This window comes from Cardiobacterium hominis (assembly GCF_900637305.1).
Taxonomy (GTDB): domain Bacteria; phylum Pseudomonadota; class Gammaproteobacteria; order Cardiobacteriales; family Cardiobacteriaceae; genus Cardiobacterium; species Cardiobacterium hominis.
In genome coordinates, this window is the sequence record NZ_LR134365.1 from 2339851 (window position 1) to 2453661 (window position 113811).

The 113811-nt window shown below is 60.6% G+C and carries 108 protein-coding genes, 2 tRNA genes, 1 other RNA gene and 3 pseudogenes (2 of these 114 cut by a window edge); 35 read left to right on the forward strand and 79 right to left on the reverse strand.

Annotation, left to right across the window (positions count from 1 at the left end; genetic code table 11):
* From EL199_RS11260 to EL199_RS11340, 17 genes are all read right to left on the reverse strand, one after another.
* Nucleotides 1-1702 carry the 5' portion of an ATP-binding protein gene (locus EL199_RS11260; RefSeq protein ID WP_004143279.1) on the reverse strand. It extends 638 nt beyond the left edge of the window, so 1702 of the gene's 2340 nt are visible here — the first part of the coding sequence; its start codon is at nt 1700-1702; the stop codon falls past the left edge of the window.
* Nucleotides 1699-2367, reverse strand: coding sequence for an HAD-IB family phosphatase (locus EL199_RS11265; protein WP_004143278.1), 669 nt, complete (start codon nt 2365-2367; stop codon nt 1699-1701). Before EL199_RS11265 ends, EL199_RS11260 begins: the two co-directional genes overlap by 4 nt.
* Nucleotides 2368-2482: 115 nt before the next feature.
* Nucleotides 2483-2953, reverse strand: a complete 471-nt coding sequence (locus tag EL199_RS11270; RefSeq protein ID WP_004143277.1) for an invasion associated locus B family protein — start codon at nt 2951-2953, stop codon at nt 2483-2485.
* Between the two features lie 78 nt (nt 2954-3031).
* Nucleotides 3032-4219, reverse strand: a complete 1188-nt coding sequence (gene ubiM, locus EL199_RS11275) for a 5-demethoxyubiquinol-8 5-hydroxylase UbiM (RefSeq protein WP_004143276.1) — start codon at nt 4217-4219, stop codon at nt 3032-3034.
* 170 nt (nt 4220-4389) lie between these two features.
* Nucleotides 4390-4698 carry an RNA recognition motif domain-containing protein gene (locus EL199_RS11280; protein ID WP_004143274.1) on the reverse strand — a complete coding sequence of 103 codons (309 nt, stop codon included), beginning with the start codon at nt 4696-4698 and terminating at the stop codon, nt 4390-4392.
* 156 nt (nt 4699-4854) lie between these two features.
* Nucleotides 4855-6006 carry a MalY/PatB family protein gene (locus EL199_RS11285; protein WP_004143273.1) on the reverse strand — a complete coding sequence of 384 codons (1152 nt, stop codon included), beginning with the start codon at nt 6004-6006 and terminating at the stop codon, nt 4855-4857.
* 110 nt (nt 6007-6116) lie between these two features.
* A complete protein-coding gene (gene ubiB, locus EL199_RS11290; protein ID WP_004143271.1) occupies nt 6117-7718 on the reverse strand; it encodes a ubiquinone biosynthesis regulatory protein kinase UbiB in 1602 nt (533 codons plus the stop codon).
* Nucleotides 7719-7724: 6 nt separating this feature from the next.
* The gene (locus tag EL199_RS11295) at nt 7725-8318 is read right to left on the reverse strand and encodes a ubiquinone biosynthesis accessory factor UbiJ (protein ID WP_004143270.1); all 594 of its coding nucleotides are present in this window, start codon (nt 8316-8318) and stop codon (nt 7725-7727) included.
* On the reverse strand, nt 8311-9093 hold the full coding sequence (ubiE, locus tag EL199_RS11300) for a bifunctional demethylmenaquinone methyltransferase/2-methoxy-6-polyprenyl-1,4-benzoquinol methylase UbiE (RefSeq protein ID WP_004143269.1): 783 nt from the start codon (nt 9091-9093) through the stop codon (nt 8311-8313). Before ubiE ends, EL199_RS11295 begins: the two co-directional genes overlap by 8 nt.
* Nucleotides 9090-9443: a gamma-butyrobetaine hydroxylase-like domain-containing protein gene (locus EL199_RS11305; RefSeq protein WP_004143268.1), complete on the reverse strand. Its 354-nt coding sequence runs from the start codon at nt 9441-9443 to the stop codon at nt 9090-9092. The genes ubiE and EL199_RS11305 overlap by 4 nt, the downstream gene beginning before the upstream one ends.
* Nucleotides 9427-10101: an HAD family hydrolase gene (locus EL199_RS11310; RefSeq protein ID WP_004143267.1), complete on the reverse strand. Its 675-nt coding sequence runs from the start codon at nt 10099-10101 to the stop codon at nt 9427-9429. Before EL199_RS11310 ends, EL199_RS11305 begins: the two co-directional genes overlap by 17 nt.
* The gene (locus tag EL199_RS11315; protein ID WP_004143266.1) at nt 10098-10766 is read right to left on the reverse strand and encodes an HAD family hydrolase; all 669 of its coding nucleotides are present in this window, start codon (nt 10764-10766) and stop codon (nt 10098-10100) included. The genes EL199_RS11310 and EL199_RS11315 overlap by 4 nt, the downstream gene beginning before the upstream one ends.
* A 76-nt stretch (nt 10767-10842) precedes the next feature.
* A complete protein-coding gene (gene murB, locus EL199_RS11320; RefSeq protein ID WP_004143264.1) occupies nt 10843-11874 on the reverse strand; it encodes a UDP-N-acetylmuramate dehydrogenase in 1032 nt (343 codons plus the stop codon).
* A complete protein-coding gene (locus EL199_RS11325) occupies nt 11840-12658 on the reverse strand; it encodes a DUF4261 domain-containing protein (protein WP_004143261.1) in 819 nt (272 codons plus the stop codon). Before EL199_RS11325 ends, murB begins: the two co-directional genes overlap by 35 nt.
* A complete protein-coding gene (locus EL199_RS11330) occupies nt 12655-12951 on the reverse strand; it encodes a helix-hairpin-helix domain-containing protein (RefSeq protein WP_004143260.1) in 297 nt (98 codons plus the stop codon). The genes EL199_RS11325 and EL199_RS11330 overlap by 4 nt, the downstream gene beginning before the upstream one ends.
* A gap of 46 nt (nt 12952-12997) precedes the next feature.
* The gene (locus EL199_RS11335; protein WP_126316086.1) at nt 12998-14518 is read right to left on the reverse strand and encodes a sigma-54-dependent transcriptional regulator; all 1521 of its coding nucleotides are present in this window, start codon (nt 14516-14518) and stop codon (nt 12998-13000) included.
* 28 nt (nt 14519-14546) lie between these two features.
* Complete coding sequence (locus tag EL199_RS11340) at nt 14547-16001, reverse strand: sensor histidine kinase (protein ID WP_004143257.1); 1455 nt, start codon at nt 15999-16001, stop codon at nt 14547-14549.
* Between the two features lie 23 nt (nt 16002-16024).
* Here EL199_RS11340 and EL199_RS11345 point away from each other — a divergent pair, with 23 nt between their 5' ends.
* Complete coding sequence (locus EL199_RS11345) at nt 16025-16222, forward strand: hypothetical protein (RefSeq protein WP_126316087.1); 198 nt, start codon at nt 16025-16027, stop codon at nt 16220-16222.
* 70 nt (nt 16223-16292) lie between these two features.
* On the opposite strand, the gene EL199_RS11350 is transcribed toward EL199_RS11345, so the two are convergent.
* Nucleotides 16293-17063 carry a 16S rRNA (uracil(1498)-N(3))-methyltransferase gene (locus EL199_RS11350; RefSeq protein WP_126316088.1) on the reverse strand — a complete coding sequence of 257 codons (771 nt, stop codon included), beginning with the start codon at nt 17061-17063 and terminating at the stop codon, nt 16293-16295.
* 58 nt (nt 17064-17121) lie between these two features.
* Here EL199_RS11350 and xth point away from each other — a divergent pair, with 58 nt between their 5' ends.
* The 6 genes from xth (at nt 17122) to EL199_RS12870 (ending at nt 23010) form a co-directional block, all read left to right on the forward strand.
* Complete coding sequence (gene xth, locus EL199_RS11355) at nt 17122-17883, forward strand: exodeoxyribonuclease III (protein WP_004143254.1); 762 nt, start codon at nt 17122-17124, stop codon at nt 17881-17883.
* 156 nt (nt 17884-18039) lie between these two features.
* Entirely contained in the window at nt 18040-19503 is a 1464-nt protein-coding gene (gene zwf, locus EL199_RS11360; RefSeq protein ID WP_004143253.1) for a glucose-6-phosphate dehydrogenase, read from the forward strand.
* A 243-nt stretch (nt 19504-19746) separates the two neighbouring features.
* A complete protein-coding gene (pgl, locus tag EL199_RS11365; protein WP_004143251.1) occupies nt 19747-20436 on the forward strand; it encodes a 6-phosphogluconolactonase in 690 nt (229 codons plus the stop codon).
* A gap of 14 nt (nt 20437-20450) precedes the next feature.
* Entirely contained in the window at nt 20451-21902 is a 1452-nt protein-coding gene (gene gnd, locus EL199_RS11370) for a decarboxylating NADP(+)-dependent phosphogluconate dehydrogenase (protein WP_004143249.1), read from the forward strand.
* A 172-nt stretch (nt 21903-22074) separates the two neighbouring features.
* Nucleotides 22075-22782, forward strand: coding sequence for a zeta toxin family protein (locus tag EL199_RS11375; RefSeq protein ID WP_004143247.1), 708 nt, complete (start codon nt 22075-22077; stop codon nt 22780-22782).
* Between the two features lie 51 nt (nt 22783-22833).
* Entirely contained in the window at nt 22834-23010 is a 177-nt protein-coding gene (locus EL199_RS12870) for a hypothetical protein (RefSeq protein WP_004143245.1), read from the forward strand.
* A gap of 55 nt (nt 23011-23065) precedes the next feature.
* Here the strand turns inward: EL199_RS12870 and EL199_RS11380 are convergent.
* Nucleotides 23066-23142 (reverse strand) — tRNA-Arg (locus tag EL199_RS11380).
* An 11-nt stretch (nt 23143-23153) separates the two neighbouring features.
* An RNA gene (gene rnpB / locus EL199_RS11385) (RNase P RNA component class A) lies at nt 23154-23489 on the reverse strand.
* 94 nt (nt 23490-23583) lie between these two features.
* On the opposite strand from rnpB, the gene EL199_RS11390 reads away from it, so the two are divergent.
* Together EL199_RS11390 and EL199_RS11395 are read left to right on the forward strand one after the other, a co-directional pair.
* A complete protein-coding gene (locus EL199_RS11390; RefSeq protein ID WP_004143243.1) occupies nt 23584-24171 on the forward strand; it encodes a LemA family protein in 588 nt (195 codons plus the stop codon).
* Between the two features lie 99 nt (nt 24172-24270).
* Entirely contained in the window at nt 24271-26115 is a 1845-nt protein-coding gene (locus EL199_RS11395) for a M48 family metalloprotease (RefSeq protein WP_004143242.1), read from the forward strand.
* A 343-nt stretch (nt 26116-26458) separates the two neighbouring features.
* Here EL199_RS11395 and EL199_RS11400 read toward each other — a convergent pair whose 3' ends face one another.
* The 8 genes from EL199_RS11400 to deoC all read right to left on the reverse strand — a co-directional run bounded on the left by EL199_RS11400 (nt 26459) and on the right by deoC (nt 34326).
* A complete protein-coding gene (locus EL199_RS11400) occupies nt 26459-27214 on the reverse strand; it encodes an ABC transporter ATP-binding protein (RefSeq protein WP_004143240.1) in 756 nt (251 codons plus the stop codon).
* Complete coding sequence (locus EL199_RS11405; protein WP_004143238.1) at nt 27211-28389, reverse strand: FecCD family ABC transporter permease; 1179 nt, start codon at nt 28387-28389, stop codon at nt 27211-27213. Before EL199_RS11405 ends, EL199_RS11400 begins: the two co-directional genes overlap by 4 nt.
* 61 nt (nt 28390-28450) lie before the next feature.
* A complete protein-coding gene (locus EL199_RS11410) occupies nt 28451-29548 on the reverse strand; it encodes an ABC transporter substrate-binding protein (protein ID WP_004143236.1) in 1098 nt (365 codons plus the stop codon).
* A gap of 194 nt (nt 29549-29742) precedes the next feature.
* Nucleotides 29743-30243: a hypothetical protein gene (locus EL199_RS11415; RefSeq protein ID WP_004143235.1), complete on the reverse strand. Its 501-nt coding sequence runs from the start codon at nt 30241-30243 to the stop codon at nt 29743-29745.
* Nucleotides 30244-30385: 142 nt separating this feature from the next.
* Complete coding sequence (gene rbsK / locus EL199_RS11420) at nt 30386-31318, reverse strand: ribokinase (RefSeq protein WP_004143233.1); 933 nt, start codon at nt 31316-31318, stop codon at nt 30386-30388.
* A gap of 3 nt (nt 31319-31321) precedes the next feature.
* Entirely contained in the window at nt 31322-32344 is a 1023-nt protein-coding gene (locus EL199_RS11425) for an aldose 1-epimerase family protein (RefSeq protein ID WP_004143231.1), read from the reverse strand.
* 11 nt (nt 32345-32355) lie between these two features.
* Nucleotides 32356-33666 carry an L-fucose:H+ symporter permease gene (gene fucP, locus EL199_RS11430; protein WP_004143229.1) on the reverse strand — a complete coding sequence of 437 codons (1311 nt, stop codon included), beginning with the start codon at nt 33664-33666 and terminating at the stop codon, nt 32356-32358.
* A gap of 18 nt (nt 33667-33684) precedes the next feature.
* The gene (deoC, locus tag EL199_RS11435) at nt 33685-34326 is read right to left on the reverse strand and encodes a deoxyribose-phosphate aldolase (protein ID WP_040356108.1); all 642 of its coding nucleotides are present in this window, start codon (nt 34324-34326) and stop codon (nt 33685-33687) included.
* Nucleotides 34327-34553: 227 nt separating this feature from the next.
* Here deoC and EL199_RS11440 point away from each other — a divergent pair, with 227 nt between their 5' ends.
* Nucleotides 34554-35588, forward strand: a complete 1035-nt coding sequence (locus EL199_RS11440) for an oxidoreductase (protein ID WP_040356105.1) — start codon at nt 34554-34556, stop codon at nt 35586-35588.
* 56 nt (nt 35589-35644) lie between these two features.
* On the opposite strand, the gene EL199_RS11445 is transcribed toward EL199_RS11440, so the two are convergent.
* Both EL199_RS11445 and EL199_RS11450 read right to left on the reverse strand, forming a co-directional pair.
* Nucleotides 35645-35983: an arsenate reductase family protein gene (locus EL199_RS11445; RefSeq protein ID WP_004143225.1), complete on the reverse strand. Its 339-nt coding sequence runs from the start codon at nt 35981-35983 to the stop codon at nt 35645-35647.
* Between the two features lie 58 nt (nt 35984-36041).
* Complete coding sequence (locus EL199_RS11450; protein WP_004143223.1) at nt 36042-37229, reverse strand: saccharopine dehydrogenase family protein; 1188 nt, start codon at nt 37227-37229, stop codon at nt 36042-36044.
* Between the two features lie 235 nt (nt 37230-37464).
* On the opposite strand from EL199_RS11450, the gene EL199_RS11455 reads away from it, so the two are divergent.
* The 4 genes from EL199_RS11455 to EL199_RS11470 all read left to right on the forward strand — a co-directional run bounded on the left by EL199_RS11455 (nt 37465) and on the right by EL199_RS11470 (nt 40424).
* Nucleotides 37465-38463, forward strand: coding sequence for a bifunctional nicotinamide-nucleotide adenylyltransferase/Nudix hydroxylase (locus tag EL199_RS11455; RefSeq protein ID WP_004143221.1), 999 nt, complete (start codon nt 37465-37467; stop codon nt 38461-38463).
* 27 nt (nt 38464-38490) lie between these two features.
* Complete coding sequence (locus EL199_RS11460; RefSeq protein WP_004143219.1) at nt 38491-38910, forward strand: hypothetical protein; 420 nt, start codon at nt 38491-38493, stop codon at nt 38908-38910.
* A 72-nt stretch (nt 38911-38982) separates the two neighbouring features.
* Nucleotides 38983-39459 carry a signal peptidase II gene (gene lspA, locus EL199_RS11465; protein WP_004143216.1) on the forward strand — a complete coding sequence of 159 codons (477 nt, stop codon included), beginning with the start codon at nt 38983-38985 and terminating at the stop codon, nt 39457-39459.
* The gene (locus EL199_RS11470; RefSeq protein ID WP_126316089.1) at nt 39456-40424 is read left to right on the forward strand and encodes an asparaginase; all 969 of its coding nucleotides are present in this window, start codon (nt 39456-39458) and stop codon (nt 40422-40424) included. Before lspA ends, EL199_RS11470 begins: the two co-directional genes overlap by 4 nt.
* A 43-nt stretch (nt 40425-40467) precedes the next feature.
* Here EL199_RS11470 and EL199_RS11475 read toward each other — a convergent pair.
* Nucleotides 40468-40544 (reverse strand) — tRNA-Pro (locus EL199_RS11475).
* Between the two features lie 36 nt (nt 40545-40580).
* Here EL199_RS11475 and pgeF point away from each other — a divergent pair.
* The 6 genes from pgeF to ggt all read left to right on the forward strand — a co-directional run bounded on the left by pgeF (nt 40581) and on the right by ggt (nt 48357).
* Nucleotides 40581-41330 carry a peptidoglycan editing factor PgeF gene (gene pgeF, locus EL199_RS11480; RefSeq protein WP_004143212.1) on the forward strand — a complete coding sequence of 250 codons (750 nt, stop codon included), beginning with the start codon at nt 40581-40583 and terminating at the stop codon, nt 41328-41330.
* Nucleotides 41331-41376: 46 nt separating this feature from the next.
* Nucleotides 41377-42591: a phosphoglycerate dehydrogenase gene (gene serA / locus EL199_RS11485; protein ID WP_004143209.1), complete on the forward strand. Its 1215-nt coding sequence runs from the start codon at nt 41377-41379 to the stop codon at nt 42589-42591.
* A gap of 68 nt (nt 42592-42659) precedes the next feature.
* The gene (locus EL199_RS11490) at nt 42660-44738 is read left to right on the forward strand and encodes an EAL domain-containing protein (protein ID WP_004143207.1); all 2079 of its coding nucleotides are present in this window, start codon (nt 42660-42662) and stop codon (nt 44736-44738) included.
* A gap of 300 nt (nt 44739-45038) precedes the next feature.
* Nucleotides 45039-45446, forward strand: a complete 408-nt coding sequence (locus tag EL199_RS11495) for a hypothetical protein (RefSeq protein ID WP_126316090.1) — start codon at nt 45039-45041, stop codon at nt 45444-45446.
* Nucleotides 45447-45573: 127 nt separating this feature from the next.
* Nucleotides 45574-46542, forward strand: a complete 969-nt coding sequence (locus tag EL199_RS11500) for a porin (protein WP_040356099.1) — start codon at nt 45574-45576, stop codon at nt 46540-46542.
* A 54-nt stretch (nt 46543-46596) separates the two neighbouring features.
* Nucleotides 46597-48357 (forward strand): gamma-glutamyltransferase, encoded by a 1761-nt coding sequence (gene ggt / locus EL199_RS11505; RefSeq protein WP_004143203.1) that lies wholly within the window; start codon nt 46597-46599, stop codon nt 48355-48357.
* Nucleotides 48358-48583: 226 nt separating this feature from the next.
* Here ggt and EL199_RS13690 read toward each other — a convergent pair.
* Nucleotides 48584-49311: pseudogene (locus EL199_RS13690) on the reverse strand (type III restriction endonuclease subunit R); the annotation flags it as partial.
* Between the two features lie 331 nt (nt 49312-49642).
* On the opposite strand from EL199_RS13690, the gene dsr1 reads away from it, so the two are divergent.
* Nucleotides 49643-53479: an anti-phage defense-associated sirtuin Dsr1 gene (gene dsr1, locus EL199_RS11515; RefSeq protein WP_126316091.1), complete on the forward strand. Its 3837-nt coding sequence runs from the start codon at nt 49643-49645 to the stop codon at nt 53477-53479.
* Between the two features lie 64 nt (nt 53480-53543).
* Here the strand turns inward: dsr1 and EL199_RS11520 are convergent.
* Nucleotides 53544-54701: pseudogene (locus EL199_RS11520) on the reverse strand (DEAD/DEAH box helicase); the annotation flags it as partial.
* A gap of 102 nt (nt 54702-54803) precedes the next feature.
* Nucleotides 54804-55703 carry a helix-turn-helix transcriptional regulator gene (locus EL199_RS11525; RefSeq protein ID WP_004143198.1) on the reverse strand — a complete coding sequence of 300 codons (900 nt, stop codon included), beginning with the start codon at nt 55701-55703 and terminating at the stop codon, nt 54804-54806.
* 69 nt (nt 55704-55772) lie between these two features.
* Here EL199_RS11525 and EL199_RS11530 point away from each other — a divergent pair, with 69 nt between their 5' ends.
* From EL199_RS11530 to rnhB, 5 genes are all read left to right on the forward strand, one after another.
* Entirely contained in the window at nt 55773-56696 is a 924-nt protein-coding gene (locus EL199_RS11530) for a putative molybdenum carrier protein (RefSeq protein ID WP_004143197.1), read from the forward strand.
* Nucleotides 56697-56776: 80 nt separating this feature from the next.
* Nucleotides 56777-57637 (forward strand): SAM-dependent methyltransferase TehB, encoded by an 861-nt coding sequence (gene tehB / locus EL199_RS11535; protein WP_004143195.1) that lies wholly within the window; start codon nt 56777-56779, stop codon nt 57635-57637.
* Between the two features lie 71 nt (nt 57638-57708).
* The gene (lpxB, locus tag EL199_RS11540; RefSeq protein WP_004143193.1) at nt 57709-58869 is read left to right on the forward strand and encodes a lipid-A-disaccharide synthase; all 1161 of its coding nucleotides are present in this window, start codon (nt 57709-57711) and stop codon (nt 58867-58869) included.
* A 43-nt stretch (nt 58870-58912) separates the two neighbouring features.
* Nucleotides 58913-59710: a CPBP family intramembrane glutamic endopeptidase gene (locus EL199_RS11545; RefSeq protein WP_004143191.1), complete on the forward strand. Its 798-nt coding sequence runs from the start codon at nt 58913-58915 to the stop codon at nt 59708-59710.
* The gene (gene rnhB / locus EL199_RS11550; RefSeq protein ID WP_004143189.1) at nt 59707-60279 is read left to right on the forward strand and encodes a ribonuclease HII; all 573 of its coding nucleotides are present in this window, start codon (nt 59707-59709) and stop codon (nt 60277-60279) included. The genes EL199_RS11545 and rnhB overlap by 4 nt, the downstream gene beginning before the upstream one ends.
* 312 nt (nt 60280-60591) lie before the next feature.
* Here rnhB and EL199_RS11555 read toward each other — a convergent pair whose 3' ends face one another.
* Both EL199_RS11555 and dnaE read right to left on the reverse strand, forming a co-directional pair.
* Complete coding sequence (locus EL199_RS11555; RefSeq protein WP_004143188.1) at nt 60592-61500, reverse strand: DMT family transporter; 909 nt, start codon at nt 61498-61500, stop codon at nt 60592-60594.
* Nucleotides 61500-65033, reverse strand: coding sequence for a DNA polymerase III subunit alpha (gene dnaE / locus EL199_RS11560; protein ID WP_004143186.1), 3534 nt, complete (start codon nt 65031-65033; stop codon nt 61500-61502). The genes EL199_RS11555 and dnaE overlap by 1 nt, the downstream gene beginning before the upstream one ends.
* Before the next feature lie 127 nt (nt 65034-65160).
* Between dnaE and EL199_RS11565 the strand changes: the two genes are divergently transcribed.
* Both EL199_RS11565 and aspA read left to right on the forward strand, forming a co-directional pair.
* Entirely contained in the window at nt 65161-65928 is a 768-nt protein-coding gene (locus EL199_RS11565) for a class I SAM-dependent methyltransferase (RefSeq protein WP_004143183.1), read from the forward strand.
* A gap of 220 nt (nt 65929-66148) precedes the next feature.
* On the forward strand, nt 66149-67546 hold the full coding sequence (aspA, locus tag EL199_RS11570) for an aspartate ammonia-lyase (protein ID WP_040356091.1): 1398 nt from the start codon (nt 66149-66151) through the stop codon (nt 67544-67546).
* A 140-nt stretch (nt 67547-67686) separates the two neighbouring features.
* Here the strand turns inward: aspA and rnhA are convergent, their stop codons facing one another.
* The 7 genes from rnhA to EL199_RS11605 form a co-directional block, all read right to left on the reverse strand.
* A complete protein-coding gene (gene rnhA, locus EL199_RS11575; RefSeq protein ID WP_004143179.1) occupies nt 67687-68133 on the reverse strand; it encodes a ribonuclease HI in 447 nt (148 codons plus the stop codon).
* Nucleotides 68130-68963, reverse strand: a complete 834-nt coding sequence (asd, locus tag EL199_RS11580; protein WP_004143177.1) for an archaetidylserine decarboxylase — start codon at nt 68961-68963, stop codon at nt 68130-68132. Before asd ends, rnhA begins: the two co-directional genes overlap by 4 nt.
* A 142-nt stretch (nt 68964-69105) precedes the next feature.
* On the reverse strand, nt 69106-70272 hold the full coding sequence (locus EL199_RS11585; protein ID WP_004143176.1) for a phosphoglycerate kinase: 1167 nt from the start codon (nt 70270-70272) through the stop codon (nt 69106-69108).
* 107 nt (nt 70273-70379) lie between these two features.
* Nucleotides 70380-72368, reverse strand: a complete 1989-nt coding sequence (gene tkt / locus EL199_RS11590; RefSeq protein ID WP_004143169.1) for a transketolase — start codon at nt 72366-72368, stop codon at nt 70380-70382.
* Between the two features lie 34 nt (nt 72369-72402).
* Nucleotides 72403-74529 carry a carboxy terminal-processing peptidase gene (locus tag EL199_RS11595; protein ID WP_126316092.1) on the reverse strand — a complete coding sequence of 709 codons (2127 nt, stop codon included), beginning with the start codon at nt 74527-74529 and terminating at the stop codon, nt 72403-72405.
* A 37-nt stretch (nt 74530-74566) separates the two neighbouring features.
* Nucleotides 74567-75274 (reverse strand): NAD-dependent deacylase, encoded by a 708-nt coding sequence (locus tag EL199_RS11600; protein WP_004143166.1) that lies wholly within the window; start codon nt 75272-75274, stop codon nt 74567-74569.
* The gene (locus EL199_RS11605; protein ID WP_004143165.1) at nt 75264-75749 is read right to left on the reverse strand and encodes a DUF423 domain-containing protein; all 486 of its coding nucleotides are present in this window, start codon (nt 75747-75749) and stop codon (nt 75264-75266) included. Before EL199_RS11605 ends, EL199_RS11600 begins: the two co-directional genes overlap by 11 nt.
* A 163-nt stretch (nt 75750-75912) precedes the next feature.
* Here EL199_RS11605 and ftsY point away from each other — a divergent pair, with 163 nt between their 5' ends.
* From ftsY to fur, 3 genes are all read left to right on the forward strand, one after another.
* Complete coding sequence (ftsY, locus tag EL199_RS11610) at nt 75913-77199, forward strand: signal recognition particle-docking protein FtsY (protein ID WP_004143164.1); 1287 nt, start codon at nt 75913-75915, stop codon at nt 77197-77199.
* A gap of 49 nt (nt 77200-77248) precedes the next feature.
* Complete coding sequence (gene rpoH, locus EL199_RS11615) at nt 77249-78112, forward strand: RNA polymerase sigma factor RpoH (protein ID WP_004143161.1); 864 nt, start codon at nt 77249-77251, stop codon at nt 78110-78112.
* Nucleotides 78113-78256: 144 nt separating this feature from the next.
* Nucleotides 78257-78691, forward strand: a complete 435-nt coding sequence (fur, locus tag EL199_RS11620; RefSeq protein ID WP_004143160.1) for a ferric iron uptake transcriptional regulator — start codon at nt 78257-78259, stop codon at nt 78689-78691.
* Nucleotides 78692-78752: 61 nt separating this feature from the next.
* Here the strand turns inward: fur and aroB are convergent, their stop codons facing one another.
* Both aroB and EL199_RS11630 read right to left on the reverse strand, forming a co-directional pair.
* Nucleotides 78753-79856, reverse strand: a complete 1104-nt coding sequence (gene aroB / locus EL199_RS11625; protein ID WP_004143159.1) for a 3-dehydroquinate synthase — start codon at nt 79854-79856, stop codon at nt 78753-78755.
* Between the two features lie 36 nt (nt 79857-79892).
* Nucleotides 79893-81194 carry a lytic murein transglycosylase gene (locus EL199_RS11630; RefSeq protein ID WP_269471350.1) on the reverse strand — a complete coding sequence of 434 codons (1302 nt, stop codon included), beginning with the start codon at nt 81192-81194 and terminating at the stop codon, nt 79893-79895.
* A gap of 92 nt (nt 81195-81286) precedes the next feature.
* Here EL199_RS11630 and EL199_RS11635 point away from each other — a divergent pair, with 92 nt between their 5' ends.
* The 3 genes from EL199_RS11635 to EL199_RS11645 all read left to right on the forward strand — a co-directional run bounded on the left by EL199_RS11635 (nt 81287) and on the right by EL199_RS11645 (nt 83173).
* Nucleotides 81287-82156 (forward strand): alpha/beta hydrolase, encoded by an 870-nt coding sequence (locus EL199_RS11635; RefSeq protein WP_004143156.1) that lies wholly within the window; start codon nt 81287-81289, stop codon nt 82154-82156.
* A gap of 88 nt (nt 82157-82244) precedes the next feature.
* Nucleotides 82245-82817 carry an RBBP9/YdeN family alpha/beta hydrolase gene (locus EL199_RS11640; RefSeq protein ID WP_004143153.1) on the forward strand — a complete coding sequence of 191 codons (573 nt, stop codon included), beginning with the start codon at nt 82245-82247 and terminating at the stop codon, nt 82815-82817.
* Entirely contained in the window at nt 82817-83173 is a 357-nt protein-coding gene (locus tag EL199_RS11645) for an EthD domain-containing protein (RefSeq protein ID WP_004143151.1), read from the forward strand. Before EL199_RS11640 ends, EL199_RS11645 begins: the two co-directional genes overlap by 1 nt.
* 27 nt (nt 83174-83200) lie before the next feature.
* Here EL199_RS11645 and EL199_RS11650 read toward each other — a convergent pair whose 3' ends face one another.
* The 21 genes and pseudogenes from EL199_RS11650 to EL199_RS11750 form a co-directional block, all read right to left on the reverse strand.
* Nucleotides 83201-83803, reverse strand: a complete 603-nt coding sequence (locus EL199_RS11650; RefSeq protein WP_004143149.1) for a class I SAM-dependent methyltransferase — start codon at nt 83801-83803, stop codon at nt 83201-83203.
* A gap of 20 nt (nt 83804-83823) precedes the next feature.
* Complete coding sequence (locus EL199_RS11655) at nt 83824-84561, reverse strand: DUF4261 domain-containing protein (protein ID WP_004143148.1); 738 nt, start codon at nt 84559-84561, stop codon at nt 83824-83826.
* 21 nt (nt 84562-84582) lie between these two features.
* Nucleotides 84583-85293, reverse strand: a complete 711-nt coding sequence (locus EL199_RS11660) for a glutamine amidotransferase (RefSeq protein ID WP_004143146.1) — start codon at nt 85291-85293, stop codon at nt 84583-84585.
* A gap of 108 nt (nt 85294-85401) precedes the next feature.
* Entirely contained in the window at nt 85402-86325 is a 924-nt protein-coding gene (gene lpxC / locus EL199_RS11665; protein ID WP_004143145.1) for a UDP-3-O-acyl-N-acetylglucosamine deacetylase, read from the reverse strand.
* A 9-nt stretch (nt 86326-86334) separates the two neighbouring features.
* Complete coding sequence (gene ftsZ, locus EL199_RS11670) at nt 86335-87513, reverse strand: cell division protein FtsZ (RefSeq protein ID WP_004143144.1); 1179 nt, start codon at nt 87511-87513, stop codon at nt 86335-86337.
* A gap of 19 nt (nt 87514-87532) precedes the next feature.
* Nucleotides 87533-88756, reverse strand: a complete 1224-nt coding sequence (ftsA, locus tag EL199_RS11675; protein WP_004143142.1) for a cell division protein FtsA — start codon at nt 88754-88756, stop codon at nt 87533-87535.
* Nucleotides 88753-90123, reverse strand: a complete 1371-nt coding sequence (locus EL199_RS11680; RefSeq protein WP_004143141.1) for a cell division protein FtsQ/DivIB — start codon at nt 90121-90123, stop codon at nt 88753-88755. The genes ftsA and EL199_RS11680 overlap by 4 nt, the downstream gene beginning before the upstream one ends.
* 6 nt (nt 90124-90129) lie before the next feature.
* Nucleotides 90130-91050: a D-alanine--D-alanine ligase gene (locus tag EL199_RS11685; RefSeq protein WP_004143140.1), complete on the reverse strand. Its 921-nt coding sequence runs from the start codon at nt 91048-91050 to the stop codon at nt 90130-90132.
* Nucleotides 91043-92482, reverse strand: a complete 1440-nt coding sequence (gene murC, locus EL199_RS11690) for a UDP-N-acetylmuramate--L-alanine ligase (protein ID WP_004143133.1) — start codon at nt 92480-92482, stop codon at nt 91043-91045. The genes EL199_RS11685 and murC overlap by 8 nt, the downstream gene beginning before the upstream one ends.
* Entirely contained in the window at nt 92479-93573 is a 1095-nt protein-coding gene (gene murG, locus EL199_RS11695) for an undecaprenyldiphospho-muramoylpentapeptide beta-N-acetylglucosaminyltransferase (RefSeq protein WP_004143131.1), read from the reverse strand. Before murG ends, murC begins: the two co-directional genes overlap by 4 nt.
* Nucleotides 93574-93820: 247 nt before the next feature.
* Nucleotides 93821-94177, reverse strand: a pseudogene (locus EL199_RS11700) (endonuclease domain-containing protein).
* On the reverse strand, nt 94174-95406 hold the full coding sequence (gene ftsW / locus EL199_RS11705; protein ID WP_004143128.1) for a putative lipid II flippase FtsW: 1233 nt from the start codon (nt 95404-95406) through the stop codon (nt 94174-94176). The pseudogene EL199_RS11700 and the gene ftsW overlap by 4 nt, the downstream one beginning before the upstream one ends.
* The gene (gene murD, locus EL199_RS11710; protein WP_004143127.1) at nt 95397-96707 is read right to left on the reverse strand and encodes a UDP-N-acetylmuramoyl-L-alanine--D-glutamate ligase; all 1311 of its coding nucleotides are present in this window, start codon (nt 96705-96707) and stop codon (nt 95397-95399) included. The genes ftsW and murD overlap by 10 nt, the downstream gene beginning before the upstream one ends.
* A gap of 10 nt (nt 96708-96717) precedes the next feature.
* Complete coding sequence (mraY, locus tag EL199_RS11715; protein WP_004143126.1) at nt 96718-97800, reverse strand: phospho-N-acetylmuramoyl-pentapeptide-transferase; 1083 nt, start codon at nt 97798-97800, stop codon at nt 96718-96720.
* A gap of 131 nt (nt 97801-97931) precedes the next feature.
* On the reverse strand, nt 97932-99287 hold the full coding sequence (locus tag EL199_RS11720) for a UDP-N-acetylmuramoyl-tripeptide--D-alanyl-D-alanine ligase (protein WP_004143125.1): 1356 nt from the start codon (nt 99285-99287) through the stop codon (nt 97932-97934).
* On the reverse strand, nt 99269-100720 hold the full coding sequence (locus tag EL199_RS11725; protein ID WP_004143124.1) for a UDP-N-acetylmuramoyl-L-alanyl-D-glutamate--2,6-diaminopimelate ligase: 1452 nt from the start codon (nt 100718-100720) through the stop codon (nt 99269-99271). Before EL199_RS11725 ends, EL199_RS11720 begins: the two co-directional genes overlap by 19 nt.
* Nucleotides 100695-102578, reverse strand: a complete 1884-nt coding sequence (locus tag EL199_RS11730) for a peptidoglycan D,D-transpeptidase FtsI family protein (protein ID WP_232008301.1) — start codon at nt 102576-102578, stop codon at nt 100695-100697. Before EL199_RS11730 ends, EL199_RS11725 begins: the two co-directional genes overlap by 26 nt.
* A 3-nt stretch (nt 102579-102581) precedes the next feature.
* Nucleotides 102582-102839 carry a cell division protein FtsL gene (gene ftsL / locus EL199_RS11735; RefSeq protein WP_232008302.1) on the reverse strand — a complete coding sequence of 86 codons (258 nt, stop codon included), beginning with the start codon at nt 102837-102839 and terminating at the stop codon, nt 102582-102584.
* A gap of 5 nt (nt 102840-102844) precedes the next feature.
* The gene (gene rsmH, locus EL199_RS11740) at nt 102845-103762 is read right to left on the reverse strand and encodes a 16S rRNA (cytosine(1402)-N(4))-methyltransferase RsmH (RefSeq protein ID WP_004143120.1); all 918 of its coding nucleotides are present in this window, start codon (nt 103760-103762) and stop codon (nt 102845-102847) included.
* Complete coding sequence (gene mraZ / locus EL199_RS11745) at nt 103759-104214, reverse strand: division/cell wall cluster transcriptional repressor MraZ (RefSeq protein WP_004143118.1); 456 nt, start codon at nt 104212-104214, stop codon at nt 103759-103761. Before mraZ ends, rsmH begins: the two co-directional genes overlap by 4 nt.
* Nucleotides 104215-104544: 330 nt before the next feature.
* Complete coding sequence (locus EL199_RS11750) at nt 104545-104904, reverse strand: MerR family transcriptional regulator (protein WP_004143116.1); 360 nt, start codon at nt 104902-104904, stop codon at nt 104545-104547.
* A 71-nt stretch (nt 104905-104975) separates the two neighbouring features.
* Here EL199_RS11750 and EL199_RS11755 point away from each other — a divergent pair, with 71 nt between their 5' ends.
* Nucleotides 104976-105356 (forward strand): carboxymuconolactone decarboxylase family protein, encoded by a 381-nt coding sequence (locus EL199_RS11755; RefSeq protein WP_004143114.1) that lies wholly within the window; start codon nt 104976-104978, stop codon nt 105354-105356.
* A 323-nt stretch (nt 105357-105679) separates the two neighbouring features.
* Here the strand turns inward: EL199_RS11755 and EL199_RS11760 are convergent, their stop codons facing one another.
* From EL199_RS11760 to mlaE, 13 genes are all read right to left on the reverse strand, one after another.
* Nucleotides 105680-106108, reverse strand: coding sequence for a stringent starvation protein B (locus tag EL199_RS11760; protein WP_004143112.1), 429 nt, complete (start codon nt 106106-106108; stop codon nt 105680-105682).
* Entirely contained in the window at nt 106108-106452 is a 345-nt protein-coding gene (locus EL199_RS13380; protein WP_315861905.1) for a glutathione binding-like protein, read from the reverse strand. Before EL199_RS13380 ends, EL199_RS11760 begins: the two co-directional genes overlap by 1 nt.
* Nucleotides 106453-106470: 18 nt before the next feature.
* Nucleotides 106471-106746, reverse strand: coding sequence for a glutathione S-transferase N-terminal domain-containing protein (locus EL199_RS13385; RefSeq protein WP_232008304.1), 276 nt, complete (start codon nt 106744-106746; stop codon nt 106471-106473).
* A 13-nt stretch (nt 106747-106759) separates the two neighbouring features.
* Complete coding sequence (locus EL199_RS11770) at nt 106760-107530, reverse strand: cytochrome c1 (protein WP_004143110.1); 771 nt, start codon at nt 107528-107530, stop codon at nt 106760-106762.
* Nucleotides 107527-108780: a cytochrome b gene (locus tag EL199_RS11775; RefSeq protein WP_004143102.1), complete on the reverse strand. Its 1254-nt coding sequence runs from the start codon at nt 108778-108780 to the stop codon at nt 107527-107529. The genes EL199_RS11770 and EL199_RS11775 overlap by 4 nt, the downstream gene beginning before the upstream one ends.
* Nucleotides 108773-109417 (reverse strand): ubiquinol-cytochrome c reductase iron-sulfur subunit, encoded by a 645-nt coding sequence (gene petA, locus EL199_RS11780; protein WP_004143099.1) that lies wholly within the window; start codon nt 109415-109417, stop codon nt 108773-108775. The genes EL199_RS11775 and petA overlap by 8 nt, the downstream gene beginning before the upstream one ends.
* A 121-nt stretch (nt 109418-109538) precedes the next feature.
* Nucleotides 109539-110285 (reverse strand): Nif3-like dinuclear metal center hexameric protein, encoded by a 747-nt coding sequence (locus tag EL199_RS11785; RefSeq protein WP_004143098.1) that lies wholly within the window; start codon nt 110283-110285, stop codon nt 109539-109541.
* Between the two features lie 134 nt (nt 110286-110419).
* Nucleotides 110420-111688: a UDP-N-acetylglucosamine 1-carboxyvinyltransferase gene (gene murA / locus EL199_RS11790; protein ID WP_004143096.1), complete on the reverse strand. Its 1269-nt coding sequence runs from the start codon at nt 111686-111688 to the stop codon at nt 110420-110422.
* A 2-nt stretch (nt 111689-111690) separates the two neighbouring features.
* Entirely contained in the window at nt 111691-111915 is a 225-nt protein-coding gene (locus EL199_RS11795) for a BolA/IbaG family iron-sulfur metabolism protein (protein ID WP_004143094.1), read from the reverse strand.
* Nucleotides 111900-112205 (reverse strand): STAS domain-containing protein, encoded by a 306-nt coding sequence (locus EL199_RS11800; protein WP_004143092.1) that lies wholly within the window; start codon nt 112203-112205, stop codon nt 111900-111902. Before EL199_RS11800 ends, EL199_RS11795 begins: the two co-directional genes overlap by 16 nt.
* The gene (locus tag EL199_RS11805) at nt 112202-112819 is read right to left on the reverse strand and encodes an MlaC/ttg2D family ABC transporter substrate-binding protein (protein WP_004143090.1); all 618 of its coding nucleotides are present in this window, start codon (nt 112817-112819) and stop codon (nt 112202-112204) included. Before EL199_RS11805 ends, EL199_RS11800 begins: the two co-directional genes overlap by 4 nt.
* A complete protein-coding gene (mlaD, locus tag EL199_RS11810) occupies nt 112816-113316 on the reverse strand; it encodes an outer membrane lipid asymmetry maintenance protein MlaD (protein WP_040356080.1) in 501 nt (166 codons plus the stop codon). The genes EL199_RS11805 and mlaD overlap by 4 nt, the downstream gene beginning before the upstream one ends.
* Before the next feature lies 1 nt (nt 113317).
* Nucleotides 113318-113811: the 3' portion of a lipid asymmetry maintenance ABC transporter permease subunit MlaE gene (mlaE, locus tag EL199_RS11815; RefSeq protein ID WP_040356178.1), read on the reverse strand. It continues 289 nt past the right edge of the window; the window shows 494 of its 783 coding nt (coding positions 290-783); its start codon lies beyond the right edge, outside the window; the stop codon is at nt 113318-113320.

Consider the following 113811-nt stretch of genomic DNA (forward strand, 5'->3'; position numbering starts at 1 on the left):
GGTGGTGCTGGCAGGGTTGGTGCGGTGCGCTTTGTAGTTGTTCGGTGCTGACCGGCGCGGGTTGGTTTTGCGTCCAGTCGGGGGCGCTGTCGCCAAAGGGCGCTTGTAGGAGCAGGGTTTGTTCGTGGCGGGTGTTGCTTTTGGCGTCGCGGTAGTAGAGGCGGACGCTCGCCAGCGCGATGGGGTAGTAGTGGGTCATGCCGCCGCTGTTTTCGTTTGGCAGGTAGTAGCGGTTGATGCCGGCAGGCAAGGCGGGCGGCGGGCTGTCGTGGCCGTTATTTTCGGCGGCAATGCTCGCGGTGGCGCGGCGCGGGTCGGCGGCGGTGATGGCGCGGATGTGTTCGCGCGAGAGGGGGCCTGCGAGGTAGCTCATGGCGTGGCGGCTTTGCAGGATGCAGGGCTGGGCTTCGTGGATGTTGTGCAGGAGGAAGCGGCGTTTGTCGATGTGGTCGAACCAGGTTTCGAGGGTGGCGCGGTCTAAGCCTTGGGCGCTGGCACTGGTGAGGCCGTCGGCGACGCGGGCGCGGTCTTGTGCGGTTTGCATGCGGCCGATGAACCAGGTGCCGGCGTTGGCGAGCGCTTTGTAGTCGAGATCGACCGGGTTTTGGGTGGAGAGGACGAGGCCGAGGCCGTAGGCGCGCGCTTGTTTGAGGAGGGTGAGCAGCGGTTTTTTGCTGGGCGGGTTGGCGCTGGGCGGCAGGTAGCCGTAGAGTTCGTCCATGTAGAGGATGGCACGCAGGGTGCTGCTGCCGCTTTGGCGGCGCATCCAGGCGATGAGGTTGCCGAGCAGCAGGGTGACGAGGGTCATGCGTTCGGCGTCGTTTAGGTGGGCGATGTTGATGATGCTGGTTTGCGCGCGGTTTTGTGCGTCGTAGAGGAGTTGTTGGCTGTCCAGCGGCGCGCCTTGCAGCCAGGCGCTGAAGCCGGGCGCGGCGAGCAGGTTGTTGAAGGCGAGCGCCAGTTTGTCGCGCGCTTTGGCGGGATAGACTTGGGCGACGGGCAGGACGCCGATTTGTGCCATCGGCGGGTTCTGGATTTCGCTGATGAGTTGGGCGAGGTCGAGGTCACGTCCGGCGTCCCAATGGTGTTTCAGGATGTGGGCGAGGTAGAGTTGCGCCGGGCTGGTGCTGTCGCCCGCTTCGCCAACGAGGGCGAGCAGGGCGGCGGCGGTGCTGTCGAGGTAGTCGGCGTAGGCTTCGCGTTCGCCTTGGATGGCGGGGTCGGGCGCGCCGAGGTGGGCAAGGAGCGAGAGCGGCAGGCCGTGTTCGCCGCCGGGGGTGTAGATGTGGACGGGATTGGCGGCAGCGAGCGCTTCTTGTCGCGCGGCACTTTGCTGGCTGGCGTCGATGCCCTCGCCCCATTTTTGTGCGGTGGCGGCCGCCCATGCGTCGGCGGTCTGGCCGCTTTGGGCGAGGCTCGCGGCGTCGGCGTAGGGGGCAAAGTCGGCGGCGCGGCGCGCGGGGAAGTTGAGGGCGAGGTTGCCGAGGTCGCCTTTGGGGTCGATGGCGATGACGGGGATGCCGTCCAGCGCGGCTTCTTCGAGCAGGGTGATGCCGAGGCCGGTTTTGCCGGAGCCGGTCATGCCGATGATGACGGCGTGGGTGGTGAGGTCGGCAGCGTCGTAGAGGACGGGCGTGCCGGCGTCGGGCAGGGTTTCGGTGCCGAGGTAGAACTGGCCGATGTTTTCAGGGATGGCGGTCATGGGATCTCCGGGGTGAGCAGGGGCAGGAGGTCGCGCAGGTCGGCGGCGGTGCTGTAGTGGTCGGCAGCCTGGCGCACGGCTTCGCGCGCCACCACGCCACCGTAGCCGATGATTACGTCGGCCGCGCCAGGCGCACGCGCGGCGACGTCGCTCATGCCGTCGCCCACCATGGCGACGCGCTGCAAGTGGTTAGCGGTTTTCCAGGCGGCGACGATGGCGGCTTTGCCCGCGGCGGTGGTGAGCGGGCTGGGTTCAAAGCCGCGGTAGTCGCCGTTTTCGTCGAATTGCAGGCGGACGGCGAAGGTGTCGGCGGGGGCGATGCCGAGTGTGGCGGCAAGCGGCAGGATGGCATCCAGGATGCCGCCGCTGACGATGGCGACTTTTACGCCGCGCCCTTGCAGGGCAGCGATGGTTTCTTTGGCGCCGGATACGGTGCGGTCGAGGTATTGTTGGGCGATGTTGGCAAGGTCGCGCTGACGCGGACGGATGAGGGCAAGGCGTTCGCCATAGACGGCTTCGAGCGGCACTTCGCCGTTCATCGCACGGTGGGTAAGCGCGCTGACTTGTGCGGCAACGCCGGCGAGTGCGGCCAGTTGGTCGATGCCTTCGAGGGCGGAGAGGGTGGCATCGCAGTCAAAGACGACGCCGTCGTAGGGCTTGGGCATGGGCGGTTCCTTTTGGGTTTTTATGGGGTTTGCAGGCTAGCCCCGCCTGCAGGCGCGAGGGAAATGCGGTTATAAAAAAACCGGACGCGAGTCCGGCTTTTACATGGGCCTGGGTTTACAGGTTTTTGAGAACGTCAGAAACGCCTTTCAGGGAGAAGCCCATGGTTTGTTGTTTGTCGCCGACGAAGGCCGCCACTTGCAGGGTGTTGCCTTTTTTGAAGCTGTCGAGGATTTTGCCTTCGACCGGAATCGCCGCGTTGCAGCCGCCCTGGTCGCAGAAGTCAAACGGGGTGACGACCAGCTCTTTGCCGTCTGCCGCCAATGCCATGCCCGCACGCAGGTTCACGCCGAGCGGCACGGTGATGAAGGCGATGACGTTGTTTTGTGCTTCCGGGATGCGGCGCAGCAGGATGCGGCCGACCGGTTCGCCTTTGTCGTTATTGACGATTTGGATGGCGCCGCATTCGCTGCCTTGGCAGGTGCCTTTCCAGTCGCCGTAGGCTTTGCCTTCGGAAAGTTTGGCGGCAGCGGTAAGGCTGATGGTAGCGAGCGCCGCGACGGCAGCGATTTTCAGCGTGGTTTTCATGGAATCTCCTGTGTTGGGAAAAAAACGCGGCGAGTGTATCACGGCGGCCGCAGCGGGTCTATGACGCCTAACGGTTCTTTAACCCGTAAGCTGGCGCGTTATCAGGTGTTTCAGCGGCGGCAGTGCTTGCGAGAGGCGGAGCACGCCGTGGCGCAGGATTTTCGCCGATGGGGTTTCGCGGGTGAACAGTTTGACGATGGCGTTGGTACCGTGGTAGAGCGGACGGGTGTTCAGCTGGTGACGGCGGTCGTAGGCGGCAAGCAGCGCCGGGTCGCCGATGTCCCTGCCCTGCCCTGCCTGACGCAGGATGAGGCGCGAGAGGATTTCCTGGCTTTGCAGGCCGAGGTTGTAGCCGTGTGCGGTAACCGGGTGCATGCCGCAGGCGGCGTCGCCGATGAGCGCGCAGCGGTTGGTATAGAAGCGGCGGGCATGGACGCCGACCAGCGGGTAGTCGTGCACGCTGCTCACCAGTTTCATCGCGCCGTAGCGGTGGCCGACTTGCGCGGCGATGTGGTTGGCGAGTGTTTCGCCGTCCATCGCCAAGAGTTCCGGCGCCTTGCGGCTGTCGAGGGTGACGACGCAGTTGGTGAGGTGGTCGGTCAGCGGCAGGAGCGCCAGCGTGCTGCCGTAGAAGAAGCATTCGCTCGCGGTGTGGTCGTTGGAAAGTTCGTGTTCGAGGCGGAAGACGAGGACGTTGCGCCCGAATTCGTGGGTGTCGGCGGCGATGCCCATCGTGCGGCGGATGAAGGAGAAGCGGCTGTCGGCGGCGACCAGCAGTTTGCCGCTGATGGTGTCGCCGTTATCGAGCGTGACTTGCGCGCTGGCGGCGTCGCTCTGGCAGGCGACAACGCGGCGGCCGGTGTGCCAGCGCAGGTTTTCCTGCCCCTGCACTGCTTCATAGGCGGCGCGGCGGATGATGTGGTTCGGCACGAGGTAGCCGAGGGTGTCAATCGCCTGTCGGTGGCTGTTTTGTGTCGGCACCGGGAAATGCAGGCGGAAGGGCGAGTCGCCATTGAGTACCGAGGCGGCGCGCAGGTAATGGACTTCGTCGGCAGGGAATCGTTGCCAGATGCCGAGGTTTTCGAGGATGGCTTTGGAGGGGTGGGTGAGCGCGATTTCGCGGCCGTCGTAGGGCGGGTCGGCAAGCACTTCCGGCGGGTGCACTTCAACGACGCTGATGTTGAGCGGGCTGCCCGCGAGCGCACGGCAGAAGGCGAGGCCGGCGGGGCCGGCGCCAACGACGATGATATCGGTTTGTTCTTGCATGGTTTTCTCCGGGATGGGAAGGCGATGAGGGCGCGATTATAGCATGATGATTGGTTCTGACCGGCACGCTCGATTGGATTTTGTGAAGAATCAGGCAGGACGCGGATGGAACACGTTTTTTGCGCTTGCAACACGCCTAAAAAAACCCGCTTGCGCGGGCTTTTTGCGGTTTACCAGTTTCCGCCGCCACCGAAGCTGCGGCCACCGCCAAAGCGGTCACGGCGCGGGCGCTCTTCGCGCGGGCGTGCTTCGTTGATTTTCAGCGGGCGTCCGCCGAGGTCTTTGCCGTTTAGCGCGTCAATGGCGCGCAGTCCGGCGCTGTTGTCATTCATCTCGACAAAGCCGAAGCCTTTGCTGCGGCCGCTGTCGCGGTCTTTGATGATGGTGACGTTGCCGACTTCTCCGTGCGAAGCGAACATTTCGCGCAGTTCCTGTTCCGTAGCCTGATAGGACAGGTTGCCGACGTAGATGTTGATCATGTTTTTTCCTTTTCATTACATGCGTTATTACACTCAAACTCCCGAAACCCAACGCATGATTACGACAGTGTTTTGCCCGATGGCAAAAGGTTTGGCGGCGACCGCCGCCGGAAAGGCGCTTACATTCGGCTTTTATTACAAGAATGTCAAGCAGATTTATGGCTTTTGTCCTGCTGCCGCTTCCACCGCACGGCTGATGCGCTCCAGCGCTTCTTCCAGCATGTCGCGCGGGCAGCCGAAGTTGAGGCGGACGTAGCCCGGCGCGCCGAAGTCCGCGCCGTCGTTCATGCCGACGCCGTGTTGTTCGAAGTATTTTTGCGGGTTTTCGACGCCAAGGTCGCGCGCGTCTATCCAGGCGAGGTAGGTCGCCTCGACGGGGGTCATGTGCAGTTTGCCGGTGGCGTTGATGCGTGCCTCGGTTAGTTCGGCGTTTTCGCGCAGGTATTTGAGCATTTCTTGTCGCCACGGCTCGCCGTGTTCGAGGGCGGCGATGGTCGCGGTCATGCCAAGCACGTTCACATCGCCGGTCATGCCCGCGCTGACGCGCTGGAAGTCGCGGCGCAGTTCGGCATCGGCGATGATGGCAAAGGCGCAGGAGAGTCCGGCGATGTTCCAGGTTTTGCTCGCCGCCATCAGGGTGATGGTGCGGGCGCGCGCATCGTCGCTCAAGTCGGCAAAGGGGCGGTGGCGGCTGCCGTTTAGGATGAGGTCGCAGTGGATTTCGTCCGAGCAGACGATGAGGTCGTGTTTTTGGGCGATTTCCGCGTAGCGCGCCAGTTCGTCGTCGCTGTAGACGCGGCCGATGGGGTTGTGCGGGTGGCAGAGGAGCAGGAGGCCGGTGTCGGCGCTGATGTTGGCTTCCAGGGCGGCGAAGTCCGGTACCCAGCGGCCGTTTTCCAGTTTGCAAGGTGAGCCGCGGTCGGTAAAGCCGGGCAACAGCGCCGGGTGTTTGCGCAGGTGCGGGTACACGGGTTCGACCATGACTGCCTGGTTTTTGCCGCGCAGTTGGGCGACGGCGCGGCTGAAGTTCAGTCCGGGCACGACGCCGGTGAGCGGCTGTATCCAGTCGTCTTCGATGTGCCAGCCGTATTGGTCGTGGCAGTGTTTTTTGATGGCATCGAGGAAGCGCTGGCGGCGGTGGCCGTAGCCGAAGACGCCGTGCTCAAGCCGCTCTTGCAGTGCGTCCAGGATGGCGGGGGCGGCGAGGAATTCGGTGTCGGCTATCCACATCGGCAGGATGTTGCGGCCGCTGTATTTGTGCCATTTGTCGGAATCGCTTTGGGCGCGGGTGTCGCTGCTGCGTAGCATGGTTTTCTCTCCGATTCGGTTTTTTTCGTCGTTTCGTAGGTTGGGTTAGCGCATTCCTCGCTAACCCAACCTACTGTAATTCGCGGTGGGGCAAGCCCCACCCTACTGTTTTATGTTTTGCCGGGTTTGCACCACTGCCAGATGCCAACGGCGGCCATGGCGGCGAGCGCGCTGTGTTGCCAGAATCCTTGCGGGTGGGCGGTAAGCCAGAGGGCGACGGCGGCGATGAGCAGCAGGGTGCCGGCGAGCAGGCGCGGGTTTTGTTTGGCTCGCGCCGGGCGCGGTGGCGGCTGGTCGATTTGTTGCAGGATGCGTGTAGCGAGCAGCGGCAGTTGCGGCAGGGTTTTCGCGTATTCGTGCGCGTGGTAGCGCATTTGTTTGAGCACCGCGCGCGGCCCGATTTGGGTTTTCATCCACGCTTCGAGCACGGGTTTGGCGGTCGTCCACAGGTCGAGTTCGGGGTAGAGGCGGCGCCCCAGGCCTTCGACGTTGAAGAAGGTTTTTTGTAGCAGCACGAGCTGCGGCTGGATGTGCATGTTGAAGCGGCGCGCGGTCTGGAAGAGGCTGACGAGGAAGGCGCCGAAGGAGATTTCTTTGATGGGTTTGCCGAAGATGGGTTCGGAGACTTTGCGGATGGCGGCTTCGAAGTCGGTGACGCGGGTGTCGCGCGGGACCCAGCCGGATTCGACGTGCAGTTCGGCGACGCGGCGGTAGTCGCGGTTGAAGAAGGCGAGGAAGTTTTCGGCGAGGTAGTGCTGGTCTTCCGGGGTGAGCGAGCCCATGATGCCGAAGTCGATGGCGCAGTAGCGCGGGGTTTCCGGCTGGTCGGTGTAAACGAAGATGTTGCCGGGGTGCATGTCAGCGTGGAAGAAGCTGTCGCGGAAGACTTGGGTGAAGAAGATTTCGACGCCGCGCTCGGCCAGCACTTTGAGGTTGGTGCCGGCGGCATGGATGGCGGTTTCGTCGGCGATGTTGGTGGCGCGGATGCGCTCCATCACCATGATGTTTTTGCGGCAGTAGCGCCAGTGCACTTCGGGAACGTAGAGGAGCGGCGAGTTTTTGAAGTTGGCGCGCAGTTGGCTGGCGTTCGCCGCTTCAAACATTAAATCAAGTTCGTTGGCGAGGGTGTTTTCGAATTCGCGCACGACTTCGACCGGGCGCAGGCGGCGGCCGTCGCTGGTGCAATTCGCCAGCCGCGCCAGTTGGTACATCAGCGCGATGTCGGCGGCAACGGCCTTTTCAACACCGGGGCGCAAGACTTTGACGACGACGTCTTCGCCGCTTTGTAGTGTCGCCGCGTGGACTTGGGCGACGGAGGCGGATGCCAAGGCGGTTTCATCAAATGCGGCAAAGACGGCGTCTATCGGCTCGCCCAAGGCTGCTTCTATCAGCGCGCGCGCCTCGCTACCGGGGAACGGCGGCACTTTGTCCTGCAACTGGCTGAGCTCTGCGAGCAGGTCGGGCGAGAGCAGGTCGGGGCGGGTGGAGAGGGTCTGCCCCAGTTTGACGAAGATGGGGCCGAGGTCTTGTAGTGCCAGGCGCAGGCGTTTGCCGAGGCTGGCGGCTTCGCCGTCGTCCTGGTAGTAGGCGGGGTGCAGGCGGGCGGCAAGACGCAGCCAGCGGAAGGCGCCTTCGTCCGGCAGGTATTCGTGCAGGCGGTAGCGGATGAGGACGCGCGCGATGTGGTACATGCGCCGGGTGGAGGCGAGCATCGGCAATCAGTTCTCCGTGGCTAGGCGGGTTTCGAGGCGGGCAAGGCGGGCGGTGAGCGCTTGCAGGCGGCGGGCGAAGTCGGCGGCTTCACTGCGGGTGGCGCAACCGTTTTCGCTGATATACGCGCGCAGTTTGGCTTCGATGGCCGCTTTGCCCGCTTCGCCGTGGGCTTGCAGGCGACGCGCGGCGTCGGCGAGGTATGCGCCCAAGCGGTCGCCGAAGCGCTCGCGGAAGACGGCATCGAAGTCGGGCGCGAGTTCGCCCATGACGCGCTGGAATTGTTGCGCGGCGTGCAGGTCGCCTTCGATGTAGAGTTTGCCGCGCGGTGGCGTGCTGCTGTTTGTCGGTTTTTTGAAGAGCTGGAGGAAGCCGCTCAGGTTGCCGGAAAGACGCACGTCGCAGAGGGTGGCGTGGTCGTCGGAGAAGTGCAGTTCGCCGCCGTGGATTTCGATAAGCCACGGGCGCTCGCCCCAGCCGAGGTCAAGGCTGATGCGGCGGCCGTTCAAGGCGGCAAGTTTGTCGCGCGCCGCCGGGTCAAGGCGCAGGGCGCTGTTGATGAGGCGCGCCAGCACGCTGCCGCTCAGAAAGGTTTCAAGCATGGGGTTTGACTCCTTTGTGGATGGCGACGATGCCGTTGCTGAGGTTCTGGTATTCGCAGTCCACCAGCCCGGCGGCGGCGAACATGGCTTTCAGTTTTTCTTGCGGCGGGTGCATGCGGATGGATTCGGCGAGGTATTGGTAGCTGTCGGCGTCTTTGGCGATGAACGCGCCCATTTTCGGCAGGAAGGTGAAGCTGTACCAGTCGTAAAAGCGGTTGATGACGGCGTTTTTCGGGCGCGAGAATTCGAGTACCAGCACGCGCCCGCCGGGCTTCAGCACGCGCGCCATTTCGGCGAGCGCTTTGTCCTGGTGGGTGACGTTGCGCAGGCCGAACGCCATGGTGATGAGGTCAAAGCTGTTGTCTTCAAACGGCAGTGCTTCGGCGTTGGCGATGACGAATTCGAGGTTTTTCAGCCAGCCTTTGTTGGTCAGGCGCTCTTCGCCGATTTTCAGCATCGCCGCGTTGATGTCGGACGAGACCAGCCGCCCTTCGATGTCCGCGCCCGCGCCCTTGCCGCGCATCCGCTTGGCCAGCCGCAGGGTGATGTCGCCCGTGCCTGCCGCCAAGTCCAGCACCGCTTCGCCCGGCTTGACGCCGGTCTGCCAGACGTACCAGTTTTTCCAGGCGCGGTGGATGCCCGCGCTCATGACGTCGTTCATTAGGTCGTATTTGCCCGCCACCGAATCGAAGACGGCGCCGACGCGCCCTTCTTTTTCTTCGGAATCAATGGTCTCGTAGCCGAAGTGGGTTTGTTCTTTCTCTTTTTCTGTCATTTCTCGTCCCGTGTTTTGCCCTCTGCGGCGAGGGCTTGCAGATAGCGTTGCCAGTAGTCGTCGGCGTTAAGCGCCAAATCGTGCAGCGTTTCCCAAGTGTAGATGCCGGTGTGGTGGCCGTCGCTGAAATACAGGCGCACCGCGTAACTGCCGACCGGCTCAACGCGGCGAATCAGCACCTTGCGCCTGCCCGCGACCAGCGTCCACGCGCCGCCGTGGTTGCGCACCTCCGCCGAGGGCGAGCAGACGCGCAAATATTCAGCGGCAAGCGGATAAGCCACTCCGGCAAAGGTGACGGTAAGCGTGGCGCCGCCTTTGGCGAGGCGCAATTCTTCAGGCACGGTGGGCATCGAAAATCTCGCGGACTTCATCATGATGGGAAACGGTGCGCCAGGCGCGCGCCGCCAAATCGGCGGTTATCATACCGTAACCCGGCAAAATCAGGGTACGGCAGCCCGCCTCCACCGCCGCCAGCACGCCGGGCGGCGAATCCTCCACCACCAGCAGGTTTTCCGGGGCGACGCCCAGCGCCGCTGCCGCCATTTGATACGGCTGCGGGTCGGGCTTGGGGCGGGCGACATCATCGTGGCTAATCACCACGGCAAAGCATTGGAACAGCTCCGGCCGGGGGCAGCGGGCAAAATCCTGCTCGACATTGCGGCGAAAATCGCCGGTCACTAGCGCCAGCGGCACGCCCGCGCCGTGCAAATATTCGATGAGGCGGTCGGCGCCGGGCATGAACGGCGCGCCTTCCTCCGCAAAAATGGTGTCGCGCAGCGCGAACCAGTGCGCGATGAAATCATCCAGCGCCATTTCCTGCCCCAACGCCTCGCCGAGTACCTTGAGATAAACCTCCGGCGGTTTGCCGACCAGCGTCTCAAACAGTGCCGGTTCGAGCGGCAGTTTCTCGCGCACAATCAGCTCGCGAAACGCGCGGTAAATCAGACTCTCCGTATCAAAAGTCACGCCGTCCTTGTCAAGCGCGACCGCCTTGATTACAGGCTTCATAACAGCACCTCCCGCACCGCGTCATGATGATGAATGATGCGGCGCACCGCCTGCGCAATCTGCGGCGCGGGCTGACAGTCGGCCGCCAGCAGGAAAACCGGACAACCGGCGGCAAGCGCCGCCTGCGCGCCCACATCCGAATCCTCCAGCACCAGCATCGCCTCCGGCGCGACGCCCAAATAGGCGGCGGCGCGCTGATACGGCTCCGGGTCGGGCTTGGTGCGGGCGACATCATCGGCGGTAATCACCACCGAAAAGCGCTGCAACAGCTCCGGCTGCGGGCAGCGCTGAAAATCGGCGAGGACATTGTCGAGGTCGTCCGCCGTGACCAGCGCCAGCGGATAACCCGCCGCATACAGCGCCTCAATCAGCGTATCCGCGCCCGGCATGAACGGCACGCCGCGCGTGGCGATGATGGCGTCGCGCTGGGCAAACCAGCGGCGGAAAAAGGCGTCCATATCGACGTCCGCGCCAAGTGTTTGCTGTAACAGCGCGGCGGTTGCGGCGCTGCTCAAGCCGCTGCACGCATCGACCAGCGCCTGCGCATCGGCAGGCGGTTGCGGCAAGGCGACGAGGGTTTGCAGCAGGGACTCGGCATAGATGCGCTCGGAATCGAAGGTTACGCCGTCTTTGTCAAAGGCGACGGCGGCAATGGGTGGGGTCATGATTTAGGGTTCCTCCGGTTGGGTGGATGCGTAGATGCCGGGGCGGATTGGGATGGCTGCCCCTGCGTTGTCCCGCTTATGCCAGCACCGTCGGCTCGATGTTGAGCGCGAGGCCGTAGCGGCTTTGTACCGCCCGCTGGATTTCAGCGGCGAAGGCGAGGATTTCCGTCGCCGTGCCGCCGTAGTTCACCAGCACCAGCGCGTGTTCGGCGTAGATGCCGACCTTGCCGTCGCGCGCGCCTTTGAATCCGCTTTGTTCAATCAGCCAGGCGGCGGGGATTTTCACCGCATCCGCCCCGGCGGCGAAAGACGGCATGGCGGGGTGTTTTTCGCGCAGCGCGGCGTAGTGCGCGCTACTGACGACGGGGTTGTGGAAGAAGCTGCCCGCGTTGGGCAGCGCTGCCGGGTCAGGCAGTTTGCCGCGGCGCAGGGCGCTGACCGCAGCGTGTACGTCCGCCGGGTGGTGCAAGTCGTCCGCCTGTTCGCGCAGACCGGGGTAGGCGGTGTGCAGCGTGCCGCGCTTGGACAGGCGTAAGGTGATGGCGCTGATGATGTAGCGCTCGCGCCAGTCGTGTTTGAAGCGGCTATCGCGGTAGGCAAAGCGGCAGTCGGCGGCGGGAATGTCGCGCAGGCGGCGTTCGTCGCGGTCGTAAACTTGCACGCGCTCCAGCAGGTGCTGGAGTTCAACGCCATAGGCGCCGATGTTTTGTACGGGGGCGGCACCGGCGCTGCCGGGAATGAGGGCGAGGTTTTCCGCGCCGTACCAGCCTTCGCTTGCGCTCCAGGCGGCCACCGCGTACCAGGGTTCGCCCGCCTGTATTTGCAGGAGGACGCTGTCCGCGTCTTCGCCGATGACGCGCTGGCCGCGGTATTGCGGACAGAGGATGCGCGTCTGGATTTCTTCACGGCAGATGGTGTTGCTGCCGCCGCCGAGGATGCGGTCGCCGGGCGCGGCGGTGCGCCATTCTTCCGCGCTCTCTATCAGGACGAGTTCGCGCGCGAGGGACGGGCAGGCAAGGGTGTGGCGCGGGGCAAGGTCGGCGTGGTATTCGGTTTGCATGGTCTGAAACGGGTTAGTCGTCGCGGTTTCCAGCGGCGTATGGGGCATTGGGGCAGATGTCGAGGACGAGGCGGCTGGGTTCGAGCAGGCTGTCTTCGTGGCGGCAGTGCCAGGGTTCACCGTTGCTGCCGGTGAGGGTATGGCCGTCGGCAATGATGTCACCGTGTTCGAGGAGGTAGATGGCGGTGTTGTAGAGCTGTTGGGCGACGGCATCGGGTTCGAGGTCGCGGTAGTGGCATTGCAGATCGGGCACACCGAAGACGCTGAGGCCGCATGTATCCATGATGCTGTCGCCGGGGTGGTTGCTGATAGTGTAGTAGCGGACGTTGATGAGGCCGTAGTAGGGCTGGTCGTCGCCGGCATCCAGCCAGCTTTGCGGGTGGTAGTAGCGGTTGGTGGCGAGCGGGCGCACGGCTTGCGGCGCGGTGAGTTCGATGAGGACACGGCTGATGCTGCGGATGATGTGCAGGCGCTGGTTGGGGTCAAGCAGGCGGCCGAGGAATTCGTTGATGATGAGGATGTATGGGCATCGCGGGACGATGTCGGCAGCCTCCATCCAACCCCAGCTTTGTTGCAGGGCATCGGCATCAGGTGCTTCAGCCGGAGCGGCAAGCAGGGTGATCATGGTAGGCGCTCCCGGTCGGTCGACGTCGCAGCGGTAGTCGTGCAGGGCGAACATTGGAGTGTCGCCATCGCCGATGGCTTCGACGTGGCCGAGGTAGGCGGCAAGGCGGGTTTGCCAGGCGGCGGGGTCAATAGGCGGTGGCGCGGTGTAGTAGCCTTCGAGGAAGTAGAGTTCGGGTTGCAGACGGGGTTCGTGGGCGAGGGTCATGAGGTGTTTCCGGGTTCTTTTTGTTTGCGCTTGGCGCTGTATGTCCACCACGATAAAGCTTCGCCGCCGTGCATGTAATCGACGACGGATTGCAGGATGTCATGGACGCAGGGGTCATGGCGGATGCCGTCGAGGGCGCAGAGGGTGTGGTAGAGGGTATCGGCGTTTTTGCCGATAAGGTCTTTGGGGTGGTGGATGCCCAGGCGGCGCAGGTCTGCGGCACTGGCCGGGCCGATGTTGGGCAGGTCGGTGAGTTGGTGCAGGTGGTCGCGGCGGACTTTGGCGGGGTGCATGAGCGGTGGGGATACAAGCGATGGTGGGCAAAGCCCACCATCGTGGTCAGTCGATGCCGAGTTTTTTGAGTTTGTAGCGCATGGCGCGGAAGCTGATGCCGAGTTTTTCGGCGGCTTTGGTCTTGTTGTAGTTGCAGTCTTCCAGCGCCTTGATGAGGAGGTTGCGCTCCAGTCCCTGCATGTAGTTTTCGAGGTCGTTCGGCAGCGGGATGGCGGGGCCGTCTTTTTGGCGCGGCTGGTATTGTTCGAGGGCGGTGATTTCTTCTTCGTCAAGGTCGGCGGTGGGCGCGCGTTGGCGCAGCGGGCGCGGGTCGGGTTGGGCGACGGGCGGCGGCGCGGCGGGGCGGGCGGCAGGTTCTGCCGGGATGCGGCTTTCGCTGAGGTGGATGCCGTCGGCTTCGATGGTGTCGCCTTCGACGAAGGTCAGCGCGCGTTCGAGGATGTTTTCGAGTTCGCGCACGTTGCCGGGGAAGGGGTAGGCTTCGAGTTTGGCCAGCGCCGCCGGTGAGAGGTGCGCCAGCGGGTAGCCCGCGTCGCGTGCCAGTTTGGCGAGCAGGTGGGCGGCGAGGATGGCGATGTCGCCGTCGCGTTCGCGCAGGGGCGGCATGGTGAGGCCGATGACGTTCAGGCGGTAGTAGAGGTCTTCGCGGAATTTGTTTTCGGCGACGCGGCGGGCGAGGTCGTGGTGGGTGGCGGAGATGATGCGCACGTCCACCGCTTCTTCGCGGTCGCCGCCGATGGGGCGCACCGCGCGCTCCTGGATGGCGCGCAGCAGTTTGACTTGCATGGACAGCGGCAGGTCGGCGACTTCGTCAAGGAATAATGTGCCGCCGTTGGCGGCGACGAAGAGGCCGTCCTGGTCCTGGTTGGCGCCGGTGAACGCGCCTTTTTTGTAGCCGAAGAATTCGCTTTCGACGAGGTTTTCGGGAATCGCGCCGCAGTTTACGGCGACGAATGCGCCTTCGGCGCGGTTGCTTTGGTGGTGGATGGAGCGCGCAGCGACTTCTTTCCCGGTGCCGGATTCGCCGTGGATGAAGACGGGCGCCTGGGAGCGCGCGACTTTGCTGATCATCGCCCGCACTTTTTGCATGACTTCGGCGTCGCCGATGAGTTCGTATTTGTTGCTGGAGCGGCCGCCGCCCTGTGGCGCGGTTTTTTTGCCGCCGCCCGCGGCGGGTGAGGCACTCGCGCCGCCGCTTTGGCTGTGGCCTTCTTTGAGCGCGGCTTTGCAGACACTGCGCAGTTGTTTGAGGTCGAAGGGTTTGTTGATGAAGTCGAAGGCGCCGCGTTTGAGCGCGGTGATGGCGGTGTCCATGTTGCCGTGCGCGGTAATCATGCACACCGGGGTGCCAGGGTAGTGTTTTTGTACGTGGGAGAGGAAGTCGAGGCCGTCGCCATCGGGCAGGCGGATGTCGGAGATGATGAAGTTGTAGCGCTCTTCTTTGAGCGCTTTGATGGCGGCACGGATGGTGTAAACGCTGGTGCAGGTGATGTCCTGCCCCATCAGGCTCATTTCGATGAGTTCGCAGATGTCGCGTTCGTCGTCAAGGATTAACGCTTTGGTCATGGGGTTTTCCTTCTTTATTTTGGTGTGGTTATAAGAGGTGGATGTCTTCGTTCGGGTCGTCTTCGTTGGCGAGATACCGCTCCATCGTCAGGCGGAAGCAGGCGCCGATTTCTTTGCGCACATAGACGATTTGTGCCTGGTTGGCAACGCACATTTCGCGCACGAGGTAGAGGCCGAGGCCGGTGCCGTGCCGCTTGCTGAAGAAGGGTTCGAAGATGCGTTCTTCGTCGTCTGCCGCCACGCCCCGGCCGTTGTCCTGGATGTCGATGTAGAGGAAGCGGCCGACGTCGCCGATGCGGGTGCGCACGGTGATTTCGACGTCGTCGCGTCCGGCGTGTTTGACGGCGTTTAGCATCAGGTTGTGCAGGATTTGTTCGAGGTGACCGGCGTCGAAGAAGACGGCGTATTCTTTGGTCGCGTCCATGTCGCTGCGGATTTTGGCGCGGCTGGTTTCGTCGTTGGTGCGCGCTTCGCTGATGACCGCTTGCAGGAAGGGGTTGAGCGGGATGAGTTTGGTGTTGCGCGGTTTGTCGGAAAAGAGGTTCAGGATGTCGGAGATGATGTTGTTGATGCGCTGGGTGTTGTTGCGGATTTTGTCGGTAAGGAAGTGGACTTTCGGGTCTTCGCTCATTTCTTCCATGAGGTCGGCGGCGCTTTGTACCGAGCTCAACGGGTTACGGATTTCGTGGGCGATGCCGGCGGTGAGGCGGCCAAGCGAGGCGAGCCGCGTTTCGCGCACCCGCTGGTAGCTTTCGTCGATGCTTTCCAGCATGATGAGGGTGAGCGCCATATCTTCGTCGGTCTTAAGCGCGTTGAAGGAGAGGCTGTAGCTGCCTTTGCCGATGTCCAGGGTGCGGCTGTCGTTGAAACGCATGTGCTGCCAGCGGCCAAAGCGCTTCGCCAGTTCCGGCAGGAGTTCGCCGAGGTTGCGCGGCACTTTCGCTTTTTCCATCAGGCCGAAGATGGTGCGCGCCTGGCGGTTGAGCGTCAGGATGCTGCTGTCGCTGCTGACCACCAACAGGCCGTTTTGCATGTCTTCGATGATGGAGTCGTTCATCTTGCGCAGCTGGCGGGTGTAATTGCGGCTGAGCTCGGCGTTGATGCGGTTGTCACGGCCTTGTGTCGAGAGGTAGCTGACCAGCACCGCCAGAAGCGCCATGCCGGTGGCAATCACCGCCGGTTCCAGCCATGACAGGCTATCGTGACCGAGCGCGGCGAGCAGTTGCGAAAAGCAGGCGCTCCAGGGCATCCCGCCCATTTTCTGCCACGGCACCAGCGGCACCGCCTGCAAAAACGCCGCCACCATCATCCAGATGACCACTAGCGCGACGCCGTAAACCACACTCTGCCGCACCGTCAGCGTCATCGCCGAGAGCAGCACCGCGTTCAGGATGGAGAGCATCAGCAGGCTGCTGTTGTTCAACAGCCCCAGATTGAGAATGAGCAGACCGAGGACAAAGGCATCGCAGACGGCATTGCTCAAAAAAAATCTTTTCCGACACCGGCGTGCGCAGCGAGCCGAGCCAATGCAGCGACATCACCGCCACATACAGCGTAATCAGCGCCGACAGCCAGTTGGTGCCGCCAAGACCAAACGGCAGCACCTTGCCCGTGCCACCGCCGGTGAGAATAAAACCAAGCAAAAACAACATGACCACCACGACGCGCACCACATTGAAAACGCGCAACATCGAGGCGCGGTAGAGCACACTCTCCTCGCCGGTAATCTTGATAATCCGCCCCGGATCATGCAGCGGAATCTGAATATCGTCCCTTAACACACAGCCTCCCGCGACAAATCCCCAAAAACCGCCTGCGCCCGGGCGAGGGCGACGGTTGCCGCCGTATCGGCGCGCAGCACCCGCGGGCCAAGCGACTGCGGCAACCAGCCCGCGTTCACCGCGGCCGCGACCTCATCGGGTGCAAAACCGCCCTCCGGACCAATCAGCACACTCACCGCCTCCGCCGCCTGCCCACTGGCAGCAGGCGCATCATGCGGCGAAAAAATCCAGCGCAGACCGGGCGCGTCTTCAAGAATATCGGCAAAATCGCGCACCGCTTCCACCTGCGGCAAAGTGGCGCGGCCGCACTGCATCGCGCTCGCCACCACAATCCCCTGCCAATGCGCGAGTTTGCGCGAGAGGCGCTCATCGGCGGGCAGCGCCTCGCTGCGCGCCGTGCGCAGCGGCACAATCCGCTTCGCGCCCAGCTCCACCGCCTTCTGCACCACCCGATCCATCGCCTCGCCCTTGAGCAGCGCGGCGAACAGCACCAGATTGAGCGGCGACTCATTGCCGACCGCCTCGCGCGCCAAAATGCGCACCTGCGAGGCGCGGCGGTCGCAGGCGACGAGTTCCGCCGCATAATCAAAACCGTCGCCGTTAAACAGCACCAGCGACGCGCCGACACGCAGCCGCAGCACCGCGCTGACATGACGATGCGCCGACGCATCCAGCGCCACCACCTCGCCCACCCTCAGCGGTTGCGACGAAAACAAACGAAACTCACGCATAAAATGACCGAATTGAGAAAGCCCGAAAACCATGATTTAATGCTAACATTCTACCCGAACTGACAAAAATTGACACCCGGAAAACCGCTCCATGAACATCACCAGTTGGAACGTAAACTCGCTCAACGTCCGCCTGCCGCACGTCCTGCAATACCTCAAAGAAACCGCGCCCGACATTCTCGGCCTGCAAGAACTCAAACAAACCGACGCCGCCATTGACCGCACCGCGCTTGCCGCCGCGGGCTACCACCTGGAAAGCCACGGACAAAAAACCTACAACGGCGTCGCCCTGCTCGCGCGCGAAGCGCTCACCGACGTGGTGCGCGGTATACCGGGTTATGCCGACGAACAGGCGCGCGCCATCGCGGCAAACGTCGGCGACGTGCGCGTGCTGAACCTCTACGTCCCCAACGGCAAAGCGGTCGGCGACGAAAAATACACCTACAAACTGCACTGGTTGGACGCCGTCACCCGCTACATTGACGACCTGAAGCGCGAACACCCCAAACTCGTCATCATCGGCGACTACAACATCGCCCCCGCCGACCTTGACGTACACGACCCGGACAAATGGCGCGACCAAATCCTCTGCTCCGCCCCCGAACGGCAGGCGCTCGCCAACCTCCTCGCGCTGGGCTTCAAGGACGCCTACCGCACGCTGCACCCGGACACACAACAATTCAGCTGGTGGGACTACCGCATGGGCGGCCTGCGCAGAAACATTGGTCTGCGCATCGACCTGACGCTCACCAGCGACGCGCTCACCCTCGCAGACGCCGGCATCGACACCGCCCCGCGCCACTGGGAACGCCCCTCCGACCACGCCCCGGCGTGGGTGAAAATCAAAGGCTGAAATGCCTTACCCCAAATAGTCGCCATACACCAACCTCAATACCAGCAATTAGCGCTATACAACCGCCCGCACGCAGAAAAACCAAATCCCGTCTTCATTGCCCCGTCCCGGCAAAGCGCCGATAATGCCTGCCCGTCTTCACCCCACAGGACTCCCATGAGACCCGAAAACAACTGCATCGTCATCTTTGGCGCCTCTGGCGACCTCACCCGGCGCAAACTCATCCCCGCACTGTTTCACCTGTTCAAGAACAACCAGTTGCCGGAAAAATTCGCCGTCTTGGGCGTCAGCCGCACCGAGCTGGATGACGACACCTTCCGCGAAGCGATGCGCCGCAACCTCATCGAAAAAGAAGGGGCGCACGGACAGACGCTGGAAGCCTTCTGCACCCACCTCTATTACCAATCCATCGACACCGCCGACCGCGACGACTACGCCAAACTGCTGCCGCGACTGGACGCGCTGCATCACGAATACGACACGCGCGGCAACACCGTCTACTACCTCTCCACCCCGCCGAGCCTCTACGGCATCATCCCCGAATGCCTCGCTGCGCATGGCCTGAACGACGAAGAACGCGGCTGGAAGCGGCTGATTGTAGAAAAACCCTTCGGCTACGACAGCCAGACCGCGAAAGACCTCGACCGCACTATTCACCACTACTTCCACGAACACCAGATATACCGCATCGACCACTACCTCGGCAAAGAAACCGTACAAAACCTCCTCGTGCTGCGCTTCTCCAACGGCCTCTTCGAGCCGCTCTGGAACCGCAACTACATTGACTACATTGAAATCACCGCCGCCGAAACCATCGGCGTGGAAGACCGCGGCGGCTACTACGACGGCTCCGGCGCGGTGCGCGACATGTTCCAGAACCACCTGCTGCAAATACTGGCCATGGTGGCGATGGAACCGCCGGCGCTGATCGATGCCGACTCCATGCGCGACGAAGTCGCCAAAGTGCTGCACAGCCTGCACCCGCTGGACAACGAGCACCTGAAAACCCACCTCGTCCTCGCCCAATACGGCAAAGGGCGCGTCGGCGACAAAGAAGTCCTGCCCTACCGCCAGGAAAAAGGCGTCGCCGCGGACAGCACCACCGAAACCTACATGGCGCTGCGCCTGCAAATCGACAACTGGCGCTGGAGCGGCGTGCCGTTTTACATCCGTACCGGCAAATACCTGCCGATGCGCTTCACCGAAGTCGTCATCCACTTCAAAACCACGCCGCACCCGGTCTTTAACCAGCACGCGCCGGAGAACAAACTCATTATCCGCATCCAGCCGGACGAGGGCATCGCCATGCGCTTCGGCCTGAAGCGCCCCGGCGCGGGCTTTGACGCCGAAGAAGTCAGCATGGACTTCCGCTACGCCGACCTTGCCGCGAACAACGTCCTCACCGCCTACGAGCGCCTGCTACTGGACGCGATGAAAGGCGACGCCACATTATTTGCGCGTACCGACGCGGTACATGCCTGCTGGAAATTCGTCGAACCCATCCTCGCCTACAAGGCGAACCGCGGCCAGCTCTACAACTACGACCCCGGCAGCTGGGGCCCGACCGAGGCGGACAAAATGATTGCGCGCAGCGGCCGCGTCTGGCGACAACCGAAATAACCCCTCGCAATAACCCCCTATTTTGTGAACGGAAGTGAAAAAAACCACCGACATACCCCCTCCCCCGTGGGGGAGGGTCGGGTTTCCTTGAAAAGGAAAGCCGGGGTGGGGGCAGCAGACAAACCGCACAGCGACCGCATCCAAAACAAATGGTAAACAGCCCTTGGGCGCTGCTTACCATTTGAACCTCCTCCCCCGCTTTGCAGGGGAGGGCGTGATTATGAACCCCTTGAGATAACCACCATGCAAACCCGCATCCATCACGACAGCGCCGCGCTCGTCGCCCACATCGCCGCCACCTTCGCCGCCTACAGCCGCGAAGGCCGTCCGGTACACATCGCCCTCTCTGGCGGCAGCACGCCGAAAGCGCTCTACCAGGCACTCGCCACCGCCCCGTGGCGCGACAAAATCGCCTGGCACAACCTGCACCTCTGGTGGGGCGACGAACGCTGCGTCCCGCCCGCCGATCCGGAAAGCAACTACGGCGAAGCGGCACGCTACCTGCTCGACCACGTCCCCGTGCCGCCGGAAAACATCCACCGCATGCGCGGCGAAGACGACCCCGCCGCCGAACGCGCGCGTTACGCCGCCGACCTTGCCGCGCACCTGCCGGACGGCCGCCTCGACTGGACCATATTGGGCATCGGCGAAGACGGCCACACTGCCTCACTCTTCCCCGGCGCGACCGACTACGCCACCATTGCCAGCGTTGCCGTCGCCGAACACCCGACGAGCGGCCAAACCCGCCTGACCCTCACCGCGCCGCTCATCGCGCGCAGCAAACACATCAGCTACCTCGCCGTCGGCGCGGGCAAAGCCGACATCCTGCGCGCCATCGCCGACGGCGGCGACTACCCCGCCGCGCGCATCCACGCCGAACACGGCAACACCGAATACCACACAGACCGCGCAGCGGCCGCCCGACTACCATAACCCACGGAGCAAACATGAAAAAAGCAGACATCGGCGTCATCGGCCTCGCCGTCATGGGGCAGAACCTCATCCTCAACATGAACGACCACGGCTACAAAGTCGCTGCCTACAACCGCAGCACCGCCAAAGTGGACGAATTCCTGCAAGGCGCCGCCAAAGGCACCCAAATCATCGGCGCCCATAGCCTGCAAGAACTCACCGATAGCCTGGAAAAACCGCGCATCATCATGCTGATGGTGCGCGCCGGAGATGCCGTAGACCAAACCGTCGCCCAACTGCTGCCCTATCTGGAGCCCGGCGACATCATCATCGACGGCGGCAACAGCCACTACCCCGACACCAACCGCCGCGTTGCCGCCCTGCGCGAACAAGGCATCCGCTACCTCGGCGTCGGCGTCTCCGGCGGCGAAGAAGGCGCGCGCCACGGCCCCTCCATCATGCCCGGCGGCAACGCCGACGCCTGGCCGCACGTCAAACCCATCCTGCAAGCGATAGCCGCCAAAACCAAAGACGGCGAACCCTGCTGCGACTGGGTCGGTGCGGACGGCGCGGGGCACTTCGTCAAAATGGTGCACAACGGCATCGAATACGGCGACATGCAACTCATCTGCGAGGCCTACCACATCCTTAAAGACGGCCTCGGCCTCACCTACCCCGAAATGCACGCCGTCTTTGCCGACTGGAAAAAAACCGAGCTGGACAGCTACCTCATCGACATCACCGCCGACATCCTCGCCTATAAAGACGAAGACGGCGCGCCGCTCGTCGAAAAAATCCTCGATACCGCCGGACAAAAAGGCACCGGCAAATGGACGGGCATCAACGCACTCGACCACGGCATCCCGCTCACCCTCATCACCGAAGCCGTCTTCGCCCGCTGCGTCTCCGCCCTGAAAGACCAACGCGAAGCCGCCGCACAAACCTTCGGCAAAACCATCGCCCGCATCGACGGCGACCGGGCGGCGTGGACAGAAACCCTGCGCCAGGCGCTGCTTGCCGCGAAAATCATCTCCTACGCACAAGGCTTCATGCTCATCCGCGAAGCCTCCGAACAAAACGGCTGGAACATTGACTACGGCGCGACTGCGCTCCTGTGGCGCGAAGGTTGCATCATCCGCAGCCGCTTCCTCGGCGACATCCGCGACGCCTACGCGCAAAACCCCGGCCTCGCCTTCCTTGGCAACGCCCCCTACTTCCAGCAACTACTGCAAACCGCGCTGCCGCACTGGCGCAAAACCGTCGCCAAAGCGATAGAGGCGGGCATCCCGGTGCCGTGCATGGCATCCGCCCTGACCTTCCTTGACGGCTACACCAGCGCCCGCCTGCCCGCGAACCTGCTGCAAGCCCAACGCGACTACTTCGGCGCGCACACCTACGAACGCACCGACCGCCCGCGCGGCGAATACTTCCATACCAACTGGACGGGCAAAGGCGGCGACACCGCCTCCACCACCTACGACGTTTAGGGGCTGTTGACAATTCGACGAACGAGCCCCTCTACCTCTGGGACAAGCATTGCTCGCGTAGTGACAAGATATTGCTTGCGCAGCAAGAGAGAGGGGCTTATTCGCTGAATTGCAAACAGACTCTAACCCGTAGCGCCGGGCAACCGGCGTTTTTTAACTTCCCCAAACCTGCATGCCGCAAAAAATCCTCATCCTCGCCGGACCGAACGGTGCCGGCAAAACCACCTTCGCCCGCGCCTTCCTTCCCGCCGAAGCCCAATGCCCGCACTTTATCAATGCCGACCTGATTGCCACCGGACTCTCGCCCTTCAATCCCGACGCGGCCGCCGTCAAAGCAGGACGCCTGATGCTTGAAGAAATCACCGCTGCCGTGCGACACGCTACCTCCTTCGCGCTAGAAACCACACTTTCCAGCCGAAGCTACCTGCGGCAAATCCCGATGTGGCAAGCCTTGGGTTACCACATCAGCCTCTATTTCATCCGCCTGCCGCACCCCGACTATTCCGTCCTGCGCGTCGCCGAGCGCGTCAAACAAGGCGGACATAACATCCCTGAAGCGACCATCCGCCGCCGCTTTGCCGCAGGACTTGCCAACCTTGACGCCTACTGCGCCGCCGTCAACCATTGGGCGGTCTATGAAAACACCGCTGACCGCCCTGCCCTGCTCGCTTGGGGCGAAAACCGCGCCAGGCACGAGGACATCGCCCAAGCACAAAACGCCGACCTGCGCGCCTCACCCACCGCCATGCAGCGCGCCGCCCTCGCCGCACGCCGCATTGCCCTACAAACTGACACCGCCATCATCCAAACCCGCGACGGCCAACCGGTGCGAATTGACGCAGCCGCCTTGCGTCAAAAACCCTGCCACGACATGGCATAAGCCGACACCTTCCCCTCTGTGACAAACCTTCCACATACAGGAACAGCACCCATGAAAACCATCCTGCTCACATTGACCTGCCTCACCACCCTCATCAGCTGCACCAGCACCACGCCCAACACCCACCCCGCCACGCACAAATCCGGCAGTGGCATGGGCATAAGCAACGAAAGCGGCAGCACCGAAATCTACGGCAGCATGGGCGTTAGCGCTAGCGTTCACAAATAAAGCGCAGAAAAAAGCCCCTGCCGCAATGGCAGGGGCACGCTAAAAGCGATAATCCTGGTGCCCCCGAGAGGAATTGAACCTCCAGCCTTTCCCTTAGGAGGGGAACGCTCTATCCAATTGAGCTACGGGGACATTGAGAAAAAAGAAAGAGTTCGCCGATAAGCCGGGTTCTGTCGAGGGCAATCATTCATCTGCGATAACCGTTACCGGCTACCTCTAGCAACCTACCCGGAATCACGGCGGGCCGCCGTAACGATTCCCTATTTGGTCTTGCTCCGAGTGGGGTTTACCCTGCCAAGCCTGTTACCAGCCTTGCGGTGCGCTCTTACCGCACCATTTCACCCTTACCTGCATGCAGGCGGTATATTTTCTGTGGCACTTTCCGTCGGCTCGCGCCGCCCGGGCGTTACCCGGCACTTCGCCCTGTGGAGCCCGGACTTTCCTCCAATCCGAAGATCAGCGATTGCCTGGCGAACTCAGGGCGCGGATTCTAAAGAGAAGCCCCCCAACTTGCAAGCCTGAAGAGCGCTCATTACAATGCGGGAAACCCATTGAGCAAACAGGAGAAAACCCATGATTGGCTGGATCGTCCTCGCCCTTGTCATCCTCGCCATCGTTGCGAGCGTCGCCATTTACAACCGCCTCGTCAATTACCGCAACGACGCGAAAAACGCCTTCGCGCAGATTGACGTCCAACTCACCCGCCGCTACGACCTCATCCCGAACCTCGTTGAAGTCGCGCGCAAATACCTGCAACACGAACAAGAAACCCTGACCGCGGTCATCGCCGCGCGCAACCACGCCGCCAACGCCCTGAAAAACACCGAAGGCAGCGGCGGCAGCACCGGCGTGGGCGCACTCGCCGCGGCCGAGCAAGCCTTGGGCGCACGCCTCGGTGGTCTCTACGCCACCTTCGAGAACTACCCTGATCTGAAAGCGGACAACCAGCTCGCTGCGCTGCGCGAAGAAATCGCCTCTACCGAAAACCGCATCGCCTTCTCGCGCCAGCACTACAACGACAGCGTCACCGAATACAACAGCGCCATCGAACAATTCCCGGCCAACATCATCGCGGGCATGTTCGGCTTCCGCGTCGCCGAACTGCTGGAAATCGAAGACATCGCCGAAAAACGCCAGCCGGTACAAGTCAAATTCGACTAATACGACAGCCCCTCTCTCGTCCGCAGCAAGAGAGAGGGGCTGGGGTGAGGGCAAAAAACCGTTGCGTTGCCTCACCATGAGGCTTTTCAGAGAACCAGAATGACCACCTTCCGCGCCAAACACCGCGAGGCGGACGTCGCCAGCCGTCGCCTGCAAATTGCCTTCTGGCTGGGTGCGCTTGCCAGCTACCTCACTTACAGCCTCGCCTGCGCACTGACCCTCTTCGGCGTAAGCCCCATCATCGCCGCCGTTACGCAGGACGGCCCGCACACCTTCAGCAGCCTCTATCTCCACATCAGCCTCATCGCCGGCCTCATCCCCACCGCTGCGCTGCTCATCGCTTACACCGACATGCAGCGCAAAATGCGCGCAACGAGCGCCGACGAGCAGGCGCGCGCCCTCGGTGCCGAGCTCGCCTGCCCGGAAAAACACCGCGCCGACCGCCTCTACACCAACCTTGTCGCCGAAATGAGCGCCGCATCCGGCAACGCCGTACCTGCCACCTACATCCAGCGCAACGACGACAGCATCAACGCCTTTGTCGTCGGCGGTGCAGACGGCAGCCTCGCTCTCACCGTCAGCCAGGGCGCGATAGACAGCCTCACCCGCGACGAACTCCAAGCCGTCATCGCCCACGAATACGGCCACATCGAAAACGGCGACCTCGCCATTTACGCCCGCCTCACCGCGATGGTGCATGGCTATTACATCATCAGCGACTGGCCAAACCGCCAGGAGCGCATCCACACCGCCCCCGAAGCCAACCTCTTCGATCTGCGCGGCATCATGCGAAACGACGACAGCCCGGATATCAGTATCCCCGCCGCCGCCTTCACCATCCTCGGCTCCATCCTCTACCTCTATGGCCGCCTGCTGCAAGCCGCCTTCTCGCGCCGCCGCGAAGAAATGGCGGACGCCCGCGCCGTGCAATACACCCGCAATCCTGACGCCCTCGTCAGTGCCCTGAAAAAAGCCTGGGCCCTGCAAGAAAACGGCATCAACCCGCGCCGCCCGCCGCGCGACCGCGCCCACATCTACTTCATCCACTACCAAAGCGGACTGAACCGCCTGCTACGCACCCACCCGCCGCTACGCGAGCGCATCAAAACCTGGGGTGGCGGCGACGTGAGCGCGCGCGAACTCGAAGCGCTCCTCTTTGACATCCAACAACAGGCGCGCGACCACTACGAAACCGACCCCGTACAACGCGGCAAAAGCGCGCTTGCCAGCCCCGTCGCCTACCCACTCCTCAGCCTTGACCGCACCCTCGCCGCGCAACACTTCCCCGCGCCCGCCGACCCCGCCGCCGCGCTCATCGCCCTCTACATCTACCACAGCGGCGCCAGCCCCTTTGACATCGAACAAAACCGCGTCATCCCGCCAAAAACCCTGGACGCCGCGCGCAACGCCCTTGCCACCATCGAACACACCGCGCCGCTCGCGCAAATCCCGCTGCTCGGCCACCTCACCCGCGCCACCGCCCCCCTCAGCGAAGCGCAAAAAAACACCCTCGAACAACACATCCAGCGCCTCATCAAACTCGACAAACACCTCAGCCGCTACGAACTCGCTGCCTACATCTGCTGGCGCGCGAGCCGCTGCCCTGCAGGCCATGCCAGCAACTACCGCGAACAGCGCGACGCCATCACCTACCTCTACGACTACCTCATCAGCGACACCCCGGACGACGACGAAGCACAAGAAAACTACCAGCGCCTGCTACAAAACAGCCTGCCGATAGACGCGCCGCCGCATACCCTGCTTGACACTGCTGACCACAAAACCGGCCTGCAACTCTGCCGCCACCTCGAAACCCTGCGCCAGCTTGACCACACCTACCGCAAAGCGCTGCTGGACGCCATCAACACCTACTACCAGCGCCTGGAAAAACTCACCCTGCCGCAAGCCTACCTGCGCTACGCCATCCAGCAGGCGCTGACATAAAAAAACCGCCTTTCGGGGCGGTTTCTTTTTTTAGGCCGTGTTGACGATTCGATGAACAAGCCCCTCCCCGCCCCCGCTCCGCGGAGGAGGATGATTCGAATTGCAAACAGCCCCTAGAGTCATAGAGGAATCACTTTTTCTGCGACCCATGATAGTGAACAGAAGCGAGGCAAACCGTCGATATGCCCCCTCCCCCGTGGGGGAGGGCCGGGGTGGGGGCAGCAAATGTGAAAAACGAAACTTCGATTCATCGCCCCCTCCCCCCGGCCCCATGCAAAATGCGGACGCATTTTGCATGGGTATCCGCCCGCTACGTGCTTCGCCCTGCGGGGCGGTTGCTTTTTCAATCCCGATGACAGGGACAGACCGGAATCACCGCGGTGTACCGGCTTGGCGTGGTAACAATCTCCGCCTCGATTTCATAAACCGCGCGCAGACTTTCCGGCGAGACAATCTCCGCGAACGCGCCCTGCCCTGCCACATGCCCCTTGTTCAGCAGCAAAATCGTCTGCGTGTGGCGCGCGGCGAGGTTCAGGTCGTGGATGGCAATCACCACCAGCGCGCCGGTGCGGGCAACATAAGCATTTAGGCGGTCAAACACCTGCATCTGATGGCGGATGTCGAGCGCGCTCGTCGCCTCATCGAGCAGCAGCAGTTTCGGCTCGCGCAAGAGACGCTGCGCGAGAAGCACCAATTGTTGTTGCCCGCCGGAGAGGCGCGTCATGCAGCGGTCGTGCAGGTGGCCAATGCGGAAATCATCGAGAATGGCGCTGGCGGCATCGAGCAGCTTGTGGCCGACACGCAGGCCGAGTTTCTCATGATGACCGAGCAGCACCGTTTCCAGCACGCTCAATTCGGCGCTGACCTGACAGTTCTGCGGCATGAAGCCGATATCACGCAGACTGACCGGCGCGCCCTGCCAGCGAATCGCGCCGCTGAAGCGCTGCACGGTGGCGATACTCTTGATGAGCGTCGATTTGCCGGTGCCGTTCGGGCCGATGAGGCCGACGATTTGCCCCGGCTCCAAGCGGGCGGTGACGTCGCGCAGGATGGGGTTTGCGCCGTAGCTGACGGCAACGTGTTCCAGTTCAAGACTCATGCGGCGCTCCTTTGCCCGCTGCGCAGGATGATGCCAAAGAGCATCGGCACGCCCGCGACGGCGGTAATAATGCCGACGGGAATGGCGCCGCCGGGCGAGAGGATCTTGCCGATGACCGAGGCGCCGATGAGAATGACCGCGCCGGTAACGGCGGCCAGCGGCAGCGCGAAGCGGTGGTCTTCGCCGACCAGCGAGCGCGCCATATGCGGCGCAATCAGGCCGACAAAGCCAATCGTGCCGATGAACGACACCGCCGCCGCGGTCAGCAGCGAGACGATAATAAAACTGCGGCGGCGCAGACGATCCACATGAATGCCAAGACTCATCGCGTTGGCGTCGCCGAGGCGGAGCGTGGTCAGCGCCCAGGTATCGCGGATGATGAACGGCAGACAGAGGACAAGCGTAGCGAGGCCGACTGCGACCGACGTCCAGCTGGCCTTCAGCAAATTGCCGAACAACCAAAAGACGATTTGCTGCGAGGCCTCCGGCGTGGCGAGAAATTGCAGCAGCGATTGCAGCGACTGAAAGAAAAACAGCACGGCAATACCGCCGAGGACAAGAATGGCGGGCGTGGCGCTGCGCAACACGGCGATAAGATAAATAAGGCCGCAGGCGCCGATGGTCATCGCAAACGCGGCCGCGGGGACGATGATAAAACCGTACCAGGCATGCCCGGCGACGCCCGGCATCATCCCGCCAAACATAATGGCGAGCGCCGCGCCAAAACCGGCGGCAGCGGAAAAGCCGAGGGTGAACGGACTGGCGAGCGGGTTGGCGAGGATGGTCTGCATCTGCAACCCGGCGAGGCCGAGGCAGAAGCCGACGAGAATGCCAGTCAGCGTCTGCGGCATGCGCAGCCCCCAAAGAATCGTCACCAATTTGCGCAAGCGCGCCTCATCACCAAAAAACTCGCCCATGCCCTGCCAGAGCGACTCCAGCCCGACGGGCGCGGCAGGCAACAATGCCAGCGCACGGCTGGCGACTTCACTGCGGGACTTGTCGTAAAACGGCCCGGCGCGCAGCGCCTTGAAAATATCATCCAGCGGCATCCCGGAAGGGCCGGTGGCGAGATCGGCAAGCGCCAGCGCGAGCAGCACCAGCGCCGTCGCCGCCAGCAAAAACAGGCGCCGGTCAGTACCACGGCGGTAACTGCCGTGAAGGGAGGCGTGTGTCATAAATAAAGAATCCGTGGAAGAGAAAAAACGGGCGGAATAAAATCCGCCCGCTGTAATACCTTTATTTCGCCGGTTGATACTGCGTCATGAAAACGCCGTCGGCCTCAATCGGCAGCCATTTCTTGTAATATTCCTGCAAATTCTTCACCGGATCGACATCCTTGAAGACTTCAGGATAAAGCTGCTTGGCAATGAATTGCGCATAGACATAATCCGAAAGGGTACGCGCACCGCCGTGATAAAGGGCAAAAACATTATCCGTTTTCACCGCCGGCAAATCTGCCCAACCCGGACGTTTCAGATAAGCGGCAATGCGTTCATTGACCACTTTCGGATCAGCCGAAAAACCGACGGCGACCGCCTGCGGCTTGTTCTTCCATTCCGAACCGGCAAGGAAAATCAAATCCGGCGCTTCGGCGAGGATATATTCCGGACTCAGCGGTGCCGCGCCTTTCACCTGACCGGCGGCGATATTCTTGCCGCCCAGTTTTTCCAGCAGCGCGCCCCACATCGTGTTGCCATAAGAATTGCCGAACGTTTCCGCGCCATTTTGCGCAAGCTCTACATAAACTTTTTTCGGCGACGGCTTTAATTTCTCGATGCGCTTTTCAATATCGGCAAAGGCATTTTTGTAATTATCGGCGAGTTCCTGCGCGCGTTGTTCCTGACCGAGCAATTTGCCCAAGGCGAGCGTGGAAACCGTGTGTTTTTCGACGGTTTGCGCGTTGTAATCGAGGACGACATAAGGAATGCCCGCCTCATCGAATTGCTTGACCGATTCGCCCAGGCCTTCATAGTTCCAGACGCCCAAAATCACCAAATCAGGATTGGTGGCGATAATTTTCTCGACGGAAAAGGTGCCGTCTTCGGTGTTGCCAATATCGGGAATATCTTTCAGCTTCGGCAAGGCTTTTTCATAGCGCGCATATTGCTGCGGCCGCCAGTCTTTCCAGGTGAAAAGCGCGAGCGCGACCAACTTGTCCACCGCGTCCTTGCCGCCAATGGCGAGGTAATCCTCGTAATAAAAACCGAGCACAATGCGCTCCGGCACTTTGGGTACGGTCACAGTACGACCAACGACGTCCGTCGCGGTTATTTCGGCAAATGCCGGGACGGCAGCGGAGAACGCCAACGCGGCAGCAAGCAGCAGCTTTTTCATGTAAACCTCTTGAATGTAAGGGGAAATAGTGCCCGAAAAGGGCTCGCGGATTATAAGGTAACGCGCGTGTAAATGCGATAATTTCTTGTTAGATGCTGTGAAAATCTGTGGTAGCCGGTGAATAACCTCGCCACGCACACCAGTCGCCGCATAAAAAACCGCGCCGGAGCGCGGTTTTTGGGAAAAGGCAGGCCTTATTTTTTCTTGGCGCCTTTGTCGTCTGCGGCTGCCGCTTTTGCCGCTTTTTCGTCGGCCGCTCTGGAAACCTTGATATCCAGACCGCAGGCTTGGTAAGCGTCTTCTTCGTTTTTGGTGAGGGCGTTGATTTCTTTTTCCATGGACTCTGCAGACGCACCGCTGATTTGTTTTTCGATAACGGCGAAATTGGCTTCAAAATCCAGTTTGTCGGTCACGCATTGGCAGGCGCTGTTTTTCTCTTTGCCATAGATTTCGACGCAATCACCGGTAACGGCTTCTTTGAATTCGCCCAGATGGCTGCGCATTTTTTTCATGAAGTTTTGCGCAAATTCTGCTTCGGTAGGCTCTTTGCCAGAGCTGGCTTGGCTCATGTATTCCTGGATCAATTCCGTGCCGATTTTTTCGGCGAGTTCGTCGCTTTTGGTGGCGGCGATGGCGCCAGTCGTCATGGCGGCGAGCGTGATGCCGACGAGGGTGTTTTTCAGTAGGTTTTTCATGGGATTCCTGAGGTTGCTAAAAGGGCGCTTCAGTAAGGCTGAAACGGCGCGGATTGTAAGCGATTTGTCCCGGGTATTGCGTTATTTTTGGGAGAGACTGAAAAAGCCCCGTGTTGCGGGGCTTTTTGCGGGATATGCCGCGTTATTCGCCGATTTGCGCAAATTCGGGATAGATGCGGGTAAAGGCTTCGCGGTCAATGTAGGAGGTTTGTGTGCCGAGGCGGGTGACGGAGTCGGCGGCGTAGTGGTTGGCGGCGGTAATGGCGCGCGCCACGTCGCCGGTTTTGACGTACACGGTGGCGAAGCAGCCGATGAAGGCGTCGCCCGCGCCGGTGGTATCGCGCGCTGCGACGTTAACCGGCGGGAAGTGTTGTTCCGTGCCGTCTTGCGCCAGCCAGAGCGCGCCGCGTTTGCCGAGGGTGACGATGACGTTTTTGACGCCCGCATCACGCAGGGCGGCGGCGGCGTTTTTGATGTCATCTTCGCTGTCCACCGGCATGCCGGTGAGCAGGGAAAGTTCGGTTTCGTTCGGCACGATGAATTCGCAGGCTTTGACTTTTTCCAGCACGAGGTCGGGCTGGGCGGGCGCGGGGTTGAGCAGTACCGGAATGCCGTTGTCCGCGCCGAAGCGTACCGCGGCATAGACGGTTTCGGTCGGGATTTCGAGTTGCAGCACGATGAGTTTGCAGCGGCGGATGTCGTCTGCGGCAGCGCGGATGTCTTCGACGGAAAGCAGGTTGTTCGCGCCTTTGACGATGATGATGGAGTTGTGCGACTCGGGATCGACGAAGATGGGCGCGACGCCGCTTGATGCCGGGCTTTTCAGGATGTAGCGGGTGTCGATGCCGTTTTTGCGGAAGTTTTCGATGGTGTTGTCGGCGAAGATGTCGTTGCCGACGCGGGTGAGCATCAAGACGTCCGCTCCGAGGCGGGCAGCGGCGATGGCCTGGTTCGCGCCTTTGCCGCCGCAGCCCATTTTGAAGTCGGGCGCTTCGATGGTTTCGCCTTCGGCGGGCATGCGGGTGATGTAAGCGATGAGATCGACCATGTTGGAGCCGATGACTGCGATGTCCATGGGTTACTCCTGGATTCCGGTATTGACGTGGAAGTGTTTGTGTTCGTCCGCTTTGAGCCATTGCAGGGTGCCAGCGGCTGCGGCAGCGCGGTAGCCTTCGGGGCGTGCGGTCGCGGGCAGGACGAAGGCGGCAACTTGCTGGTCGGGGTTGTTCAGTATCCAGCGGGTCGCACAGGGAAAATCGCGGCTGTTAAAACGGGTGCTGAAGGCAACGCCGCTTGCCGGATCGCGCAGGCTGAATTCGAGCGCCTCGCCGTATTGGGCGAGGTTGTCGGCGAAATAGACGATTTCCGGGTCGTAGCAGTCCGGGCGGTCGAGGGTATCGGCGCTGACTTCGCCGTTCAGAATGGCCTCGTTGAACGCCTGCCAGGCGGGCGTGGGGTGAACGTGCGCCGGGATGGTGCGCCGCAGCTGGAAGGCGCCGTCGGGCAGGTTTTGCTGCATGACGCCGCCTGCAACGTAGGCGTAGTTCATGTGGCACATATAGATGAGCGGCATCGGCTGGTAGGCGGAGCGGTTTTCCACCTCCATGTCGATGTCGAAACGTGCCGCAGCGGCGGCAAGCCGCACGGAGGGGCGGGCGAGGTAGTGGTGGCCAAAGCCCTGCACGTACTCGTATTCGCTAACCAGCCGGATGGCGTCAGGCGCGATTTCCAGCCAGGCGCGGTCCATCTGCGCGCAGGGAAACTCGCCATGCAGCGGGTGCGTGTCTTCCGGCGCGGGGCAACCGCCCGCAAGCAGGCCGGAATGGAAGGCGAAACAGCCGTAGGTACCGACGATTTCTGCTGCCGGTTGTGGCCGCGCAAACATGTTTTTCATGCGCAGCGAGTGGCCGTCGAAAGCCGCATCCCAGAGGATTTGCCCCATGAAGGGCAGGATTTCCAGATGACCGCGCGCGTTGGCGATGGTCAGACTTTCGATGCCGCGCGGGTAACGGCGCGTGGTGACGGTGAAGGCATCCGATTGCAGCAGGGTTTGCGCTTCTGCGGTGAAAAGCGCTTTGTTGTTCAAGGGCAGTTTGTACATGGTGCGCTCCTTTATTTATTCAATTCCCAGCGGCGGGCGCTGATGAAATAGACGAGGACGGCGGCAAAGCAAAGCAGCGATACGATGAAAGCGGTTTGCATCGAGCCGGTGTGGTCGGAAACAAATCCCTGGATAACCGGAATGACCGCGCCGCCAATAATGGACATGACGATGACCGCGCCGCCGGTTTCGGTATGGCGTTTGTCTTCGATGGTATCGAGCGTGCGGGCGTAAATGGTCGCCCAGCAGGGGCCGAATAATGCGGAAGTAAAGATCGCCGCCCAAACCGCGCTCATATTGTGTACGTTAATTACATACAGCAATGCTAGCACGCCGAGGATAGAATAAACAATGAGCACTTTATTTTCATTGAATTTCGTCATCAGGATATTGGCGATAAACTTGCCGACGAAAAAGCCAATGAATGCCCAAATCATATAATTGGAAGCAACCCGTTCATTCAGCGCCGGATCGAGTTGCAAGGCAAGGCGAATGGTGAAAGACCACACCGCGGTTTGCATACCCACATAAAGAAACTGCGCGACGATACCGGCTTTGAAACGGCCATTACCGGCGAGATAACGCAGTGTTTCGCCAATCGTTGCCTTGGATTCATTGGAGTCAGCAGCGAGCGGTTTGCAGCGCGGGAACTCCGTGATGGCCACGACAATCAGCAATACCACCAAGACAAGAATAATGAACTGATACGGTTGCAGGGTGCGTTGCAGCATCGCTTCCGCGAATTGGCGCTGTTCATCGCCTGCAAGCGCGCCCATTTGTTTGTGCAGCGCCTCGCCTTCAGTAAAAATCAGATATTTGCCGAGAAGGATGCCGAAAATAGAGCCAATCGGATAGAAGGTTTGCGAAATATTCAGACGCAGCGTCGCCTTGTCTTTCGGGCCAATCATCGACGAATAAGTATTGCAGGACGTTTCCAGGAAAGAAAGTCCCACGGCAATGGCAAACAGCGCGACGAGAAAGACGGAATAGGTCGCCATGTGTGAGGCTGGGAAGAACAACATACAGCCGCCGATATAGCACGACAGCCCTATCAGGATGCTTAATTTGTAACTCCAGCGGCGAATTACGCGACTGGCCGGAATGGCGAGCAAGAAATAGCCGCCATAAAAGGCGCTTTGCACAAATGCCGAGGCAAAATCAGAAAGCGTAAAAATGGATTTGAATTGGGTGATGAGAATATCGTTCAGGCTTGCGGCAATCCCCCACATCGGGAAGCAGATGGAAAGCAGAATGTATTGAAACATCGGTGTGCGGTCGAGATAGCCATCCGGTAATTGCTGCGCATCAGTTTTAATCAACATGACTCGTCTCCTGCAAAATTAACTTAACAATTTGATTCCCGCAGAGGCGCCGATGCGGTTCGCACCGGCGGCAATCATCGCGGCGAATGCTTCCGGGGTACGGATGCCGCCGGAAGCCTTGACGCCAAAATCCGGCCCGACGCACGCGCGCATCAGTTGCACCGCTTCCACGGTCGCGCCACCTTTGGCAAAGCCGGTCGAAGTCTTGACGAAATGCGCCCCGGCTTTGACCGCAGCCGCGCACGCCTGGCGGATTTCCGCGTCATCCAGCAGGCAGGTTTCCAAAATCACCTTGACCCGCGCCTTGTCGCCTGCCGCCTGCACGACGGCGGCAATATCGGCTTGCACCGCCGCCCAATCGCCCTCCTTCGCGTAGCCGATGTTCATCACCATATCCAGCTCGTCGGCGCCGTTTTGCAGCGCTTCGCGCGCCTCCGCCGCCTTGCTCGCCGTCGTCGTTGCGCCAAGCGGGAAGCCGATAACCGTACAAACCTTCACCGGCGAAGCGGCGAGCGCCGCTTTCGCCTGCGCTACCCGGCAGGGATTGACGCAAACCGAAAAGAAGCCGTGCGTGCGCGCCTCATCGCACAACTGCGCAATCTGCGCGGCTGTTGCCTCCGGCGCGAGCAAAGTGTGGTCGATATATTGGGACTGTTGCATGAAAACCTCCACGGTTGAGGAATGAGTGTGGTGCCGGATGACGTTCGTCTGTGGCACGACGCCAACCATACGCCGGATGAAATCATTTGTAAATAACGTTAAGCACGTTTGTAAATAAAAATTTTAAGTACTGTTTTCAAACAGGAAATAAAGAAAAATTCCTGACGATGTAACCTTGCGAAGGATAACGCGCTACGATGCACCGCACCTTATCCACGGAGAAAAACATGAAGCCGATTCCGGTCGCCCTTGTGGGCTGCGGCATGTCCGCTCGCACTTTTCATTTGCCGCTACTCGCCGCGAGCGACGATTTCCGCCTGACCGCGCTGGTGAGCAGCCGCCCGCAGCCGGATGTGGCGGTAGCGCAGTACGCGGATACGGCGGCGATGCTGGCGCAGTCGGATGCTGAGCTGGTGGTGATTACCGCGCCGAATGCGGTGCATTTTTCCCTCGCCGCGCAGTGTCTCGCTGCCGGGCGGCACGTGGTGCTGGAAAAACCGATGGTGAACACGGTCGCCGAGGGACGCGAGTTGATGGCGCTCGCCGCAGGCGCCGGGCGGTTGTTATCCGTCTTTCATAACCGCCGTTGGGACAGCGATTTTTTGACGCTGCAAGCGCTGCTCGCGCGCGGCGAGCTAGGCGCGTTGCGCTTTTTTGAGTCGCGCTGGGACCGCTTCCGCCCGGAAGTGCGCGACCGTTGGCGCGAGAATCCCGGCGTGGGCGCGGGCATTTGGTACGACCTCGGCGCGCATTTGCTCGATCAGGCGCTGACGCTGTTCGGCATGCCGCAGGCGGTGACGGGTAACTGTCGCGCGCTACGGCCAGGCAGCCCGACGGTCGATTATGCGCACGTGCAGCTGCACTACCCTGATTTTGAAGCGGTATTGCACACTTCGCCCTATTCCTGCACACCGGTCGCACGTTTTCGCGTGGAAGGCGACCGCGGCAATTTCGTCAAATTCGGGCTGGACGTGCAGGAAGCGCAGTTAAAGGCGGGAATGTCGCCGCGCGATGCCGCTTACGGGCGGGAAGATGCGGCGCAGTTCGGCACGCACTACACGCCGGATGGCGACGCCCGCACCGTGCCGCCCGTGCGCGGGGATTTCGCCGCTTATTACCGCAATGTCGCCGCCGCCCTGCGCGGTGAAGCGCCGCTAGCAGTTACGGCGGAAGATGCGCTGTGGGTGATTTATTTGACGGAGCTGGCGCAGCAAAGCAGCGATGCGGGCAAGCGGCTGGCGGTCGATGTAGCGGCGGTTTGAGTGCGTTCACACGATAAAAAAGCGCCCGATGCGGCGCTTTTTTCCTGGACGTTCATTCAGGGCGATTGTAACGGCGGGACGTTGAGGCCGAGCCAAACGTCATCGTCGCGGGAAATCACCGGGCGCTTGATCAGGGTTGGATATTTATGCAACAAGGCGATGAGGGCGTCATCTCCCGCCGCTTCGGCGGCAAGCACCGCGGCTTTGTGTTCGCGGTAGGTCGTAGAGCGCTTGTTCACCAGCGCGGAACCAAAGCGGGCGAACCAGTCGCGCAGTAGTGCGTCGTCCGGCGGGTTTTGCCGCAGGTCGATGTATTGGTAGTGCGCACCGCGCTGGTCGAGGATTCGGCGCGCTTTGCGCACGCTGTCACAGGTAGGGATGCCGTAGAGTTTCATGTCGTAACCGCCTCTATATAACAAAAATGGTGGGGCAAGCCCCACCGGATGAATCGTTTTATAGTTCTTTGACTTCCCACGGCAGGCCGTACTGTGCCAAGGCTTCAAGGAAGGGATCGGGATCGAATTGCTCCATGTTGTAAACGCCTGCCTGATGCCATTTGCCTTGCAGCATCATCATCGCGCCAATCATCGCCGGTACGCCGGTGGTGTAGGAAATGGCCTGTGAGCCGACTTCGGCGTAGCAGGCTTCGTGGTCGCAGATGTTATAGACGTAAACGGTTTTTTCTTTGCCGTCTTTGAGGCCTTTGGCGACGCAGCCGATGCAGGTTTTGCCTTTGGTGCGCGGGCCGAGTGAGGCGGGGTCGGGCAATACGGCTTTCAGGAATTGGATGGGGATGATTTCTTTGCCCTCAAACAGCACCGGCTCAATGGATGTCATGCCGACGTTTTCCAGCACTTTGAGGTGGTTGAGGTAGTTGTCGGAGAAGGTCATCCAGAAGCGCGCGGTTTTGATTTCCGGATAGTGTTTGACCAAGGATTCCAATTCTTCGTGATACATCATGTAGATGTTTTTTTCGCCGATTTGCGGGAAATCGAAAACGCGCTTATGCGCGAGCGGCGGGGTGATTTGCCAGGCGCCATTTTCCCAATGCTTGGCTTCGGCGGTGACTTCGCGGATGTTGATTTCCGGATTGAAGTTGGTGGCAAAGGGCAGGCCGTGGTCGCCGGCGTTGGCGTCGATGATGTCCAGCTCGTGGATTTCGTCGAGTAGGTGTTTTTTGATGTAGGCGGTGAAGACGTTGGTCACGCCCGGGTCGAATCCGCTGCCGAGCAGCGCCATGATGCCGCGCGCCTTGAAGCGGTCGTGGTACGCCCACTGCCATTTGTATTCAAATTTGGCTTCTTCCGGCGGCTCGTAGTTGGCGGTGTCGAGGTAATCCACGCCGGTGGCGAGGCAGGCGTCCATGATGTGCAGGTCCTGGTACGGCAGGGCGACGTTCAGCACCAAATCGGGCTTGATGCGCTCAATCAGCGCGGTGAGCTCGGCGACGTTGTCGGCATCGACGGCGCTGGTGGCAACTTCCACGCCGTATTTGGCCTTGACCGCCGCGGCGATTGCCTCGCATTTGGCGAGAGTGCGGCTGGCGAGGGTGATTTTGCTGAAGGTGTCTTTCGCCTGCGCGCATTTGTGGACGACGACGTTGGAGACGCCACCGGCGCCGATGATGAGGACGTGAGACATGCTTTGCTCCTGTGTGTGAATGAAGGCGGCGGATTATACGCTTTCTGCCTGTTTCCATGCGGATTCTTTGCCATTTGGCGCACCGGACCACGCGGCGAAAGCATGGGGCGTTCTCCGGCGCGAGCCGCTTGCACATCGCGGCAGGGATGCTGCAACGATTTGCGCGACTGGGATAAACTGTCCGCCCTGCGCGCCGCTGTAGCGCGTGATCCCCCGTTTGCACCGCGAGAATCCCATGCACGACTATCTAGTATTCATCGGCCGCTTCCAGCCCTTCCACAACGCCCATCTGCGCATGGTGCGCAGCGCCCTCGCCCGCGCCGGACGACTCATCCTGCTCGTCGGCACGGCAGACGCGCCGCGCAGTTCGCGCAACCCGTGGACGTTTGCCGAACGCGAAGCGATGATTCGCGCCGCGCTTGATGCGGACGAAAACGCCCGCACCGACATCCGCCCGCTGCACGACGACCCCTACCACGACGAACGCTGGACGGCGCAAGTGGAGGCGACCGTCGCCGCCGTACTCGCCGCACACGGCACGCCCGCCGCGCGCGTCGGCCTCTTTGGCCACGAAAAAGACGCGAGTTCTTTCTACCTGCGCCTCTTTCCGCAATGGGATTACGTCAGCGAGGCCGACACCGACGGTATCAGCGCCACCCCCATCCGCCGCCGCTATTTTCTTTTACCGGACGGCGAAGCCTGGGATGAACCGCAACTGCCGCCCGCCGTCGCCGCCGCCCTGCGCGATTTCCGCACGACAGACGCCTACCGCGCCGTCGCCGCCGAGGCGCGCTACGTCGCAGACTACAAGCAATCCTGGGCGGCCGCGCCCTACCCGCCCATCTTCGTCACCGTTGATGCGCTCGTCCTTTGCCGCGAACACGTCCTCGTCGTCAAACGCGGCGGCCAACCGGGATACGGCCTACTCGCCCTGCCTGGCGGCTTTCTCAATCCGGACGAAAACCTGCGCGACGCCTGCCTGCGCGAACTGCGCGAGGAAACCGGGCTGCAACTGCCGCGCGATGCCATCCGCCGCGTTTTCACCGCCGACAAGCCCGACCGCAGCGCCATCGGCCGCGTCATCACCCACCTGCACATCATTCACCTTGACGGCGAACCGCCTGCGGTCAAGGGCATGGACGACGCCGCGGCCGCCTTCTGGCTACCGCTCGCCGACCTGCGCCGCGACCGCTTCCACGACGACCATTACTATCTGATTCAAGACAACCGCTGAATCTATTGACCGTTACCAGGAACCCCCATGCGCATTCTCGTTGTCCTCATCCTCGCTGCCGCCTTCTGCGGCGGCCTCTATTTCTGGAGCCGCGACCCGCTCGCTGACGTCCCCACCAGCGCGCACGGCTTCATTGACGTTCCCCTGCCGCACGGCACTGATGCCAACACCGTCCTCATCCTCACCCCGCCGCACAGCCCGGACGATCTGCGGCAAACGGCCGACGCCCTGCAAAAAGCCTTGCAGGAGGCGGGCATTCCCGCCACGCGCGATACGCGCTACCACAGCGCCGATCCGGTCATGAGCGCCCGTTTCGACGCGCTGGCGCACCGCCCCGGCCCGATTGTTTTCGTGCGCAACAAGGCGCGCGCCAACCCGCCGCTCGCCGACGTCATCGCCGAATACCGCACGCCTGAGACGCCGCAGGCCAAGGCGTCGTCCCAGTAACCGGATACGCACGGCAGCGTGTTCTGCGCGGCTTGGTATAAAATGCCGCGCTTTCATTTTTAGAGGTTTTTTATGCAGAAGATTCTGGCTTTTCTCGTCGCCATTGCCTGGTTTGTCGCGGATTATTTCAGCAAGTTGTGGGCGCTGGAGACGCTCGGTAACGGTGTGGTGATGCGGCTGACGCCGTGGATGGATTTCAAGCTCGCGTTCAACAAGGGCGCGGCTTTCAGCCTGTTTGCCGATGGCAGCGGCTGGCAGCGCTGGTTTTTCATGGGCATCGCCACCGTCATCGGTCTGTGGCTGTGTTATGCGATTGTTTTTGAGCGCACCAACGCGCTGACGCGCCTCGCCTATGCCAGTATTCTCGGCGGTGCCATCGGCAATTTGTATGACCGCATCCTGCACGGCAAGGTGGTCGATTTCATCAGCTGGCACATTGGCAGCGCTTACTGGCCAACGTTTAACGTCGCCGATGTGGGTATTTGTGTCGGTGTCGGTCTGCTGGTCATCGCCTGGTTGGTGGAATGGCGCGCCGGGAGCCGCTTGTGAGCGGGATATTGGTGATTTATGCGGGCGGCACCATCGGCATGAAGCCGGGCCCGGCCGGGCTGGTGTCTGATCCGCAGTTCGTCGCGCGTTTGCAGGCGGCGCTGCCGGATGTGGCGTTTGCGGTGTTCACCTGCGAGCCGGCGATTGACAGTTCTTCCGCCACGCCCGCCGCCTGGCAGCGCCTTGCCGATGCGGTCGCAACGCGGCGCGAGGATTACCGCGGGTTTGTGATTTTGCACGGTACCGATACGCTCGCCTATAGCGCCGCCGCTTTGAGCGAGATGTTGCGCGGGCTGGGGCGGGCGGTGGTGCTCACCGGTTCGCAGATTCCGCTCGGTCAGCCGGAGAGTGACGCGCTGCGCAATGTGCGCGGCGCGCTCGCATTTGCGGCGATGGATGCGGTGCAGCAGACGGCGGTGTTTTTTTATGACCGCCTGCTGCGCGGCGATGCGGTGCGCAAGCTGGACGCGCAGTCTTTTGCCGCTTTTGACAGTCCGAACGCCGACTGGCTGGGGATGTTTGATGGTGAGATGGCGACGCTGTCCGCCCCGCTGTTTGAGGAAGGCGAGGAGAGCGCTTTTTTGTGCGGCGATTGGCGCGGCTTTCAGGAAGGAGCGGTCGCCAGTCTTTTGGTGACGCCGGGAATGCCGGAATCTGCGTTCGCGCCGCTTTTGGCGGATACGCGGCTGCGCGCCCTGGTGCTTTTGAGCTACGGCGTCGGCAATTTGCCGGTTCGCGCCGATTTGCATCAGGCGTTACAAGCGGCGATGGCGCGCGGGGTATGCGTGGTGAATGTCAGCCAGTGCTGGCGCGGCGAGGTTGCCGGGCACAGTTATGCGGTCGGCGCGGCGCGTCTTGGTGCGCTCAGTGGCGGTCGGATGACGCCGGAAGCGGTTTATGCCCGCCTGCATTGTCTGCTCGCGGAAAGCGATGCGCCACTCACGCCGCGCTGGTCGCATAGGTAAATAAAAACGCCCAACCGGTGAAGGTTGGGCGTTTGGGATTTGATGGTCGGAGAGACAGGATTTGAACCTGCGACCCCTTGCACCCCATGCAAGTGCGCTACCAGGCTGCGCTACACTCCGACTTGAAGCCGCGCATTATAGAGATTTGGAGGTTCGATGCAAGCGCTTTTTCCCGCGGAAATCCCGTGGCTACCGGCCGATTGGCCACTCGCCGACCGCTTTGTCGCCGGCACTTCGATGACGGATAACCCGCTAGTTACCCAAGGTTTTAATCTGGCGCGCCATGTGGCGGATGAGCCTTCACGGGTGGAGGCCGCACGGGCGCGGCTGGCGGCGCTGCTGCCGGAGGCGCGCTGGTTGTGGTTAAGCCAGGTGCATAGCGCCACGGTGTGGCAGGCGGTGGATTATCAGGCGGGTGTCGAGGGCGATGCGCTGGTGAGCCGCGAGGCAGCGCGCGTGCCGGTGGTGATGACCGCCGATTGTGTCCCCGTGTTGCTGGCTGACCGCAACGCGACGGTATGGGCAGCGGTGCACGCCGGTTGGCCGGGGCTGCACCGCGACATTATCGCGGCGACGGTGGCCGCGATGGCGGTTGCCCCCGCTTCGCTCTTTGCCTGGATTGGCCCGTGTATCCGCCAGGAGAACTATGAAGTGGATGCGCCATTTTTCCAGCGCTTTGTTGAGGCGGACGGGCGCTATGCCACGGCGTTTGTCGCCAACCGCCCCGGTCATTGGCTTGCCGATTTGCCCGCGATTGCTCGGATGCAGTTGCAGGAGGCGGGCTTGCCCGCGGCGCAAATCAGCGACTGCGGACTGTGTTCGTTCGCCGACAGCCGCTTTTTCTCGCACCGCCGCAACGGCGCGCAGGCAGGAAGGATGGCGACGTTCATCGCGCCGCGCCTGTAGCCGGGTGCTATAATCTGAATCCTTAATGAATGATGGATAGTTGGACATGTTGAATCACGATACGCGCATTTTGCTGCTGGAAGGCATCCACCCGAACGCGGTTACCGCGCTGAAACAGGCGGGGTTTGCCCGCGTTGAGCTGCGTCCGGCAGCGCTGGAAGGCGCGGCGTTGGCGGAAGCCTTGCAAAATGCAGACGTGGTCGGCATCCGCTCGCGCACCCAGCTCACCGCCGAGGTGTTGCAGGCGGCGCCGCATCTGAAAGCGGTTGGCTGCTTTTGTATCGGCACCAATCAGGTGGCGCTGGAGGCGGCGCAATTGCTTGGCATTCCGGTGTTTAACGCCCCTTATTCCAACACGCGCTCGGTCGCCGAACTGGTATTGGCAGAAATCATCTGCCTGCTGCGCGGCCTGATGGCACGCAATCAGGCGGTGCATGGCGGGCAGTGGCCAAAGGATGCCAAAGGCGCCTGCGAGGCGCGCGGCAAAACGCTCGGCATTATCGGCTACGGCAATATCGGCGCGCAGTTGTCGGTACTCGCGGAAAACCTCGGCATGCGCGTGATTTTCTACGACATCCAGTCGCGTCTGCCACTCGGCAACGCGGAAGCCGCCCCCTCGCTTGACGCGCTCTTGGCGCAGGCAGACGTGGTCAGCCTGCATGTGCCGGAAACGCCCGACACGCGCGACCTCATTGGCGCACGCGAACTGTATTTGATGAAGCCGGGCGCGATGCTGGTAAATGCGGCGCGCGGGCAGTGTGTGGTCATTGACGATTTGGCGGAAGCGCTGACGAGCGGCCATATCGCCGGTGCGGCGCTGGACGTCTTCCCGGTTGAGCCGAAAGGCGGCAACGAGCCGCTGGACTGCCCCCTGCGTGGCATGGAAAACGTCATCCTCACGCCGCACATCGGCGGTTCGACGATAGAAGCGCAGGCAAACATCGGCCTGGAAGTGGCGGGACGCTTCGTGCAGTACCTGAAAAGCGGCGCGACCGTCGGCGCGGTCAACTTCCCCGAAGTATCGCTGCCGCTGCGCGAAGACACGCACCGCCTGCTGCACATCCACCGCAACCAGCCCGGCGTGCTCTCTGCGGTCAACCACCTTTTCGCCGAACACGGCATCAACATCGCCGCACAAACGCTGATTACCAAAGGCGAAATCGGCTATCTGGTGATGGACGTGGCGCACAGCGACTCGCAAGTCGCGCTGGAACAACTCAAAAGCGTCGCCGGTACCATCCGCAGCCGCATCATTTATTAGCATTTGGCAAGATGCGCCGTTCATTGCATAATGCGGCACTTTTTGGAACACATTGAAAGGAATACAACATGGCAGAAGAAACCGTCAAAGAATCCTGCTCGATTCTGATGATCAGCAACGACATGGAATGGATGCTGGCCTTTAGCAAGGGCGTGCAGCGCTTTTTCCTCTTGAACGAACGTCGCGCGGAAACCCTCGAACAGGCAGAATCACGCATGCTGGAAAGCCGCCCGGACATCGTCGTCCTCGCGGTGCAGGAAGGCCTGCCATCCATGGACAAACTGCGCCCCTTCGTGCGCGAAAAAATGCACCCGCCGGTGCCGGTCATCGTCATTGACAGCAAGCCGGAAGGCCTTGACCAATGGATCAAACAAGGCGCCGAATACGCCTGCGCCCGCCGCGACCTGCTGAGCGCCGTCAAACACGTGCAGCAGCTGATGCGCGTCGCCCACTTTGACGACACCCTGCGCAGCGTTGAAAAAAACGCCAAAGCCGTCGCCGACCGCTACGAGCGCATCTACCACGACCTGCCCGACCCGGTCGCCTACGTACAAGACGGCCTGTTTATCGACGCCAACCCCGCGTTTTTACACACCTTCGGCGTCAAAGACCATGCCGCGCTGGACGAACTGACCCTGATGAGCTTCGTGCCGCACAAAAGCGAGCGCGGCATCAAGGCGCTCCTGAAAAAAGCGACCGAAAAAGAAGTCGTGCCGAGCGAACGCTTTGAACTGCAAGCCATCAACGGCGGCAAAGTCGATGTAAATATCAGCGTTTCCCGCATCACCATCCACGACGAGCCGGGACTGCAAATGTACTTCCGCAGAACCGAAGCGGGAGGCAGCGGTGGCGGTACCGGACTGGACCCGACTACCAGCCTTGCCGGGCCGCGCGTTATCGCCGCCTCCATCAAACAAACCCAAGAACGCAGCGAGCCAAAAGCCGTACTCGGCTACTGGGTGTACGCCTGGATCGAAAACTACCGCGAAGTCTGGCAAAAAGACGGCTACAAGGCGGCAGAAATCATGATAAAAACCGTCGCCGACACCACCAGACGCTTCCTGCCGCCCAGCACCGAAATCGTCCGCTTCACCGATGATGGCTTGGCGCTGTGGCTGACCGGCAAAAAAGAAGAAAGTATCAAACGGGTGAACGGCCTCATCGCCCACCTTGACGAAGTCGTGCCGGAAAACATCGGCCGCCTCGTCCACCCCAAAGTCTTCGCCGGCATCTACGAAATTACCACCGAAAGCAGCTACGACGACCTCGTCTCCAAAGGCTTCCGTGCCGTGCGCGGCCTCTCCATGAGCCAAAGCAGCGACCGCGTCGCCGAGCCGATGAGCGGCGATATCTCGCGCAAAGACGAACGCCGCGTCAACGAAATCCAAGCCATCCTCGACGAACAACGCCTGCGCGTCCAATACCAGCCGATCAGCGCACTTGAAGTTGATGGCGTGCCGCGTTACGCCGACCGCCTGCTCGTCCTGCCATCGGCGAGCGACGCCGAAGGAGAAGGTGCCGCGCCGGTAATGGAAATGGACAAACTGCTGCAAGTGGCCGAACGCTTTGGCCTCGCCCGCCAATTCGACCGCTACAAAATCAACACCCTCATCCAGGACATCCTCTCCTACGAAGGCGAGCAGCGCGCGCTGCAATGCTACATTGCACTCAGCACCGATACCCTGCTCGATGAAACCTTCCCTGAATGGATTGACGGCCAACTGCGTGCCACCGGTATCGCGCCCAACCAAATCGTCTTTGAACTCAAACTGGAAAACCTCGCCAACGGCTTTACCGGCGCGGTGCACCTCATCAACAAAATGCGCCCGCAGGGCTGCCGTTTCGCGCTGGCCGACGTCGGCCGCATGGACACCACCGTGCGTGAAATGCTGGAGCGGGTCAAACCGGAAATCATCAAGCTGGACATGCGCGAAATCGACACCTTTGAAGACCGCGAAGAAGAAGAATTCATGCGGGAAGTTAAAAAATACGCCGAAGAACACCACACCATGCTGATTGCCGACCACATGGAATCTCCGGCGCAACTCTCGCGCGTCTGGCCGCACGACATCCAGTACATCCAGGGCGACGGTATCGTCCCACCGATGGACAAATTCGCCTTCGACTTTAACGAGCCGCTGTTCTAACCGGTTCAAAATCCCCCTCCCCGGTGCTCTCTTGCTTAGCAAAAAATGGGAAGCATAAAACACCGCTCGGGGGAACAGGATTATCGCTTTCAGCACGCCCCTGCCATTACGGCAGGGGCTTTTTTCTGCGCCTTACTTGCCCGTGTGGACAATTAAGCCCCCCTCCCCCGCAGGACGAAGCCCGCAACGGGCGGGGAAAGAGGGCGCATATCGGCGACTTGTCTCTCGCTTCGGTCACTACACAGAACGCTAAAAATCAGCTTCTCTGCGATTTTGCACGAGCTCTGAGTCTTTCGGTGTATGGCCATATTTGTACGCGGTGCCGCGGTAGCGTTTTTCCCTACAACACCGCGTTCTCCCTCTTGGCAACAGAAAAGTTTTACCCCGCCGCCGCTTTTTTGTAAGCCTGCCTGTAATGAAAAAATGAAGTCCGATGAATTAAAAATACAGCGCTGTCTTAATAAAAAACAGACTCTATTTCCTAAAAAATTATTGCCATTCTGCGCCAGAAAAAATAATTACTGCAAAATTGCCGCGCCCCCTATTGCACTATTGCCATTAAACAGGATATATTCCGGCAGACGGAAATGGCAGGGCGGTTTGTTTATGCCATATATTTTCGGGTTTCTGGGCGATTCTGCTACAGGTCTCGATGATTTTATGCTGTATTTACAGCCGGTCATGCAGTTTTCGCAAGCGTCGTTATGACATTGGACTTAATGCGCCCCGCGTCTTTTTTCGGGCCATTTTTTGCAGGATTTTCTGCCGTTTTTTAGCAGAATTTTGCTGTCTTTGGGCAATGAAAAAGCGCGGCGATTTGACAGGAGATTGCATCATGAGACTTTCGTGGGCCGTTATTGGTATTTATGCTTTTGCTTCACAGCTGCACGCCGCCGAAGCCGTCAAAAATCAAAGTGAAACGACGCTTTATGGCGCGCTCGCCTATTCCGTCTGGAATGGTTACAGCAAGGGCGAAGGTAGCAGTCATAACCTCTATACGCATGCGGCGCGCATCGGCTTTGAAGGGCAGGAGCGGTTGGGCGAAACGGCCGCCGCTATTTTTAATTTCCGCTTTGACAGCCAGACGCCAACCAAGCCGGATTATATTTCCGGGCTGAATTCCACCCGCTATGCCTATATCGGCCTCAAGGGGGATTTCGGCAAGCTGACGCTCGGCCGCCAGGATACGTTTTGGTATGACTACGGCTCAGCGGCCAGCGTCTTTCAGGATATTTTCGACTATGGCTGGGCGGGGCTTTCCACCGCTTCGAAGATGATTCGCTACGAGAAGGCGGACATCGGCGGCAGCGGCCTGACCCTGGGCGCCAGCGCGGTGTTGGACGGCAAGCACGAGGCCATCCCCGGCGGCAAGAGCAGAGCTTTCAATGCTTATGAAGTGGGCGCGACGTATGAGAAGGGGCCGTGGTCGCTGTTCGCCGGTTATCAGCACACCAACAGCGACATGATTTATACGCGCGATAACGACAAAATCCGGGAGGTCATGGGCGCCTCCGTTACTTACCGCGAGGGCCCGGTTTACGTCGGCTTTGACTACGAACACCACGCGAGCAAGGGCGAGCACTACGCGCTCGGCGCCATCTGGTACAAGGAGCGGCGCAAACACCACCTCTACGGCGGCATCGAGATGGTCGATTATGACCACCAGAAGAAGTGGTATCAGGGCGCGCTCGGCTACACCTATTACTTCAGCCCGCACACCTACAGCTGGCTTGAAGGGCAAAGCTGGAAGCAGGACAAGCTGCACGGCTATGATGTCGTCCTCGGCATGCGCCACAATTTCTGACCCTAACCGGCCGCTGGAACACAGCGGCTTTTTCACAACCCCTGGAGAAAAACCTTGCAAATACGCCTCGTAAAACACGCCGCCCTTGCCGCTGCCGTCGCCCTGTCGCTGCAAGCGATTGCCCTGCAACCGGCCGCGACACCGGCCGCCGCACCTGTCGTCAGCGAAGCCATCTACGCCGAAAACGCCATCGAGCATCCCGTCTGGGCGAAAAACGGCATGGTCGCCTCGCAAGAAGCGCTCGCCTCTGCCGTCGGCCGCGACATCCTGCAACAGGGTGGTAACGCCGTCGATGCCGCCGTGGCGGTTGGTTTTGCCCTCGCCGTTACCCTGCCGCGCGCCGGCAACATCGGCGGCGGTGGCTTCATGCTCATCCACGACGCGCAAAAACACGAAACCGTCGCCATTGACTACCGCGAAAAAGCGCCCAAAGCCGCCTTCCGCGACATGTACCTTGACGCCGAAGGCAACGCCGACGAAGAGCGCTCGCGCTACCACGGCCTTGCCGTCGGCGTACCCGGCACCGTGGACGGCCTGCTGCTCGCGCTCAAAGAACACGGCACGATGACGCGCGAACAAGTGCTGGCGCCTGCCATCCGCCTCGCCGAAGAAGGCATTACCGTCACTCCCGGCTTCTCCGACTCGCTGCAAGGCCTCGCCGAGCGCCTGCGCAAATGGCCGAGTACCGCCAAAATCTTCTACCACGCAGACGGCAGCCCGCTGCAACCCGGCGAAACCTTCAAACAGCCCGAACTCGCTGCCTCCCTGCGCCGCATCGCCGAACAAGGCCGCGACGGCTTCTACCAGGGCGAAACCGCCGAAAAAATCATCGCCGCCATCAAAGACGCAGGCGGCACGATGACCGCTGAAGACCTGCGCGACTACCGCGCCGTCAAACGCGAGCCAGTACGCGGCGACTACCGCGGCTACCAAATCGTCTCCATGCCGCCGCCCTCCTCCGGTGGCATCCACATCATCCAAATCCTCAACATCCTCGAAGGCTACGACCTGCGCGCGAGCGGCGCCAACACCGCGAAAACCATCCACCTCATGGCAGAAGCGATGCAGCTTGCCTACGCTGACCGCGCCGAATACCTCGGCGACCCGGACTTCGTCAAAATCCCGGTCAAAGGCCTCACCAGCCAAAAATACGCCGACACCTTACGCGACAAAATCGACCCGGAAAAAGCGCGCCCCGGCGCGGAAATACGCCACAGCGACCCGCTACCCTACGAAAGCGACCAAACCACGCACTACTCCGTGGTGGATAAAAACGGCAACGCGGTGGCCAACACCTACACCCTGAACTTCAGCTACGGCACCGGCCTTGTCGCCGACGGCACCGGCATCCTGCTCAACAACGAAATGGACGACTTCTCCGCCAAACCGGGCGTGCCGAACGGCTACGGCCTCATCGGCGGCGACGCCAACGCGGTTGAAGCGGGCAAACGGCCGCTCTCCTCGATGAGCCCGACCATCGTCTTCAAAGACGACAAACCCTTCCTCGTCACCGGCAGCCCCGGCGGCAGCCGCATCATCACCACCGTGCTGCAAATCATCAGCAACGTCATCGACCACGAGATGAACATCGCCGAAGCCACACACGCACCGCGCATCCACGACCAATGGACGCCGGACGAAATCCGCGTTGAACACGCACTGAACGCCGACACCGTCCGCCTCCTCGAAAACATGGGGCATAAAGTCGCGCGCAAGGCGGCGATGGGCTCGACCCAATCCATCATGGTCACGCCGAACGGCCTCTACGGCGCCTCCGACCCGCGCATCGAAGACGCGGCGACATTGGGCTATTAAGCACACTTCCCGATTACCATACACATACACCTGAGCGCTTAAGTGTAAATATCGCAAATCACAGGCCGGAACTTTCATCCGGCCTGTGGTCTCCCCTCCCCCATCTACCTCCGGCACATCCCAATCCTCGCAGCACACTTCATCGGCCTGAAAGAACCACCTAGCCAGCTGTACGTATGGCAGAAAATCCCGATTTCCTGCCGAATTGACCAAATATCGTCGCCCCTCAACCCCGCTGTACAAAGCGCAAAAAATCACGCAAACGCAGCGCTTCCGTAGCAGCAAATAGTGCCACGGCTTGCCGCCAACACTGGCGGCGTAGTCGCTCGCCTGTTGGCACCAGCGCGCGGCAGCGGTCGCTTTCGCCTGCACCTCGTCGCTTTTCAGCTCGTCCCGCTTTTTCGTCTCAACCATCAAAATGACGTCGTCCGTTTCCGCGACAAAATCGAGGATGTATTCCGCCTGCACCGCACCAAGCTGGTAATAGATTTGAAACTGCCCCTTGACCGGGCGAAACCATTTTTGCGCGTCGCGCTCCAGAATGACGGCGAAACGCCGCTCGGTATCGCTGTCGAATTTCTGTAGCGGATAGAGGCATTTTTGAAAACCCGTAAACAGCATCGACTTGATGCGGCTGGCCTCTGCGACCGTCTCGTGGTAGTGGTGCGTCTTGCCCGCCTCTGCGGTGAAACTGCAGGGCTTGAGCGCGGTAAAGCCACGGCTGACCCGCACCTCAAAGCCCGCCACCTTGGCAAAGAAATGCGCCATCATCTGTGCGTGAATATCCTTGGCGATGCGTTTTGCCTGCCCTTGCAGCACGTTGAGCGCCTCGTCTTCCGTCAAATAACTGCGCAGGTGTTGCACCATCTGCCCCGCCAGCGCGTAGAGCAGTGCGGACTGAGTGAAATAGTCGATGTCGTCGTAATCCACCAGCTCCCGCACGATGTAATCCTCTCATGCGCGACGATATGTAGCCAATCCACCGCTTTTAACTCCGCTTCGTCTGCCATAAGGCGGCGCAGACCGTGGCTGATACCCTGTTCCACCAGCGTACGCGTATAAGTGAGCAGCTAGACCTTCGTCGTGGCCTTTCAGTGCATTGCGTAAATTAGACTTGTAATCCAATTTAGAGATGGACAAGATAGTTAGTAACTATTACTAATATTCATCAATGGATGCTATTTGGAGGGATGGCTGAAAAAATATATTAAGTGGCTCTTCTTAATTCTTGTTATTTCTTTAGTTGGCTACACTTATTGTAAATCCATTAAATTTAGGAGTATATATGCAATTTATTACTAACGGACCGAATATTCCAGATGAACTCTTACAAGCACATGAAGAAGGAAGATTAGTCTTTTTCTGTGGTGCAGGTATTTCATACCCTGCAGGTTTGCCAGGATTTAAAGGATTAGTAGAAAATATTTATAATTTTTGCGGTACTGGCCGGTTAGATATTGAAGAGGACGCTTTTAAACGAGGTCAATACGATATTGTATTGGAATTGCTGGAGCGACGCCTGCCAGGAGGCCGTATAAAAGTTCGCCAAGCGCTTGTAGAGACCCTTAAACCCAATTTGGATAGAGAAGGTGCGATTAATACACATATATCATTATTAAAATTGGCACGAGATAAAGAAAGGAAATTACGATTAGTGACTACAAACTTTGATCGCTTGTTTCATATTGCTGCAAGCTTCACCAATCAGCAATTTCAGACCTATGCTGCGCCAAATTTGCCAGTGCCGAAAAAAAGCCGCTGGGATGGTGTGGTTTATTTGCATGGATTACTACCTGACGGATCGGGAGGTTTAAAAGATAATTTATTAAATCAACTGATTATCTCAAGCGGTGATTTTGGGCTTGCTTATCTTATTGAGCGCTGGGCAGCTCGATTTGTTAGTGATTTGCTGCATAATTACGATGTATGTTTTGTTGGGTATAGTATTAATGATCCAGTGTTGCGTTATATGGTAGATGCCATGGCTGCTGAGCGTACACTAGGAGAAAATACTCCTCAAACTTGGGCGTTTGTAAGCCATAATCCAGGACAAGAAACACAAATAACAGGTGAATGGAAAGCAAAGGGTGTAACCCCCATTCTTTATCGAACAGAAGGAAATGACCATTTATTATTACATGATACATTACATAAATGGGCAGAAATTTATTATAATGGTATTTTAGGGAAGGAGTATATTGTTGCTACACATGCGTTAACACATCCTTCAAGAAGCACACAACAAGATGATTTCGTTGGTAGAGTTTTATGGGCATTATCAGATCCTTCCGGATTATCCGCCAAACGTTTTGCTGAACTTAACCCCGCTCCACCATTAGATTGGTTATTTGAGGTATTTTCAAACAAAGATTTATGCTCCAGGATTCTAATTTATTTCGGATTTCCTTCCTGCACTAAAGATAAAGAATTACCCTTAAAGTTCAACCTTGTTCATCGTCCAACATCGCAGCTTAATTCACAACCAATATTTCTAGTATCTTGGAAAGCTAATAATAGTAAATGGGACAAGGTGATTGACCATATAGCTCGTTGGCTAACGGATCATTATTTAGATGATCCCAGATTGATTCTTTGGATTGCAAAACAAGGTGGAGAATTGCATGAATCTTGGAGAGAGTTAATAGAAAATAGGTTAAACAAACTAGCCGAATTGAATAAAGAAAATAAAAATGATGAGCTAGATGATATTCGCCAACGGTCACCTAAAGCCATCCCAAGACCTATAATGCGTACGTTATGGTCTTTTTACTTAAGTAAAAGAGTTGGCTTATCATTTGATGATTATGATTTATTTCGCTGGAAAGAACGTGTAAAGCAAGATGGGCTAACTGCTATGTTGCGCATGGAGTTGCGGGAGCTGCTTACACCAAGATTATTAATAAGAGATTCTTTTTTTCTTTATGAACGGGATATGGAACCTCAAAATAATATTGAAGATATATGGCAATACCTTAATTGGGATTGGGGGCTTGCGATAGAACACCAGGCACTATATTGCTCATATTTTTCTGATGATGTTTGGAAAAATTGCTTGCCTAAATTAATTAGTGAATTGCAACAACTTTTACTTGAAGCTCTCGATTTGATGAGAGAGTTAGATGATGCAGATGATTTTAAATATAAATCCTTTATACATATGCAATCTATCTCTCCACATCGACAAAATAGTGACTCACATGGCTGGACACTTCTAATTGAATTATTACGTGATACTTGGCAGGAAATTAATATTGGTAATATTGAACAGGCAGCATGGATAGCGCAATCTTGGTTTAACATTCCTTACCCCACTTTTAAACGACTAGCTTTTTTTGCAGCAAGTAAAAATGAGGAAATATCATCTCAGCAATGGGTAGACTGGCTCTTACAGGATAATGCCTGGTGGTTGTGGCATATAGGCGTGCAGCGAGAAAAATTTCGCCTTTTGGTAGAAAGAGGAATGTCATTAACAGATGATATGCAAAAAAAATTAGAGAATACAATTTTGGCAGGACCGCCTAGGAAAATGTATCCTGAAGATTTGGATGAATCTGAATGGAAAGAAATTAAAGAACGTAATGTATGGTTGCATTTGGCTAAATTACAATCTTCAGGACTGGCGCTTGGGGCAGATGCTATACAGCAGCTTAATGCCTTATCTGATAATCATCCAGAATGGAAACTAGCCAACAACGAGCGTGATGAATTTTCTATTTGGACTACTGGTACTGGCGACCCTGATTTTGAAGAGAATCTATATATTGAAGAAGCGCCACAAACACAAGATGAACTTGTTTGTTGGCTAAGACAGTCTCATGCAGATAGCCAATTGTTTTATAAAGATAATTGGAAAGAGGTTTGTCGTCTCAATTTTTCTCATGCTTTTAGTGCGCTTTGTACTCTAGCTGAAAATAATGAATGGCCCATAGCGCGATGGCGGGATGCATTATATGTTTGGAGCGAAGATAACTTGATCATAAATTCATGGGAAAATGTTGCACCCGTAATTATCTCTATTCCTGATGATGTTTTAAAAGAGCTGTTGCATAGTGTCGCTTGGTGGCTTGAAAAATCATCAAAAATATACAAAGAAAATAAGGATATCTTATTGATCCTTTGCTGTAGAATATTGGGATTATCCTCCACAATAGAAACTGAAGATTTTATAACACAATATTCTTTCGATAAGGCCATCAATCATCCTGTTGGACTTATTACAGAAGCTTTAATAAATATTCAATCCAGTCATCATCCTGAAGATAATGAAGGTATTTTGCCTGAGATTAAGCCTATGTTTACAGATATTTGCAATACCAATAAAGTAAACTTACAAGCGGGTCGCGTAATTCTTAGTACTCAATTGGTTTTTCTTTTTAGGTTAGATCCATCTTGGACAAAAGCGCATTTACTACTTTTGCTTGATTGGTCTAATTCTGAAGAAGCACGGGCTGCATGGACAGGATTTCTTTTTTCTCCCCGCCCTTATATTCCTCTGTGGCAGGAAATAAAGCCACAATTTTTGGAAACGGCAAAGCATTGTGCGGAATTAATAGAACATCCAAAACAATATGCTATTTTTCTTACACATATGGCGCTTGACCATATGGATGGATATAAATTAGATGACTTCAGCCAAGCTATGGCACATTTACCTAAAGAAAGATTGGAAGAATGTGCAAGAACATTGCTTCAGGCATTTGATAGTATCGCAGAGGTGCAACGTAAGGCATACTGGGAGGAACATATAATTCCCTTTTGGCAGAAGGTTTGGCCTAAAAAACGTGAACTTGCAACACCAGAAATTTCAGCCATATTGTTTAGGATGATTCTGATTGAACCAGAGATATTTCCTGACACTTTTGATCTTATTAAAGACTGGTTGCAACCGCATAAGTGCCGTAGCGGTTTGTTAGAGTTATCTAGATCAGGCTTGTGTAAGCAATATCCTAACTTGGTACTTGAGCTTCTAAATTTGATAATACCTGAAGAAATAACTGGATTTTATGGTTTGGCAGATTATCTAAGAGCATGTTTGGATGAAATAAGAAGCACCGATGCCAATCTTGTTAACGATCCTCGTTATCGACGACTTGATGAATTTGAACGCAAAAACCGTTTGTAGTATCGACCAACAATATATCCTTTGTTCGTGCTCAGTGCGTTTATCTTTCGATGGGTGATGGTTTTTTCACCGGCCGAAGTTCGGCGATTTTGGCGGCAATGGTGGCGCGTTCGCTGCTGGCAAGCGCGCTTTCGTCTTCGTCGCCCTCCCATTCGTCGGCGGTGTCGGCAAGGCCTTCGTAGTCTTCGTCGAGGCTTTGCGCGAGTGCTTCGCTGTTGCCGCTATTCAGCAGGTTTTGCAGACGCTCTGCCATGGTTGCCAATGCCCCGGTAATGGCACGGCTGGATGAGGCGAGCAGTTTCCACAGAACGAGCGAGATGAGTTGCCGCTGTCCTTCCGGCAATGCTTTCAGGTCGGGGCGGCGCAGGTAGTCGGCAACGAGGCGCGAGAGTTCGCGTTCTTCGTCGCTCGGAGTGAATTCTTGCACGATGGCGCGGCGCGCGGTGTAGGAGACGTAGGGCTGCACTTGCTGGCGCAGGGTGCGTTTGCAGACGGGCGCGAGGCGTTTGCGCAGGGCATCGAAGTTGGCGCGGCCGGTGAATTGGGCGCGGAAGCTGTCGAGGTCGCCGAAGACGCGCCCATCAATGATGCTGACTAGGCCGTAGAGTTTGAGCAGGCTGTTTTGTAGCGGTGTCGCGGTGAGCAGCACTTTGCTTTGCACGTGCGCCATGGCGTTTTTGAGGGTGCGGGCGATGATGTTGCCTTTTTTATAGACGTTGCGCAGGCGGTGCACTTCGTCGAACACGACAAGTTCCCAGGGGATGCGTTTGATATCGGCCGCTTTGGTTTTGGCGAACTGGTAGGAACAGATGATGGGGCGCTCCTGGTCAAACGGGTCTTCGCCGGCTTTGCGCAGGACGATGTAGTTTTTCTTTTCGAGGATGATGCTATCCAGGCCGAATTTTTCTTGTATTTCCTAATGCCACTGTTTGCGCAGGTTGGCAGGGGTGATGATAAGAATGCGGCGTTTGCGCTCTGCCCGGTGTTGCAGGATGACGAGGCCGGCTTCGATGGTTTTGCCCAGCCCCACTTCGTCGGCAAGGATGACGCCGCGCTCAAGCGGGTTTTTGCAGGCAAAGAGGGCGGCTTCGACTTGATGCGGGTTGAGGTCAACTTGCGCGTCCAGCAAAGGCCCTGCCAGGGATTCGATACTGCCGCGTCGTGCCTGACGGGTCAGCAGCCAGGCAAGGTATTGGCTTTGTTGTGGGGTGGGTTGGTGCATAGGGGGGGGTATTCCTTAAGTTACGGCTTTGCGCTTTATAGCGATACACCGAAAGTTTCAGACAAGGCGCGCTGCCGAAGATAGTACGCAGTATAAATGGGTTTATGCCTGCTGCGGCTGGTATCCCGGCGCGAGGGCGGCGCTTTCCACGCCGTAAAGCGTTAGCGGGTCGGCAAGCCAGAGGCGGTAGGGCTCGTCGGTGAGGCGGTGGTCAGGCGAGCAGTCTACGCCCCAACGTTGCAGCATGTAACCGGCAACGGCGGCGCGGCTGCGCAGTTGCAGGGCGTCGCCCGTCATGCCGTAGTCCATGCGGACGATTTCCGGACGCGTCAGGCGTGGATGTGGCACGAGGGTCAGCTCAACGATGCGCGTCCATTGGATATCGTTTTCTGCCAATTCATGCGCTTGCGGCGCTTCATCAAGCAGCTTCGGCGCTTCGATGCGGCTGATGACGAAGTCGCGGAAGCCGTTGCGTTTGCGGTCGTAGGCGCGCACATGCCAGCGCAAGCCGGTATCGACCAGCGCGAAGGGGACGATGACGCGCTGCGTTTTGCCGCTCGTCATTGAATAGTAGCGGATGACAAGCAGGCGTTTGCCATAAATGGCGCGGCAGACCGGCGCCAGTACGTGCAGCGGCGGTTGGCTTAAAACCGCAGGTGATTCGCAGGGCAAAAGCGGTGCGCTGGGCGCGCCCAGGCCGTCGCCAAAGCCTTGTGCCAATGCGCTCAAGACGCGCTGCGGCGCGTGCGTGAACAGCGGCTGGAAGGCGTCGCCGATGCGATAGATTTTGCCGCTACTGTCGAAGCTGAGGTTTTGCGGTGCGAATTCGCGATAAAGCGCCAAATCGCGGGTTGCGCCCGCCGGGGCGACGCCAAAGCGCGTCATCAAATCAGGGCGGCCAATCTCGCCGAAGAAGTAGAGACGGAAATCAATATAGGCGAGGCGTTCGCGCTGCGCCTGGTTCAGCGTTTCTAAGGATAGGGGCTGTGGTTCGTTTGTCATTCGCTACGTTAGTTAATCATTTTGATGATATTATGCGTACAATTTCGATAGATGACAAGGAGAAGAAAGATGAGCGAAACGGGAACCTCCGCGTTTGTGCCCGTGCTTACCGTGATGGTGGATTACGGCAATGCGCCGTTTTTGTGGCTGGTTGAGCGCCCTGATCAGGGTGGCGTCGGCGGGATGCTCTGCGAGAGTGGCGGTTGGGAAGATTACTACCCGATGAGCGAAGCGCTGTGGTGCAAGTTCGCCATTTGGGCTATTTCCTTTGCGCGGATGCCGCTTTACATGATCCATAGCGACAATGACCACTGGGACTGGATCGCCTTCCACGCGCGTGGGCTGCAACTGGCGCGCGAGCTGAAAGCAGAAGTCGGCGACGCCTACCGCGTGGTTTACGAAAAACCGGCAGAAGACCCGAATAGCAGCCTTGACGAACGGCGCGAGGTGCTCGCTGATGGTTCTTTACAAGCGCTGCCGTACCCTGCCAGCCGCCAACCGCTACTCTTCTGCGAACGCATCATTTCCGGCGGGCAGACCGGGGCGGACCGGGCGGCGCTGGATTTTGCTGCTCGACCATATAGCCACTATTTGCATGGTGGCTGGGCGCCGCAGGGGCGCGAAGCGGAGGACGGCTGCATTCCGCTGAAATACCAGCTGACGGAGTTACCCGCAGGAGGCTACCGCCAGCGCACCCGTCGCAACGTCGAAGACAGCGACGGCACCTTGATTGTGAATATGGGCGAGCTAGACGGCGGCACGCTCGCCACCAAAATCTTCGCGGAAAAGGCGGGCAAGCCGCATTACGTCGCGCAGGTCGATGATGAGGCGACGGACGAAATGGCAGCCAGCGTCCTCGCCTGGCTACGCGCGCACCACATTAAAACGCTGAACGTCGCCGGGCCGCGCGAAAGCAAACGGCCGGGAATTTATCAGCAAACCACGGCATTGCTGGAAGCCGTTGATAAAGCCTTGTTTGAGGACGTGCCGTAATGGCCGATATTCTGGTAGTTTAGTGATATAGACTGTTCTCCCTTGACCCACTATCCCTTTTCAACCCGCCGGAGACTCCGATGACCACACTCATTCCCTACAAAACCATGCCTGTCTGGGACAAAAACACCATCCCCGCCGCCGTCACCAACCAGCACAACACCCAGGCAGGCACCTGGGGCAAGCTACGCGTGCTGGCGGGCAGGCTCAAATTCCGCGAACTCACCGAAGACGGCGCAACCACCGCTGAACACATCCTCACCCCGGAAAGCGGCGTCTGGACGATCTACCCGCAGCAATGGCACCGCGTGGAAATGCTCGACGACGACACGCAAATGCAGCTCGAATTTCACTGCGAACCCGCCGACTACTTCCACAAAAAATACGGCATGACCCGCACCCATTCGGCAGTCGTCGCCGCAAACGAAACCGTGCCGCCCGGTAAAGCGCTGGATCTCGGTTGCGGGCAGGGGCGCAACGCGCTCTACCTGGCGCTTGCCGGACATGAAGTCACCGCCAGCGACTACAACCCCGGCGCCGCGGAAGGCGTCGCCCGCCTCGCCGCGCAGGAAAACCTCACCGTGCGCGCCGAGACCTACGACATCAACACTGCCGCTCTTGACGAAGATTACGACTACATCGTCGCCACCGTCGTCTTCATGTTCCTGGACCCCGAGCGCGTCCCCGCCATCCTCGCCGACATGCAGGCACACACCAACCCCGGCGGCTACAACCTCATCGTCGCGGCGATGAATACTGCCGACTACCCCTGCCAGATGCCGTTCTCGCATACCTTCCGCGAAGGCGAACTGCGCGACTGCTACGCCGGCTGGGAATTCATCACCTACGAAGAAGCGCCAGGCAACATGCACGCCACAGACGCGCAAGGCAATCCCATCCGCCTCAAATTCGTCACCATGCTGGCGAAGAAGCCGGAATAAGAGCCTGTTTAGCCTTCGGTGTAATTGCATTTTTCGCCCCTAGCTAAATATTCAATAGACGCCAAAAAACCATGACCGCAAAACCCCTGCACATCGCCCTGCTCGCGGGCGAAACCTCCGGCGACCTCCTCGGCGCACCGCTCCTCGCTGCCCTGCGCGAACGCCTGCCCGATGCGCGCTTCAGCGGCGTCGGTGGCGCGGCGATGCAGGCGGCGGGGCTTACTTCGCTCATCGACATGAACCGCCTCGCGGTGATGGGGCTGGTCGAGGTGTTGCGCCACCTGCCGGACATCCTCGCCGCGCAGAAATCGCTGCTTGCCCATTGGGCGGACGACCTGCCGGACGTGTTCATCGGCATCGACGCCCCCGATTTCAACCTGCGCATCGCCCGCGCCCTGCACGCGCGCGGCGTGAATACGGTGCATTACGTCAGCCCGTCGCTGTGGGCATGGAAAGAAAAGCGCATCCACAAAATTCGCCGCTGCATTGACCTCATGCTCTGCCTCTTTCCGTTTGAAACGGCGGTGTATGACAAACACGGCGTGCCCGCGGTCTGCGTCGGCCACCCGCTGCGCGACCGCCTGCAACCGGTCGCCGCAAGCGATGCCCGCGCCGCGCTCGCTCTGCCGCAGGACGCGCCCATTCTCGGCATTTTCCCCGGTTCGCGTCGTGGTGAAATCCGGCGGCTGTTGCCCGTTTTCCTGCAAACTTACGAGCGACTGAAAGCGGACAACCCCGCACTGCATGCCGTCCTCTCGCTACGCCACCCGCCGGACGCGGCAAGCGCCTCGCTGCTCGCCCGCCTGCCCGACCTGCACCAGCTGGATGCCGACAGCGCCGCGCTGATGTCTGCCAGCGACGCGCTGCTGCTCGCCAGCGGCACCATCACCCTGGAAGCGGCGCTACTGGCACGGCCGATGGTGGTCGCCTACCGCGTTCATCCAGTGAGCGCCGCCATCGCGCGCGCGCTGCGTCTTTTGAAAATCAACCGCTTCTCCCTGCCGAACCTGCTCGCCGGCGCGGACATCGTGCCGGAGTGCATGCAGGAAGAATGCAACCCGCCGCGCCTTGCCGCCGAACTCACGCCGCTGCTCGCGAACGCCCCCGCCGCTGCCGCACAACGCGCAGCACTTGCCGCAGTCGCCGCGCAGTTGCCCGCCAACGTCTCGGCGCGCGCGGCAGAAGCCATCATCGCGCAGTTCTGCCTGAATGAGGTGCGGACTACGCCGTAACCGCCCGCACACTACCCATCCACCCCAACCACGGAGATCGCCCATGACCACCAAACCCGCCCACCCCTGGCAATACTTCCTGCTGGTGTACCTGATGAGCACGCCGTTCTGGCTCATCGCCGGCAGCATCCCGCGCGGCGGCCTGCCCGACAATCTGCCGCTGACCGACATCGGCGCGGCGCTCACCCCGACTATCGCCGCCCTCATCCTGCGTTACCGCGAAGGCGGCGGCGTGGCCGTGCGACAGCTGCTGGCGCGCGCCCATGACTACCATCGCATCACCACGCGGCGCTGGCTCGCCTTCGCCATCCTCCTCTTTCCGGCACTCTACCTGCTCACCTGGCTGGCGATGCGCGCCGTCGGGTTGCCGGTACCGCTGCCCGCCGCTCCTGCGCCCGCGCTGCTGCTGGCCGTCGCCGTCTTCTACTTCGCCGCCATCGTCGAAGAACTCGGTTACACCGCCTACGCCACCGATGCTCTGCAACAGCGCTACAACCCGCTCGCCACCGCGCTCATCATCGGCATCCCGTGGGCGCTGTGGCATCTGCGCTCGATGATCCAAATCGGCCAGTCGCCCGCGCTTATCCTCTGGGGGCTGGCGGGCACCGTCGCCGTGCGCGTCATTTACGTCTGGCTGTACAACCGCGCTGGGCGTGCCGTTGCCATTCTCATCCTCTGCCACACCATCGCCAACACCGCGCGCACCGCCTACCCCGGTGGCCGCGCCGCCTACGAACTGGGCGACGGTGCCATCTCCTACGGCATCATCATCGCCGCCGCGCTGCTCATCCTCGCCACCAACTGGCGCGACATGACCAGCCACCCCGGAGCATCGGCATGATTGCCGGGGTGGACGAAGCCGGACGCGGCGCGCTGGTTGGCAACGTCATCGCCGCCGCCGTCATCCTGCCTGCAAGTTACGAGCTGCCCGACCTCACCGATAGCAAGAAGTTAAGCGCCCGCCAACGCGAAGCGCTCTACGCCGCCATCACCGCGCAGGCCGTCGCCTGGAGCGCCGCTGCGGCAACGCCTGCCGAAATCGACACGCTCAATATTCACCACGCGACGCTGCTTGCCATGCAACGCGCCCTCGCTGCGCTCAATCCGCCACCGTCGCAGGCGCTAATTGACGGCAAATTCACCCCGACGCTTGCCATTCCCGCCCGCGCCATTGTCGGTGGAGATGCCAGCGAGGCCTGCATTGCCGCCGCTTCCATCATCGCCAAGGTCACGCGCGACCGCGAAATGCTGGCGCTGGAGGCGCGCTATCCCGGCTACGGTTTCGCCACGCACAAGGGCTACGGCACCCAGGCGCACCTTGCCGCCCTCGCCCGCCTCGGCGCGACGCCGGAACACCGCCGCAGTTATGCGCCGGTGCGGGCGGTCGTCGCGCAGGGAACGTTGTTTTAAGCGCGGATGCGCTAGGGGGCTGTTGGCAATTTGGATCCCCCTCCCCCGCGGAGCGGGGGAGGGTCAGGGCTCCCCTTGAAAAAGGCGAATGCCTTTTTCAAGGGAACCCGGGGAGAGGGTGTGAAAAATCGCGTAGCGACGGCATTATTCAAAATGAAGTAGTCCTCTAAACGTATATTGTCATGCGAAGTTTGTTTATCCCTGCCCTCACCCCAACCCCTCTCCCAGAGGGAGAGGGGCTTATCCACGGAAATGCAAACACGCCCTAAGAAAAACGCCGCATCATGCGGCGTTTGTTCGTTGCAGGCGGCGTTATGCGCGCCGTCCGCTTTGCATCAGCAGCATGCCGCAGACGGTGAGTGTGCCTCCGGCGACCAGCGACAGGGTGAGCGGTTCATGCAGCCACAGTGCGGCGATGAGTACGGCAAAGACAGGGATGAGCGTCATGTACGCGGCGGTGCTGCCTGCGCCGAGGGCGGCGATGCCTTCGAAATACCAGAGGTAGGCGAGCAGGGTCGCGCCGAAGGACAGCGCCAGCAGGATGAGCCAGATGGATGGCGCAATGTGTGCGAGGCTCGCCCAGGCGGCCGTGCCTTCTGCGGCAAGGCTGACTGCGAGCAGCATCACGCCGCCGATGAGGGCGGTGGCGGTGGTGGCGGTAAGCGCATCTATGCCGGTCAGCACGCGCCGCCCGATGAGTGAGTAGCTGACCCAGCAGAAGACGCAGCCGAAAATCAGGTATTCGCCCGTGCCAAGCGCGCCGAGGAGCAGCAAGGGGTTGCCGCGCGCGGCGACGATGAGCGAGCCGCCCACCGCCAGTATCATGCCGCCGAGGATGCGGCGGTTGAGCCGTTCGCCAAACAGCCACGCCGCACCGAGCATGATGAGCGCCGGGTTGATGGAGAAGATGACGGCGGCGCGTCCGGCGCCGATATGGCGCAGGCCGAGCATGAAGAAGATGGCGTAACCGCTGACGCCGCAGGCGGCGGCGAGCGCAAGTCCCGCCCATTGGCGGCGGTTGAGGGCGGTGAGCGCGCGCAGCCGGTCGCGATGGTACAGCCACAGCAGCAGGAAAACGGTGGATATCAGGAAGCGCAGGCTGGCGGCGGTGAGCGGCGGCATCGCCTGGGCGACGATGCGTCCCCACGTCCATGCCGCGCCCCAGATAAGCGCCATGCCGAGCAGTTGTGCGTGGATGCGCCAGTGTGGTGCGTGGTTCATCAGTAATGTCTCCGTACTTGCGGCGCTGCCAGGAGCGTTTGCAGGCGCAGCAGGTTGTCGTGGTCAATGCGGTAGGCGGCGGGCAGGTGCAGGCGGCCTTGGGCATTGATGCTTGTGTTTTGCAGGGTGATGCTGATGCGCGCGCCGTGTGTGTCTTCCAGCGGCGCGAGGGTTTCTTGTAGTGTCTGCCAGATGTTATCGGCAAGCGCTTCGGCATTGACGGTGAAGTCCAGTTTTTGCAGCAGTTCGTAGCGCGCGTCGTAGTAGTCGTGGATGGTTTCGGCGTTGATGCGCCATTCTTCTTTGTAGTAGTTGTAGTCGGCTTTGCCGTGGATGATGAGGATGTTGTCCGCCTTGCAGAGGTCTTTGTAGGCCTCCGCCGCTTTGCCGAAGACGCCGATTTCCTGCCGTCCGCTGCGGTCGTCGATGGTGAGGAATATCATCGGGTTGCCGTTTTTTTTGCTGACCATGCTACGCGCCTCTATCACCACGCCGGCGAGGATGACTTCGATGCTGTCGCCGCGTCGCGTTGGCCGCTGCCAGTTTTCCATGTTTTCTTGCAGTTGCGCGAGGTTGCGGCCGCGGCTGATTTGCAGCAGGGTGTCGCGCGCCTCGTCTATCGGGTGGGCGCTGAGGAAGAGGCCCAGCGTTTGTTTTTCTTCGGCCAGCGTTTGCCGCAAATCCCAGGCTTCTTCTGGGTTCATGATGAGGCTCGGCGGCTGGTCACGGCTGCTGTCGCCAAAGAGGCCGAACATGTCGCCCTGTCCCTGGTGGCGGTTGCGGTGGTGCTGTTCGGCCAGTTTGATGGCTTGTTCGACGGCGGCAAAGAGCGCGCCGCGGTTCGGCTCGATGTTGTCAAAGGAGCCGGCGCGGATGAGGGTTTCGAGGGTTTTGCGGTTGAGTTTTTTGAGGTCGAGGCGGCGGCAGAGGTCTTCGAGCGAGGTGTAGTCGCCGTTTTTTGCGCGCTCTTCGAGGAGGATGTTGATGGCCGCTTCGCCCACGCCTTTGACCGCGCCCAAGCCGTAGATGATTTCGCCGCGCTCGCTGACGGTGAAGGTGTATTGCGAGCGGTTGATGCAGGGCGGGATGACGGTCAGCCCCATGTCGCGCGCTTCGTTGATGAAGCGGACGATTTTGTCGATTTTCTCGATTTCCGAGGTGAGTACCGCCGCCATCAGCTCCGCCGGGTAGTGCGCTTTCAGCCAGGCGGTTTGGTAGGAGAGCAGCGCGTAGGCGGCGGAGTGCGATTTGTTGAAGCCGTATTCGGCGAATTTCGCCATGAGATCAAAGATGTCGGTCGCCTGTTTTTCCGGCACGCCGCGCTCCACCGCGCGGCTGACGAAGATGTCTTTGTTGCGCGCCATTTCTTCGGCTTTCTTTTTGCCCATCGCGCGGCGCAGGTTGTCCGCTTCGCCCAAGCTGTAGTTGGCGAGTTTTTGCGCGACTTGCATGACTTGTTCTTGGTAAACCATGACGCCGTAGGTGGTTTGCAGGATGCCTTCGAGGTCGGGGTGCGGGTACTCGACTTCGGCGAGGCCGTGTTTGCGGTTGATGAAATCATCCACCATGCCGGAGCCGAGCGGGCCGGGGCGGAAGAGGGCGACGAGGGCGATGATGTCTTCGAAGGTATCCGGGCGCAGTTTGCGGATGAGTTCTTTCATGCCGCTGGATTCGAGCTGGAAGACGGCGGTGGTGCGCGTCGATTGCAGCAGGGCGTAGGTTTGCGGGTCGTCGAGCGGCAGGGTGGCGATGTCCAGCGGCGGCTGACCTTCACGCGTGCGGCGGGCGTTGATGTGGCCGAGCGCCCAGTCGATGACGGTCAGGGTGCGCAGGCCGAGGAAGTCGAATTTGACCAGCCCCATCGCTTCGATGTCGTCTTTGTCGAATTGGGTGGCGATGCCCGCGCCCGCGCTTTCGCTGTAGAGCGCGGAGAAGTCGGTGAGTTTGGTCGGCGCGATGACCACGCCGCCCGCGTGTTTGCCGACGTTGCGCGCCAGCCCTTCCAGTTGCAGGCCGATGTCGATGATGTCGCGCATTTCTTCGTCTTTTTCGTAGAGCTCCTGCATCGCTTCCGAGCGCAGCTCCGGCTTGTCCTGGCTTTTCGTGCTGCGGCCGAGCGCGTCCGGCAGGGTGATGCCGAGGACGGGCGGCACGGTGGCGACCAGTTTATCGACCACCGGATAGGGCACGCCGAGGACGCGGCCCACGTCGCGCAACACCGCCTTCGCCGCCATCGTGCCGTGCGTGGCGATTTGCGAGACGCGCTGCGCGCCGTATTTGTGCGAGACGTATTCGATGACTTCGTCGCGCCGCTCCATGCAGAAATCGACGTCGAAGTCGGGCATGGAAACGCGCTCCGGGTTCAAAAAGCGTTCGAAGAAGAGGTCGTAGGCGAGCGGGTCAAGGTCGGTGATTTTCAGCGCGTAGGCAACGAGCGAGCCCGCGCCCGAACCGCGTCCGGGGCCGACCGGGATATCGTGGTCTTTCGCCCACTGGATGAAGTCGGCGACGATGAGGAAGTAACCGGGGAAACCCATCTGGTTGATGACGCCCAGCTCGATGGCGAGGCGTTCGTCATACGGCGCGCGCTTGGCGGCGCGTTCCGCCTCGTCGGGGAAAAGCTGCGCGAGGCGCAATTCCAGTCCGCTTTTCGCGCTGTCAATAAGGAACGTTTCAATATTGACGCCGTCCGGTAGCGGGAAATCGGGCAGGTAGTTTTTGCCCAGCGTCAGCTCCAGATTGCAGCGGGCGGCGACCGCATGCGTGTTGGCGAGAATCTGCGGCGCGTCGGCAAAGCGCTCCGCCATCACCGCATCGCTGGTGAAGTGGTATTTCTGCGTGAAATAGCGCGGGCGCTTGTCGTCGGCGCGCAGCCAGCCGTTGCTGATGCAGACGCGCACCTCGTGCACGTCGTAATCGTCCGCCGTCGGGAAACAGGCGAGGTTGGTGGCAACGGCGGCGATACCCAGTTTGCGTCCGGCGTCGCGGCACCAGTCGAAATACTCCGCCTCGCCCGGCTGGCCGTGCCGCGCCAGTTGCAGATAGTAGCGGTCGGGGAAAATGCCCTGCCAGAAGGCGGCGCGTTTTTCCGCGCCCTGCGCATCGCGGCGGCGAAGAAAACGCGCCAAATCGCCGTCAATACCGCCGGAAAGCGCAATCAGTCCCTCGCATTGTGTGGGCGTGAAGCGCTCGATATGCACCGCCACGCCCTGATGGTCCTGGTCGTACTGATAGGCGAAGCTGACCAGCTCGCACAAATGAATGAAGCCCTTGAGATTTTGCGCGAGCAGAATCAGTTGGTTATCGGTGCCGTCGCTGTCGCGCACGGTGAGGTCGCAGCCGAGAATCGGCTTGATGCCCGCCGCCCGCGCCTTCTTATAGAACTTGAGCGCACCGTAGAGATTGTTGCGGTCGGTCAGCGCAATCGCTTCCGCGCCCTGGCTTTTGGCAAAATCGACGATTTCGCCAACGCGCAAGATACTGTCGCTCAAGGAAAATTCGCTGTGGATGTGCAGATGGGTCAGGGCATTCATGATTCAAATATCGCGGTCAAAAAAGAGGGCGTAGCTTAGCGGTAAACGCGGCGGGATGCCATGCGCGACGTGCATCCGGGTTCTATGCGAAAATCGCGGGCATCCACACACCAGAGACGCAAAAACCATGAGCCAATTCCAAAACGCCAACGCCTACGAGCGCTACATGAGCGGCTGGAGCCGCGCCGCCGGTACGCAATTTCTCGACTGGCTGGCGCTGCCGCCCGGACTGCGCTGGCTGGACGTCGGTTGCGGTAGCGGCGCCTTTACCGCACTACTTGCCGAACGCGCCGCCCCCACCGAACTGCACGGCCTTGACTGCTCGCCCGATATGCTCGCCTACGCCCAAAGCCGTCTGCCCGCCCACGTGCAACTGCATACAGGCGACGCCACCGCCCTGCCCTTCCCTGCCGCCTGTTTCGACGCCGCTGTCATGCCGCTGGTCATCGTCTTTCTGGACGACGCCGCGCGGGCGGTTGCGGAAATGCGGCGCGTCGTCCGCCCCGGCGGCATGGTCGCCACTTACATTTGGGATTTGCCGCAGGGTTTCCCCTACTACACCGCCTTTGCCATTTTGCGCGAGATCGGCGTCCTGCCCGACCGCGCCGCGCCAGACGAAAGCACCGCGCTACCGCAGTTGCAGGCGCTGTGGCAAGCAGCGGGACTGCAAGCGGTCACCACCGCCGCCTTTGCCGTCCACCAGCGTTATCCCGATTTTGCCGCTTACTGGCAGGCCTTGCAGGACAGCGCCAGCATCGGCGCGCGCCTCGCCGCACTTTCCGATGCCGCTAGACACGACGTGCGCGACGCGCTGCGCAGCCGCCTGCCCACCGCCGCCGACGGCAGCATCACCATCAACGCCCGCGCCCATGCGGTGCGCGGCATTAACCGGTAACCCCACGGCGTCCCATGAACTACCGCATCCGCCGCCTCATTAGCAAATTCCGCAAAAACCTCGCCTGAACCACACCACCGACCAGCCAACGCGCCGCCGTTGGCTTTTTTCTGTCCGCTTTGCCGCCGGATTAGAGAAAAACCACAGAAAACTGCGGAAAATCACAAACTATCCACAGATGAAAGTGTTAAAATACACAAAACCTAACAGGAGACACCTCATGACAGCAACACGACGTGAACACGACTTACTCGGCGAACGCGACGTCCCCGCCGACGCCTACTACGGCATCCAGACCCTGCGCGCCCTGGAAAACTTCAACATCACCGGCGTGCACCTTGACCAGTTCAGCACCTTCATCAACGCCTTCGCACAAGTGAAAAAAGCCGCCGCCCTCGCCAACCACGAAGTCGGCGCGCTGGACGGCAAAATCAAAGACGCCATCGTCGCTGCCTGCGACGAAATCATCAGCGGCAAACTGCACGATCAGTTCCTGGTGGACATGATCCAGGGCGGGGCGGGCACCTCCACCAACATGAACGCCAACGAAGTCATCGCCAACCGTGCCCTGGAAATCCTCGGCCACAAAAAAGGCGAATACGACTACTGCCACCCGAATAACCACGTCAACAAATCGCAGTCCACCAACGACGCCTACCCGACTGCGCTGCACGTCGCCCTTGACGGCTACATCGAACGCCTCATCGGCTCGCTGCAAAAACTGCACGACAGCTTCGCGCGCAAGAGCCGCGAATTCGGCGACAAACTGAAAATGGGCCGCACCCACCTGCAAGACGCCGTACCGATGACCGCCGGGCAAGAATTCAACGCCTTCGCGACCATGATTGCGACCGAAATCGAGCGTCTGGACGAACCGCGCCGCCGCCTCTACGAAATGAACATGGGCGCGACCGCCATCGGCACCGGCCTGAACGCACCAGCCGGCTACATCCCCGCCTGCGCACGCCATCTCGCCGCCGTCACCGGCAAACCCTACAAAACCGCGCAAGACCTCATCCAGGCAACGCAGGATACCAGCGGCTACGTCCACCTCTCCGGCAACCTGCGCCTGATTGCCACCCGCCTCTCAAAAATCGCCAACGACCTGCGCTTCCTCAGCTCCGGTCCGCGCGCAGGGCTGGCGAACTACATCCTGCCGGACAGACAACCGGGCAGCTCCATCATGCCGGGCAAAATCAACCCGGTCATCCCCGAAGTTGTGAACCAGACCTGCTTCCACGTCATGGGCATAGACCACAGCATCGCGCTTGCCTCCGAAGCGGGACAACTGCAACTGAACGTGTTTGAGCCGGTCATCACCTTCAACCTCTTTACCGCGATGGTCATGCTTTCCCGCGCCTGCGAAACCTTCGCCGAAAAATGCATTGACGGCATACAGCTCAACGAAGCCCACTGCCGCGAACAAGTGCTGTCCAACATCGGCCTCGTTACCGCGCTCAACCCCTACATCGGCTACGAAAAATCCTCCGACGTCGCCAAAACCGCAAAACGCACCGGCGGCTCGGTGTACGACATCGTGCTGGAAAAAGGCTATCTCAGCAAAGACGAGCTGGAAAAAATCATCGCGCCGGAAAACATGGTCTATCCGAAAAAATGACGGGCGCTGATGCGCTACAGACAGAAACGGGCATCGTGAGATGCCCGTTTTTATGCATGCAATATAGCTATCTATAGCAATCCTCCGAAAACCTCATACGGTGTTTCGTTGCTGGGGGTTATAGGGTGCGCCAAGGCGCCCTACCCCTTCGCCCTTAATTCCGCAATCGCCTCGTTGGCGAGCTGGTCGGCCATTTCATTGCCGGGATGGCCGCTGTGGCCTTTGATCCATTGCCACTCGATTTGGTGCTGCGCCACCAGCGCGTCCAGCGCCTGCCAGAGATCAACGTTTTTCACCGCCTTTTTGTCGGCGGTTTTCCAGCCGTTGCGCTTCCAGCCCGCAAGCCATTGGGTAATGCCGTTTTTCACGTAGCTGCTGTCGGTCGTCAGCACAATCGGGCAGGCGCGCTTCACCGCGCGCAGCGCTTCGATGGCGGCGGTCAGCTCCATACGGTTGTTAGTGGTCATCGCTTCCGCGCCGTTTAGCGTCTTGCGGTGTTCGCCGTAACACATCAGCACGCCCCAGCCGCCGATGCCAGGGTTGCCCTTGCAGGCGCCGTCGGTATAAATGAGGAGCGGCGTGCTCACAGCGTCTCCGCGATGGCTTCGCCCATGCGGATTTTCGCGGCGCGTTCCAGCACGTCGCGTTTCCAGCCGAGCACGTCTTTTTCAAAGAACAAAATCACGGTTGAGCCGAGGTTGAAGCGGCCGATTTCCGCGCCTTTGGCGAAGCGGCGGTCTTCCGTGCCGTAGTCGTAAAGGTTGCGGCTGCCGCGGTCATGCAGCTCGCCCTGCCACACCGTTTCGATGCTGCTGACGTTGAGCGCACCGACCATCACCAGCGCCATCTTGCCAAACGGCGTTTCAAAGAGGCAGACGGCGCGCTCGTTGCCGCTGAAAATGCCGGGGATGCGATCGAGCAGCGACAGCGACACGCTGTGTTTGTCGCCGGGACAAAAACGCATGGCGAGCAGGCGGCCGTCGCAGGGCATATGGATGCGGTGGTAGTCATCCGGGGCGAGGTAGAGCGTCGCCGTGCTGCCACCGGCGAAAGCGTCCGCCCATTCGCGGCTGCCGAGCAGCGCCTCGACGCTGTACGGCAGGCCTTTCGCCTGCAAGGTCATGCCGTCCTGCACCGCGCCATAATGCGCGCAGCGGCCATCGACCGGACTGACGATGGCGGCGTTGTCCGCATCTATCGGGCGCGCGCCTGCTGCCAGCGCGCGGGTGAAAAAGTCGTTCAGCGTCGCGTAGGCGTAGGGATCTTTTTCCGCGGCAAAGTCGGTATTGGCGCCGGTGATTTTCGTGTAGGCACGGATGATGGCGTTTTTCAAAAAGCGTGTTTTTACCCGCGCCAGGCGGTACATCACGGCGCTGGATAAACGCCGCGGAATCAAGGTGTAAAGATGGATATTCATGGCTGTTCCTTGCGGTAAAAAACGCCGCGCAGTGTAGCGTTAAACCGGTGGGTGTACCACATCCGCATGTTGCCGTTTTGTTCGTATCCGCTTGCATAAAAAAACCGCAGCGGGGCTGCGGTTTTGGGCTTGGCGCGGCGGTTTAGTAGGCGCCGAGGATGTCAAGGCCGGGCAGTTTTTTGCCTTCGAGGTATTCGAGCATGGAGCCGCCGCCGGTGGAGATGTAGTCCACTTTGTCTTCAATGCCGAATTGGCCGATGGCCGCGATGGTATCGCCGCCGCCGGCGAAGGTGAAGCCGGGGCAGGCGGCAATCGCGGCGGAGAGCGCTTTGGTGCCTGCGGCAAACGGCGCCATTTCAAAGACGCCAACCGGGCCGTTCCAGACGACAGTTTTCATCTCGGCGATGACGCGCGCGTAGTTTTCGGCGGTTTTCGGGCCGATGTCCAGGATCATTTCGTTGTCGGCGACGTCTGCTACCGCTTTGACGGTGGCTTTGGCGTCAGCGGAGAATTCGGTCGCGACGACGACGTCCACCGGCAGCGGGATGTTCACGCCACGTGCGCGGGCGCTATCCAGCATGACTTTGGCATCGTTCAGGAGGTCGGGTTCGTAGAGCGAGGCGCCGACGTTGATGCCTTCGGCCGCGAGGAAGGTGTTGGCGATGCCGCCGCCGGGGATGAGGGTATCGACTTTTTCGAGCAGGGACTGGAGGACGAGCAGTTTGGTCGAGACTTTGGAGCCGCCAACGATAGCGAGCAGCGGGCGCGCCGGGTTTTTGACGATTTTTTCCAGCGCTTCAACTTCTTGTTGGACGAGCAGGCCGGCAACGGCGGTTTTGGCTTTTTCGGCAACGCCGTAGGTGGAGGCCTGGGCGCGGTGGACGACGCCGAAGCCGTCACTGACGAAAACGTCGCACAGCGCAGCGTATTTTTCGGCAAGCGCCGGGTCGTTTTTCTTTTCGCCTTTGTTAAAGCGGCAGTTTTCCAGCATGACGATGTCGCCAGCGGCAACGGCCGGGGCTTTGTCAAGGTAGTCTTTGATGAGCGGCACGTTTTTGCCGAGCAGGTTGCCGAGGTAGGCGGCGACGGGGGCGAGGCTGAAGGCTTCGTCGTATTCGCCTTCGGTCGGGCGACCCAGGTGCGCCATGATCATCACGGCGCCGCCGTGGTCGAGGACGTAGCGGATGGTCGGCAGCGCTGCCTGGATGCGGGCATCGCTGGTGATTTTGCCGTCTTTGAGCGGCACGTTGAGATCCAGCCGCATCAGGACACGTTTGCCGTTTACGTCGATTTCGCTAAGTTTTTTCATGGTTGTTCTCCTCAAGGGATTAGTGGGTGAAGGAGTGGTGGTTTTGGGGTTTGGTTTGTTTTAGCCCTCACCCCAACTCCTCTCCCAGAGGGAGAGGGGCTTTCTTTTTAGAGCAGCGCCTTGCTTTTGGCGACGACGTTTTCGACGGTGAGACCGAACAGCGGGAAGAGTTCGGCAGCCGGGGCGGATTCGCCGAAGGTGTCTATGCCGATGACGGTGCCGCGGTCACCGCAGATGCCGCGCCACGGCAGGGTAACGCCCGCTTCAATGACGACGGTCGGCACGCCTTTGGGCAGGACTTGGTTGCGGTAGTACGCGTCTTGTTGTTGGTAGATGTCCAGGCAGGGCATGGAGACGACCTGGATGCGCAGGCCTTCCTGGCGCAGCTCGGCGGCAGCAGCGGTGGCGAGTGCGACTTCGGAGCCGGTGGCGACGAGGACGAGGTCGGGTTTTTCGGCCGCTTCGAGGATGTAGCCGCCTTTGGCGATGGTTTTGCGCGTCGCCTCACTGCGTTTTTGTTCGGGCAGGTTTTGTCGGCTGAGCGCAAGGACGGTCGGCGTGGTTTGGTTGAGCGCGCTGCGCCAGGCGACAAGGGTTTCTTGTTGGTCGCAGGGGCGCCAGACGTGCAGGTTGGGGATGAGGCGCAGCGAGGCGATTTGTTCGATCGGCTGGTGGGTGGAGCCGTCTTCGCCGAGGCCGATGGAGTCGTGGGTGAGGACGTAGGTGACCGGCAGTTTCATCAGCGCCGAGAGGCGGATGCCGTTTCGCATGTAGTCGGAGAAGACGAGGAAGGTGCCGCCGTAGGCGCGCAGCCCGCCGTAGAGGGCGAGGCCGTTCATGATGGTCGCCATCGCGAATTCGCGCACGCCGTAGTGGAGGTAGTTGCCGGAGAAGTCGCCGGGCAGGATGGATTTGGAGGCGGCTTTGCTCCAGGTGAGGTTGGAGCCGGTGAGGTCGGCCGAGCCGCCGATGAGTTCGGGCATAAGCGGCGCGAGCAGGTTGATGGCGTTTTCGGAGGCTTTGCGGGTGGCGATGGCGCCACCGGCTTCGTTGTATTGGGCAAGGGTGCTTTCGATGATGCGGTCAAGGCCGTCGGGCAGTTTGCCGCTCATCACGCGCGCGTATTCTTGCGCTTCCATCGGGTATTTGTCTTGGTATTCCTGCCAGATGCGCTCCCATTCGTCTTGCAGTTTGGCGCCTTTTTCGCGCAGGCTGGCGATTTGGTAGGCATCAGGAGGCAGTTCGAAGTCGCCTGCGGGCAGGCCGAGCGCCTGTTTGGTCAGTGCGATTTCTTCTTTGCCGAGCGGCGCGCCGTGGGTTTTTTCGGTGCCTTGCAGGTTGGGTGAGCCGTAGCCGATTTTGGTGCGGCAGATGATGAGCGTGGGTTTGCCGGTTTCGGCTTTGGCGGCGGTAATGGCGGCGTCAAGCGCGGCGTGGTCATGGCCGTCCACGTCGCGGATGACTTGCCAGCCGTAGGCTTCGTAACGCAGCGCGGTGTCTTCGCCAAACCACGGCGCGATTTCGCCGTCAATGGAGATGCCGTTGCTGTCGTAGAGGCAGATGAGTTTGCCAAGGCCGAGGGTGCCTGCGAGCGAGCAGGCTTCTGAGGAGACGCCTTCCATCAGGCAGCCGTCACCGGCGAAGACGTAGGTGTAGTGGTCAACGAGCGGCAAGCGTTCGCGGTTGTAGCGCGCCGCCATGTGGCGTTCGGCGATGGCGAAGCCGACGGCGGTGGCGATGCCCTGGCCGAGCGGCCCGGTGGTGAGTTCGACGCCGGGGGTGTCGTGGTATTCGGGGTGGCCGGGGGTTTTGCTGTGCAGCTGGCGGAAGTTTTTCAGGTCATCCAGCGAGAGGTCGTAGCCGGTGAGGTGCAGGGCGGCGTATTGCAGCATGGAGGCGTGGCCGTTGGAGAGAACGAAGCGGTCACGGTTGTGCCATTGGGTGTCGGCCGGGTTGACGCGCAGGTGTTTGAGCCAGAGGACGGCGGCCATGTCGGCCATGCCCATCGGCGCGCCGGGATGGCCGGAGTTAGCTTTCTGGACGGCATCCATGCTGAGGATGCGGATGGATGCGGCAAAGGTCTGTAAGGGGTTCATGTTCGCTCCGGTTCTGGATGTGGATTCAGGCGGCTTAGGCACTCACCGCAGGCGGCGCCAGCAGTTCGAGGTAGTCGTAGAAGATGTTGAGGGTCTCAAACAGGGCGACGTCGGGGACGAAGTTTTCTTTGTCGTCTTCGTCTTCAACGGCGGCGTTGCGTTCGGCGATTTCTTCCTGTTTTTTCTTGTCGGCGTTCAGGAGCGGCAGTTCGCGGCGCTGCGCGGCTTCGTACTCGTCCTGGTATTTTTTCCAGTTTTCGTGTTCGCGTTTGCGCTCGGCGAGGTTAAGCGGCCAGGTTTTTTGCCGGTTTTTTTCGAGGATTTTGTCGATGTATTCTTGGTAGCGGCGCAGCGGCGCTTTGCCCAGCATGCGGGTTTCGTGCAGTTGGCGCAGGGTGTTGATGGTGCTGTCGGCAATTTTGCCCGCCGGGGTGATTTTCGCCGCTTTGATTTCTTTCCACGGCAGGGCGTAGTCTTCGGCCTGTTCGCCGACTTCTTCCGGCGGGAAGATGCTCGGCAGGCTGACGTCCGGGGTAACGCCGCGGAATTGGGTGCTGCTGCCGTTGACGCGGTGGAACATCGCCATGGTGAATTTCATCGAACCAAGGCTGGGGGTGTTGCTGGTGACGAATTCGTTGAGGTTGACCATGGTCTGCACGGTGCCTTTGCCGAAGCTGTTGCTGCCGATGATGAGGCCGCGACCGTAGTCTTGGATGGCGGCGGCGAAGATTTCGGAGGCCGAAGCTGCGTAGCGGTCGATGAGGACGGCAAGCGGGCCATCGTAAGCGGCACCTGCGTCGTCATCGGTTTCGTTGCGCACGCCGCCCTGGGCGTCGGAGACGAGGACGACTGGACCTTTGTTGATAAAGAGTCCGACGGTTTTCACGGCTTCGTAGAGTGAGCCGCCGCCATTGCTGCGCAGGTCTATGACGACGCCATCGACTTTCGCGGTTTTGAATTCTTGCAGGAGTTTTTCGACGTCGCGCGAGGTGCTGCGGTAGTCGTTTTTTTCTTGTTGCGCGCCTTCAAAGTCCATGTAGAACGAGGGCAGTTTGATGACGCCGATGCGACGGGTGACGCCGTCTTCGGTGACTTCTTCGATGGTCGATTGGGCGGCCTGCTCTTCGAGTTTGACTTCGTCGCGCTCCAGTTTGATTTCATACACGCCTTTGGCGCTGTTGGCGGGGTCAATCATCAGGCGCACCAGCGTGCCTTTTTTGCCGCGGATGAGGTCAACCACTTTGTCCAGCCGCCAGCCGGTAACGTCCACAAACTCGCCGTCGTTGCCCTGGGCAATGGCGATGATTTTGTCTTTGACGTTCAGCTTGCCGCTTTTGTAGGCGGGGCCACCGGGGACGAGTTCGCGGATGCTGACTTGTTCGTCTTCGAGCGAGAGGATGGCGCCGATGCCTTCCAGCGAAAGACGCATGTTGATGTTGAAATCTTCGTTGCTGCGCGGCGAGAGGTAGTTGCTGTGCGGGTCAAAGCGGCTGCTGAGGACGTTCATATAGATGTCGAAGACGTCGTTCATGCTGATTTGGTTCAGACGGCGCAGCGCCCCGGTGTAGCGGCTGCGCAGCAGTTTCAGCGCTTTTTCTTCGCTCTTGCCGGAGACGCGCAGGCGGATGAGCTGGTCTTCGATGCGCTTGTCCTGCTCGGCTTCTGCCGCTTCGATAGTCGCAGGCCAAGGCTGGTTTTTTTCCGCCTTGAAGTCGGGGTAGGTGACGGTTTCTTTGCCGTTTAGGTCAAACGGGCGGGAAAGGCGTTCCAGCGACCAGCGGTTGAGCGCGTTCGCCCGCTCGCTGTAACGCTGGTAGATGGCGAGAATGCCGCTCAGGTCGCCTTTGTTGGCTTGCATCAGGGTGTCGCTGTAGCGCTTGAATTCGTCAATGTCGCTTTGCAGGAAGTAGATGTGCGACGGGTCCAGCGCTTGCAGGTAGTCCTGATGCACGTCGGCAGCGACGGCGGAGAGTTTCTGTTTGCGGTAGTGGTGGTTGACCAAAAGATTGGCGCCCAGTCGCAGCGCCTTTTTGTGTTCGTTGTTGATGATGAGCGGTTCCGGCGCGTAATCGGGCACTTTTTCCGCGGTTTGTCCGGCATTGCCCTGCACGCAGGCAGCAAGGAGGATGGCAAAGAAAAAAACGGGGAGTCTTTTCATCATAAGAGGTTTCGAAGTTGGAGGTGGCTGAAAAACCGCGTCAGTTTAGCATGGAATCCACCCAGCGCGGCACCTCGACCGTCGCCTTGCCGCTGTAAACGTGGTGGAATTGTGCCGCGCCCTGACTGGGCTCTAGGTTGATTTCGCTGATTTCCGCGCCATAGTGCCGGGCAAGTGCGGCAAAGCCCGCCGCCGGATAGACGTGACCCGAGGTGCCGATGGCGGCGAAATGGGTGCATTCAGCGAGACGCGCCTCAATGGTTTCCATGTAATACGGCATTTCGCCAAACCAGACGATATCCGGTCGCATCCCGCCCGCGCGCTTGCAGGTCGGGCAGGCCGTTTCCCGCGAACAATCGTCGTGCCAGTTATCGGCGACGCTGTCGCAATACAGGCAGCGCAAGGCGAGCAAGCTGCCGTGCATATGCAGCACTTCTGGCGAGCCGGCGCGCTCGTGCAGGTCGTCCACGTTTTGCGTGACCAGTGTTACCTGTCCCGGCAGCGCCCGTTGCAGTTTGGCGATGGCCATATGCGCGGCGTTGGGCTGTACGTCGGCATCGTGCAGGCGGGCGCGGCGGGCGTTATAGAAGTCATGAACCAGCTTGGGATTGCGCGCGAAGCCTTCCGGTGTGGCGACATCTTCCACGCGGTGATTCTCCCACAGGCCGTCGCTGGCGCGGAAAGTGGCAATGCCGGACTCGGCGGAAATACCGGCGCCGGTCAAAATCACAATGCGTTTAGCGGGCATGACTATCTCCAAAACAGGCGGCAAAGAACAACATCGCCCAACCAAGCAGGAAGGCGATACCGCCTACCGGCACGATGGGGCGCACATCCAGCGTCGGCACAAACGCCATCGCATACAGACTGCCGCAGAAAGCAAACAACCCCAGCAACCACAAAAAACCGGCACTGCGGCAAAGCAGCGGCGAGAGACGTTGCGGCAAGGCAATCAGCACAAGCAGCGCCAGCGTATGCACAATCTGATAACGGTGCGCCTTGTCAAAATACTCGGCGTGCAGTCCCTCGCTAAACAGGCCGTGTCCGGCCATCGCCCCCAGCGCGACCCACCAAAAACCGCTCAAGGCGGCAAACAACAAAAACACCCGCTTCTCCACATCCCAATTGCGCCGTGCGCGGGGCGGCGGGGCGGGCTTTTTCCCCTGCGGTTTTACTGGCGGCTGCGTTTGCGCCACCTGCGGCGCCGGTTCCTGATTCGACATGCTTTCTCCTTTTGCGCGGCGCGACGCGCGCACCAAAAAATGACCAATCGCTGCTATAATCCCGCGGCTCAAAACCGCCGCCCGCGCATGTTACCACCACCAGCGCCAAACGCGGCGCGCCCCCACAACATTCCCGCCCCTCAATCCCGGAACACCCCGCATCATGGCATTCAACTGGCTCAAAAAACACTTTGGCAAACCCGGCGCCACCGCTCCTGAAACCGCTGCCCCTGAAGAAAACATTACACCGCCCGAAGAAGCGGCAGTTGTCGCAGAACAGCCCGTTCCCGCCCCCCCCGCAGCAGCGGTAGAACCCGCGGCGTCCGAACCCGTCATTGCAGAAACCCTGAGCGAAGCAGCCATCGCGCCCGTTGCCGCAGAACAGTCCGCTCCCGAAACATCCGCGGCAGCGGCAGAACCCGCGGCGTCCGAGCCCGTCATAGCAGAAACCCTGAGCGAAGAAGCCATCGCGCCCGTTGCCGCAGAAACCACGGAAACAGAACCCGCCCTCGCCCAACCGCAAACCAAACCGAAAAACGAAAGCGGCGGCTACTTTGCCCGCATCCGTCAAGGCCTGGCAAAAACCCGGCGCGGCTTCGCCGACCTCTTTCTCGGCAAAAAAACACTCGACCAGGATCTCATCGATGACCTCGAAACCCAGCTACTCACCGCCGACGTCGGCATCGAAGTCACGCGCAACATCATCGACAGCGTGACCGCACAAATCGACCGCAAAGAACTCAAAGACGTTGAAGCGGTGAAAGCCGCGGTGCGCGACCACATGCAACAACTGCTCGCCCCCTATGCCCAGCCGCTTGACACCAGCCGCACCAAACCGTTCGTCATCCTCATGACCGGCATCAACGGCGCAGGCAAAACCACCACCATCGGCAAACTGGCACGCTACTTCCAGCAAGAAGGCAAAAAAGTCATGCTCGCCGCGGGCGACACCTTCCGCGCCGCCGCCGTCGAACAACTGCAAACCTGGGGCGCGCGCCACAACGTCCCGGTCATCGCCCAAGGCACCGGCGCCGACGCCGCCTCCGTCGCCTACGACGCGCTGCAATCCGCCACCGCACGCGGCATAGACGTCCTCATCATCGACACCGCCGGCCGCCTGCACACCCAGGATCACCTGATGGAAGAACTGAAAAAAATCAAGCGCGTCATCGCCAAACTCGACCCCGCCGCGCCGCACGAAACCATGCTCATCATCGACGCCGGCAACGGCCAGAACGCCCTGCGCCAGGCCGAACAATTCCACAAGGCGATGCAGCTTGACAGCATCACCGTCACCAAACTGGACGGCACCGCCAAAGGCGGCATCCTCTTTGCCATCAGTGAAAAACTGGGCATCCCCATCCGCTACATCGGCGTGGGCGAGCAGCCGGAAGACTTACGGCCCTTTAATGCACAAGAATTTGTCCAGGCGCTACTATATGCGGAATAAAATATAAAGCCGCCAATAAACAGAAATTCAAAACACAAACGGAGATCGAATGACAACTAACGCACTGATTGCGACGCATAAAAACTGGCTTACCCCCAGTACCGACATTGACCAATACATCGCCAAAATACGACAAATCCCGGCGCTGGACGCGGAAGAAGAGCGCAAACTCGCCATCGCCCTGCAAGAAACCAACGACATCAACGCCGCGCAAACCCTCATCGTGCACCACCTCAAATTCGTCGTGCACATCGCGCGCGGCTTCACCGGCTACGGCCTGCCGCTCGGCGACCTCATCCAGGAAGGCAACGTCGGCCTGATGAAAGCCGTCAAACGCTTCGAGCCGCAGCGCGGTGTGCGCCTCGTCTCCTTCGCCGTCCACTGGATCAAAAGCGAAATCCACGAATACATCATCCGCAACTGGCGCATGGTCAAAATCGCCACCACCAAGGCGCAGCGCAAACTCTTCTTCAACCTGCGCAGCATGAAAAAAAGCCTCAACTGGCTGAACGAAGCCGAGGCCAAAGCCATTGCCGACGAACTCAACGTCAGCACCAAAGACGTCTTTGAAATGGAAAGCCGCATCCACGGGCAGGACATCGCCTTCGAGCTGAATGACGACGACGAAGACAACGACCACTTCAGCCCCTCACAATGGCTGGCAGATGACAGCATCGACCCGGCAGAGCACACCGAGCACGCCGAACACGAAAACCTGATGCAGCGCAAACTGGCGAAAGGCCTGCAGGCGCTTGACCCGCGCAGCCGCGCCATCGTCCAGGCACGCTGGCTGAACGAAGACAGCAAAGCGACCCTGCAAACACTGGCCAGCGAATACAACGTCTCGGCCGAGCGCATCCGCCAAATCGAACAACAGGCGATGCACCAGCTGCGTGCGCACATCGAAGCCTGAGCGCTGCCACAAACCCCAAAAAACCGGATGCCTCATCCGGTTTTTTAACTGAAAAACAAAGAAAAAATCCCGGGCGCGGCTTGCGCCCTCCCGCAACCCCCTTATAATACCGCCATGCAAACAACAAATTCAGGAGACCCCGTAATGAGTGCCCAAATCAAAAAAGCCGGTTTGAAAGTCACCGGCCCGCGCATGAAAATCCTCGAAATCATGGAACGCGAAACCACCGACAACGACCGCCACCTGAGCGCGGAAGACGTTTACAAAATCCTGCTCAAAGCCGACGAAGACATCGGCCTTGCCACCGTGTACCGCGTGCTGACCCAGTTTGAACAGGCCGGTATCCTCAAACGCCACAACTTTGAAGGCAACCACAGCGTCTTTGAAATTGACAACGGCGACCACCACAACCACCTCATCTGCGTCAAAACCGGCAAAGTGGTGGAATTCTACGACCCGGCGATCGCCAAACGCCTGAAAGAAGTCGCACGCGAATACGGCTACGAATTGGAAGACCACAGCCTTGTCCTCTACGGCGTGTACGACGAAGCGCTCGCCAAATCGGTCGGCAAAGCCTAATCCTTTCAGAACATAAAAAAAACCGGATGCGTGAGCATCCGGTTTTTGTTTTTCGTCATTTTTATTCCCGACAGGCCGCAATGGCGGCGGCAATATCCACCTCGCTAATGTCGCGGTCGATACCGCTGTCGCAGAAGCGCTGCGGCAGGACGAGGCGCAGTTGTCCGCCGCGTGTTTTTTTGTCGAGCTGCATTTTGTCGCGGATGGCGTCGGTACTGATGTCTGCCGGCACGGTGGTCGGCAGGCCAAAGGCGGCAAAGAGGGCGGCGGCGCGGTCGGCGTCTGCCTCGCTGATGCGCCCCAGGCGGGCGGCAAGGCGGCAGGCGATGACGCTGCCCATCGCCACGCATTCGCCGTGTTTCCAGCGCTGGTAGGCGGTGAGCGCTTCGAGCGCGTGGCCGAAGGTGTGGCCGAAGTTGAGCAGCGCGCGCTGGCCGCTTTCGCGTTCGTCTGCGGCGACGATGGCGGCTTTGGCCGCACAGCAGCGGGCAATCATGGTTTGCAATGTCGCCGGGTCGTGCGCGGCGATGGCGGCGCGGTTTTCTTCGAGCCAGGCGAAGAAGTCGGAGCTGTTGATGAGGCCGTATTTGATGACTTCCGCCATGCCCGCGGCGAATTCGCGCGGCGGCAGGGTAGCGAGGGTGGCGGTGTCGATGAGGACGGCCTGCGGCTGGTGAAACGCGCCGATGAGGTTTTTGCCCTGCGGGTGGTTCACCCCGGTTTTGCCGCCGACGGAGGAATCGACTTGCGCCAGCAGGGTGGTCGGGATTTGCAGGCAGGCGATGCCGCGCTGGTAGCTGGCGGCGGCGAAGCCTGCGATGTCGCCGACGATGCCGCCGCCGAGAGCGATGACGAGGCTGTCGCGGTCGTAACGCGCGGCGACGAGTGCATCGAGGATGCTCGCCCAGGTGGCCAGCGTTTTGTGCGTCTCGCCATCGGGCAGGCGCACGGTGATGCGGGTTTTGTCGGCCAGCGCCGTTTCGAGCGGCGCGAGGTAGTGTGCGGCGACGGTGTCGTTCGTAACGATGCAGATTTGTCGCTGCGGCGCGCATTGCATGATAAGCGCGGCGTCGGCGAGCAGGCCGTGACCGATGTGGATGGGGTAGTGGCGCGCCGGACCGGCGGCGAGGCTGACGTTGAGGGTATTGTGTTGTTTCATGGTCATTCAGCTTCTTTGTAAACGGGGCTTGCGCCCCGTTTTTTATTGGATGAGCGCTGCCGCACTGCGCTGGCTGATGAAGCCGTCCGGCGTCTGGCCGTTTGCCGCCTGCCAGGCGGCAAAGGCGCGGCGGGTGTTCGCGCCGAGGACGCCGTCCGTACCTTTGGTGTCGTAGCCTTGCGCGCTGAGGGTTTGTTGCAGACGCTGCGCCTGGTCGCGGGTCAGCGGTTGTTCGTCGCGCGGCCAGGCGGCTTCGATGCCGCCGTTGCCGCTGATGCCGTCGGCGATGAGGCCGATGGCAAGCGCATAGCTGTCGGCGTTGTTGTAAACCTTGATGGTTTTGAAGTTGGGGTAGGTGAGGAGTGCCGGGCCGCTTGCGCCCGCCGGCAGCCACAGTTTGGCGGTATCGGCATCGCCCGGCAACGCCGCGCCGCTGTTTTGGCGCGCGCCCAGTTGTCCCCATTGCGCCGGAGCCAGGCTGTTTTCGACGTAGCGGTAGTCGAAGTCGGGCGCGAGGCGCACTTCGCGTCCCCAGCGCTGGCCGCGTTGCCAGCCGCTTTTGCCGAGGTAGTTGGCGGTTGATGCCAGCGCGTCTTCGATTTGCCACGGGTCGCGGCGGCCGTCGCCGTTGCCGTCCACGCCGTACTGGAGGAAGGTGGTCGGGATGAATTGGGTGTGCCCCATGCCGCCCGCCCAGGAGCCGCGCAGTTCGTCCCAGCGCACGTCGCCGCGTTCGATGAGTTGCAAGAGGGCGATGAGTTGTTGTTCGGCGAAGTCGCGGCGGCGGCCTTCATAGGCAAGCGTCGAGAGCGCCTGGATGAGGTCGATGTTGCCGGTGTTGGTGCCGTAGGCGCTTTCCATGCCCCAGATGGCGACGATGTAGGGCGCGCTGACGCCGCTTTGGTTTTCCAGTTGTTGCAGCAGGCCGCGGTATTGCGCGAGTTTGGCGCGCCCTTTCTGGATGCGGTCGGCGGAGACGGCGCCGTCCAGATACGCCCAGATCATTTTGTTTTGTTCGGGCTGTTTGCGGTCGGCGGAGACGACTTTTTCTTCGTAATGGGTACGGGCGAGGAGTTGCTGGATGTCTTCGTGGCGGATACCGGCGGCAGCGGCGCGTTGCGCAAACGCCTGTTGCCAATCGGCGAAGTTGGCCGGTTCGGTAGGCTGCGGCGGTTCAGGTTGCGGTTTGGGTTGCGGTTGCGGCGGCGGTTCGACGACAGGCGCGGTGGTGGTACAGGCAGAAAGCAATGCGGCAAGCGCGAGGACAGGCAGGGTTCGTTTCATGATGGTAACGGGTTGGTGAAAGAGGCTGGCAAGGATAACGGTTGCGGGCGGGGGCGGCAAGGCAGTCAGGCATTTACGGGTTTTCTGCGCGCAGGCTGGGCAAACGCCAGCACGCGCAGTATCCTGCCGCTTTTCTTCCACCGGAGATTGTCATGAACCCAACGCGCTTGCCCGCACAGATTCCCGCCGCTATCGCTGCCCGCCTGCGGCAAATCGGCACAGTCGTTGAAACCGCCGAGACGGGCGCGCTGTATGCGCCGCTGCATCCGCGCGAACCTTATGCCAACGTCCATGTCATCCGCGACCAGGCCTACGGCGACGACCCGCGGCATCTGCTGGACGTTTTCATCCCGCAGCGTGCAGACGACACGCCGCGTCCGGTATTTATCTTCGTGCACGGCGGCGGCTTTGTCGCCGGTAACAAGCGCAGCGACGACAGCCCTTTCTACGACAACCTCATGCTGTGGGCGGTCGCCAACGGTCTGGTCGGCGTCAATATCACCTACCGCCTCGCCCCCGCCCATCCCTGGCCCGCTGCCCAACAAGACATCGCGGCCGCCCTGCGCTGGGTGCAGGCCAACATCGCCGTACACGGTGGCGATGGACAACGCATCATCCTCGCCGGACATTCGGCGGGCGCGGCACACCTCGCGCAATACCTCGCCCACCCGGCGCTACGTCTGGGCAACGACGGCGTGCGCGGCGCCATCCTCATCTCCGGCATTTACGACACCGTGCGCATCACGCCGAACCCATACCTGCACGCCTATTTCGGCGACGACCCGGCGCAACTCGCCGCCCGCTCTGCGCTGCCGGGGTTATTGCAGGCGGGCGTACCGCTCTTTATCGCCAGCGCCGAGCTCGATCCGCCCGATTTCCCACAACAGGCGGCGCTGTTGGGTATCCCGCACTACCAACTGGCGGGGCACAGCCACATATCGGAGATTTTCGCGGTAGGCAGCGGCGATAACGCCCTCGGCGAAGCCATGCGGCATTTCATCGCGCAAGACGCCGCGCTATAGCAGCAAACGCATGAACGTCGGCGCCGCTTGACCCTGCCACAATGTCATCCCCTACACTCCGCGCGACATACACACCCGGAGCAATCTTATGAAACGCGCATTCATCATTCATGGCTACGGCGCCACACCAGAAGATCACTGGTTCTCTTGGCTGGCGCAGCAGTTGCAGGCGGCAGGCGTTGCCACCGCCATCCCTGCCCTGCCCGACCCGGAGCAGCCCGATTTTGACCGCTGGCAGGCGGCACTAGCCACGCACCTCGGCACGCCAGACGCGCAGACGTTTTACGTCGCCCACAGCCTCGGCACGATTTCGCTGCTGCATTTCTTGAGCGCGGCACGACCGGCACAAATCGGCGGAATATTCCTCGTCTCCGGATTTGATGGACGCCTGCCCGCCCTACCCGTCATCGGCGATTTCAACGTGGACGCCTACGCCGACCGCGCCCGCATCGACCATGCGGCGCTGCGCGCGATGACGCCGCAGATTCACCATGTCATCAGCGATAACGACCGCGTCGTCGCCCCCGAACGCAGCTTGCAGTTGGCCGAGCGCCTCGGCGGCACGGTGCACCGCGTGGCAAACGGCGGCCATTTCCTCGCATCCGACGGTTTCCGCACCTTGCCGCCGCTGTGGCAGGCAATGCAGGAAGGAGGCGTGTGATGTTCAAGCTCATCATGCTGGTCAAGAAGCGGGACGGGCTAAGCGATGCAGAATTTCGCTCCCGCTGGCAGGCACATTCCGAAAAAGTACTGGGCTTTCAGGCGGCGCTGCGCATCCGTGGCTATGCGAAGACGCTGCCGCTATGCCACGACACTCCGGCGACGCAGCGCGATACACAGCCTTTTCCTTACGACGCGATGGGCGAGCTGTGGTACGACAGCCGCGAAATATTCGAGACGGCACGGCAAAGCAGCGCCGGACAGGCGGCGCTGGTGGCGCTACGCGCCGATGAGGCGACATTTGTCGATCTGGCGCAGTCGGTATTGTGGTTTGGCGAGGAGGAGCGGCTACTTTGAGGCGTTACGCAGCGGGCGGGTAATGCTTCAGCGTTTGGTATCTGCGACTGCGAAATTGACGGTGTAGTTGCGGCGATTGCCGTATTGGCGGACGGGCGTGAAGCCGTGCGTGGCCAGCAGGGCAATCAACTCTTGCTGATCCAGCTTGTCAGGGTCGCCCGCAGTTTCGGAGATGGAGAGCAGCCCGTCGTCTTTAAGCAGGCGGGCAAATTCGCGCAGATACGCGCTGCGCTCGGCAATTTCGCCGAGGACGCAGACCAGCACGATGCGGTCGAAACTGTTGTCCGCAAAGGGGAAGCTGCTGCCGTTGCACAGCTGGCAAGAGGTGTTTGTGATGTGGCGCTTTTCCAGACGGCGACGGGCGATGGCAAGCATTTCGGGCTGAATGTCCGCCAAGACCAGTTCACCCTGCGGCACGGCACGCGCCAGTGCGGGGCTAAAGTAGCCGGGGCCGCAGCCCACTTCCAGGATACGGCTGTCGGCGGTGGGCTGCAGCCGCCGCAGTAGTTCCGCAGGCGACAGGAGCAGCGCCCGTAGCGGGATAAGTAGGGTGAACGCCATCTGGTGCGGGAACAGCGAGCCCGCTTGGGTCAGCCCCCGGATGATGTTTTTGAGGCGGGCTCGTGTCATGCGGGGTATTCGCGCGGCGCTTAGTAGGCGATTTTCAGGGTTTCTTCGGCGCCGCCGGCAATGGCGGGCGACTGCGTGATGCGCAGTTGTTGTTCGGCGGAGAAGCCGATGGTTTCGCCGTCGTGCAGGGTGACGTCTTCGCTGATGAGGTAGGTGCAGATGCCGAGCAGGGTGTTATGCAGCTCGCTCATGTCGTGCTGGCTGGCGCGGATTTCCATCTCCATTTTGTCGAATTGCGCCATGCCGATGGTGTAGGCGTGGTTGCCGCTTTCGTCCGCATAGAGGCCGAGAAAGACCCAGACGGGCACAGGCAGTTGTCCGTTACGCATTTCGTCGCAGAGGCTGCGGTAGAAGTCGGGCGCGAAGACGGTGCCGGAGGTGTAAACGCCGAGCGCGTTCGCATCCGCCAGGCAGCTGCTGACGATTTTGCTGTACAGGCGCATGCGCTCAAGTGCCGTGCCGTCGCCGGTCGGCATGACGGCGATAAGCAGGTGCGCCTGATGCTGGCGCGCCGCTTCAACGGCTTCCGGCCAGTAGTAGTTGTAGGCGGCGCTTGCTTCCGCCTCACCGTCGGGGATGGGGGCGGGCATGAGGCTGACGGCGCAGAGGTTGCCCGCGATGTTGAAGGTGAGCATCTCGCCGCTGAGCGGCATGCCGTCGTCGTCGGGAGTGATGCCCCATTCTTGTTGCAGGGTGCGGAGGAAGGCGGCGCTGTCGAAGCGGTTTTCTTTGAGGAGGACGAAGCCTTGGGCGTGCATGGGGTTCCTTGATTTGTGGGGTTATGCGCCCAACGCTAGCTGCGCAAAACGTTGCAACAGCGCGGTGGCGTGCGGTTGGGCGGCAGGCACTGCGGCGATTAGTGCATCGGCATCGGCGATGTGCGCGCGGTTTTGCGCGATGCCCGCGCGCATGCCTTCTTGGGCAAATTCGGGGTGGAATTGGACGCCCCAGGCGTTTTTGCCGAGGCGGTAGGCGTGGTGCGGGTCGTGCGCGTTGGCAACCAGCGGCACCGCGCCGGGCGGCAGCTGCAAGACGCTTTCGCTGTGCCAGGCATTGGCGCTGAAGGTTGCGGGTAGCGGTGCAAAGAGCGGGTCATCGTCGCAGGCGGGCAGGCGGTTCAGGGTGATGTTGCCGATTTCCGCACCGTTGGGGTTCGCGCCTACTGTGCCGCCGAGGGCGTCAGCAAGCAGTTGGTGGCCGTAGCAGATGGCGAAAACGGGCAGTTCGCGCGCGACCGCTTCTTGTAGCCACGGACGCAGCGCTTCGCTCCAGGGCAGGCGTTCGCCCACCATGTGCACCGAACCGGTGAGGATGACGCCGCGGCAGTCCGCGTGCGCGGGCGGCGCTTCGCCCCCGATGATGTTGATACTGCGGGTCGCAGTAGTGAGGTTCTGCGCGATCCAGTCTTCGTAACCGCCAAGGCGGGCGCAGGTTTCAGCGCTGGGTGCGCCGAGGCGGAGGATGGTGATGGGCATGGTTTTTGTGGGCATGGGTTTTGTGGGCGTGGGTTGGAGAAAAAAGTGGCAGCGGTTATGGCGCTGCCGGGAAATAGGGATTGGGCGGTGCGATGCACGCTATGGCTGGCGGTGCGCTGTGCTTCAGCCTGCCTGCGGCAGCGGGTAGTTTTCGCCGTAGTCGATTTCGATGCCGCTATCACGGTCCAGTTCGGTCCAGCACCAGCTTTGCGGGGACTTTTCGAGCGCGAGGCAGAGTTTGTTGTTGAGGTCGTGCCCGGATTTGTAGCCTTGGTAGTGGCCGATGAGCGGTGCGCCGAGGAGGTAGAGGTCGCCGACGGCATCCAGCAGTTTGTGGCGCACGAATTCGTCGTCAAAGCGTAGGCCTTGTTCGTTCAAAACGCGGTAGTCATCGACGACGATGGCGTTGTCCAGTCCGCCGCCCAAGGTCAGGCCGTGGCTTTGCAGGTATTCGATGTCGCGCAAAAAGCCGAAGGTGCGGGCGCGGCTGATTTCGCGGACATAGCGGCGGCTGGAGAAATCGAGGCGGGTTTGGTTATTGCGGTGGCGGAAGACGGGGTGGTCAAAGTCGATGGCAAAATCGAAGCGGCAGCCGGCGAAGGGCGAGAGTCGCGCCCATTTGTCGCCTTCGCGTACTTCTACGGGTTCGAGGATTTGGATGAAGCGCTTGGCGGCATCCTGCTCGCGAATGCCCGCCTGTTGCAGGAGATAGACGAAGGGTGCGGCGCTGCCGTCCATGATGGGGACTTCCGGCGCGTTCAGTTCGATGATGATGTTGTCAATGCCGACACCGGCGAGCGCCGACATGAGATGCTCAATGGTGGCGACGCGCACGCCGCTGTCATCGACGAGCGCGGTGCAGAGTTGGGTGTCGCGCACGAGGTGGGCGCGCGCCGAGATTTCGGCGGGCGGGTCAAGGTCGGTGCGGCGGAAGGTAATGCCGCTGTCGGCGGGAGCGGGCAGGAGGCGGATATCAACCCGTTTGCCGCTGTGAACGCCGATGCCGGATCCGGCAACGGCGTCGCGGATGCTGCGCTGTCTGGCCATGCGCGCCCCTTAGCGGGTGCGTTTGCGCAGCAGGCTGGAGAGGCTGAAACCGCCACTTTGTTCGGGTTCGGCGTAGTCGTCGCGGTAGGGTTCGCGGTCGTCAACGCTATTGCGCAACGGCGGGGTGTTATCGCTCGCGCTGGCACGGACGCCCAAGCCAAAGAGTTCGTTGGGGTTGGTGTAGCCGCCGCTGCCGCCGAAGATGCCGCCGTCGTCGCTGCCTTCGATGCCGGTGGCGACGACGGTGACGCGCAGGGTGTCACCCATGTTGTCGTCTATGATGAGGCCGATTTTGAGGTTGACTTGTTCGGGGTCGATGATGTCGTAGATGACGTTGCAGGCGGTCTGGTATTCGGAGGTTTTGATGTCCTGGCTGGCGCTGACGTTCACCAGGAGGCCGCGCGCCGAAGCGAGTTCGATGTTTTCGAGGAGCGGCGAGGAGATGGCTTTTTCGGTGGCAGCGCGGGCGCGGTCTTCGCCTTTGGCTTCGCCGGAACCCATCATCGCGATGCCGCGCTCGCTCATGATGGTTTTGACGTCTTCGAGGTCGGTGTTGATAACGCCCAGTTTCTGGATGATGGTGGCGATGCTGTACACGGCGTCGCGCAGGACGTTATCCACGGTTTTGAAGGAGCCGATGAGGGTTGCGTCTTCGCCCATGACGGCGGAGATGCGGTCGTTCGGGATGATGACGAGGCAATCGACTTCGCTTTTCAGCACTTCCAGCCCCGCTTCGGCTTTGCGCATGCGCGGCATGCCTTCAAAGGTAAACGGTTTGGTGACGATGGCGACGGTGAGGATGCCCATGTCGCGCGCGACGTTGGCGATGACGGGTGCGGCGCCGGTACCGGTACCGCCGCCCATGCCAGCGGCGATGAAGACCATGTCGGCGCCGTTTAAGGCGTCGCGGATTTTGTCGCGGTCTTCTTCAGCGGCAGCACGGCCGACTTCCGGCTTGGAACCCGCGCCCATGCCGCGCGTGGTTTTGACGCCGAGTTGCAGTTTGTTTTGAATGGGGTTTTCTTGTAATACCTGTTTGTCGGTATTGGCTACTATGAGTTCTACGCCGTGCAGGTCGAAATCCATCATTTGCTTCAGCGCGTTGCATCCGCCGCCACCGATACCGATGACTTTGATCATGACGGGGGATGTGTTGTCGGTCTCGTCCATCTGAATTGTAAAGGCCATGTGTTTACCTCTTGCCGTTTTATAAGTAACGCTTTAGAAAATTTGTAATGCTCGAGATTATACCGTCTTTTTCTTCCTTTGCCCAAACGTAGTCATTGACGGGATTTTGTTGTAATTGGAAGAGTCCGAGGGTTGTCACCATGCCCGCATCGTTTTGTAGATGTTCATCCAGTCCGGAAACGGGTGGCGGGATGTATACGCGCACCGGGCAATTGAAGATTGCACCTGCCATTTCTGCCAGTCCTGGTATTTGTGCCGCGCCGCCGGTAAAGACGATGCCGCCGTCTAGCATTTGTCGCAGGCCGATGCGGTGGAATTCTTTGTTGATGCTGGCGAAGAATTTTTGGTAGCAGGCGGCGATTTGTTCGACCATGTCGCTGCTTGACAGGTAGCGGTCGGGCAGGTTGCCGGTGCTGGGCAGCGGGATGCGGGTGTGGCGGCTGTATTTGTCGAGCAGGGCGCCGTGGCTGCGTTTGAGCATTTCTGCCGATTGGCGCGGTGTGCGCAGGATGGTGGCGAGCGCGCTCGATACTTGTTCGCCGCCGATGGGCAGGGTGGCGGCGTGCATTGGCTGGTTGCGCCACCACAGCATGAGGTCTGCCGTGCCCGCGCCAAGGTCAACGGTGCAGATGCCGAGGTCGCGTTCGTCGGCGGTACTGGCGGCGTAGGCGGACGCTAGTCCGGCATAGATGACGCCTTCGATTTCGATGCCGGCGTTGCGCACGCATTGGCAGAGGTTCACGACTGCCGCGCGGCGCGCGCTGATGACGTGTACCCGCGCTTCGAGGTTGTCCGCAATCATGCCGACCGGGTCGGTGATGCCCTGGTGGTTATCGACGATGAATTGTTGTTCCAGCACGTGCAGGGTGTCCTGCTCTTCTTTGCGCGCCAGTTGTCGGGCGCGCATCACGGCATGGACGAGGTCGTTTTTGCTGATGCGGCGGTTGCGGATTTGCGCACGGCCGTCGCTGTTCATGCCGAGGATATGCTCGCCGCTGATGCTGATGAGCGCGCTGTTGATTTTCAGCCCGGCTTCTTCTTCGGCGATGGCGACGGCATGGCGGATGGCGTGGCTGACGGTGGGGATGTTGGTAACGATGCCCGCTTTCAGCGCGCCGCCGCTGGAGACGCCGCTGCCGAGCACTTCGAGCACGCTGTCTTCGCGGTTGCCCACTTCGCCGATGGTGACGCGGGTGCGGGAACTGCCGACGTCGATGACGACTTTAATGGCCGAGTCTTTCATTTTTTACCTTTTGCGCTGTCTTTTTCTTTGGGTGCTGCGGGTTTTGCGGCGGGGGCGGTTTTGTTTGCCGTTTTTTCTTTGTTTTCTTTTGGCAGTGTTTTTTCGGCGGGAGCCGTTTTGGCGACGGGTTTTTCTTTCGCTTCTTTTACCGGCGTTTTTTCCGTGGGTGCAGGTTTGGCGGGTGTTTTTTCTTTGTTTTCTTTTACCGCTTCTTTGGCAGGCGCTTTTTCAGCGACGGCCGCTTTTACTGCCGGTTTTTCTTTCGTTTCTTTACCGCTGTCTTTCGCCGCCGGGGCGGGTTTGGCGGCTGCTTTTTCTTTCGCCTCTTTGACGGATTCTTTGGTTGCCGTTTTTTCGGCAGGCGCTGTTTTGGCGACGGGTTTTTCTTTCGCCGCTTCTTTGGGCGCCGCTTTCGCTGCTGCTTTTTCTTTGGCAGGCGCGGCAGGTTTGGCGGGGGCTTTTGCCGTTTCTTTGGCGACGGGTTTGGCCGGGGCTTCTTTCGCCGCAGGGGGTTCTTTGACGACGGTTACTGCCTTGACGATGCCGTTGCCGTCGCGCGCCGGATTTTTTTCGGCGGTGACGGGCTTGACGCCGGCTTTCCAGCGCACCGAGAAGCCGTCGTGGTAGCGCAGGTCGATGGCTTCAATGTAGCGGTGGTAGGGTTTGATGACTTTGTCATTGACCACCGCCAGTTTTTTCAGGCGATCGTTTAGTTGGTCGCGGCCGAGGATGACGTCCAGCCCGTTTTCCAGTTCGGCGTGCCAGACGAGGCGCTGATCCAGCGACAGTTGTTGTAGTTGTAATTGGCGCGCGCCAAGCCACGGCGCGATGTCGTGCCAGTATTGCAGCACTTGTTTTTCGTAGCCGTCCGGCCCGTGGATGGTGGCGAGTTCACGCAGTTTGTCGTTGTCGGGAATGGAGAACGGCTCGCCGCTCGCATCGAGAAAGGCGCGACCGCCCCAGCGCACCACCGGCACGCGTTCTTCCAGCTTGACTTCAACGGCATCCGGCCAGCGCTTGTAGACGCTGGCCTTGGCAATCCAGTCCAACCGCTGCATTTCGTCGGCAAGCAGGGTGACGTCCATGTGCAAGAGGTCGCGCTGATGGTGGTTGCGGATGATTTCGCTCACTTCGCGCATGTCGCCGTAGCGCAGCGGCTCCTGGATGATGACCCGCTTCAGCGGGAAGAAGTTTTGCTGCGAGAGGCGCTGGTAGATGGCATAGATGGAGGCGGCGATGCCCATCAGCAGGACGACCACAAAGACGCATTCCAGTACCAGCCGGAAGACTTGCCAGGCGGTGCGCTGCTCGCGCGGCACGCTGACCGAGGAGCGGCGCAGGTAGCGGTTATCCGGTGGCTTCATCATCTGTCTTCAACGGGTTTGTGCGAGGATTTGCCGCACCAGCGCGACGAAATCCATGCCGTCTTCGCGCGCGGCGAGCGGTACCAGCGAGTGCGAGGTCATGCCCGGCACCATGTTGATTTCCAGTATCCACGGGCGGTTATCGCCGTCGAGGATGAAATCCACGCGCGCCCAGCCTTTGGCGCCGATGGCATCGAAGGCGCGGCGGGTGAGTTCGCGCAGTTGTCCGTCCAGCGCAGCGTCAATGGGCGGCGGGCAGCGGTAGCGCGTGTCTTCGGCGAGGTATTTGGCGTCGTAATCGTAGAAAAGGTGCTCGGCGCTGGCGGTCACTTCGATGCCCGGCAGCACACGCCCGCCGATGACCGGATAGGTGAGTTCGCGTCCCGTGACCCACGGCTCTGCCATGATTTTTTCGCGGATGCCGCCCGCTTTTTGGTAGGCCGCTTCCAGCTCCGCCTGGTTGCCCACGCGGCTGACGCCAACGCTGGAGCCTTCCAGCGCCGGTTTGATGGCGAAATGGCTGCCGCCAAGCGCGGCGACCAGTTCGGCGTAGGTGGTGGCGGCGTCAATCACCAGATCGGGTTTGACCGGCAGGCCGAAGGTTTGCCAGACGCGCTTGGTCAGCACTTTGTCCATTGCCAGCGCGCAGGCAAGCACGCCGGAACCGGTGTAGGGGATGCCCTGCCAGTCGAGAATCGCCTGCACTTGCCCGTCTTCGCCACCACGGCCGTGCAGGACGATGAAGGCGCGCGCAAAGCCCTGCCCTTTCAGGTTAAAGAGTGCCTGATGGTCGCGGGTGTCGAGCAGGTGCGCGTCCACGCCAGATGTGACCAGCGCTTCGTGTACCGCCGCGCCGCTCGAGAGCGACACTTCGCGCTCGGAAGACGTGCCGCCGTACAGCACGGCGACTTTGCCAAATTCGTTATTCATGGATGCCATGCTCCGTTGCCATGTCTTTGGCGACGCGGCCGATGTCACCCGCGCCGAAGTAAATCACCACATCGCCGTCGGCGAGGAGGTTGTCGTAGAGCTGCTGGTTAATCGCCGCCTTGTCGGCAATCAGCACCGGCTCCACTTTGCCGTGCGCGCGGATGGCGCGTGCCAGCGCGCGCGAGTCGGCGCCTGCAATCGGCGCTTCGCCCGCGCTATAGACGTCGGTCAGTACCAGTGCCTCGCAGTTGGACAGCACTTCGGCGAAGTCGTCGAGGCAGTCGCGGGTGCGGGTGAAGCGGTGCGGCTGAAAGACGGCAAAGATGCGCCGCCCGGCAAAGCCTTCTGCCGCGGCCTGCAATACCGCGCGGATTTCGTTGGGGTGGTGGCCGTAGTCCTCAAATACTTCGGCGCGACCGTGTTCGTGTTCGATGATGCCGTGATGGGTGAAGCGGCGGCCGACGCCCTTGAACTGCGCCAGTCCGGCGGTAATTTCCGCGCGCGTCAGCCCCAGCTCGCTGGTGATGATGAAGGCGGCAAGCGCGTTTAGCACGTTGTGTTTGCCCGGCATGCTCAAGGCCAGCGGGAAGGTTTCGCCGCTCACCTTGTCCACCACGTCAAAGTGCATTTTCAGCCCGACCTGGCGCACGTTCACCGCGCGTACTTCCGCCGCCTCGGAAAAACCGTAGGTACGCACCGGACGGCCGACGTCGCCCAAAATGGACTGCACGCCTTCGTCGTCAATGCACAGCACCGCCAGCCCGTAGAACGGCAGGTTGTGCAGGAAGCGGACGAAGCCCTGCTTCAGGTTGTCAAAGCTGCCGCCGTAGTTTTCCAGGTGGTCGGCGTCGATATTGGTGACCACCGACATCATCGGCTGCAAATGGAGGAAAGAGGCGTCGGATTCATCCGCTTCCGCCACCAGATATTGCCCGTCGCCGAGGCGGGCGTTGCTGCCTGCGGCGGTCAGCACGCCGCCGATAACGAAGGTCGGGTCCAGTCCGGCGTCGGCGAGGATGGAAGCAATCAGGCTGGTGGTGGTCGTCTTGCCGTGGGTTCCGGCGACGGCGATGCCGAAGCGGAAGCGCATCAGCTCCGCCAGCATCTCGGCGCGGCGGATGACCGGAATGCCCAACTCGCGCGCGCGCAACACTTCCGGGTTTTTCGGGTCAATTGCCGACGAGGTGACGACGACCGAGGCGTCCTTGACGTTTTCCGCCGCGTGGCCGAAAAACAGCGTCGCGCCCTTGGCGGCGAGGCGCTCGGTATTGGCGGACGGTTTCAAGTCCGAACCGCTTACCGCATAACCAAGCGTAATCAGCACCTCGGCGATGGCACTCATGCCGACGCCGCCGATACCGACGAAGAAAACATTGCGCACCCGCCGCATCTGGCGACGTTCGATGCGGCCAAAATGAAGGTCTGCACTCATAAAACGGTCTCGATTTCTTGCATGATTTTGGCGAGCGCCTGCGCGTGTGAGAGGCTGCGGGCGCGATCTGCCTGTTTTAACAAAAGCCCGCGCTCGCGGTGCGCGGTGATGATTTCGGCGAGGCGCTCGGGCGACAAATCCGCCTGTTGCACTACCGTTGCCGCGCCCGCATCCACCAAGGCTTGCGCGTTCGCCGTCTGATGGTCATCAACGGCGTAGGGGAACGGCACAAACAGCACGGCGACGCCCACGGTCGCCACTTCGGCCACCGTCAGCGCGCCGGAGCGGGCAATAATCCAGTCGGCAGCAGCATAGGCCGCCGCCATGTCTTCAATAAACGGCACAACTTCGGCGGCAACACCAGCGCGTGCATAAGCGGCGCGCGCTTCATCGAGCCAGCGCTCGCCGACCTGATGCACCACTTGCGGGCGCTCATTTTCTGGTAAAAGCGCGAGCGCCTGCGGCAGCAATTCATTCAAGGCTTTGGCGCCCTGCGAACCGCCGAGCACCAGCAGGCGTACCGCACCGAGGCGGCCGAGAAAACGCTGCGCCGGGGCGGGCGTGGCGGCAATTTCCGCACGTACCGGATTGCCGGTAACGACGTACTCGCCTTCTTTTAAGCCCATCTTGACGGCGGCGTGGCTGTCCGCGAGCAGAACCTTGCGCGCGCGTTTCGCCAGCTTGCGGTTGGTCAGGCCCGCGACCGCGTTCTGCTCATGCACGATGAGCGGAATGCCAGCGCGTGCCGCCATCAGCCCACCCGGCCCGGAGGCAAAGCCGCCCATGCCGATAACCGCATCCGGCTTGACCGCGCGCAGCACCGCTCTCGCTTTCCACAAGGCGCGCGCCAGCATGAACGGCGCCTTGAGCCAGCCGACCAGCCCCTTGCCGCGCAGTCCCTTGACGGCGATGTCGTGCAAGGGAAAGCCCGCTTCCGGCACTTTTTTGCCTTCAAAACCGGCAGCGTTACCGAGCCAATGCACCGTGGCACCGGCGTCCCGCGCGGCACGGGCGACGGCGAGCGCCGGATAGACGTGCCCGCCGGTACCGCCCGCCATCATCAAAACCGTTTTGCCTTGTAGTGTGCTCATGCTTCATTCCATTGCTTGTATTTAAAAATGTGTGAGAAAAACGCGGCGGATTTTACAGGGATGCGAGACTTTGTGTGCGAAATGATGCGGTCGCGGGGTTTTATCCTGCTTGCTCGCCCTCACCCCAACCCCTCTCTCGCGCGAAGTGCGAGAGAGGGGTTGGGGTGAGGGCGTTACTGAAGCCTCATCTAAAGTAGAACCAGATAGGGCCGCAGCCAAAGCCGCCGCTTCCCAAAGCATTCCGCGCTCAATCCCCGTCCAATTCTTCCCGCTTGCGCAGGATGGTTTCCAGTATCGCCTCGGTGCGTTGCAAGATGTCGTGGTTCCAGAAGCGCAAGACGCTTTAGCCGCGCGACTCGAGATAGCGGCTGCGTTCGGCATCATAAGCGGCCTGTTCGAGATGTTGTCCGCCGTCGGCTTCCACCACCAGTTTTGGCTGGTGACAGACGAAATCGCCCACATACGGACCAATCGGTTCTTGACGGCGGAATTTGCGCCCGCCCAGGCGACGGTCGCGCAGGTGGTACCACAGTTCGCGTTCGGCGTCGGGCATTTGCTGGCGCTGTTTTTTGGCATGGGCGAGCAGGCGTTTTTCATGTTTCAAATAATCCCTTCCCGCTTCGCCTGGTAGCGGCTTTCCGCGTCAATGCGGGCGAGGATGCCGAGCGAGACGCAGACGATGACCACCGAGCTGCCGCCGTAGCTGACAAGCGGCAGGGTCAGCCCTTTGGTCGGCAGTGCGCCGGTGGTGACGCCGATATTGACCAGCGCCTGAATGGCGATGATGAGGCCGATGCCGTAGGCGACGAGGCTGAGAAAGCGGCGGCGCACACGGTCGGCGAGGTAGCCGATATGAAAGGCACGCCAAACGAGGAGTACAAACAGCGCCATAACAACCAGCGCGCCAAAGAGGCCAAATTCTTCGGCGATGATGGCGAAGATGAAGTCGGTATGTGCTTCCGGCAGGTAGTCGTGTTTCTGCACGCTCTGGCCGAGGCCGCTGCCAAAGAGGCCGCCGCTGCCGACGGCAATCAGCGAGTTCACCAGCTGATAGCCTTCGTCGTACTGGTGCGTCCAGGGGTCGAGGAAGGTCAGCAGGCGTTTGACGCGGTACGGTGCGGCGACGAGCACCGCCCCCATCATGACGGAGACCACGCCGAAGAAGATGATGAAGCGCTTGAGGTTCATCCCCGCCATGAACATCATCCCCAAGACGGCGGCAACCATCACCATGGTCGTGCCAAAGTCCGGCTGGCGCAGGAGGATGGCGGCAAAGATGCCGGTAATGCAGAGTAGTTCGATCATCGGCCGCCAGCTGCGGTCAAGGAATTGGCTGTTGCGCTGGAGGAAGGCAGCGGCGTAGATAATCATCGCCAGTTTGACCACCTCGCCCACTTGCAGTTTGAAAAATTTCAAGTTGAGCCAACGGCGCGCCCCATTGACCGAGACGCCAACGCTGGGAATGTACAGGATGAGGAGCAGGATGAGCGCGTAGATGAGAAAGCGCCCACTGTTCTGGTAGTAGAAATGCGTGGGCATGATGTAGGCGACCCAGGCACAGACGAGGCCGGCGACGTAAAACAGGGCCTGCCGGATGCTGTAGTAATACGGGTCGCTGTTATGCCCCACCGCTTCACTCATGGAGGCAGAGGTGACCATCACCATGCCGATGGCAATCAGCGCGCACCAGGCAAAGAGCAGCCAGATGTCGGGAAATTCCATCCCCTGCCAGCGGCTCGCCCGTTTTTGGCTGTTGTGGAAGTCGTTGATGTGCCGGTCGGCGATGATTTTTTGTCGCGCGAGCGGCGGTTGCGCCCGGTCTTTCAGCGACATGTGCTCGTCACCTCGTAGGCAAAGGCGTCACCGCGGGCGTCGTAGCCGCTGTACTGGTCGAAGCTGGCGGTGGCGGGGGCGAGCAAGACGCTGTCGCCCGCTTGCGCGAGTGCACGTGCGCGGGCGACGGCTTTGTCCATCGTGCCGCAGTCCTCAAAAGCGATGCCTGCGGCGGTAAAGGCGGCTGCCATGTCGCGGTTATCCACGCCTATCAGCAAGACGCCGCGCAGGTTTGCCTGTTGCAGTTCGCGTGCGAGCAGCGAGAAGTCCTGGTTTTTGCCAACACCGCCGGCAATCAGCACCACCGCGCCGTCAATGCCCGCCAGGGCGGCAGCAGCCGCGCCGATGTTGGTCGCTTTCGAGTCGTCGTACCAGCGCACGCCGTTTTCCTCACTGACCAACTGCATGCGGTGCGGCAGTCCGGCGAAGGTTTCCAGCGCGGACAAAACTTGTTGCGGCGCGACGCCATAGGCTTCGAGCATCAGCAGGGTGCAGAGGATGTTGGCGTGGTTGTGCGCGCCGCCGAGACGCAGGCGGGCGGTTTCCAGCAGCGCGTGGCCGTGCAGCCAGATTTTGCCGCCTTCGACGCGGTTCGGCAGGGTGGCGGAGGTGCCGTAGTAGATGATGTTCTGTCCGTCTTCGGCCATAGCCACGCAGGCTTCGTCGTCGCCGTTCAAGATGCAGATGCTGGACTGGCGCACGAGGTTGGCTTTGGCGGCGGCATAGGCGGCGAAGTCGTCGTAGCGGTCGAGGTGGTCGGGGGTGACGTTCAACACGGCGGCGACACGCGGGTAGAGGCTGGGGCAGAGTTCGAGCTGGTAGCTGGACAGTTCGATGACGTAGCAGTCGGCGGCTTCGCCGTCAAAAAGCGCATCGAGCACCGGGCGGCCGATGTTGCCGCAGAGTTTGGCCTTGTGTCCGGCGTGGTTCAGCGCTTGCGCCAAGAGTGTTACCACGGTGGATTTGCCGTTGCTGCCGGTAACCGCCAGCACGGGTTTGTCGTTCAAGCGGGCGAACAGCTCGATGTCGTTGATTTGCTGCGCGTAAGAGTGGGTAAAGGCAGCGCGGCGGCGGTCAACGCCGGGGCTGACCACCAACGTGCCCGCGCCCGCGAACGCCTGCGGGTCGTCGAAATTGCGTTTTTCGATGCGGCGCTCGTCCAGGCGTTCATCGAGGCCGATGGCGTCGTAGCCCGCCTCGCGCAAGAGGTCGAGCGCGACATGGCCGGAGGCGCCCATGCCTACTACAAAAATCGGTTCGGCGAGCGCGAGCGCCCGCAGTTTGCTGGTCATGGTATCCATGGTGGTTCCCTCAGCGGAGTTTCAGGGTGGAGAGGCCGATTAGCACCAAAATCACGGTGATAATCCAGAAGCGGATGGTAACGCGCGATTCCGGCCAGCCGGAGAGTTCAAAATGGTGGTGCAAGGGCGCCATGCGGAAAACCCGCTTGCCGCGCGTCTTGAACGACACCACCTGAATCATCACGGAAAGCGCTTCCGCGACGAAGATGCCGCTCATCAGCGCGAAGACGAGTTCCTGGCGGATGGCGACGGCCACGGTGGCAAGCGCCGCGCCGAGCGAGAGTGCGCCAACATCGCCCATGAATACCAGCGCCGGATGCGCGTTGTACCAGAGAAAACCGAGACCCGCGCCCGCAATGGCCGCGCAGAACACCGCCATTTCGCCGACTCCGGGCAACACCGGCTGGTGCAGGTAGCTCGCGTAATTCGGGCTGCCGGAAATGTAGGCGAACACCGCCAGGCCGCCCGCGACCAGCACTACCGGCATGATGGCAAGGCCGTCCAGACCGTCGGTGAGGTTCACCGCGTTGCTCGCCCCGGTCAGCACAAAGTAAACAAAGGGCAGGAAAAGCCAGCCCATCTGCCACGACAGATTTTTGAAAAACGGCACATAGAGCGTGGTCTCCACCGGCGAGGCGGCGCTCGCGTAAAGCCAGATGCAGGTAAAGAGCGAGACGAGCGAGAGCAGCGCGTATTTGTGCTTGGCGCGTAGTCCCTGCGGGTCTTTGAGAATCAGCTTGCGGTAGTCGTCAATCCAGCCGACCACGCCGAAACCGAGCATGACAAAGAGCGCAATCCAGGTGTATTTCACCCGTAAATCCGCCCAGAGGAGCATAGCGATGCAGACGCTTAGGATGATGAGCGCGCCGCCCATGGTCGGCGTGCCTGCTTTTTTCAGGTGGGTTTGCGGGCCGTCGTCGCGCACGTACTGCCCCATTTGCAGGCGGCGCAGAAGGGCGATCATCCGCCCGCCAAAGCCGATGGAGAGCAGGAGCGCGGTCAGCGCGCCGAAGATGACGCGCGAGGTGAGGTAGGTGAAGGCGTTGAACGGGCTGAACCAGTTGCTTAACCAGTCGGCGAGGGCGTAGAGCATGTTTTCGGTTCCTTGATTGTTGTTGTGTTGAGTGTGTTCAGGTTTCGCGGCGATTTATACATACACCTGAGCGCTCGTGGTGTATGTAAATGAAGCGGGATGGGTGTCTGGCGCCAATACATCTTCCCTCCTCAATGTCCGGCGGCGGCGGTCAGTCCGGCGGCGGCGAGTACGCCTTCCATGCGGGCGCTGCGTGAGCCTTTGACGAGGATGACGGTCGCCGGGGCATCGGCGAGATAGGCGGCAAGTGCCGCGCCCGCGCTGGCGGTGTCGGCGAAATGGCGGTCCGCGCCGTATTCTTGGGCGAGGCCGTCGCCGACTGACCAGAAGGCGCTGATGCCGCGCGTGGCGGCGTAGGTCGCGACGTCGTGATGCAGCGCCACTTCTTCCGCGCCCAACTCGCCCATCGCACCGGCGATGATTAGTGATTGCGGCGCGGCGGCGAGGACGTCGATGGCCGCCTTGAATGAGGCGGGGTTGGCGTTGTAGGTGTCGTCGTAGATGGTGTGCGCGCCGACGCGGATGGCGGCGAGGCGCGATTGGTGCAGGGCGAGGCCGGTGAGCGTCGCCTGCATTTGTGCGCCGCTGACGCCGGCAAGGCGCGCGGCGGTGCAGGCGGCGAGCGCGTTCATGATGTTGTGCCGCCCCACCAGTTGCCAGGCGACCGGATAGTCGCTGCCGTCCACGCGCAGCACGAAGCGGCTGCCGTCGGCGGCGAGATCGTGTGCGGTGACGTCGGCGTCGATATTGAGCGAGAAGGTGTATTGTGGGCGGTCGTGGAATTGGTCTTGCCAGCGGGCGGCGGCGGGCAGGTCGAGGTTCAAGACGATGGCGCCGTCGCTGTGCGCGTAGATTTCGCTTTTGGCGGCGATGACGCCTTCGAGCGTACCAAATCCGGCGAGGTGCGCCGGGGCGACGTTGGTAATCAGCGCCACGTCCGGGCGGGCGAGTGCTACCAGGGCGGCGATTTCGCCGGGGTGGTTCGCGCCCATTTCAATCACCGCATAGCGGTCTTCGTCGCGCAGACGCAGCAGGGTGAGCGGCACGCCGATGTCGTTGTTCAAATTGCCGAGGGTGGCCAGCGTCTGCCCACGGGTTTGCAGCAGGCGTTGCAGGATTTCTTTGGTGCTGGTTTTGCCGTTGCTGCCGGTGATGGCGAAAAACTGCGCTTGGCTACGCTCACGGCGGTCGCGAGCCAGCGCCTGCAAGGCGGCGAGGGTATCGGCGACGACGATTTGCGGCAAGTCCGCGTCTGGCTGGTATTCGGCGACGATGGCGGCGACGGCGCCCTGCCCTTTGGCCGCGGCGAGGAAGTCTTCGCCGCGAAAATTCGGCCCGCGCAGGGCGATGAACAGTTCGCCCGCTTGCAGGCGGCGGCTGTCGGTGCTGACGTCCAGGGCGGTGAAATCGGCGCCATGATGGACGCCATCGCAGAGGGCGGCGATTTCGGCGGCGGTAAGCGGGGTGTTCAGCGGTTTTGCAGCCATGTGCGCACGGTTTCCTGGTCGGAGTAGTGGTGTTTGGTGGTGCCGAGGATTTGGTAGTCCTCATGGCCTTTGCCGGCGATGACCACGGCGTCGCCCGCCTCGAGCTGCGGCAGGACGAAGCGGATGGCTTCTTCGCGCGGTCGTTTGATCCAGGCTTTTTCGCGGTGCCCCATGCCGCGCAGGCTGTCGGCGATGATGTCCGCCGGGTTTTCGGTGCGCGGGTTGTCGTCGGTGATGACGACGGCGTCGGCGTATTGTTCGGCGGCTTGTGCCATCAGCGGGCGTTTGCCGCGGTCGCGGTCGCCGCCGCAGCCGAAGACGCACCACAGTTTGCCCGGCACGTGCGCGCGCACGCCTTGCAGGATGTTGGCAAGTGCCGCCGGTGTGTGGGCGTAGTCGATGATGGCGGCGGCGCCGTTGCCGAGACCGATGCGCTCGGCACGGCCGGGAACGCCGTGCAGCGCGGCGAGTTTGGCCGGTATCGCGGCAAACGGTGTGCCTAGTGCGAGCAGGCAGGCGGCGGTGTTCAAGAGGTTGTCCACGTTGAAGCGGGCGAGCAGGCCGCTCTGAATGGCGACCTGCTCCGCTTCGGTTTCGAGGGTATAGGCGATACCGTCGGGACTTAACACGATGTCGCGCGCGCGCAGGGTGAGTGCGGCGCGCGGGTGGGCGTGATTCTGGCTGCTGACGGCGATGACGCGCGTTTTCGGGTGAACGCGGTTTTCGTCGAGCAGGCGGCGGCCGTGCGCATCGTCGATGTTGATGACGGCGACGGGCAGCGGTCGCGCGAAAAGGCTGGCTTTGGCAAGGAAGTAGTCTTCCATGTCGCGGTGGTAGTCGAGGTGGTCGCGGCTCAGGTTGGTAAAGACGCCGATGTGGTATTCGACCGCCGCCACCCGTCCTTGTGCGAGGGCGTGCGAGGAGACTTCCATCGCCACGGTTTCGATGCCCGCGTCACGGAAGCGGGCGAGGTATTGTTGGACGCGCAGCGGGTCGGGGGTGGTGTGGCTCGCGGGCTCCAGCGCATCCAGCTTGCCGTAGCCGATGGTGCCGAGCATCGCGCCGCCGGTCGCTTGCGCGAGGAAGTGGACGAGCGAGGATTTGCCGTCGGTGCCGGTCACGCCGATGAGTTTGAGCGCGCGCGCGGGGTGGTCGTAGAAGCGCGCGGCGATTTCGCCCAGATGCGCGCCGAGCTGTTCGCAGGCAATGGCGTCTGCGGGCGGGTTGGCGTAAGGCGGTTCGTAGGCGATGGCGGCCGGATGCAGTTCGGGGTTGTAGAAGTCCAGCGCATGGTGGCTGATGCCGCGCGCCGCCAGCCAGAGGGTCTGTGGCGTGAGGGCGCGCGAGTCGGTGGCAATCGCCGCGATGTCGCGGTCTGCCGTGGCCGCAGTCAGTCCTTTTAGCAGGTCATTCAGTTTCTTCGGGGGGTTCATGCGGGGGCGCTCCGGCGGAGTCGTTGTCTTCAAAGAGGGCGGAGTCGGCGACGAGGCCGATTTCGCCGGATTTGGCGATTTTATCGGGCAGGACGCCGAGCATTCTCAGCGACCAGTCGGCGATTTTGGCAAAGGGCGGTGCGGCAACCAGGCCGCCGTAGTAGTTGTCGCCTTTGGGGTCATCCACGACGACGACCATGGCGATGCGCGGGTTGTGCGCCGGGGCGTAGCCCGCAAAGATGCCACGGTAGTTTTTCTCGGCGTAACCGCCGCCTTTGCGCACTTTGTGCGAGGTGCCGGTTTTGCCGGCGACGGTATAGCTTTCGGTGTTGGCGCGCTTGCCGGTACCGCCGTCGCCAACCACCGCTTCCAGCATTTTCTGCACGGCGCGCGCGGTTTTGTCGCTCATCACCCGCTTGCCTTCCGGCAGTTCTTCGACTTTCAGGAGTGACAGCGGCATTTCCACACCGTCGTTGGCAATGGTGGCGTAGGCGTGCGCCAGTTGCAGCGCGCTGACGCTGACGCCGTAGCCGTAGAAGGTGGTGGCGTAGTCAAACGGGCTGATTTTTTCGGTGCGCGGGAAGTGACCGCGTTGTTCGCCGGGGAAGCCGATGCCGCTCGGTTGGCCGAAGCCGAGGGCGGTCATAAAGTCGCGGTATTTTTTGCGCGGCATGCGCTCGCTAATCATCGCCATGCCGACGTTCGAGGATTTGCGGATGACGCCGACGGTATCCTGCGTGCCGTAGTTGTGCGTGTCGCGCACGGTGTAGCGCCCCATCTGGTAGGTGCCGCTGGTGCGGAAGCTGGTTTTCGGGGTGATCACGCCCGCTTCCAGCGCGGCGGCGACCGCAAGCGGTTTCATGGTCGAGCCGGGCTCGAAGGTGTCGGTCACGGCGCGGTTTTTCAGCAGTTCGGCGCGGCGTTCGGCGCTGACGTTGGGGTTGCCCGCGGGCAGCGACACCATGGCGAGAATCTCGCCGGTTTTCACGTCCACCATCACTGCCGACACGGATTCGGCGCGGAATTCGTCCTTGGTTTCCTGCAAGACTTGGTGAGTGATGTACTGGATGCGCTTGTCGATGGAAAGCTGCAACTGTGTTCCGGCAGAGGCAGGCCGCACTTCTTCGACGACGCGCAAGGCGCGCCCGGCGCGGTCTTGCAGCACTTTCACTTTGCCCGCCTGTCCGGCCAGCCAGTTTTCGTAGAGTTTTTCCAGCCCTTCCTGACCTTTGTCTTCAACGTCGGTGTAGCCGATGATTTGCCCCATGATTTCGCCGGAGGGGTAGAAGCGCTTGTAGCCGTTTTCGCGGCGCAGGCCGGGGATTTTCAGGTCGAGCGCTTCGTTGGCGATGCTCGGCGGAATCTGGCGGCGCAGGTACATGAATTGCTGGTCGGCGCGCGCCGCCAGTTCGTCGTAAAACTTGGCGAGGTCTTCATCCAGAAGCGTCGCCAGCGGGCGCAGGGTTTCGTATTGGTAGCGCAGGCGCGCTTCTTCTTCGTTACCGCTGTTCGCCCAGGCGCAATCGACGCTGTACGCCTTGTCCGTCTGGCAGGCTTCGCGCAGGCGGTCAAAATCGCCGTTCAACGTCGCCCACATGCGCAGCGGGTCAATGATGAGCGTGCTCACCGGGGTGGAAATGGCGAGCGGCTCGCCCTCCCGATCCAAAATCATGCCGCGCAGCGCGTCTTCCGTCTGGATGCGCAGGCTGCGGTCGTAACCGCGCTTGGTCAGGCTGTCGGCGGTCGTTACTTGCAGGCGGATAAGCTGCGCCACCAATCCCAGCGTCATCAATGCCAAAAAGCCCACCACAACATTGCGGCGGGCAGTGGCACCATAACGGAAGATGGAACGCGCCACGGCTCAGTCCAGATAAACCACTTGCGTTGCCTGCGGCATATGCATATCCAGCCCGTTGCGCACCGCGTGGTCGATGACGCTGTCATCGGCGAGCATTTTTTGCTCCAGGAGCAGCTGCGTCCATTCGGCGTTAATCTGGTCGCGCGTTTTCTTCAGCGATTGCACCTGATTGACGAGGTTGCTTTGTTCATGCGCGAACTTGGCCGCTTTCACGCCGCTAAAACAGGCACCGCAAAGCAGTACCGCCAGAATAACCATCATAAATTTCATATCTTTACTGCCTTTCTCAATCTTGCGCTGCGACTTCTCGGATTGTCCGCCACTTCCCTGGCGGACGGTTTGACCGCAGGTGGAACCAGTCGCAGCAACGGGTTCACCCGGTCGTGTGCCGACGGAATCTCCGCCGGCAAGGGCGCGCCCTCGTGGGCGCGGATAAAGCGCTTCACCAGCGCATCTTCCAGTCCATGAAAGGTAATCACTGCCAGCACCCCGCCTGATTTCAGCAAACGGGTTGCGGCGGCAAGACCGCGTTCAATCTCGCCGACCTCATCATTGACCGCAATGCGGATCGCCTGAAACGTCTGCGTTGCCGGATGAAAGCCGGCCTTGTACAACTTGCGCGGCACGGCATCGGCGACCACCGCTGCCAAATCCAGCGTGGTGCGCAACTTGCCGCGCGCCGCGATGACCGCCCGCGCAATGCGACGCGCCACCGTATGCGGTTCGCCGCCCCAATCACGGATGACCCGCGCCAGCGTCGCCTCATCGGTCGCCGCGAGCCAGTCAGCCGCCGTAATGCCGCTCTCATTGTCCATGCGCATATCGAGCGGCCCTTCCTTGCCAAAAGAAAAACCGCGCGCCGCCTGATCAAGCTGCGGCGAAGACACACCCAAATCAAGCAAAATGCCATCAAGACTGGCCGCGCCAACATCTGCAAACGCCGTTTCCATGCGGGAAAACGGGCAGCGGGCGAAATGAAAGCGCGGATCGTCAATCCCGGCCGCCGCTTCCGCCGCCTGTGGGTCGCGGTCCAGCGCGTACAAGCGCCCTGCCCTGCCCAAGGCAGCAAGCATGGCACGGCTGTGCCCGCCACGGCCAAAGGTGCCGTCGAGATAAACACCATCCGCGCGAATGGCGAGCGCTTGCACCGCCTCGTGCAAGAGAACCGTGACGTGAGCGCTCATATCGCCAAACTCTCCAGCGCGCCGTTGAGATCCAGCCCGTCCGCACGCAACGCCTCGGCATCCTCGGCATTGATGGCATCCCAAGCCTCCTGACTCCACAGCTCGAACTTATTGCCCATGCCGCTCATCACCACCTTTTTGTCCAGCCCGGCGCGCTGACGCAGCGGCGGCGGGATGAGAATGCGCCCGGTGCTGTCGAGCTCACACTCGGCGGCGTTCCCCATATAAAGACGCTTCAGGCGGCGGATTTGCGGATCAAAACTGGGCAGCTTCACCAACTTCTCCTCCACCTTCTGCCATTCCGGCAGCGTGTAAAGCAGCAGCTGGTTTTCCAGCTCGGCGGTCAAAATCAAAACGCCGTCGCTCTCCTCCTCAAATTGCGCCCGCACCTTGGCCGGGACGGAAAGCCGTCCCTTAGTGTCGAGCGAAATATGGTAGATACCGCGAAACATGGCGTAGTGAGTTAAGGTCTATTGCACAATTTCCCACATTATACCTTGCGTTCATATTCCGGCAATAATTAAGATTTTAGTCCTTCAAAATCATCAAGATAACTTTTGCAACCGGAAGCCGTCGCGGCGGAGGAAAACGGCGAGTTATCCACCACGTAGGCGGGTTATTCGCCATTTTATCCACAATGGTGCAAGAAAGTGGGGGAAATTGCCCAGCGGGGGAGAAAGTGCAAAAAAAGCCCGCAGCATGCGGGATAGAAGGAGAAAAAATGAGCGCTGTGTAGCTGCCCGTTGAACATCACGACCGGCGTGTCATGCCACGAATCGCCCCTACGACGACCGCAACAACGCCTCGTAATGCCGCAACTTCTCCGCCAAATGCGCCTGATGATCGACAAGACGCGCCAACTGCGTCGCAAGCGCCTGCTGGTGCGCCAACAACAACGCATAACGCGCCGCCAGCGTCGCCTCACTTTCAGCACGCAGGCGAGCAAACGCCTTGATTTGCGCCAGCGGCATATTCGTTTCCTTCAGCCGCAAGATGAAAGTCAGCCAGGCAGCGTCGCGCTCACTATAAATGCGGTAGCCGTTAGCATCGCGCGCGGGCGCAAGCAGCCCTTCCTTTTCGTAATAACGCAGCGTGTCGGCACTGAGACCAGTCAGCGCGGCAAATTCCTGGATGTGATACATGAAAAAAATCCTTGCGTTGGAGCCCGCTCCAAAACATATCCTCAACGCTCCCCCAACAAAAGGAGCAAACCATGCTAAACCCGGAACTGCTGCAACGCGGCCTCGCCACACTGAATGCCATCGATGGCGCACAAGGCGAAGCGGTGATGACCGCCCTCGCCGATATCGCCCCTGACCTCGGCCAATACATCATCGGCTTCGCCTTCGGCGAGATCTACAACCGCCCGGCGCTTGACCTGCGCCAGCGCGAACTGATCACACTGGCCGCACTCGCCGCGCAGGGCGGCTGCGAGAACCAGCTGCGCGTCCATATCCATGCCGCGCGAAACGTCGGCCTTTCGCGCGAAGAAATCATCGAAGCTTTCATTCACTGCGTGCCGTACCTCGGTTTCCCGAAAGTGCTGAATGCGGTATTCGTCGCCAAAGCCGTCTTTGCAGACAGCGACGATTGAACCAGCCGCGCAGCAAAAAGCCCGCATGATGCGGGCTTTTACGATTCGTGCAAGGTTTATAGCAACCCCTCCTAGGGCGTGTTTGCATTTCAGCGGATAGGCCCCTCCCCGGGCTCCCCCGCTCCGCGGGGGGAGGGGGTTCAAATTGCAAACAGCCCCTAAAGCCTCGTACGGCGTGCGCCGCCTGACCGGGCACCACATACTGTCTTCGGCGGCGTGCCTTGTTCGAGGTTTTCTGTGTATCGCTCTATCCCCCCTTGCGCCCGCACCGCTCACGCATAAAAAAGCGGCTCTAATGAGCCGCTTCCTGTGATGAAGTTGGGTTATTTCAAAATTTTCAGATGACTGCCGGACGGTTTGTCTTCGCCATCTGGTGTGGACGGTGTCACGTTGCTGTCTTGCGGACCCTTTTCCAGCCCTTCTGCAGGCGGCAAACTGATACCTTCGCCGGTTTCCCGCGCGATGAGCGAGACGATGGCCTGCATGCTGACCCAGACTTGATGCGGCTGACCGCCGAAGCGGGTGTTGAAGGTGACGCTGTCGTTGTCAATGGAAAGGTTGGCAGTCGCCGTTGGCGAGATGTTCAGTACCAGCATTTCTTCTTGCAAGAGATGCAGCGGCACACCGTGTACCCAGCCCGCACCGGGCGCAGCGATGACAAGATGCGGCGTGCAGTCGTTATCCACAATCCACTGGTAGATGGCGCGCAGCAGATAGGGCTTGCGGTCGGTCATGGTGACTTCGTCGCGCATCAGGCACCCGGTCGCAACGCCGCTTCCTGTTTGGAGAGCGATTTGCGGAAGTAGTCTTTGGAGAAGTGGAAGTCCATATAGCGCTGGATGGTCGCCGCCGCTTTCGGCAGTTCGATTTCGAGGCTTTCCAGACGCCAGAGGATGGGCAGGACGCAGCAGTCCAGCAGGCTGATTTCACTGCCGATGAGGTAATCCCGGCCTTTGAACATCGGCGACATGAGCAGCACGGCTTCGCGCAGCTGTTTCTGCGGCGCTTTTTTCTTTGCCGGTGACAGTTTGCCGTGTTGCAGTTGATCAACCGGCTGGTACCAGTTGGTTTCCAGTTCGTAGCAGAAAAGGCGGATTTTCGCCTTGAGGTTCGCCTAAATCGGCATTAGCGCCGGGTGCGGGAAGCGTTCGTCAAGGTATTCGCTGACGACGCGCTCGTCAAAGAGGACGAGGTCGCGGTCAATCAGGGTCGGCAGCCGCCCGGTCGGGTTGATTTCGATGAGGTCGGACGGGATGTTGTCAGGATCGATTTCGACGTAGTCGATTTCCAGGTCTTTGGCCTGGCAGACCAGGCGGATGCGATGGCTGCTCGCGTGGATGGGGCTGCCGAACAGCGCCAGCCCGCCCCGTTTTTGACTTACGATACTCATAGGCTCCTTGTTTTTAATGGATGTCGCGCCAGTATTCTTTCTTCAGCAGGTAGAAGATGACGGTGAGGAAGGCGAGAAATGCCAGTACCCACGGTCCCATGCGCATGCGGTCCAGCGCGGAGGGGTCAGAGACGTAGCTGAGGAAGTTGGTAATGTCGTAGGCGACTTTGTCGTATTCTTCTTTGTTCAGCGTTCCCGGGGTGATGGCTTCGAAGCCGACCAGGCTGCTGTGGGTTTCGCATTTTTCTTGGCCTTCAACCATTTCGCACACTTTTTCTTCGTGGTAAACGGGTTTCTGGACGCCTTGCAGTTCCCACAGCGGGTTCGGCATGCTGGCGCCCGCGAAGACGGAGTTGTTGAATCCCAGCGGACGGCTGTCATCGCGGTAGAAGCCGCGCAGGTAGTTGTAGATGTAGGCGCCGCTTTTTGCCCGTGCGGTCAGCGACAGGTCGGGCGGGGTTTGTCCGAACCATTTCAGTCCCTCGGCGCCGCTCATCGCGGTGTGCATTTGTTCAACGTCTTTGGCACCGGTGAAGATGAGGTTTTTTGCACCGATTTCCGGGTCGATTTGCAGGTCGCGGAAGGCACGGTTGTAGCGCTGGTATTTCAGCGAGTGGCAACCGGAGCAGTAGTTGATGAAGTATTTGGCGCCGTTTTGCAATGAGATTTTGTCGTTCAGGTCAATCTGAAAGGCGTCATTCGGATAGGTTGCCGCGCCACCGGAGGCAAAGGCTTGGGTCATCGCCAGCGATGCGGTCAACAGGAGGATTTTCATGGTTTTCATTTGGTCACCCGTGTTGGTACTGGCTTGGTTTTGTCGAGCTTGCTGTAGATGGGCATCAGCAGGAAGAAGGCAAAGTAGATGCCGGTGCAGCATTGTGCCAAGCGGGTAACGATATTGGTCGGCGGCATGGTGCCGAGTTTGGTCAGGGTGAGGAAGGCGATGATGAACAGCGCCAGCGCCACACGCGAGATCCAGCCTTTGTAGCGGATGGATTTGACCGGCGAGCGATCCAGCCACGGCAGGATGAAGATCATGCCGACGGCGGCAAACATGGCGATAACGCCCCACAGTTTTGCCGGTACGCCGAACCAGTCCCAAGTCATGGCGCGCAGGATGGAGTAGAAGGCGCCGAAATACCACACCGGTGCGATGTGTTCTGGCGTCACTTGCGCGTTCGCCGGTTCAAAGTTGGCAAGCTCCAGGAAGTAGCCGCCAAATTCGGGCATGTAGAAGATGATGCCGGCGAATATCATGAAGAAGAAGCCGAACCCGACCAGGTCTTTGATGGTGAGGTAGGGGTGGAAGGGGATGCCGTCCAGCGGAACACCGCGTTCGTCCAGATGCTCTTTGATTTCGATGCCGTCCGGGTTGAGCGAGCCGACTTCGTGCAGCGCGATGATGTGCGCCGCGACCAGCATCACCAGCACCAGCGGGATGAGGATGATGTGCAGCGAGAAGAAGCGGTTGAGCGTCGCGTCGGAGATGTAGAAGTCGCCCTGGATGAAGGTGACGATGGCATCGCCGACGACCGGGATGGCGCTAAAGAGTGAGATGATGACGTTGGCGCCCCAGTAGGAGGTTTGTCCCCACGGCAGCAGGTAGCCCATGAAGGCTTCCGCCATCAGCGCAAGGAAGATGAGCGCGCCGAAAAGCCAGACGAGCTCACGCGGTTTGCGGAAGGAGCCGTACATCAGGCCGCGGAACATGTGCATGTAAACGCAGATGAAGAAGAAGGAGGCGCCGGTGGAATGCATGTAGCGGATGAGCCAACCAAAATCAACGTCGCGCATGATGTATTCGACGCTGCTGAAGGCTTCGGCGGCGCTCGGTTTGTAGAACATCGCCAGCCAGACGCCGGTGAGGATTTGGTTCACCAGGACGACCAGCGCCAGCGAACCGAACAGGTACCAGAAGTTGAAGTTTTTCGCCGCGTAGTAGCGGTCCATGTGGTCGTGCCACAGCAGGGTCAGCGGGAAGCGGTTGTCAATCCAGCCGAGCAGACCGGTGGTTTTGTACGGGTTACTAGCCATTTTGTCCTCCTTCGCTGCTGGCACCGACGACGACGAGGTTGTCGTTTTTGAAGTTATACGGCGGGATGCTCAGGTTGGTCGGTGCGGGTACGCCTTTGTAGACGCGGCCGGCGTAATCGAATTTTGAACCGTGGCAGGGGCAGAAGAAGCCGCCTTCCCAAGTGGCATCGCCGCGCACTTCGCGCCCTTCGGCGCGGGATTGCAGTTTCGGCGCGCAGCCAAGGTGGGTGCAGATGCCGAGCATGACGAGGACGTCTTTGCGCTCTGAACGCCATTCGTTCTGCGCATATTCCGGTTGCAGGGATTCTTTGGATTCCGGGTCACGCAGGTCTCCGCCAACTTGCGGCAGGGTGGCGAGCATTTCGTCGGTACGGCGCAGGAGGTAAACGACCTTGCCTTGCCAGAGGACGGTCAGCATGGCGCCCGCTTCAAGTTTGGTGATATCGACTTCTACCGGCGCGCCAACGGCTTTGGCGCGTTCGCTGGGAAGCCAGCTTTTGAGGAAGGGAACGGCGAGAAAGCCCGCGCCGACTGCCGTCGCGCCGGTCGTCGCCGCGACCAGCATCTTGCGGCGGGCGGGATTCTCCACCGGTTGCGCCGGGATGAATACCGGCTTGAGATTCGCTGCATTGCTCATGATTGTTCTCCGCGCATCGATTCTTTCCTATCAATACGGCGTTATTGCCTTGGGTAAATTATATTTCGGGGTGACTATCTTAACAAAATCTTGCGATTTGCGCATGACCGCAAAGCGGGGTTCAAAAGGGATTTTCTTCATCAAAAAAGCGCTGTTGCAGGCCAAACGTCGCGGCGAGATGCTCGCCCAAGGCGCGGATGCCGGCGCGTTCGCTGGCATGATGGCCGCAGGAGATATACACCGTGCCCGTCTCCCGCGCTTCGTGGTAGCTGCGCTCGGCATATTCGCCGCTGATGAAGGCCTGCGCGCCCTCGTCTGCCGCCTGTTGCAGGAAATCTTGCGCCGCGCCGCTGCACCAGGCGATATGGGTTAGCGGGTCAGCGGCCGTGCCGACGGCGAATGGCTCACGCTCCAGCCCGCCTTCCAGTTGTGCCAGGAGGTCGGGCAATGTCGTCGGTGCGATGCGTGCGTGCCAGATGAGCGGTTCTTCTGCCGACTGCCACACGGCTTCGCAGGCAAAGTGTTTGGCAAAGTGGGCGTTGTTGCCCAGTTCGGGGTGTTGGTCAAGCGGCAGGTGGTAGGCAAAGAGATTCATTTCATGCGCGAGCAGCGCGGCAAGGCGACGCTTCTTCAGGCCGACTACTTGCGGCGCTTCGCCTTTCCAGAAGTAGCCGTGATGCACCAGGAGCGCGTCTGCCTGCCAGTCAATCGCCGCGGTTATTGCCGCTTGCGAGGCGGTGACGGCGGTAAGGATGCGGCGGATTTCCGCCTTGCCTTCGACTTGCAGGCCGTTTGGCGCGTAGTCGCGAAAGCGGTCGGTTTGTAGCAGGTCGCGCAGATGGGTTTGCAGTTGGTCGCGGGTAATCATGATGGCTCTGAATGGTGTGATGTGTGTCAATGGTTTTGCCGGGCCGGTCATTGAACATCATCGCCGGATACCAGGCGTTCTCGTAGCTGACTTTTGTTGGTTGGGTCAGCGCTGCGCCAACCCAACTTGCGATGTCATAGCGATTCTTCTGCGCGCACGCGGCGGATGTTGGCGCCGACCGCGCCCAGTTTTTTTTCGATGGCGTCGTAGCCGCGGTCGAGGTGGTAGATGCGGTCAATGGTGGTTTCGCCTTCGGCGGCCAGTGCGGCGAGAACGAGGCAGGCGGAGGCGCGCAGGTCGGTCGCCATCACCGGTGCGCCGCTCAGTTTGGCGACGCCGCGCACGGTGGCGGTGTGGCCTTCGATGGCGATGTCTGCCCCCATCCGCGCCAGTTCGGGGACGTGCATGAAGCGGTTTTCAAAGATGGTTTCGATGACGGTCGCCGTGCCTTGCGCGACGGTGTTGAGCGCCATGATTTGTGCCTGCATGTCGGTCGGGAAGGCGGGGAATGGTGCGGTGCGGATGCTGACGGCGTGCAGCGGTCGCCCGCGCTGGTCCAGGCGGATGTAGTCCGGGCCGCGTTCTACGAGTGCGCCTGCCGCTTCGAGTTTTTCCAGCACGGCTTCGAGCAGGTCGGCGCGGGTGTGGCGGGTGGTGATTTCGCCGCCGGTGATGGCCGCGGCGATGAGGTGGGTGCCGGTTTCGATGCGGTCGGGCAGGGTCGCGTAACGCGCCGGTTTGAGCGCGCGCACGCCTTCGATGGTGAGTGTCGTCGTGCCGATGCCGCTGATTTTCGCGCCCATGGCGTTCAGGCAGTGGGCGAGGTCGCTGACTTCCGGCTCGCAGGCGGCGGCGTCAAGGATGGTGGTCCCTTCGGCGAGTACGGCGGCCATCAGCAGGTTTTCGGTGCCGGTGACGGTGGTAACGTCCATGATGAAGCGGGCGCCGCGCAGTTTGCCGCGCGCTTCGATGTAGCCTTCGTGGATGTTAATGTGTGCGCCGAGTGCCTGCATGCCTTTGATGTGTTGGTCCACCGGGCGCGCGCCGATGGCGCAGCCGCCGGGCAGGGAGACGCGTCCCTGGCCGAAGCGGGCGAGCAGCGGCCCCAGAACGAGGATGCTGGCGCGCATGGTTTTGACGAGTTCGTAGGGCGCTTCGGGGTTTGTGATGTCCGTCGCGTCCACGGTGACCTGGTGCTCGCCGGTAAATGCCGCTTTGGCGCCCATGGCGTTTAGCACTTTGATGAAGGTGTGGACGTCGCGCAGGCGGGGGACGTTGTCGATGATGGTTTCGCCGGGGACGAGCAGGGTGGCGGCGAGGATGGGCAGGACGGCGTTTTTCGCACCGCTGATGCGGACTTCGCCGGTAAGCGGGGTGCCGCCGATGATTTTGAGTTGTTCCATGGTTAGCCCGCCACTTCGGTTTTCAGCGCCAGCGCGTGGATTTCGTTGCTGCCGAGGATGTCGCCGAGGGCGTTCATCACGGTGCGGTGTTGTTCGAGGCGGCTTTTGCCGGCAAAGCCGGCGGAGCGGATGTGGGCGCTGTAGTGAACGCCGTCGAAGGTGGTGAGGGTGATTTCGGCGTCGGGCAGGACGGCTTTGATGCGTGAGGTGATCAGTTCTTCTTGCATGGTTGGCTCATGGTGGGCAGGTCGATTTCGTAGAGGGCGAGGAGTTCGTTGAGAATAGGCGGCAGGTTTTGCCAGGCGAGCGTTTTGTGTTGCGCACCGGCAAGGGCTGCCAGCCAGACGAGCGCGGCAACGCCGATGCTGTCCGCCTGTTGCAGTTGGCTCGCGTCAATGGTGAGGGTATCGGGCAAGGGTTCGTCGCGCAGGCGGCGGCCGTCAAGTGTCGGGATCGTTAAAGCGGGGTGCAGTTGCAGCACCCCGCCGGTGAGTGTTCCGAGGGCAGCGAGGCTCATTCGTTGCCTTTCATCGTCTTGATTTTGGCGATGAGTTTGTCGATGCCGCCCTGGTTAATCTCGGTATCGAAGCTGTTGCGGTAGCTGGAGAGGATGGAGACGTTTTCAAAGGAGACGTCGTAGATTTTCCATTGGCCGCCTTTGTAGCGCACGCTGAAGACGACAGTCGCCTGTTTGCCGTTTTTGTCGCGCACCTGGATGCGGATGTCGCTGCGCTGGTATTTGTCGAGCGGCGAGGCGCTCAGGATTTTTACCGCTTCTTCGACGGGCGTGCCGGCGTAGTTCGTCCAGCCGCGCGAATAGACGCGCACCAGGAGGTCGCGGAAGGCAGCGGTGAAGTCGGCTTTTTGTTGCGCGCTGGCGTCGCGCCAGTGGCGACCGAGGACGACTTGCGACATCAGCTCGAAGTCCATGTACGGTAGCACTTCGCTTTTGATAAGGTCGCTGAAGGCGCCGGGATCGTTGCGGTAGCGGCTCTGGTTGGCGTTCAGTTTGGTGAAGACGGTTTTCGCCTGTTGTTCGACTAGCGCCTTGGCGTCATCTGCGCTTGGCTGCGCGGCAAAGGCCATGGCGGAAACGGCGGCGAGGGCGAGGCTCATGAGGATTTTTTTCATGGGTTAGGCTCCTGGGGTGTGGATTTTGACGCATCGTCCTTGGCGGACATTTGCGTGACGAATTGCTGGATTAGCTTCTCCAATACCATAGACGAACCGGTGTACTGGATCGTATCACCATTTTGTAACATCGCCGGGTCGCCACCAGGGACGATGCCGATGTATTTCTCACCGAGCAGCCCGGCGGTGAGGATGTCGGCGCTGCTGTCGAGCGGCAGGCGGTCGTACTCGCCGGAAATCTCCAGCACCACTTTCGCCTTGTAGGCATCCTGATCGTAGCCGATGCTTTTCACCTTGCCGATTTGCACGCCGGACATCGTCACCTTGGCGTTTTTGGAAAGGCCGCTGATATCAGCAAAATCCGCATTCACTTCATACGGATGGCTCATGCGGAAGCCGCGCGCGTTGCTTGCCTGCAAGGCAAGAAAGACCATAGCGGCAAGCGCCAGCAGGACAAACAGCCCCACGGCGACGGAAACACTGCGATTCGATTGCACATCAACCTCCAAACAACATCGCGGTCAAAACAAAATTCAGCCCCAACACGGCGAGTGAAGACATCACCACCGTCGTCGTCGTCGCGCGCGACATACCGCTTGCGGTCGGCAGGCTGCTGAAACCCTGAAACACGGCAATCGCCGCGCATACCCAGCCGAAGACCAGACTTTTCAACAGCATGCCGCGCACGACATCACTGCCGAAATCAACACTGTTCTGCATCCCCGACCAAAAAATCCCGTCATCCAGACCAAGATAGACCACCCCGACCAGATGCGCGCCAATGATGGCGACGGCAACAAAAAGAATCGTCAACAGCGGCAGCGCGAACCAGGCGCCCAAAAAGCGCGGCACGCCGACCTGCGCCACCGGCTCAATCGCCATCATCTCCATCGCCACCAGCTGCTCGGTGGTCTTCATCAGGCCAATCTCGGCGGTAATCGCCGAACCGGCGCGCCCGGCAAAAAGCAGCGCACTCACCACCGGCCCCAGCT

Coding starts and splice junctions, on each gene's coding strand:
- EL199_RS11265 (WP_004143278.1), bottom strand. CDS start 2,367: ATGCCCAAGCCCTACGACGGCGTCGTCTTTGACTGCGATGCCACCCTC.
- EL199_RS11270 (WP_004143277.1), bottom strand. CDS start 2,953: ATGAAAACCACGCTGAAAATCGCTGCCGTCGCGGCGCTCGCTACCATC.
- ubiM (WP_004143276.1), bottom strand. CDS start 4,219: ATGCAAGAACAAACCGATATCATCGTCGTTGGCGCCGGCCCCGCCGGC.
- EL199_RS11280 (WP_004143274.1), bottom strand. CDS start 4,698: ATGATCAACATCTACGTCGGCAACCTGTCCTATCAGGCTACGGAACAG.
- EL199_RS11285 (WP_004143273.1), bottom strand. CDS start 6,006: ATGCTACGCAGCAGCGACACCCGCGCCCAAAGCGATTCCGACAAATGG.
- ubiB (WP_004143271.1), bottom strand. CDS start 7,718: ATGCTCGCCTCCACCCGGCGCATGTACCACATCGCGCGCGTCCTCATC.
- EL199_RS11295 (WP_004143270.1), bottom strand. CDS start 8,318: ATGCTTGAAACCTTTCTGAGCGGCAGCGTGCTGGCGCGCCTCATCAAC.
- ubiE (WP_004143269.1), bottom strand. CDS start 9,093: ATGACAGAAAAAGAGAAAGAACAAACCCACTTCGGCTACGAGACCATT.
- EL199_RS11305 (WP_004143268.1), bottom strand. CDS start 9,443: ATGCCCACCGTGCCTGAAGAATTGCGCCTCGCCAAAGGCGGCGCCACG.
- EL199_RS11310 (WP_004143267.1), bottom strand. CDS start 10,101: ATGAAGCCTGTAATCAAGGCGGTCGCGCTTGACAAGGACGGCGTGACT.
- EL199_RS11315 (WP_004143266.1), bottom strand. CDS start 10,766: ATGACCCCACCCATTGCCGCCGTCGCCTTTGACAAAGACGGCGTAACC.
- murB (WP_004143264.1), bottom strand. CDS start 11,874: ATGCCCCATACGCCGCTGGAAACCGCGACGACTAACCCGTTTCAGACC.
- EL199_RS11325 (WP_004143261.1), bottom strand. CDS start 12,658: ATGACCCTCGCCCACGAACCCCGTCTGCAACCCGAACTCTACTTCCTC.
- EL199_RS11330 (WP_004143260.1), bottom strand. CDS start 12,951: ATGCACCCCGCCAAAGTCCGCCGCGACCACCTGCACCAACTCACCGAC.
- EL199_RS11335 (WP_126316086.1), bottom strand. CDS start 14,518: ATGACCAAAGCGTTAATCCTTGACGACGAACGCGACATCTGCGAACTC.
- EL199_RS11350 (WP_126316088.1), bottom strand. CDS start 17,063: ATGGTTTTCGGGCTTTCTCAATTCGGTCATTTTATGCGTGAGTTTCGT.
- xth (WP_004143254.1), top strand. CDS start 17,122: ATGAACATCACCAGTTGGAACGTAAACTCGCTCAACGTCCGCCTGCCG.
- zwf (WP_004143253.1), top strand. CDS start 18,040: ATGAGACCCGAAAACAACTGCATCGTCATCTTTGGCGCCTCTGGCGAC.
- pgl (WP_004143251.1), top strand. CDS start 19,747: ATGCAAACCCGCATCCATCACGACAGCGCCGCGCTCGTCGCCCACATC.
- gnd (WP_004143249.1), top strand. CDS start 20,451: ATGAAAAAAGCAGACATCGGCGTCATCGGCCTCGCCGTCATGGGGCAG.
- EL199_RS11375 (WP_004143247.1), top strand. CDS start 22,075: ATGCCGCAAAAAATCCTCATCCTCGCCGGACCGAACGGTGCCGGCAAA.
- EL199_RS12870 (WP_004143245.1), top strand. CDS start 22,834: ATGAAAACCATCCTGCTCACATTGACCTGCCTCACCACCCTCATCAGC.
- EL199_RS11390 (WP_004143243.1), top strand. CDS start 23,584: ATGATTGGCTGGATCGTCCTCGCCCTTGTCATCCTCGCCATCGTTGCG.
- EL199_RS11395 (WP_004143242.1), top strand. CDS start 24,271: ATGACCACCTTCCGCGCCAAACACCGCGAGGCGGACGTCGCCAGCCGT.
- EL199_RS11400 (WP_004143240.1), bottom strand. CDS start 27,214: ATGAGTCTTGAACTGGAACACGTTGCCGTCAGCTACGGCGCAAACCCC.
- EL199_RS11405 (WP_004143238.1), bottom strand. CDS start 28,389: ATGACACACGCCTCCCTTCACGGCAGTTACCGCCGTGGTACTGACCGG.
- EL199_RS11410 (WP_004143236.1), bottom strand. CDS start 29,548: ATGAAAAAGCTGCTGCTTGCTGCCGCGTTGGCGTTCTCCGCTGCCGTC.
- EL199_RS11415 (WP_004143235.1), bottom strand. CDS start 30,243: ATGAAAAACCTACTGAAAAACACCCTCGTCGGCATCACGCTCGCCGCC.
- rbsK (WP_004143233.1), bottom strand. CDS start 31,318: ATGGACATCGCAGTCATCGGCTCCAACATGGTCGATCTCATCGCTTAC.
- EL199_RS11425 (WP_004143231.1), bottom strand. CDS start 32,344: ATGTACAAACTGCCCTTGAACAACAAAGCGCTTTTCACCGCAGAAGCG.
- fucP (WP_004143229.1), bottom strand. CDS start 33,666: ATGTTGATTAAAACTGATGCGCAGCAATTACCGGATGGCTATCTCGAC.
- deoC (WP_040356108.1), bottom strand. CDS start 34,326: ATGCAACAGTCCCAATATATCGACCACACTTTGCTCGCGCCGGAGGCA.
- EL199_RS11440 (WP_040356105.1), top strand. CDS start 34,554: ATGAAGCCGATTCCGGTCGCCCTTGTGGGCTGCGGCATGTCCGCTCGC.
- EL199_RS11445 (WP_004143225.1), bottom strand. CDS start 35,983: ATGAAACTCTACGGCATCCCTACCTGTGACAGCGTGCGCAAAGCGCGC.
- EL199_RS11450 (WP_004143223.1), bottom strand. CDS start 37,229: ATGTCTCACGTCCTCATCATCGGCGCCGGTGGCGTCTCCAACGTCGTC.
- EL199_RS11455 (WP_004143221.1), top strand. CDS start 37,465: ATGCACGACTATCTAGTATTCATCGGCCGCTTCCAGCCCTTCCACAAC.
- EL199_RS11460 (WP_004143219.1), top strand. CDS start 38,491: ATGCGCATTCTCGTTGTCCTCATCCTCGCTGCCGCCTTCTGCGGCGGC.
- lspA (WP_004143216.1), top strand. CDS start 38,983: ATGCAGAAGATTCTGGCTTTTCTCGTCGCCATTGCCTGGTTTGTCGCG.
- pgeF (WP_004143212.1), top strand. CDS start 40,581: ATGCAAGCGCTTTTTCCCGCGGAAATCCCGTGGCTACCGGCCGATTGG.
- serA (WP_004143209.1), top strand. CDS start 41,377: ATGTTGAATCACGATACGCGCATTTTGCTGCTGGAAGGCATCCACCCG.
- EL199_RS11490 (WP_004143207.1), top strand. CDS start 42,660: ATGGCAGAAGAAACCGTCAAAGAATCCTGCTCGATTCTGATGATCAGC.
- EL199_RS11495 (WP_126316090.1), top strand. CDS start 45,039: ATGGCCATATTTGTACGCGGTGCCGCGGTAGCGTTTTTCCCTACAACA.
- EL199_RS11500 (WP_040356099.1), top strand. CDS start 45,574: ATGAGACTTTCGTGGGCCGTTATTGGTATTTATGCTTTTGCTTCACAG.
- dsr1 (WP_126316091.1), top strand. CDS start 49,643: ATGCAATTTATTACTAACGGACCGAATATTCCAGATGAACTCTTACAA.
- EL199_RS11525 (WP_004143198.1), bottom strand. CDS start 55,703: ATGACAAACGAACCACAGCCCCTATCCTTAGAAACGCTGAACCAGGCG.
- EL199_RS11530 (WP_004143197.1), top strand. CDS start 55,773: ATGAGCGAAACGGGAACCTCCGCGTTTGTGCCCGTGCTTACCGTGATG.
- tehB (WP_004143195.1), top strand. CDS start 56,777: ATGACCACACTCATTCCCTACAAAACCATGCCTGTCTGGGACAAAAAC.
- lpxB (WP_004143193.1), top strand. CDS start 57,709: ATGACCGCAAAACCCCTGCACATCGCCCTGCTCGCGGGCGAAACCTCC.
- EL199_RS11545 (WP_004143191.1), top strand. CDS start 58,913: ATGACCACCAAACCCGCCCACCCCTGGCAATACTTCCTGCTGGTGTAC.
- rnhB (WP_004143189.1), top strand. CDS start 59,707: ATGATTGCCGGGGTGGACGAAGCCGGACGCGGCGCGCTGGTTGGCAAC.
- EL199_RS11555 (WP_004143188.1), bottom strand. CDS start 61,500: ATGAACCACGCACCACACTGGCGCATCCACGCACAACTGCTCGGCATG.
- dnaE (WP_004143186.1), bottom strand. CDS start 65,033: ATGAATGCCCTGACCCATCTGCACATCCACAGCGAATTTTCCTTGAGC.
- EL199_RS11565 (WP_004143183.1), top strand. CDS start 65,161: ATGAGCCAATTCCAAAACGCCAACGCCTACGAGCGCTACATGAGCGGC.
- aspA (WP_040356091.1), top strand. CDS start 66,149: ATGACAGCAACACGACGTGAACACGACTTACTCGGCGAACGCGACGTC.
- asd (WP_004143177.1), bottom strand. CDS start 68,963: ATGAATATCCATCTTTACACCTTGATTCCGCGGCGTTTATCCAGCGCC.
- EL199_RS11585 (WP_004143176.1), bottom strand. CDS start 70,272: ATGAAAAAACTTAGCGAAATCGACGTAAACGGCAAACGTGTCCTGATG.
- tkt (WP_004143169.1), bottom strand. CDS start 72,368: ATGAACCCCTTACAGACCTTTGCCGCATCCATCCGCATCCTCAGCATG.
- EL199_RS11595 (WP_126316092.1), bottom strand. CDS start 74,529: ATGATGAAAAGACTCCCCGTTTTTTTCTTTGCCATCCTCCTTGCTGCC.
- EL199_RS11600 (WP_004143166.1), bottom strand. CDS start 75,274: ATGCCCGCTAAACGCATTGTGATTTTGACCGGCGCCGGTATTTCCGCC.
- EL199_RS11605 (WP_004143165.1), bottom strand. CDS start 75,749: ATGTCGAATCAGGAACCGGCGCCGCAGGTGGCGCAAACGCAGCCGCCA.
- ftsY (WP_004143164.1), top strand. CDS start 75,913: ATGGCATTCAACTGGCTCAAAAAACACTTTGGCAAACCCGGCGCCACC.
- rpoH (WP_004143161.1), top strand. CDS start 77,249: ATGACAACTAACGCACTGATTGCGACGCATAAAAACTGGCTTACCCCC.
- fur (WP_004143160.1), top strand. CDS start 78,257: ATGAGTGCCCAAATCAAAAAAGCCGGTTTGAAAGTCACCGGCCCGCGC.
- aroB (WP_004143159.1), bottom strand. CDS start 79,856: ATGACCATGAAACAACACAATACCCTCAACGTCAGCCTCGCCGCCGGT.
- EL199_RS11635 (WP_004143156.1), top strand. CDS start 81,287: ATGAACCCAACGCGCTTGCCCGCACAGATTCCCGCCGCTATCGCTGCC.
- EL199_RS11640 (WP_004143153.1), top strand. CDS start 82,245: ATGAAACGCGCATTCATCATTCATGGCTACGGCGCCACACCAGAAGAT.
- EL199_RS11645 (WP_004143151.1), top strand. CDS start 82,817: ATGTTCAAGCTCATCATGCTGGTCAAGAAGCGGGACGGGCTAAGCGAT.
- EL199_RS11650 (WP_004143149.1), bottom strand. CDS start 83,803: ATGACACGAGCCCGCCTCAAAAACATCATCCGGGGGCTGACCCAAGCG.
- EL199_RS11655 (WP_004143148.1), bottom strand. CDS start 84,561: ATGCACGCCCAAGGCTTCGTCCTCCTCAAAGAAAACCGCTTCGACAGC.
- EL199_RS11660 (WP_004143146.1), bottom strand. CDS start 85,293: ATGCCCACAAAAACCATGCCCATCACCATCCTCCGCCTCGGCGCACCC.
- lpxC (WP_004143145.1), bottom strand. CDS start 86,325: ATGGCCAGACAGCGCAGCATCCGCGACGCCGTTGCCGGATCCGGCATC.
- ftsZ (WP_004143144.1), bottom strand. CDS start 87,513: ATGGCCTTTACAATTCAGATGGACGAGACCGACAACACATCCCCCGTC.
- ftsA (WP_004143142.1), bottom strand. CDS start 88,756: ATGAAAGACTCGGCCATTAAAGTCGTCATCGACGTCGGCAGTTCCCGC.
- EL199_RS11680 (WP_004143141.1), bottom strand. CDS start 90,123: ATGATGAAGCCACCGGATAACCGCTACCTGCGCCGCTCCTCGGTCAGC.
- EL199_RS11685 (WP_004143140.1), bottom strand. CDS start 91,050: ATGAATAACGAATTTGGCAAAGTCGCCGTGCTGTACGGCGGCACGTCT.
- murC (WP_004143133.1), bottom strand. CDS start 92,482: ATGAGTGCAGACCTTCATTTTGGCCGCATCGAACGTCGCCAGATGCGG.
- murG (WP_004143131.1), bottom strand. CDS start 93,573: ATGAGCACACTACAAGGCAAAACGGTTTTGATGATGGCGGGCGGTACC.
- ftsW (WP_004143128.1), bottom strand. CDS start 95,406: ATGTCGCTGAAAGACCGGGCGCAACCGCCGCTCGCGCGACAAAAAATC.
- murD (WP_004143127.1), bottom strand. CDS start 96,707: ATGGATACCATGACCAGCAAACTGCGGGCGCTCGCGCTCGCCGAACCG.
- mraY (WP_004143126.1), bottom strand. CDS start 97,800: ATGCTCTACGCCCTCGCCGACTGGTTAAGCAACTGGTTCAGCCCGTTC.
- EL199_RS11720 (WP_004143125.1), bottom strand. CDS start 99,287: ATGGCTGCAAAACCGCTGAACACCCCGCTTACCGCCGCCGAAATCGCC.
- EL199_RS11725 (WP_004143124.1), bottom strand. CDS start 100,720: ATGAACCCCCCGAAGAAACTGAATGACCTGCTAAAAGGACTGACTGCG.
- ftsL (WP_232008302.1), bottom strand. CDS start 102,839: ATGATGGTTATTCTGGCGGTACTGCTTTGCGGTGCCTGTTTTAGCGGC.
- rsmH (WP_004143120.1), bottom strand. CDS start 103,762: ATGAGCGCTCACGTCACGGTTCTCTTGCACGAGGCGGTGCAAGCGCTC.
- mraZ (WP_004143118.1), bottom strand. CDS start 104,214: ATGTTTCGCGGTATCTACCATATTTCGCTCGACACTAAGGGACGGCTT.
- EL199_RS11750 (WP_004143116.1), bottom strand. CDS start 104,904: ATGTATCACATCCAGGAATTTGCCGCGCTGACTGGTCTCAGTGCCGAC.
- EL199_RS11755 (WP_004143114.1), top strand. CDS start 104,976: ATGCTAAACCCGGAACTGCTGCAACGCGGCCTCGCCACACTGAATGCC.
- EL199_RS11760 (WP_004143112.1), bottom strand. CDS start 106,108: ATGCGCGACGAAGTCACCATGACCGACCGCAAGCCCTATCTGCTGCGC.
- EL199_RS13385 (WP_232008304.1), bottom strand. CDS start 106,746: ATGAGTATCGTAAGTCAAAAACGGGGCGGGCTGGCGCTGTTCGGCAGC.
- EL199_RS11770 (WP_004143110.1), bottom strand. CDS start 107,530: ATGAAAACCATGAAAATCCTCCTGTTGACCGCATCGCTGGCGATGACC.
- EL199_RS11775 (WP_004143102.1), bottom strand. CDS start 108,780: ATGGCTAGTAACCCGTACAAAACCACCGGTCTGCTCGGCTGGATTGAC.
- petA (WP_004143099.1), bottom strand. CDS start 109,417: ATGAGCAATGCAGCGAATCTCAAGCCGGTATTCATCCCGGCGCAACCG.
- EL199_RS11785 (WP_004143098.1), bottom strand. CDS start 110,285: ATGATTACCCGCGACCAACTGCAAACCCATCTGCGCGACCTGCTACAA.
- murA (WP_004143096.1), bottom strand. CDS start 111,688: ATGGAACAACTCAAAATCATCGGCGGCACCCCGCTTACCGGCGAAGTC.
- EL199_RS11795 (WP_004143094.1), bottom strand. CDS start 111,915: ATGCAAGAAGAACTGATCACCTCACGCATCAAAGCCGTCCTGCCCGAC.
- EL199_RS11800 (WP_004143092.1), bottom strand. CDS start 112,205: ATGAGCCTCGCTGCCCTCGGAACACTCACCGGCGGGGTGCTGCAACTG.
- EL199_RS11805 (WP_004143090.1), bottom strand. CDS start 112,819: ATGAAAAAAATCCTCATGAGCCTCGCCCTCGCCGCCGTTTCCGCCATG.